At 73.7% G+C, this 114695-nt stretch carries 94 protein-coding genes and 1 riboswitch (1 of these 95 running past the window's edge); of the genes, 25 read left to right on the plus strand and 69 right to left on the minus strand.

The features are described 5' to 3' along the window. Positions 1-311 precede the first annotated feature (311 nt). From ACGFXC_RS27740 to meaB, 4 genes are read left to right on the plus strand one after another with little or no spacing between them, the layout of a single operon-like run. Positions 312-1532, plus strand: coding sequence for an ROK family protein (locus tag ACGFXC_RS27740; RefSeq protein ID WP_393717205.1), 1221 nt, complete (start codon positions 312-314; stop codon positions 1530-1532). 24 nt (positions 1533-1556) lie between these two features. After that, entirely contained in the window at positions 1557-3422 is a 1866-nt protein-coding gene (locus ACGFXC_RS27745; protein ID WP_393717207.1) for a methylmalonyl-CoA mutase family protein, read from the plus strand. Next, entirely contained in the window at positions 3419-5602 is a 2184-nt protein-coding gene (gene scpA / locus ACGFXC_RS27750; protein WP_393717209.1) for a methylmalonyl-CoA mutase, read from the plus strand. The genes ACGFXC_RS27745 and scpA overlap by 4 nt, the downstream gene beginning before the upstream one ends. An 11-nt stretch (positions 5603-5613) precedes the next feature. Next, the gene (gene meaB / locus ACGFXC_RS27755) at positions 5614-6600 is read left to right on the plus strand and encodes a methylmalonyl Co-A mutase-associated GTPase MeaB (RefSeq protein ID WP_393717211.1); all 987 of its coding nucleotides are present in this window, start codon (positions 5614-5616) and stop codon (positions 6598-6600) included. 147 nt (positions 6601-6747) lie between these two features. Here meaB and ACGFXC_RS27760 read toward each other — a convergent pair whose 3' ends face one another. After that, the gene (locus ACGFXC_RS27760; protein ID WP_393717213.1) at positions 6748-7749 is read right to left on the minus strand and encodes an asparaginase; all 1002 of its coding nucleotides are present in this window, start codon (positions 7747-7749) and stop codon (positions 6748-6750) included. Positions 7750-7887: 138 nt separating this feature from the next. Here ACGFXC_RS27760 and ACGFXC_RS27765 point away from each other — a divergent pair, with 138 nt between their 5' ends. Both ACGFXC_RS27765 and ACGFXC_RS27770 read left to right on the plus strand, forming a co-directional pair. Further along, entirely contained in the window at positions 7888-8337 is a 450-nt protein-coding gene (locus tag ACGFXC_RS27765) for an Lrp/AsnC family transcriptional regulator (protein WP_351815078.1), read from the plus strand. 123 nt (positions 8338-8460) lie between these two features. After that, positions 8461-10314, plus strand: coding sequence for a BTAD domain-containing putative transcriptional regulator (locus tag ACGFXC_RS27770; RefSeq protein WP_393717215.1), 1854 nt, complete (start codon positions 8461-8463; stop codon positions 10312-10314). A 15-nt stretch (positions 10315-10329) separates the two neighbouring features. On the opposite strand, the gene ACGFXC_RS27775 is transcribed toward ACGFXC_RS27770, so the two are convergent. Continuing rightward, on the minus strand, positions 10330-10911 hold the full coding sequence (locus ACGFXC_RS27775) for a hypothetical protein (RefSeq protein WP_393717217.1): 582 nt from the start codon (positions 10909-10911) through the stop codon (positions 10330-10332). Between the two features lie 127 nt (positions 10912-11038). Further along, positions 11039-11815, minus strand: coding sequence for a 4'-phosphopantetheinyl transferase family protein (locus tag ACGFXC_RS27780; RefSeq protein ID WP_393717219.1), 777 nt, complete (start codon positions 11813-11815; stop codon positions 11039-11041). Positions 11816-12052: 237 nt separating this feature from the next. On the opposite strand from ACGFXC_RS27780, the gene ACGFXC_RS27785 reads away from it, so the two are divergent. Further along, on the plus strand, positions 12053-13060 hold the full coding sequence (locus tag ACGFXC_RS27785) for a TauD/TfdA family dioxygenase (protein ID WP_393717221.1): 1008 nt from the start codon (positions 12053-12055) through the stop codon (positions 13058-13060). Positions 13061-13148: 88 nt separating this feature from the next. On the opposite strand, the gene ACGFXC_RS27790 is transcribed toward ACGFXC_RS27785, so the two are convergent. The 26 genes from ACGFXC_RS27790 to sbnA all read right to left on the minus strand — a co-directional run bounded on the left by ACGFXC_RS27790 (position 13149) and on the right by sbnA (position 49495). Beyond that, entirely contained in the window at positions 13149-15710 is a 2562-nt protein-coding gene (locus ACGFXC_RS27790; protein WP_393717223.1) for an FtsX-like permease family protein, read from the minus strand. Then, entirely contained in the window at positions 15710-16489 is a 780-nt protein-coding gene (locus ACGFXC_RS27795) for an ABC transporter ATP-binding protein (protein WP_351815095.1), read from the minus strand. Before ACGFXC_RS27795 ends, ACGFXC_RS27790 begins: the two co-directional genes overlap by 1 nt. A gap of 192 nt (positions 16490-16681) precedes the next feature. After that, positions 16682-17443 carry a hypothetical protein gene (locus tag ACGFXC_RS27800; protein WP_393717225.1) on the minus strand — a complete coding sequence of 254 codons (762 nt, stop codon included), beginning with the start codon at positions 17441-17443 and terminating at the stop codon, positions 16682-16684. Positions 17444-17557: 114 nt separating this feature from the next. Continuing rightward, entirely contained in the window at positions 17558-18382 is an 825-nt protein-coding gene (locus ACGFXC_RS27805) for a 4'-phosphopantetheinyl transferase family protein (RefSeq protein WP_393717227.1), read from the minus strand. Positions 18383-18413: 31 nt separating this feature from the next. Then, positions 18414-19805, minus strand: a complete 1392-nt coding sequence (locus ACGFXC_RS27810) for an alkaline phosphatase family protein (protein WP_393717229.1) — start codon at positions 19803-19805, stop codon at positions 18414-18416. After that, positions 19802-21037: a metabolite traffic protein EboE gene (gene eboE, locus ACGFXC_RS27815; RefSeq protein WP_393717231.1), complete on the minus strand. Its 1236-nt coding sequence runs from the start codon at positions 21035-21037 to the stop codon at positions 19802-19804. Before eboE ends, ACGFXC_RS27810 begins: the two co-directional genes overlap by 4 nt. A 21-nt stretch (positions 21038-21058) precedes the next feature. Beyond that, positions 21059-21916, minus strand: a complete 858-nt coding sequence (locus ACGFXC_RS27820) for a TatD family hydrolase (protein ID WP_393717233.1) — start codon at positions 21914-21916, stop codon at positions 21059-21061. Between the two features lie 31 nt (positions 21917-21947). After that, positions 21948-22679, minus strand: coding sequence for an EboA domain-containing protein (locus tag ACGFXC_RS27825; RefSeq protein WP_393717235.1), 732 nt, complete (start codon positions 22677-22679; stop codon positions 21948-21950). Continuing rightward, positions 22676-23587, minus strand: a complete 912-nt coding sequence (locus ACGFXC_RS27830; protein WP_393717237.1) for a sugar phosphate isomerase/epimerase family protein — start codon at positions 23585-23587, stop codon at positions 22676-22678. Before ACGFXC_RS27830 ends, ACGFXC_RS27825 begins: the two co-directional genes overlap by 4 nt. Further along, positions 23584-24573, minus strand: a complete 990-nt coding sequence (locus ACGFXC_RS27835) for an SCO3242 family prenyltransferase (RefSeq protein ID WP_393717511.1) — start codon at positions 24571-24573, stop codon at positions 23584-23586. The genes ACGFXC_RS27830 and ACGFXC_RS27835 overlap by 4 nt, the downstream gene beginning before the upstream one ends. Next, complete coding sequence (locus ACGFXC_RS27840) at positions 24573-25775, minus strand: inositol-3-phosphate synthase (protein ID WP_393717239.1); 1203 nt, start codon at positions 25773-25775, stop codon at positions 24573-24575. The genes ACGFXC_RS27835 and ACGFXC_RS27840 overlap by 1 nt, the downstream gene beginning before the upstream one ends. A 47-nt stretch (positions 25776-25822) precedes the next feature. Continuing rightward, positions 25823-26611, minus strand: a complete 789-nt coding sequence (locus ACGFXC_RS27845) for a Tat pathway signal sequence domain protein (RefSeq protein ID WP_393717241.1) — start codon at positions 26609-26611, stop codon at positions 25823-25825. A gap of 144 nt (positions 26612-26755) precedes the next feature. Next, on the minus strand, positions 26756-28144 hold the full coding sequence (locus ACGFXC_RS27850) for an MFS transporter (protein ID WP_393717243.1): 1389 nt from the start codon (positions 28142-28144) through the stop codon (positions 26756-26758). Between the two features lie 32 nt (positions 28145-28176). Beyond that, on the minus strand, positions 28177-29202 hold the full coding sequence (locus ACGFXC_RS27855; RefSeq protein ID WP_393717245.1) for an ornithine carbamoyltransferase: 1026 nt from the start codon (positions 29200-29202) through the stop codon (positions 28177-28179). A gap of 4 nt (positions 29203-29206) precedes the next feature. Continuing rightward, a complete protein-coding gene (locus ACGFXC_RS27860; protein ID WP_393717247.1) occupies positions 29207-31618 on the minus strand; it encodes an amino acid adenylation domain-containing protein in 2412 nt (803 codons plus the stop codon). Further along, positions 31525-35730 (minus strand): amino acid adenylation domain-containing protein, encoded by a 4206-nt coding sequence (locus tag ACGFXC_RS27865; RefSeq protein ID WP_393717249.1) that lies wholly within the window; start codon positions 35728-35730, stop codon positions 31525-31527. Before ACGFXC_RS27865 ends, ACGFXC_RS27860 begins: the two co-directional genes overlap by 94 nt. Next, a complete protein-coding gene (locus tag ACGFXC_RS27870; RefSeq protein ID WP_393717251.1) occupies positions 35727-40928 on the minus strand; it encodes an amino acid adenylation domain-containing protein in 5202 nt (1733 codons plus the stop codon). Before ACGFXC_RS27870 ends, ACGFXC_RS27865 begins: the two co-directional genes overlap by 4 nt. An 81-nt stretch (positions 40929-41009) precedes the next feature. Further along, the gene (locus ACGFXC_RS27875) at positions 41010-41240 is read right to left on the minus strand and encodes an MbtH family protein (protein WP_393717253.1); all 231 of its coding nucleotides are present in this window, start codon (positions 41238-41240) and stop codon (positions 41010-41012) included. Between the two features lie 159 nt (positions 41241-41399). Then, on the minus strand, positions 41400-42575 hold the full coding sequence (locus ACGFXC_RS27880) for an FAD-dependent monooxygenase (RefSeq protein WP_393717255.1): 1176 nt from the start codon (positions 42573-42575) through the stop codon (positions 41400-41402). Then, on the minus strand, positions 42572-44086 hold the full coding sequence (locus ACGFXC_RS27885) for a condensation domain-containing protein (RefSeq protein ID WP_393717257.1): 1515 nt from the start codon (positions 44084-44086) through the stop codon (positions 42572-42574). The genes ACGFXC_RS27880 and ACGFXC_RS27885 overlap by 4 nt, the downstream gene beginning before the upstream one ends. Then, entirely contained in the window at positions 44083-44814 is a 732-nt protein-coding gene (locus ACGFXC_RS27890) for a DsbA family protein (RefSeq protein ID WP_393717259.1), read from the minus strand. Before ACGFXC_RS27890 ends, ACGFXC_RS27885 begins: the two co-directional genes overlap by 4 nt. A 45-nt stretch (positions 44815-44859) precedes the next feature. Next, positions 44860-45603, minus strand: coding sequence for a 3-oxoacyl-[acyl-carrier-protein] reductase (fabG, locus tag ACGFXC_RS27895; protein ID WP_393717261.1), 744 nt, complete (start codon positions 45601-45603; stop codon positions 44860-44862). A gap of 102 nt (positions 45604-45705) precedes the next feature. Continuing rightward, positions 45706-46806 carry a beta-ketoacyl synthase N-terminal-like domain-containing protein gene (locus ACGFXC_RS27900; RefSeq protein WP_393717263.1) on the minus strand — a complete coding sequence of 367 codons (1101 nt, stop codon included), beginning with the start codon at positions 46804-46806 and terminating at the stop codon, positions 45706-45708. After that, positions 46803-48068 carry a beta-ketoacyl-[acyl-carrier-protein] synthase family protein gene (locus ACGFXC_RS27905; protein WP_393717265.1) on the minus strand — a complete coding sequence of 422 codons (1266 nt, stop codon included), beginning with the start codon at positions 48066-48068 and terminating at the stop codon, positions 46803-46805. The genes ACGFXC_RS27900 and ACGFXC_RS27905 overlap by 4 nt, the downstream gene beginning before the upstream one ends. Beyond that, a complete protein-coding gene (locus tag ACGFXC_RS27910) occupies positions 48065-48328 on the minus strand; it encodes an acyl carrier protein (RefSeq protein ID WP_266573475.1) in 264 nt (87 codons plus the stop codon). Before ACGFXC_RS27910 ends, ACGFXC_RS27905 begins: the two co-directional genes overlap by 4 nt. 132 nt (positions 48329-48460) lie before the next feature. Continuing rightward, complete coding sequence (gene sbnA, locus ACGFXC_RS27915) at positions 48461-49495, minus strand: 2,3-diaminopropionate biosynthesis protein SbnA (protein WP_393717267.1); 1035 nt, start codon at positions 49493-49495, stop codon at positions 48461-48463. A 179-nt stretch (positions 49496-49674) separates the two neighbouring features. Here sbnA and ACGFXC_RS27920 point away from each other — a divergent pair, with 179 nt between their 5' ends. The 3 genes from ACGFXC_RS27920 to ACGFXC_RS27930 all read left to right on the plus strand — a co-directional run bounded on the left by ACGFXC_RS27920 (position 49675) and on the right by ACGFXC_RS27930 (position 53316). Next, entirely contained in the window at positions 49675-51276 is a 1602-nt protein-coding gene (locus ACGFXC_RS27920; protein WP_393717269.1) for a tryptophan halogenase family protein, read from the plus strand. A gap of 98 nt (positions 51277-51374) precedes the next feature. Beyond that, a complete protein-coding gene (locus ACGFXC_RS27925) occupies positions 51375-52022 on the plus strand; it encodes a flavin reductase family protein (protein ID WP_393717271.1) in 648 nt (215 codons plus the stop codon). Further along, the gene (locus ACGFXC_RS27930) at positions 52009-53316 is read left to right on the plus strand and encodes a cation:proton antiporter (protein ID WP_393717273.1); all 1308 of its coding nucleotides are present in this window, start codon (positions 52009-52011) and stop codon (positions 53314-53316) included. The genes ACGFXC_RS27925 and ACGFXC_RS27930 overlap by 14 nt, the downstream gene beginning before the upstream one ends. Positions 53317-53470: 154 nt before the next feature. Here ACGFXC_RS27930 and trpD read toward each other — a convergent pair whose 3' ends face one another. The 8 genes from trpD to ACGFXC_RS27970 form a co-directional block, all read right to left on the minus strand. After that, a complete protein-coding gene (trpD, locus tag ACGFXC_RS27935; protein ID WP_393717275.1) occupies positions 53471-54538 on the minus strand; it encodes an anthranilate phosphoribosyltransferase in 1068 nt (355 codons plus the stop codon). After that, on the minus strand, positions 54538-54732 hold the full coding sequence (locus ACGFXC_RS27940) for a hypothetical protein (RefSeq protein WP_393717277.1): 195 nt from the start codon (positions 54730-54732) through the stop codon (positions 54538-54540). Before ACGFXC_RS27940 ends, trpD begins: the two co-directional genes overlap by 1 nt. A 265-nt stretch (positions 54733-54997) precedes the next feature. Continuing rightward, a complete protein-coding gene (locus tag ACGFXC_RS27945) occupies positions 54998-56344 on the minus strand; it encodes a class II 3-deoxy-7-phosphoheptulonate synthase (RefSeq protein ID WP_393717279.1) in 1347 nt (448 codons plus the stop codon). Beyond that, positions 56341-56940 (minus strand): anthranilate synthase component II, encoded by a 600-nt coding sequence (locus tag ACGFXC_RS27950; RefSeq protein ID WP_393717281.1) that lies wholly within the window; start codon positions 56938-56940, stop codon positions 56341-56343. Before ACGFXC_RS27950 ends, ACGFXC_RS27945 begins: the two co-directional genes overlap by 4 nt. Continuing rightward, entirely contained in the window at positions 56937-58475 is a 1539-nt protein-coding gene (locus tag ACGFXC_RS27955; protein ID WP_393717283.1) for an anthranilate synthase component I family protein, read from the minus strand. The genes ACGFXC_RS27950 and ACGFXC_RS27955 overlap by 4 nt, the downstream gene beginning before the upstream one ends. Positions 58476-58544: 69 nt before the next feature. Next, complete coding sequence (gene sbnB, locus ACGFXC_RS27960; RefSeq protein ID WP_393717285.1) at positions 58545-59579, minus strand: 2,3-diaminopropionate biosynthesis protein SbnB; 1035 nt, start codon at positions 59577-59579, stop codon at positions 58545-58547. A gap of 77 nt (positions 59580-59656) precedes the next feature. Beyond that, positions 59657-62635, minus strand: a complete 2979-nt coding sequence (locus ACGFXC_RS27965; protein ID WP_393717287.1) for a BTAD domain-containing putative transcriptional regulator — start codon at positions 62633-62635, stop codon at positions 59657-59659. A gap of 338 nt (positions 62636-62973) precedes the next feature. Next, a complete protein-coding gene (locus ACGFXC_RS27970; protein WP_393717289.1) occupies positions 62974-63765 on the minus strand; it encodes a neocarzinostatin apoprotein domain-containing protein in 792 nt (263 codons plus the stop codon). A gap of 274 nt (positions 63766-64039) precedes the next feature. Here ACGFXC_RS27970 and ACGFXC_RS27975 point away from each other — a divergent pair, with 274 nt between their 5' ends. Beyond that, on the plus strand, positions 64040-65257 hold the full coding sequence (locus ACGFXC_RS27975) for a cytochrome P450 (RefSeq protein WP_393717290.1): 1218 nt from the start codon (positions 64040-64042) through the stop codon (positions 65255-65257). Between the two features lie 22 nt (positions 65258-65279). Here the strand turns inward: ACGFXC_RS27975 and ACGFXC_RS27980 are convergent, their stop codons facing one another. Beyond that, on the minus strand, positions 65280-66611 hold the full coding sequence (locus ACGFXC_RS27980; protein ID WP_393717291.1) for a class I SAM-dependent RNA methyltransferase: 1332 nt from the start codon (positions 66609-66611) through the stop codon (positions 65280-65282). Between the two features lie 96 nt (positions 66612-66707). Continuing rightward, on the minus strand, positions 66708-68762 hold the full coding sequence (locus tag ACGFXC_RS27985; protein ID WP_393717293.1) for an APC family permease: 2055 nt from the start codon (positions 68760-68762) through the stop codon (positions 66708-66710). A gap of 210 nt (positions 68763-68972) precedes the next feature. Between ACGFXC_RS27985 and ACGFXC_RS27990 the strand changes: the two genes are divergently transcribed. Then, on the plus strand, positions 68973-69641 hold the full coding sequence (locus ACGFXC_RS27990) for a TrkA family potassium uptake protein (RefSeq protein WP_351815242.1): 669 nt from the start codon (positions 68973-68975) through the stop codon (positions 69639-69641). After that, on the plus strand, positions 69638-70300 hold the full coding sequence (locus ACGFXC_RS27995; protein ID WP_266573493.1) for a TrkA family potassium uptake protein: 663 nt from the start codon (positions 69638-69640) through the stop codon (positions 70298-70300). The genes ACGFXC_RS27990 and ACGFXC_RS27995 overlap by 4 nt, the downstream gene beginning before the upstream one ends. 119 nt (positions 70301-70419) lie before the next feature. Here the strand turns inward: ACGFXC_RS27995 and ACGFXC_RS28000 are convergent, their stop codons facing one another. From ACGFXC_RS28000 to ACGFXC_RS28030, 7 genes are all read right to left on the minus strand, one after another. Continuing rightward, positions 70420-71163 (minus strand): DUF3159 domain-containing protein, encoded by a 744-nt coding sequence (locus ACGFXC_RS28000; RefSeq protein WP_393717296.1) that lies wholly within the window; start codon positions 71161-71163, stop codon positions 70420-70422. A 3-nt stretch (positions 71164-71166) separates the two neighbouring features. Continuing rightward, positions 71167-71586, minus strand: a complete 420-nt coding sequence (locus ACGFXC_RS28005) for an OB-fold nucleic acid binding domain-containing protein (protein ID WP_125816976.1) — start codon at positions 71584-71586, stop codon at positions 71167-71169. 24 nt (positions 71587-71610) lie between these two features. After that, the gene (locus tag ACGFXC_RS28010) at positions 71611-72297 is read right to left on the minus strand and encodes a response regulator (protein ID WP_393717298.1); all 687 of its coding nucleotides are present in this window, start codon (positions 72295-72297) and stop codon (positions 71611-71613) included. After that, positions 72294-74939 carry a DUF4118 domain-containing protein gene (locus tag ACGFXC_RS28015; protein WP_393717300.1) on the minus strand — a complete coding sequence of 882 codons (2646 nt, stop codon included), beginning with the start codon at positions 74937-74939 and terminating at the stop codon, positions 72294-72296. The genes ACGFXC_RS28010 and ACGFXC_RS28015 overlap by 4 nt, the downstream gene beginning before the upstream one ends. Before the next feature lie 217 nt (positions 74940-75156). Then, positions 75157-75939, minus strand: coding sequence for a DUF3710 domain-containing protein (locus tag ACGFXC_RS28020; protein ID WP_393717302.1), 783 nt, complete (start codon positions 75937-75939; stop codon positions 75157-75159). A 1-nt stretch (position 75940) separates the two neighbouring features. Continuing rightward, a complete protein-coding gene (gene dut / locus ACGFXC_RS28025) occupies positions 75941-76486 on the minus strand; it encodes a dUTP diphosphatase (RefSeq protein WP_393717304.1) in 546 nt (181 codons plus the stop codon). Beyond that, entirely contained in the window at positions 76486-77070 is a 585-nt protein-coding gene (locus ACGFXC_RS28030; RefSeq protein ID WP_393717306.1) for a PaaI family thioesterase, read from the minus strand. Before ACGFXC_RS28030 ends, dut begins: the two co-directional genes overlap by 1 nt. Before the next feature lie 58 nt (positions 77071-77128). On the opposite strand from ACGFXC_RS28030, the gene ACGFXC_RS28035 reads away from it, so the two are divergent. Next, positions 77129-77599, plus strand: a complete 471-nt coding sequence (locus ACGFXC_RS28035; RefSeq protein ID WP_393717308.1) for a DUF3093 domain-containing protein — start codon at positions 77129-77131, stop codon at positions 77597-77599. A 45-nt stretch (positions 77600-77644) separates the two neighbouring features. Here ACGFXC_RS28035 and ACGFXC_RS28040 read toward each other — a convergent pair whose 3' ends face one another. The 4 genes from ACGFXC_RS28040 to ACGFXC_RS28055 all read right to left on the minus strand — a co-directional run bounded on the left by ACGFXC_RS28040 (position 77645) and on the right by ACGFXC_RS28055 (position 81165). Continuing rightward, positions 77645-78571, minus strand: a complete 927-nt coding sequence (locus ACGFXC_RS28040) for a hypothetical protein (protein WP_393717310.1) — start codon at positions 78569-78571, stop codon at positions 77645-77647. Between the two features lie 10 nt (positions 78572-78581). Continuing rightward, positions 78582-78878, minus strand: a complete 297-nt coding sequence (locus tag ACGFXC_RS28045; RefSeq protein WP_393717312.1) for a DUF4193 domain-containing protein — start codon at positions 78876-78878, stop codon at positions 78582-78584. A 383-nt stretch (positions 78879-79261) separates the two neighbouring features. Beyond that, complete coding sequence (locus tag ACGFXC_RS28050; RefSeq protein WP_393717314.1) at positions 79262-80506, minus strand: sensor histidine kinase; 1245 nt, start codon at positions 80504-80506, stop codon at positions 79262-79264. 5 nt (positions 80507-80511) lie between these two features. After that, entirely contained in the window at positions 80512-81165 is a 654-nt protein-coding gene (locus tag ACGFXC_RS28055; RefSeq protein WP_030235203.1) for a response regulator transcription factor, read from the minus strand. A gap of 296 nt (positions 81166-81461) precedes the next feature. On the opposite strand from ACGFXC_RS28055, the gene ACGFXC_RS28060 reads away from it, so the two are divergent. Beyond that, on the plus strand, positions 81462-81641 hold the full coding sequence (locus tag ACGFXC_RS28060; RefSeq protein ID WP_393717315.1) for a hypothetical protein: 180 nt from the start codon (positions 81462-81464) through the stop codon (positions 81639-81641). 116 nt (positions 81642-81757) lie between these two features. On the opposite strand, the gene ACGFXC_RS28065 is transcribed toward ACGFXC_RS28060, so the two are convergent. Together ACGFXC_RS28065 and ACGFXC_RS28070 are read right to left on the minus strand one after the other, a co-directional pair. Further along, a complete protein-coding gene (locus ACGFXC_RS28065) occupies positions 81758-82570 on the minus strand; it encodes an inositol monophosphatase family protein (RefSeq protein WP_393717317.1) in 813 nt (270 codons plus the stop codon). Positions 82571-82581: 11 nt separating this feature from the next. Further along, positions 82582-83742, minus strand: coding sequence for a ferrochelatase (locus ACGFXC_RS28070; protein WP_393717319.1), 1161 nt, complete (start codon positions 83740-83742; stop codon positions 82582-82584). A gap of 183 nt (positions 83743-83925) precedes the next feature. Between ACGFXC_RS28070 and ACGFXC_RS28075 the strand changes: the two genes are divergently transcribed. Further along, positions 83926-85182: an MFS transporter gene (locus ACGFXC_RS28075; protein WP_393717320.1), complete on the plus strand. Its 1257-nt coding sequence runs from the start codon at positions 83926-83928 to the stop codon at positions 85180-85182. After that, positions 85133-86461 (plus strand): D-arabinono-1,4-lactone oxidase, encoded by a 1329-nt coding sequence (locus ACGFXC_RS28080; RefSeq protein WP_393717322.1) that lies wholly within the window; start codon positions 85133-85135, stop codon positions 86459-86461. The genes ACGFXC_RS28075 and ACGFXC_RS28080 overlap by 50 nt, the downstream gene beginning before the upstream one ends. Positions 86462-86483: 22 nt before the next feature. Here the strand turns inward: ACGFXC_RS28080 and ACGFXC_RS28085 are convergent, their stop codons facing one another. Continuing rightward, complete coding sequence (locus tag ACGFXC_RS28085) at positions 86484-87242, minus strand: hypothetical protein (RefSeq protein ID WP_393717324.1); 759 nt, start codon at positions 87240-87242, stop codon at positions 86484-86486. Between the two features lie 604 nt (positions 87243-87846). Here ACGFXC_RS28085 and sepH point away from each other — a divergent pair. Further along, positions 87847-88893: a septation protein SepH gene (sepH, locus tag ACGFXC_RS28090; RefSeq protein WP_393717326.1), complete on the plus strand. Its 1047-nt coding sequence runs from the start codon at positions 87847-87849 to the stop codon at positions 88891-88893. Positions 88894-88964: 71 nt separating this feature from the next. On the opposite strand, the gene ACGFXC_RS28095 is transcribed toward sepH, so the two are convergent. Further along, positions 88965-89798 carry a sulfurtransferase gene (locus ACGFXC_RS28095; protein WP_393717328.1) on the minus strand — a complete coding sequence of 278 codons (834 nt, stop codon included), beginning with the start codon at positions 89796-89798 and terminating at the stop codon, positions 88965-88967. Between the two features lie 176 nt (positions 89799-89974). On the opposite strand from ACGFXC_RS28095, the gene ACGFXC_RS28100 reads away from it, so the two are divergent. Beyond that, complete coding sequence (locus ACGFXC_RS28100) at positions 89975-90766, plus strand: VOC family protein (RefSeq protein WP_393717330.1); 792 nt, start codon at positions 89975-89977, stop codon at positions 90764-90766. 58 nt (positions 90767-90824) lie between these two features. Here ACGFXC_RS28100 and ACGFXC_RS28105 read toward each other — a convergent pair whose 3' ends face one another. Then, positions 90825-91616 carry an SGNH/GDSL hydrolase family protein gene (locus ACGFXC_RS28105; protein ID WP_393717332.1) on the minus strand — a complete coding sequence of 264 codons (792 nt, stop codon included), beginning with the start codon at positions 91614-91616 and terminating at the stop codon, positions 90825-90827. Then, the gene (locus tag ACGFXC_RS28110; protein WP_393717334.1) at positions 91603-92172 is read right to left on the minus strand and encodes a PadR family transcriptional regulator; all 570 of its coding nucleotides are present in this window, start codon (positions 92170-92172) and stop codon (positions 91603-91605) included. Before ACGFXC_RS28110 ends, ACGFXC_RS28105 begins: the two co-directional genes overlap by 14 nt. A 95-nt stretch (positions 92173-92267) precedes the next feature. Here ACGFXC_RS28110 and ACGFXC_RS28115 point away from each other — a divergent pair, with 95 nt between their 5' ends. Further along, the gene (locus ACGFXC_RS28115; protein ID WP_393717336.1) at positions 92268-92708 is read left to right on the plus strand and encodes a nuclear transport factor 2 family protein; all 441 of its coding nucleotides are present in this window, start codon (positions 92268-92270) and stop codon (positions 92706-92708) included. Between the two features lie 4 nt (positions 92709-92712). On the opposite strand, the gene ACGFXC_RS28120 is transcribed toward ACGFXC_RS28115, so the two are convergent. Further along, entirely contained in the window at positions 92713-92919 is a 207-nt protein-coding gene (locus ACGFXC_RS28120) for a hypothetical protein (RefSeq protein ID WP_393717338.1), read from the minus strand. Between the two features lie 365 nt (positions 92920-93284). Between ACGFXC_RS28120 and ACGFXC_RS28125 the strand changes: the two genes are divergently transcribed. Continuing rightward, positions 93285-93914, plus strand: coding sequence for a hypothetical protein (locus ACGFXC_RS28125; protein WP_393717340.1), 630 nt, complete (start codon positions 93285-93287; stop codon positions 93912-93914). A 28-nt stretch (positions 93915-93942) separates the two neighbouring features. On the opposite strand, the gene ACGFXC_RS28130 is transcribed toward ACGFXC_RS28125, so the two are convergent. The 5 genes from ACGFXC_RS28130 to ACGFXC_RS28150 form a co-directional block, all read right to left on the minus strand. Beyond that, a complete protein-coding gene (locus ACGFXC_RS28130; protein WP_393717341.1) occupies positions 93943-95172 on the minus strand; it encodes a hypothetical protein in 1230 nt (409 codons plus the stop codon). Between the two features lie 79 nt (positions 95173-95251). After that, positions 95252-95902, minus strand: a complete 651-nt coding sequence (locus tag ACGFXC_RS28135; RefSeq protein WP_393717343.1) for a thymidine kinase — start codon at positions 95900-95902, stop codon at positions 95252-95254. Between the two features lie 54 nt (positions 95903-95956). Beyond that, positions 95957-97162: an alkaline phosphatase family protein gene (locus tag ACGFXC_RS28140; RefSeq protein ID WP_393717344.1), complete on the minus strand. Its 1206-nt coding sequence runs from the start codon at positions 97160-97162 to the stop codon at positions 95957-95959. Next, entirely contained in the window at positions 97162-97758 is a 597-nt protein-coding gene (locus ACGFXC_RS28145; protein WP_393717346.1) for a DUF5998 family protein, read from the minus strand. Before ACGFXC_RS28145 ends, ACGFXC_RS28140 begins: the two co-directional genes overlap by 1 nt. Positions 97759-97805: 47 nt before the next feature. After that, positions 97806-100625, minus strand: a complete 2820-nt coding sequence (locus tag ACGFXC_RS28150) for a GNAT family N-acetyltransferase (RefSeq protein WP_393717348.1) — start codon at positions 100623-100625, stop codon at positions 97806-97808. A 210-nt stretch (positions 100626-100835) separates the two neighbouring features. On the opposite strand from ACGFXC_RS28150, the gene ACGFXC_RS28155 reads away from it, so the two are divergent. Then, entirely contained in the window at positions 100836-101117 is a 282-nt protein-coding gene (locus ACGFXC_RS28155) for an HPr family phosphocarrier protein (protein WP_361773359.1), read from the plus strand. Between the two features lie 223 nt (positions 101118-101340). On the opposite strand, the gene ACGFXC_RS28160 is transcribed toward ACGFXC_RS28155, so the two are convergent. From ACGFXC_RS28160 to ACGFXC_RS28175, 4 genes are all read right to left on the minus strand, one after another. Next, positions 101341-102006 (minus strand): GntR family transcriptional regulator, encoded by a 666-nt coding sequence (locus ACGFXC_RS28160; RefSeq protein ID WP_393717350.1) that lies wholly within the window; start codon positions 102004-102006, stop codon positions 101341-101343. Between the two features lie 239 nt (positions 102007-102245). Beyond that, positions 102246-103040 carry a M23 family metallopeptidase gene (locus ACGFXC_RS28165; RefSeq protein WP_393717352.1) on the minus strand — a complete coding sequence of 265 codons (795 nt, stop codon included), beginning with the start codon at positions 103038-103040 and terminating at the stop codon, positions 102246-102248. 12 nt (positions 103041-103052) lie between these two features. Next, positions 103053-103212, minus strand: a riboswitch (cyclic di-AMP (ydaO/yuaA leader). A gap of 187 nt (positions 103213-103399) precedes the next feature. Beyond that, on the minus strand, positions 103400-104791 hold the full coding sequence (locus ACGFXC_RS28170; protein WP_393717354.1) for a M16 family metallopeptidase: 1392 nt from the start codon (positions 104789-104791) through the stop codon (positions 103400-103402). Then, complete coding sequence (locus tag ACGFXC_RS28175; protein ID WP_393717356.1) at positions 104788-106164, minus strand: M16 family metallopeptidase; 1377 nt, start codon at positions 106162-106164, stop codon at positions 104788-104790. Before ACGFXC_RS28175 ends, ACGFXC_RS28170 begins: the two co-directional genes overlap by 4 nt. 235 nt (positions 106165-106399) lie before the next feature. Here ACGFXC_RS28175 and ACGFXC_RS28180 point away from each other — a divergent pair, with 235 nt between their 5' ends. Further along, a complete protein-coding gene (locus tag ACGFXC_RS28180) occupies positions 106400-108856 on the plus strand; it encodes a DNA topoisomerase (ATP-hydrolyzing) subunit A (protein ID WP_393717358.1) in 2457 nt (818 codons plus the stop codon). Between the two features lie 119 nt (positions 108857-108975). Next, on the plus strand, positions 108976-111132 hold the full coding sequence (locus ACGFXC_RS28185; protein ID WP_393717360.1) for a restriction endonuclease: 2157 nt from the start codon (positions 108976-108978) through the stop codon (positions 111130-111132). On the opposite strand, the gene ACGFXC_RS28190 is transcribed toward ACGFXC_RS28185, so the two are convergent. The 3 genes from ACGFXC_RS28190 to ACGFXC_RS28200 form a co-directional block, all read right to left on the minus strand. Then, positions 111078-111776, minus strand: a complete 699-nt coding sequence (locus ACGFXC_RS28190) for a hypothetical protein (RefSeq protein ID WP_393717362.1) — start codon at positions 111774-111776, stop codon at positions 111078-111080. The genes ACGFXC_RS28185 and ACGFXC_RS28190 overlap by 55 nt on opposite strands. Positions 111777-111973: 197 nt before the next feature. Continuing rightward, entirely contained in the window at positions 111974-113077 is a 1104-nt protein-coding gene (locus ACGFXC_RS28195; RefSeq protein ID WP_393717364.1) for a CobW family GTP-binding protein, read from the minus strand. A 14-nt stretch (positions 113078-113091) separates the two neighbouring features. Further along, complete coding sequence (locus tag ACGFXC_RS28200) at positions 113092-114258, minus strand: citrate synthase (RefSeq protein WP_393717366.1); 1167 nt, start codon at positions 114256-114258, stop codon at positions 113092-113094. 55 nt (positions 114259-114313) lie between these two features. Here ACGFXC_RS28200 and ACGFXC_RS28205 point away from each other — a divergent pair, with 55 nt between their 5' ends. After that, positions 114314-114695: the 5' end (the start) of a citrate synthase gene (locus ACGFXC_RS28205; RefSeq protein ID WP_393717368.1), read on the plus strand. 860 nt of this gene lie beyond the right edge of the window; only the first 382 of its 1242 coding nucleotides appear in the window; the start codon lies at positions 114314-114316; the stop codon falls past the right edge of the window.

A 114695-nucleotide genomic window follows, 5' to 3' on the forward strand; every position in this document is an offset into this window, starting at 1 on the left:
GGCTGCACTGGTACAACTACCACCGACCCCACACCGGCATCCACGGCCACACCCCCGCCAGCCGCGCCACCAACCTCTCCGGACAACACACCTAGGCCGTCTCCTTCGGATCGTGCCGGGCGGCGCGGATCAGGCCCCACGTCCGCAGGACGGGTGCGCGGCACGGCTGCGGTGCGGAGCCGGGCGGGAGGGGCCGCCCGCGCACCGGACGGACCCCCGGGGCCCGGACGGGAGCTGCGCAGAGGCCTCCGGCCGCGCCGGGCATCGCACCGCCGTCCCCCCGCCCCCGGGCCGTCCGGCATGATCGGGGCATGACGCGCATGGCCGGCGACCGCCGGGGGTCCGCCAACGCCGCCGCCGTACTGCGGACGGTGCTCGACCACGGCCCCGTGGCGCGCGGCTCGATCTCGCAGCTGTGCGGGCTGAGTCCCGCCGCGGTGTCCCGGCAGACCACCGGCCTGCTCCGCGGCGGCCTGCTGCGCGAGCTCCCCGGCCCGGCGGGCCGCACCGCCTCCGGGCGGCCCCGGATCCCGCTGGACCTGCACACCGGGGCCGTCGGCGGCCCCCTCGCGGCCGGGCTGCACATCGGGGTGCCGTCCTCCACCTTCAGCCTGGTCGACCTGCGCGGGCAGGTCCTGGCCCGCCGCTCCTTCCCGTACCGGGATCCGGCCGATCCGGCGCTGCCCGCCCGGATCGCGGAGGAACTCGGCCGGTTCCTGCGGGAGTCGGCCACCTCGGCGCGCCCGCTCCTCGGGGTCGGCGCCGCGCTCGGCGGCTGGGTCCGGCCCGACGCGGGGACCGTCGTACGGCATCCGGCGCTCGGCTGGCGCCGCGAGCCGCTGGCCGCCGGGCTGTCCGCGGCCCTCGGGCTCCCGGTCCGGGTCGACAACCACGCCCGGGCCGTCGCCGGGGCGGAGATCCTCTTCGGGCACCCCGCGGCCCGGCGCAGCCTGGTGCACCTGTTCGTCGGCAACGTGGTCGACGCGGCGTTCGGCATCGAGGGGACGGTCCACCGGGGCCCCGGATCCGCCGCCGGGGACGTGGCGCACCTGCCGGTGCCCGGCTCCTCGGCGCCGTGCGCGTGCGGACGTACGGGCTGTCTCCAGGCGGCCGCCTCCGACACCGCGCTCGGCGCCGAGGCCGTGCGGCGCGGCATCGTCCCCGATCCGTCCGTCCCGCTGCTGGTCGACGCGGCGGCGGCCGGGGACCCGCGGGCGGACGGGCTGCTGCGCGAACGGGCCAGGGACGTGGGGCGGGCCGCCGCGCTGCTGCTCGACGTGTTCAACCCGGCGGTCATGGTCGTCACCGAACTGTCGAGCGTGCTGCACGAGGGCTACCTCGACGAGATCCGCGGCGCGGCCGTCACCCGTTCGCACGTCTGCGACGACCCGGCGCGGATCATCGCCCCGCACGCCGGTCCGGCCGTGCTGCCGCAGGCCGCGGCGACGGTGCTGCTGGCACCGCTGTTCCGCGACCCCGCCGGACCGGCGCGGGAGTGCGAGATCACATCCGGCGGTTCTGGTCTCGGCTGAGCGGCCCCCCCTAGCATTCGAGCCATGACGGTCCTGCCTGACGACGGGCTCTCCCTGGCCGCCGAATTTCCTGACGCGACACATGAGCAGTGGCAACGCCTCGTCGAGGGTGTCCTGCGCAAGTCCGGCAAGGAAGTCTCCGGCGAGGCGGCGGAAGCAGCCCTGTCCACCCAGCTCGAGGACGGGCTCATCACCCGCCCGCTGTACACGGCACGCCCCGACGGGGACGGCCCCGACACCGGCTTCCCGGGCTTCGCGCCCTTCGTGCGCGGCGGTACCCCCGAGGGCACCGGCGTCGCGGGCTGGGACGTGCGCCAGCGGTTCGCGGGCAGCGACCCCGTACGGGTCAACGAGGCGGCCCTCGCCGACCTGGAGAACGGCACCACCTCCCTCTGGCTGACCGTCGGCCGGGGCGGTCTGCCCGCCGAGGGCCTCGCCCGGGCGCTGGAGGGCGTCTACCTCGACCTCGCGCCCGTCGTCCTCGACGCCGGCGCCGGATACGAGGAAGCGGCACGGGCGTTGCTCGCGCTGTACGCCGAGCGCGGGGTGGCCCCCGCCGACGCCCGGGCCTGCCTCGGCGTCGACCCGCTGGGCCACGAGGCCCGTACGGGCGAGGCGCTCGACCCGGCGCCCGGCGCCGCACTGGCCCGGGAGGCGGCCGCTTCGTGGCCGGGCGTGCGCGCCCTGAGCGTCGACGCCCTGCCGTACCACGAGGCGGGCGGCTCGGCCGCCGAGGAGCTGGGTCTGTCCCTGGCCACCGGGGTGGCGTACCTGCGGACCCTGACGGAGGCCGGTCTCGGTACCGAAGCGGCCCTCGGCCAGCTGGAGTTCCGGTACGCGGCGACCGCCGACCAGTTCCTGACCATCGCCAAGCTGCGCGCCGCCCGGCGCCTGTGGGCCCGGATCGCCGAGGCCTGCGGGGCCCCGGACGCGGGCGCCCAGCGGCAGCACGCGGTCACCTCGCCGGTGATGATGACCCGGCGCGACCCGTGGGTGAACATGCTGCGCACCACCGTGGCCTGCATGGCCGCGGGCGTGGGGGGCGCGGACTCCGTCACCGTGCTGCCCTTCGACGGCGAGCTGGGCCTGCCCGACGCGTTCGCGCGCCGGATCGCCCGCAACACCTCCACCATCCTGCTGGAGGAGTCGCACCTGGCCCGGGTGACCGACCCGGCCGGCGGCTCGTACTACGTGGAGCGGCTGACCGACGAACTCGCGGGCGCCGCATGGGAGTTCTTCCAGACCGTGGAGCGGGCGGGCGGCCAGGCCGCCGCCCTGCGCTCGGGCCTGGTCGCGGAGCGGCTCGCCGCCACCTGGGCCGCGCGCGCCAAGAAGCTGGCCACCCGCCGCGAACCGATCACCGGGGTCAGTGAGTTCCCGATGCTGTCGGAGAAGCCCGTCGTGCGCGAAGCGGCGCCCGAGCGGCCGGCCGGCGGATTGCCGCGGGTGCGGCGCGACGAGGCGTACGAGGTCCTGCGCGCCCGCAGTGACGCGCACCTGGCCGCCACCGGCGCCCGGCCGCGGATCTTCCTCGCGGCGCTGGGTCCGGCGGCCGCGCACACCGCCCGCGCCACCTTCGCCTCGAACCTGTTCCAGGCGGGCGGCGTCGAGCCGGTCCACGACCCGGTGTCGGTGGATCCGGACACGGCCGCCGCGGCCTACGCGGCGAGCGGCGCGGACGGCGTGGCGGTGCTGTGTTCCAGCGACGCGCTGTACGCGGAGCAGGCCGCCGCGGTGGCGGCCGCCCTGCGCGCGGCGGGCGCGACGACGGTGTTCCTGGCGGGCAAGCCGGGCACCGCCGAGGAGGCCGTGGACGAGTACGTCTTCGCCGGCTGCGACGCGGTCGCCGTGCTGTCCCGCGTGCTCGACCGGATGGGAGTCGCGCTGTGAGCATCCCCGATTTCTCCGAACTCGCCCTCGGCGCCGCCTCGTCGGCGGTCACCGAGGAGCAGTGGCGGGCCGCGGTGAAGGAATCCACCGGGACCGCCACCGGCGACCTGCTGTGGGAGACCCCCGAGGGCATCGGCGTGAAGCCGCTGTACACGGGCCGGGACCTGGAGGGCCTGGACTTCCTGGGGACCTACCCGGGCGTGGCCCCGTACCTGCGCGGCCCGTACCCGACGATGTACGTCAACCAGCCCTGGACGATCCGGCAGTACGCCGGCTTCTCCACGGCGGAGGAGTCGAACGCCTTCTACCGGCGCAACCTCGCGTCGGGCCAGAAGGGCCTGTCGGTGGCCTTCGACCTGCCGACGCACCGCGGGTACGACAGCGACCACCCGCGCGTGACGGGCGACGTCGGCATGGCGGGCGTGGCGATCGACTCGATCTACGACATGCGCCAGCTGTTCGACGGGATCCCCCTCGACAAGATGTCGGTGTCGATGACGATGAACGGCGCGGTGCTGCCGGTCCTCGCCCTCTACATCGTGGCGGCGGAGGAGCAGGGCGTCTCCCCCGACAAGCTCGCCGGGACCATCCAGAACGACATCCTCAAGGAGTTCATGGTCCGCAACACCTACATCTACCCGCCGAAGCCGTCGATGCGGATCATCTCCGACATCTTCGCCTTCACCTCGCAGAACATGCCGCGGTACAACTCCATCTCGATCTCCGGCTACCACATCCAGGAGGCCGGAGCCACGGCCGACCTGGAGCTGGCGTACACCCTCGCGGACGGGGTGGAGTACCTGCGGGCCGGACGGGCCGTCGGGCTGGACGTGGACGCGTTCGCGCCGCGGCTGTCGTTCTTCTGGGCGATCGGCATGAACTTCTTCATGGAGGTCGCGAAGCTGCGCGCGGCCCGCCTGCTGTGGGCGAAGCTGGTCCGGCAGTTCGATCCGAAGAATGCCAAGTCGCTGTCGCTGCGCACCCATTCGCAGACCTCCGGCTGGTCGCTGACCGCGCAGGACGTCTTCAACAACGTGACGCGGACCTGCATCGAGGCGATGGCGGCGACCCAGGGGCACACCCAGTCGCTGCACACCAACGCCCTCGACGAGGCCCTCGCCCTGCCGACGGACTTCTCGGCGCGCATCGCCCGCAACACCCAGCTGCTGCTCCAGCAGGAGTCGGGGACGGGCCGGTCGATCGACCCCTGGGGCGGCAGCGCGTACGTCGAGCGGCTGACCTACGACCTGGCGCGGCGGGCCTGGCAGCACATCGAGGAGGTCGAGGCGGCGGGCGGCATGGCGCAGGCCATCGACGCGGGCATCCCCAAGCTCCGGGTGGAGGAGGCCGCCGCCCGTACGCAGGCGCGGATCGACTCCGGCCGCCAGCCGGTGATCGGGGTGAACAAGTACCGGGTGGAGAGCGACGAGCAGATCGACGTGCTCAAGGTCGACAACTCCTCGGTGCGGGCCCAGCAGATCGCCAAGCTGCGCCGGCTGCGCGAGGAGCGCGACGAGTCGCACACCCAGGACACCCTGCGGGCGCTGACGAACGCGGCCGGCAGCGGGGAGGGCAACCTGCTCGCGCTGGCGGTGGACGCGGCCCGGGCCAAGGCCACGGTCGGGGAGATCTCGGACGCGCTGGAGAAGGTGTACGGGCGGCACGCGAGCCAGATCCGTACGATCTCGGGTGTGTACCGCAACGAAGCAGGGGAGTCGCCGTCCGTGGAGCGCACCCGTGCCCTCGTCGACCGGTTCGAGGAGGCGGAGGGCCGCCGTCCGCGCATCCTGGTCGCCAAGATGGGCCAGGACGGGCACGACCGCGGCCAGAAGGTGATCGCGACCGCCTTCGCCGACCTGGGCTTCGACGTGGACGTCGGCCCGCTGTTCCAGACCCCGGCGGAGGTGGCCCGCCAGGCCGTCGAGGCGGACGTCCACGTGGTGGGCGTCTCGTCGCTGGCGGCCGGTCACCTGACCCTCGTACCGGCGCTGCGCGAGCAGCTGGCCGCGGAGGGCCGTGAGGACATCATGATCGTGGTGGGCGGGGTGATCCCGCCGGCCGACGTCCCCACGCTGCTGGAGATGGGGGCCACCGCGGTGTTCCCGCCCGGCACGGTGATCCCGGACGCCGCCCACGACCTGGTGACGCGGCTGGCCGCGGACCTGGGTCACGAGCTGTAGGCGCCGCGCGGATGCCCCCGAAGATCGACATCGACGTGTACGTGAAGGGCGTGCTCGACGGGAGGCGCGCGCAGGTCGCGCGCGCCATCACCCTCGTCGAGTCCACCCGGGCGGACCACCGGGTGCTGGCCCAGCGGCTGCTGACGGAGCTCCTCCCGCACGCGGGCCGGGCGCGCCGGATCGGCATCAGCGGGGTGCCCGGGGTGGGCAAGTCCACCTTCATCGACGCGTTCGGCACGATGCTGACCGGGCTGGGCCACCGGGTGGCGGTGCTGGCCGTGGACCCGTCCTCGACGCGCACGGGCGGCTCCATCCTCGGCGACAAGACGCGGATGGAGCGGCTCGCCGTCGACCCGGCGGCCTTCGTGCGGCCCTCTCCCTCGGCGGGGACGCTGGGCGGGGTGGCCCGGGCGACGCGCGAGTCGATGATCGTGATGGAAGCGGCCGGGTACGACGTGGTCCTCGTCGAGACGGTGGGCGTGGGCCAGTCGGAGACCACGGTGGCCGGGATGGTGGACTCGTTCCTGCTGCTGTCGCTGGCGCGTACGGGCGATCAGTTGCAGGGCATCAAGAAGGGTGTCCTGGAGCTGGCGGACGTGCTGGCCGTGAACAAGGCCGACGGTCCGCACGAGCGCGAGGCGAAGGCGGCGGCCCGGGAGCTGGCGGGGGCGCTGCGGCTGATGCACCCGGCGGACGCGGCGTGGACCCCGCCGGTGCTGACGTGCAGCGCGCGGGAGTCGGCGGGGCTGGACGAGGTGTGGGACCGCCTGGAGCAGCACCGGGTGGTGCTGGAGGCGGGGGGCCGGCTGGCGGCGAAGCGGGCCGCGCAGCAGGTGGAGTGGACCTGGTCGATGGTCCGGGACGAGCTGCTGGAGCGGCTGCGGGCGGACCCGGCGGTGCGGGAGCTGGCGCCGGAGCTGGAGGCCGGGGTACGGGCGGGCACGGTCACGGCGACCTCGGCCGCGGACCGCATCCTGTCGGCGTTCGGGCGGGCCTGACCCCTCGCGCGGGCCGGTCCGCCGCGCGTCCGGCGGCGTACGGACCGGGTCCGGGGGCGGCGCCCCCGGACCCGGTCCGCGCGGTTGGGCCGTCTCTTGTGGATCTTGCCTGACCCGCGCCGCCCGGCAAGATCCGAAAGGGACGGCCTAAGCGTCGACCAGGACCGAGCCGGCCGAGCCGAGGAGCTCGCGCAGGACCCGGGCCTGCTCGGCCGGGTCGGCGCTGGCCAGCAGTGCGGAGAGCACGGCGATGCGGGCCTGGCCCGCGCGCAGGGTGCCGGTGGGGACGGCTCCGGCGGCGACGAGGTCGACGGCCCCGCCGTGCGTGTAGATCTCGGTGACGGGCCCGGCGGCGACCCGCGTGGTCAGCGCGACCAGTACGCCGCGGCCGATGGCGGCGCGCACCGCGTCCACGATCTCGGGGGTGGCGTTGCCCGCGCCGGTGCCGACGAGGACGACGCCCCGGGCGCCCGCCTCGACGGCGGCCTCGAGCAGGACGGGGTCCCCGTCGGCGTGGTGCATGACCATGTCCACGCGCGGCGGCAGCTCCGGCATGGCCGGCAGGGCGAGCGGGGCGGGGCGCTGCGGCTCGCGCAGGACGGTGACCTTGCCGAAGCCGACCTTGCCGAGGAGTTCCTTCGAGGGGTCGGCGAACGCGTCCAGGGCCACGGCCTGGGTCTTGACGGTGCCGCGGGCGGCGTGGACGCGGCCCGCGAAGGTGACGAGGACGCCGAGGCCGCGGGTGGTGGCGGCGGTCAGGAGCGCGTCGTACAGGTTGCCGGGCCCGTCGCCCTCGGCGGAGCCCATCGGCAGCTGCGAGCCGGTGAAGACGACGCTGCGCGCGTCGTGGTGGTGCAGGTCGACGAGGAAGGCCGACTCCTCCAGGGTGTCGGTGCCGTGCGTGACGACGATGCCGTCCACGTCCGGGTCGGCGAGGACCTCGTGGACGGTGCGCAGCAGGGTCAGCTGGTGGGCGGTGGTGAGGCGGGGGCTGTTCACGCTGAACAGGTCGACGACCTCGACGCTGACGCCCTCGGGCAGCGGCGCGGTGGCCATCACCTCACGGCCGTCGGCCTCGGCGGCGAAGCCCGAGCCCTTCCACCGGCTGGCTATGGTTCCGCCGGTGCTGATGACGACGATGCGTCCCATGGGCCTGGCCCGCCTTCCCTCGATGTGCGTTCGCGTCCCGTACAGATTTCCTAGAGGTAGCAATGATAGTGAGATCTACGCGCAATTCGATTGCGCATCGAAGCACGAACGTCACACAACGTGGGTGATAATTGCGCGATGGACGCCATTGACCACGAAATCTTGCGCGAGCTTCAGCGCGACGGACGCCTCAGCAACCAGGAGCTGGCCCAGCGGGTCGGCCTGACCCCCTCCCCCTGCATGCGCCGCGTGCGCCAGCTGGAACAGGACGGGGTGATCCAGGGCTACCGGGCGGTGATCGACCCCGAGGCGGTGGGGCGCGGCTTCGAGGTGCTGGTGTCGGTGGAGGTGCGCCGGGACCGGGAGGCCGTCGAATCGTTCGAGGCCGCCCTCCAGGACATCCCCGACGTCATCGAGGCCTACCGGCTGTTCGGCAGCCCCGGCTGCCTGCTGCGCATCGCCGTCGCGGACCTGCGCGCCTACGAGCGGCTGTGGATCGAGCGGCTGACGGCGCTCTCCGGGGTCACCGAGGTCAACTCCCAGATCATCATGAAGCGCATCAAGGAGCCGACGGGGCTGCCCGTCTGACGACCCGCCGGCCACGGATATCGCCGCCCCCCGGAGCCCGGCGCACGGCGATAACCCTCCAATAAGGCCCCCCACTAGCTTCTGGAATCCAGAACGGATGCTCACACCAGAAGGGGGTGCCGCATGGACTTCCGGCTGCTCGGGCCGATCGAGGCCAAACGGGGAGGCGGCAGTACGATCCCGCTCTCCGGTTCCAAGGTCCATACGGTGCTCGCGGCACTGCTGCTGTCCGAAGGACGCGTGGTCTCCGATGCCCGGCTGAGTGCACTCCTGTGGGGGTGGGACCCGCCGGCCACGGCCAGCGCGCAGATCTACACGTACATGTCGAGGCTGCGCAAGCACCTCGGCACGGAGATCGAGATCGTCCGGCGGCAGCCCGGCTACGTGCTGCGGGCACCCGGGGCGTGGATCGACCTGACCGAGTTCGACCGCCTGGACCGCCTCGGCCGCGAGGCGCTCACCGACCGCCGCTTCGAGGAGGCCCGCACCCTGCTGCACGAAGCCCTGGAACTGTGGCGGGGCACGGCGCTGGCCAACGCGACGGAGCAGCTGATCGAGGCGGAGCTGCCCCGGCTGGAAGAGGCGCGCATGATCGCGCTGGAGAGCCGGATCGAGGCCGACCTCGCCGTCGGCCGCCACGAGCAGGTCACCGCCGAGCTCACCGGACTCGTCGCCGAGCACCCCGTGCGCGAACGCCTGCGCGCCCAGCTGATGACGGCCCTGTACCGCTGCGGGCGGCAGGCCGACGCGCTGCACACCTACTACGAGGGGCGCGCTGTCCTCGCCGACCAGCTGGGCGTGGACCCGGGCGAGGCGCTCGGCTCCACCTACCAGGCGGTCCTCGGCGGCGGCCTCGGGCTGACCGCTCCGGGCGCCGACGCCCCGGCGGCAGCGGCTCCCGCCCCGGACCCGCTCCCGGCGGCCACCGCGGCCGCCCCGGGACCGGTACGGACCGCGCCGGCGATGCTGCCGGCCCCGTACGGGGAGTTCACCGGACGGCGCGGGGAACTGGCCGCGCTGCGCGGCCGGCTGAGCCGCGAGGACGGCCGTCCGCGCCGGCTGCTGATCACCGGCATGGCCGGGGTCGGCAAGACGGCGCTGGCGGTGCGCGCGGCCCAGGACTGCGCGGCGCGCTTCCCCGACGGGCAGCTCTTCGTGGAGCTGTGCCACCCGGACGGGACCGCGAAGGAGCCCGCCGAGGTGCTGGTGCGGCTGCTGCGCGCGCTCGGCGAGCCGGCTCCGGCCGCCGCCTGTGACGACCTGGAGGAGCTGGTCCGGCTCTACCGGACCCGGACCGCGGGCTCCCGGCTGCTGTTGGTGCTGGACGGCGCCGTGGGCGACCGGCAGGTGGCCCCGCTGCTGCCGGGCGGCCCCGAGTCGGCGGTGCTGATCACCGCCCAGGCCCGGCTGGCCCGGGTGGCCGGCGCGGACACCACCGCGCTGACCCCGGTCGACGACGAGGCGGGCCTGGAGCTGCTGGCCTCACTGGTGGGCCGGGACCGGCTGGACGCCGACCCGGACGCGGCCGACGACCTGGTCGCCTACTGCGCCGGACTGCCGCTGGCCCTGCACGTGGCCGGAGCCCGGTTGGCGGCGCGCCCGCACTGGCCCGTGGCCCGCCTCGCGGCCCGGCTCGCCGACCCCGCCGCACGGCTGGCCGAGCTGTCGTACGGGGACGTGAGCGTACGGGAGAGCCTCGGGCACGGCGTCCGCCGGCTCCAGGGCCCGGAGCTGGCCGTACTGACCGGGCTCGCCGACGAGGACGCCGAACCCTTCTGCGCCCAGTACGCGGCGTTGGTGCTGGGTACCGCGGAGGAGGAGGCGGAGGCCGCACTGGACACCCTGGTGGACCTGGCGCTGCTGGAACTGTCCGGACTGGACGTCCAGGGCCGGCCGCTGTACCGGTGGAACGACCTGGTGCGGCTGCTGGCGGCTTCGCTGAGCACCCGTGACGCCTTCCCCTCCGCGGTGCGGTGAGCTACGCGGCGGCGCTCACCACGAGCTGTGGGAGCGTACGGGCAGGCTGCCGGCCGGCCGCAGGGCCGGCTCGATGGTCTCCCGTACGATCGCCCACACGTCGCCGACGACCCGCTCGCGCGGCGGCCGGGGCGAGCGGGACAGCGCGTCGGCGGCGATCGCCCAGGCCGACGCCACCGCGGCCGTCGCCCGTACCTCGGCGGACGGCTTCGCGGCCTTCGCCCGGGCCCGGCCGACGTCGATCCGGAACGCGAGTTCCGCGGCCTGGCCGAGCTGGACCTCGCGGATCGCGCGGGTGACCGGCAGGGCGAAGACGGCCGGCGAGAGCGGGTGCTCGTAGACCCGGCGGACCCAGGTGGAGAAGCGCAGCCGCTCCCGCTCCTCCCAGCCGCCCCGGGCGGCCGGACCCGGGTCGTCCAGCTCCACGGCCTCGGCGATCGCCCCGAAGTAGGCGGCGAGGTCCTGCGGGGTCAGGCCCAGCAGCTGCTCGGGCGGGTCGAAGGCGGTGGCGCCGGAGGGGACTTCGGTGGTGGAGGCGGCCTGGAAGGCGTTCTCCGCGATGAGCTGTTCCACGGGGAAGAAGGACTCGACGGTCATGGCTGGGCGGCCTTTCGGTGAGGCGGGAACCGGTCCGGGTGGGCGGGAACCGGCAGGGCGGGGTGGGGTGTTGACACGGACGGTGCGAACGGGCGGAGCGAGCGTGCGGCGCGGGGCCGGGGGCGGTTCAGCGGTTCCCGTGACGGTGCACGGGTCCGTGCGCGGCGGGTCCCGCCGGCCGGGCCAGCGCCACGGCGACGCCGTCCAGGAGCGGAAGGTCCTCGACCGTCCAGGCGGTGGTCCGGCCCCGGTGGGTGTGGGTGACCCGGACGGGGCCGCCGCGGGCCGGATGGGTTTCCAGCAGCCCGAGTTCGACGCCGGACAGACCGAGGCCGGTGGCTTTGACCACGGCCTCCTTGCGGGTCCAGATGCGGTAGAACGCCGCGTCCCGCCGTGGTCCCGGCTCCAGGGCGGCCAGGTGGGCGCGCTCCGGGACGGTGAGGTCGGCGTCGGTGGTGGCCGAACAGCGGACCGGGCGCACGGCCTCGGCGTCCACGCCGATCGACGTGCCCGCTCCGACCGCGAAGATCCCGCAGCCGGCCGTCCGGGTCAGGCTGAGCGGCAGCCGCAGGGCCGGGACGAGGAGCTTCGGCGGACCGTGGCTGCCGTCGCCGCAGCCCGGACACGCGCTGCGGCCCAGGGCGATCTCCCGGGGGTCGAGCCCGAACAGCCCGGCCAGGGCACGGCGGGCGGCGGCCCGGGAGCGGACGAAGGCGGCGGCGTCCCGTTCGGCGGGCAGCGACAGCGCCCGCCGGAACTCCTCGGTGTCCAGCAGCGGAAGATCGGCCGGGTCGGTGTGCTCCGGAGTGCGCCACCACCAGACGTGCGCCTCGCCCCGCGCGCCGAGGGCGTCGGCCACGGACATCGCCGCGCCGTGGGCGGGGCCTTCTTCGTTTAATTCCATCGGGTCCTCCCTTCTACTCCCCCGTCGGATGGTGCGGGACGTGCGGCGGACCCCGGAATTCGCGGAGATTTTCCCTGCGAAACCGTGGACAAAGCCGCCCCGTAACCATGCGGCGGGCGGCTATTGCCCGGCTATACCCATCTCCGCGGACCGTTCCTGAGCATTTTCCATAGGAATGGAATAGGGCAGGTCCGGAAACTGACTCGGGTCACCGTTCATCAACCCGAGGATTTCTCCATGCCGCGGACCCAGGAACACACCCTCACGCTGCCCCCGACCGCAGCGGCCCCGGACGCGATCGTGCTCACCGACGCCGAGCGCGCCGAACTGGTCGACGTCGCCACCGGGGTGTTGCGCGCCACCCCCGCCCTGATCGACGATCCGGCCTGGCTGGACACGGTGCGGGACGCATCGGCGGCGCTGCCGCGGACGGTCCTCGCCGCGCTGCGCCGCTTCCGTCACGACGCCGGCCCCGATGGGGTGCTGCTGCTGCGCAACATGCCGGTGGTGGCCAACGACCCGCTGCCCGAGACGCCGACCGTCGCCGGTTCGGTGGAGCGGGTGCCGGCCGTGGCGTCCACCCTGGTCACGGCCGCGATGATCCAGCTCGGCGAGGTCATCGCCTATCGCAGTGAAAAGACCGGAGCCCTGGTGCAGAACGTCGTGCCGGTTCCGGGCAGCGAGCGTTCCCAGAGCAATGCGGGTTCCGTTCTGCTGGAACTCCACGTCGAGAACGCCTTCCACGACAACAAGCCCGATTACGTCGGTCTGCTCTGCGTGCGCGAGGACCCGACGGGCGACGCGAAGCTGTGCACGTCCTCGGTCCGGCGGGCCCTTCCGCTGCTTTCCGAGCACACGGTGTCGGTCCTGGCCGCGCCGCGTTTCCTCACCGAGCCGCCGCCGTCCTTCGGCGACCTGAATTCCGTCACCCCCGCACACCCCGTGCTGGTCGGTGATCCGCAGGACCCGAACATCCTGGTGGACTTCGCCGCGACCCATCCCCTGGACGACGAGGCCAAGGCCGCGATGGGCGAACTGCGCGAGGCCCTCATGCGGACGATGTCCGCCCTGGCCCTGCGCGTCGGGGACCTCGCGGTGGTCGACAACCGGCTCGCCGTGCACGGCCGCACCTCCTTCACCCCTCGCTACGACGGCCAGGACCGCTGGCTGCACCGGGTGTACGCGCACCTGGACCACCGGCGCAGCCGGGTCGACCGCAAGGGTGGTGGTGCGGTGCTCAACTGACGTGCCGGGCGACTCCCTTGCGGAGCGAGCGCCGACGGCCGGAGGGCCGGCCCCTTGCGGGGGCCGGCCCTCCGGCCGTCGGTGGTTCCTACTGCCGCGAGCCGATGACGTCCGCGGGGCGGCCCGTCAGGGCCAGCCGGCCGGGGACCAGCGTGGCCAGGGCCGTCAGCAGCGCCGCGAAGCCCAGGACGCCCAGGTACATCCAGCCGTCGATGGACGGGGATGCGGAGCCCGTCATCCCGATGCTGAAGGCGGTGAGCACCGCGTAGGCGATGCCGGTGCCCAGCACCGCGGAGATGACGATCACCAGACCGGCCTCGATGCGGAGCATGCGCATGACCTGGCGCCGGGTGGTGCCGACGAGCTGGAGCAGCGCGAACTCGCGGGTGCGGTCGGAGACCGACATGGCGAGGGTGTTGACCACGGCGATGGCCGTGAAGGCGATGATCAGGCCCATCGCCACGTAGTTCACCTCGGCGTTGGACTGCTGGACCTCGGCCTGCAGGTCCTTCACCTGGTCGCGGTCGAGGACCCCGACGCCGGGCAGGCCGCCGAGGGCCTTCTGCAGGTCGGCGCGGCCGGGGGCGCCCGTGTCGGCGGTCTTGACCAGCAGCGAGGAGGCCAGCGGGTTGTCTACGTGCCGCGAGACCAGCTCGTGGGACATCGTCAGGTCGCCGAAGCCCAGGCCGCGGTCGTAGACCGCCGCGACGGTGAGCTCCGTCTCGGTGCCGTCGCCGAGGGTCAGCTTCAGCTTGTCGCCGGGCTTCTTGCCCAGGTTGTCGGCGGCCACGTCGCTGAGCGCGACGCTCTGCGCGCCGAACCCGTCGAGGGTGCCGTCCGTGACGCCCGGGTCCCAGGTGGCGGTGAGGCCCTCGGTGGAGACGCCCTGCGCCGGGTACTTCTCCAGGCCCACGCGCACGGAGGTGCGTACGACCTCGGTGACCGCGGTGACGCCCGGGACGCGGCGCAGGCTTCCCGCGGCCTGGGCGGGCACGCCGGGTCCGGCCGAACCGACGACCCAGTCGGCCTTGTTGCCGGCCTGGGCCTGGGCGGTGGCCGCCGCGCCCATGGTGGTCTGGACGAAGAAGACCGTGCAGGCCATGCCGATCAGCAGGGCGAGCGGGGTGACCGCCGCGGCGACCCGCTTGGTGTTGGCGCGGGCGTTGGCCGTGGCGAGGTAACCGCCGACCCGGGAGGCGCGCAGCGGGACCCCGAGGACGCCGACCGCGATCCGGGCGATCAGCGGGCCGAGCAGGGAGACCGCGACCGACAGCACGACGACCGACAGGAAGGTCACCGGGGTGGACGCGGGCTCGCTGCGCAGCGCGGCCAGGACCGCGAGCAGGACGATGCCGCCGACCAGGAACGCGGCGCCCGCGCCGAGCCGGCCCCAGGCGAAGTTCCGCTGCTCCATGGCCGCTTCGGACAGCGCCTCGGCGGGCCGGATGCGGGCGGTGCGGCGGGCGGAGATCCGCGCGGCGGACCAGGCGCCGAGCAGGGCGGCGCCGATGGCCGCGAAGAACGGGAAGACGCTGAAGGTGACTTCGAGGGTGTCGGGGATCGTCTTGAAGCCGACGAACTTGCCGTGCAGCCAGTAGGCGATCGGCAGGCCGGTGACGGAGCCGAGCACACCGGCGAAGAACCCGACGATCAGCGCCTCGCGCCCGATGAGCTGGCGGACCTGCTTGGGCGTCGCCGCGATGGCGCGCAGCAGGGCGAGTTCGCGGTAGCGCTGCTGGATGGAGAGGGCGAAGGTGCCGACGACCACGAGGATCGCGACGAGCAGCGAGGTGCCGCCGATGGCGCCGCCCATGGAGACCAGCTTGATGCGGGCCTTGGCGGCGTCGAGGAACTCGACGGGGCCGCGCTCGCCGCCGGTGACGACCTGGGCGGAGGTGCCGTCGAGGGCCTCCTTGACCTGGCCGGCCAGCTCGGAGGTGGACACGCCGTCCTTGGGCAGCACGCCGATGACGGCGACCTGTCCCTCCCGGCCGGACAGCCGCTGGGCCTCCGCGTCGGAGAAGAACAGGGAGGTCTGCTGCTTGAGGTCGCCGCCCGAGGGGGCCGCGATGCCGGTGATCCGGTAGGTGCGGGGGGAGCCGGTCGCCTGGACGGTCAGCTCGGTGCCCGTCTTCAGGCCGGCCCGCCGTGCCAGTTCGCGGTCCACGACGACCTCGTCGGCGCCGACCGGGGCGGCGCCCTCGGCCAGGGCGAAGGGGGTCAGGGGCGCGGAGGTCCAGGCGTGCCCGTACGAGGGCTTGTCGTCCACGCCCGGGACGACCTGTCCCTTGGGGGTGACCGCGTACGCCGGGAAGGTGATCTCGGGGAGCGCCGTGCGCACGCCGGGCAGGGCGGCGATCTTGGTGGCGGTGTCGGCGGGCAGCCAGACGCGCTCACCGAGCGGCTTCTCCTTCTCCTTGGTCTTGGTCTTGTCGCCCTTCTGCTTGACGGTGACCTGGTGGACGTTCTGGTCGCCGCCGACGATCACGGGGGCGCCCGCGTAGCGCTCGGTGCCGATCGTCCCCCGCAGGCCGGTCTCCAGGAGGATGCCGCAGGCGGTGACGAGGGCGGCCGCGCAGAAGAGGGCGAGGAACGCCCCGATGAAGCCGCCCTTGCGGGCGCGCAGGGTCTGCAGGGCATATCGCAGCATCAGGCCCACGCTCCCAGGTGGGTCATGCGGTCGGCGACGCGGTCGGCGGTGGGAGCCTGCATGCGGTCGGCGATCCGGCCGTCGGCGAGGAAGAGGACGGTGTCGGCGTAGGAGGCGGCGACCGGGTCGTGGGTGACCATGACCACGGTCTGGCCGGTCTCGTCGACGCAGGAACGCAGCAGGGAGAGGATCTCCTTGGCGGTCACGGTGTCGAGCGCGCCGGTGGGCTCGTCGCCGAAGATGACGTCGGGCCGGGTGATCAGGGCGCGGGCGATCGCGACGCGCTGCTGCTGGCCGCCGGAGAGCTCGGCCGGGCGGTGGGTGGCACGGCCGCCCAGGCCCACGCGCGTGAGGATCTCCTCCAGCCAGCCGGAGTCGAGGCGCTCGCCGGCCAGGCGCAACGGCAGCTCGACGTTCTGGCGCACCGACAGCGCCGGGATGAGGTTGAACGCCTGGAAGACGAAGCCGATGCGCTCGCGGCGCAGCTTCGTCAGCTGGGTCTCGTTCATCGCGCCCAGTTCGGTGTCGCCGATGTAGGCGGAACCGCTCGACGGCTTGTCGAGGCCCGCCGCGCAGTGCAGGAACGTCGACTTGCCGGAACCGGAGGGTCCCATCACGGCCGTGAACGAACCGCGCTCGATGCCGACCGAGACCCCGTCCAGGGCGCGCACGCCGCGGCCGGCCTTTCCGTATTCCTTCACGACGCCGTCCAAGCGCAGCGCGAACCCCGGGGACCCGGCGCCGTTCTGCCCGCGGAGCCTGTTCGTCTCGGTCCTCATGCGCGACCAGTCCTTCCAAAGCTTTTGAGGGGGGAATGTCAGCAGCCTCATCCGCGAGAAGTCGGCGGATGCAACGCCACCGATCCTGGACCCGGGTCCTATATTCCCTCTACTCGAAAAGCCCTGGGGTACGCGTTTTCGGCCGGGGGCGGGATGCCTGCGGCCGGAAACGTGCCTTCGGGCGAACCCGGTTCAGCGACGGCGGCCCCTCGTCCAGCGGTAGGCCAGGGCCGCGGCGGTGGCCGCGAAGCAGAGGGCGTAGCTGACGGTGACCCAGGGGGCCGGGGCGCGGCCGGCGCCGAGTCCGTGGACGATCCCGGCGGCCCAGGCGGCATAGGCGAGCCCGTGGAGGAAGCGGAAGGGGCGGATCCAGCGGCGGGTGGCGAAGACGCCCCGCCACAGGCCGGTGATCAGCGCGAGCACGAACAGCTGGGCGGCCAGGGAGCCGAGGTCGACCAGGAGGTCCCCGCTGCCGAGGACGGCGTCGGTCACGGCGATCTCGTCCCCGGCGACCTTCACGCCGATGTGGACGAGGAGGAAGCCGACGCCGGCCAGGCCCGCGGCCCGGTGCAGGTTCTGCGCGAGCCGGCGCAGGCCCGGGGACAGCACGTCGCGGAAGACGGAGGCGACGCCGAGCATCACGGAGACGGAGAGCGAGACCAGCGCGATGACGCCGGCCATCTCGTCCAGGAAGGCCTTCGGGGCGCCGCCCGCGAGGGCGCCGGCGGACAGCAGCAGGGCGACGACGAGCAGCCCCGCCGCCACGGCGCGGGCCCCGGGGGCGGGGGTGTGCGGGGGCCCCGGCCGGACCGGGGCGGACGCGGGCGCGGACGCGGCGGCGGCGGATGCGGCGGGCGCGGACGCGACGGCGGCGGACGCGGCGGGCGCGGGCTCGGCGGCGGGCGCGGCGGGGGCCGTCGGCGCGGCGGGGGTCTGGAGGGCGGGGTGGGCCATGGGGAGCTCCGGGAGGGTTGGTTCTCCGTGCGGGATGGTCGCCCGGAGCCGCGCCCGGACCCGTTCGGGGTTCCGGGCGCGGTCCGGGCGCGGGGCCGCGGGGGCCGGACGGCCTTATGCCGGGCGGTGGCTGTGGACCGCGCCGAGGGGGGAGCCGTCGACGGGACGGGCCAGCGAGGCCGACCAGTTGCCGTCGAGGTCGAGGTCGTCGATCTGCCACCAGCTGCTGCTCTCGCCCCGGTGGCCGTGCTCCACCTCCAGCGGGCCGGGCGTACCGGGCCGGACGTCCAGGGTGTTGAGGTCGACGCCGAGCAGTCCCAGCCCGACCCCCTTGAGCACGGCCTCCTTACGGGTCCACACCCGGTGGAAGGCGGCGGTCCGCTCCGGTCCCGCGGGCAGCGACAAGATGTACGCGTGCTCGGCGGGCGCGAGCACCACGCCCGCGAGGGAACCGGAAGCGACGGGCCGCAGCGCCTCGACGTCCACCCCGATCCAGTCGCCGGCGTGCAGGGCCAGCACCCCGCAGCCGCTCGTGCGGGTCAGGCTCAGCGCGAGCCCGACGGCGGGGGCGGCCACGGCCGGCGGCCCGTGCTCGAGGTCTCCGCAGCCGGGGCAGACCCGGCGGCCGAGGGCCACCGTACGGGGGTCCACGCCGAGCAGTTCGCCGATGGCGCGGCGGGCCCCGGCGCGGGTGCGGGCGAACGCGGCGGCGTCCCGTTCGTGCCGGAAGCGCCGGGCGCGGACCTGTTCCACCTCGTCGAGCAGGTCGAAGTCGGCCTGGTCAACGTGGTCTTCGAGCAGCCACCACCAGACGTGGGCCTCGCCCGTGGCCTTCAGCCTGGCCGCCTCCCGTGCGGCCGATGCGGGCACGGGCGCCGCGCCCGTCCCGTCGGTGTGGTCGATGCGGCCGCGGACGGCGGCCAGGGTCTGGCTGGTCATCGGATCCTCCTCTCCCCCTGTGAGGGCGTCGTCAGTTCAGTCCACCCAGGCGCAGGAGCAGGTCCTTCACCTCGGTGGCGTGGTAGCGGGCGCGTTCCTGGGACGGGTCCGAGCAGAGCAGCACCGGAGCGTCCCGGTCGTCCTCGGGCAGCCGTCCGTGGCTGCCCCGGACGCATCCCGGGTCGAGCGGCACCACCTGGAGCGGTGCGCGCATGCCCGCCTTCTTCTTCAGCACCGCGAGGGCCGCCTTCGCCTTCGCCGCCGGATCGGCGGGGTCGAAGAACAGTTCGGCCGGGTCGTACCCGGGCTTGCGGTGGATCTCGACGCCGCGCGCGAAGTCCGGGGCGCGCTGGTCGTCGAGCCAGTAGTAGTAGGTGAACCAGGCGTCCGGCTCGCTGACGGCGACCAGCTCACCGGAGTTCGGGTGGTCGATGCCGTAGTCGGCCTGCTGGGTGCGGTCCCAGACCTCGTCGACCCCGTCCAGGCCCTTGAGCACGTCGCGCACCCGCGGGATGTCGGTGGGGTCGGCGACGTACACGTGCGCGGCCTGGTGGTCGGCGACGGCGAACGCCCGGGAGGTGTAGGGGTCGAGGTACTCCATCCCGCGCTGGGCGTAGACGGACAGCAGCCCCTCGCGGCGCAGCGCGCGGTTGATGTCCACGGGCCGGCTGACGGGCGAGATGCCGTACTCGCTGAGCGCGACGACGGTGGTGCCGCGGGCGCGGAGGTCGTCGAGGAGCGGGCCGAGCGCGGCGTCGGCCTCGCGGGCGGCGCGGACGGCCTCGGGCGAGTCGGGGCCGAAGCGCTGGAGGTCGTAGTCCAGGTGCGGGACGTAGATGAAGGACAGGTCCGGGTCGCGGGTGTCGGCGACGTGCCGGGCAGCGCCCGCGATCCACCGGGTGGAGGCCAGTGAGGCGGTCGGACCCCAGTAGTTGAAGAGCGGGAACTCGCCCTGCGCCGCCGTCAGTTCGTCACGCAGCCCGGCCGGGACGGTGTAGCAGTCGGGGGCCTTGCGGCCGTCGTAGTGGTAGACGGGACGCGGGGTCAGCACGGTGTCGACGTCGGCGCCCATCGCCCACCACCAGCACAGGTAGGCGGTGGTGTGGTCCGGGTTGCGGCGCCGGGCGGCCTGCCAGACCTTCTCGCCGCCGACGAGCGCGTTGTGCTGGCGCCACATCATCACTTCGCCGTGGTCGCGGAAGTACCAGCCGTTGCCGACGGCGCCGTGCTCGCGCGGCAGGGTGCCGGTGGTGAGCGTGGCCTGGACCGTGGCGGTGACGGCCGGGAAGACGGTGTCGAGGGGGGCCGCGAAGCCCTGCTCCCCGATGGCCCGGACATTGGGCATGTGGGGCAGCAGCCGGGGGGTGAGGCCGACGGTGCACAGGACGGCCGTCTTCTTCCTGGCCGAGGGGGGCGGGGTCACGGTCCGGGCTCCTTCTGCGCGACGGGGACGGCGGATGCGGCGGATGCGGCGGATGCGGCCGGGTCGAGGGGGGTCAGGCCGAGCGCGGTCAGCTCCCGCGCGGTCCAGCGCAGTTCGGCGGCGATGCCGCGGGCCAGGCCGGCGTCGCCCACCGGACGGCTGCCCTCGGGCAGCACGGACCAGGTGTACGTCTCCACCTCGATGTGGTCGGTGACGGCGTGGTCCCCGCCGAACAGGGCCCGCAGGGTGTCGCGCAGCACCGGCGCGGTGGAGGCGAGCGGCGGGGCGGGGTCCTCGTGCAGCGGCACGTGGTAGTGGATCCGCCAGGGGGCCTCGGCGGGCAGCGCCCCGGCGAGGGCGGGCCCGAGGTCGTCAGCGCCGAGCAGCGGGCCGCCGGCGCGTCCGGGCTCGCGGGTCTGGTGCAGGAAACGGGGCTCCGCGAAGGGGGCGAGGGCCTCTCGGACCCGGGGATCGGCGGGATCGGCGGCCTCCAGGGCGCTGGAGGCCTGGACCTTGACGACCTGGAGCCCGGCGGTGAGCAGTTCGGCGACGGCGGTGTCGGGGTCCTCGTGGGCGACCGCGAGGTGGCAGGCGTCCAGGCAGAGGCCGATCCAGTCGTGGTCGACGCCCTTGAGGGCCTCGACGGCCTGCGCGGTCGTCTCGGCCACGCAGCCCGGCTCGGGCTCGACGGCGACGCGCACGGTCCGGCCGGTCTCCGCCTCGATGCGGCGCAGCCCGGCGGCGAGCGCGTCGAGCTGGCGGGTGGCGGCGGCCCGCTGGGTGCGCGACCAGGCGGTGCGCCAGGCCAGCGGGAGGGTGGAGACCGAGCCGCGGTCGGCGTCGTCGGGCAGCAGTCCGGCCAGGACGCGGGCCAGGTTCAGGGTGTAGTCGAGGCGGGCGGGCTCGGACCAGTCCGGGTAGTACACGGCCCGCTTCACGACGGGTGCGTGGAATCCCTTGTAGGGGAACCCGTTGAGGGTGACCGTCTCCAGCCCGCGGGCGGTGAGGTCGCGGCGCAGCCGGGCGACGGCGGCCGGGTCTGCGGCGAGGGCCGCCGCCGCGTCGACGGGCAGCCACAGGCCGAGGCCGATGACGGACTCCCCGGCGGCCCGGCGGACCGGTTCCGCGTGGGCGGCGAGCTGGGCGGTGATTCCCTCGAGGGTTTCGGCCGGGTGCACGTTGGTGCAGTAGGCGAGGTGGACGGAGGTGCCGTCCCGGTGACGGAAGCGCATCAGGCGGTTCCCCTCTCCTGATCAGTTTCCGCCGCGGGCGATCGAGTTCCCGGCGTACAGCCCCGCGGCCTGCTCGTCGGTGTAGCCGTCGAGGCCGAGGCGGCCCGACTGGGCGTAGAAGGCGACCGGGTTGCGCCACAGCACGCGGTCCACGTCGTTCTCGTCGAAGCCGGCGGCGAGCATGGCCTCGCCGGTGGCGCGGGTGAGCAGCGGGTCGCTGTGGCCCCAGTCGGCGGCCGAGTTGACGAGGATCCGCTCGGTGCCGTGCTCCTTGAGGATGGCCACCATGCGGTCCGGGGTCATCTTGGTGTCCGGGTAGATGGAGAAGCCCATCCAGCAGCCGGAGTCGCGGACCTCGCGGACCGTGACCTCGTTGAGGTGGTCGAGGACGACGAAGCCGGGGTCGATGCCGGACTCGCGGATGACGGCCAGGGAGCGCTCGGTGCCGCCCGCCTTGTCGCGGTGCGGGGTGTGGACGAGGGCGGGCAGGGAGAACTCGACGGCGAGGGCGAGCTGGACGGCGAAGGCGTGGTCCTCGGCCTCGGTGACGGTGTCGTAGCCGATCTCGCCGACGGCCACGACACCGTCCTTGGCGAGGTAGCGGGGCAGCAGGTCCAGGACGGGGGTGCAGCGCGGGTCGTTCGCCTCCTTCGGGTTCAGGCCGATGGTGCAGTGGTGGCTGATGCCGAACTGCGCGGCGCGGTAGGGCTCCCAGCCCAGCAGCGCGTCGAAGTAGTCGGTGAAGCTGGACGGGGAGGTCCGGGGCTGCCCAAGCCAGAACGCGGGCTCGACCAGCGCGCGGACGCCGGCGGCGTGCATCGCTCGGTAGTCGTCCGTGGTGCGGGACGTCATGTGGATGTGCGGGTCGAAGATGCGCATGGTCGGGCTCCGGTAGGGGTGGGTGGTGGCGTCAGTGGTCGAGGGTGGCGACGGCCCACAGATCGGCCGGCACGGTGCGGTCGGCGGCGCGCCGCTCGGCGGCGAAGCCGTGGGCCATCCGGGCCAGTTCGGCGTCGCGGCGGTCGTGCAGCCGGGCGACCTTGGCCAGCGGGATGCCGGTGAACAGGCACTTCAGGACGGCCTGGCGCCAGCGGTACTGGTCGAGGTGGACCCCGGCGTAGGGGCCGAGGGCGGCGGCGATGAGGCGGTTGTCGTTGGTCCGCACGGCGTCGTCGGTCAGGTGCACGGCGCGGCCGCCGACCGGCAGGAACGGCAGGGCGCGCAGGACGCCGCGGCGTTCGGCGGCGTCCCCGTGGGCGTAGCGCTCCCCCGCCTCCCGGGCGAGGGCCGCGCCGGTGGTGCCGTAGCGGGTCAGGGCGAGCAGGAGCACGGTACGGACGGCGTCCTCGACGGCCCAGTCGGCCCAGCCGGGCAGCGGGCCGCGGCCGTAGTCGCGTCCGGCGGCGGGGAAGCGGCGGTCCAGGGCGGCGGGGCCGGAGGCGGCCACGGCGGCGGTGTCGGCGGTGAGCCGGACCCGGTGTTCCTGGTCGAGCACGGAGCGCAGGGACTCCTCCAGGGTGCGCAGGGTCAGCGCGTCGTGCACGGCGAGGTCGGCGGAGGTGGCGGGCGCCACCGGGGCGGTCGGGGTGATCGGGGCGGTCGGGGTGAGAGTGGTGCGAGGGGCGAGGGTGGGAGCGGTCATGCCGGTACGGCCTCCTTCTTCGGCTCTTGCTGCGGGCGGGCGGTGCGGGACGCGCCGGTCGCCGCCGCCGCGCGCAGGAACGCGATGCTCCGGCGGGCGGTCTCGGCCCCGGCGTGGCTGTGGCGCGGGAGTTCGACGGAGACGAGCCCTCGGTAGCCGGCGTCGGTGAGGGCGTCCAGGACCGGCGGGAAGTCGATCTCCCCCTCGCCGAAGGGCAGGTGTTCGTGGGTGCCCCGGCGCATGTCCTCGATCTGGACGTGGGCCAGCCGGTCGGCGGCCAGCGCGACGCAGTCGGCGACGGGGTAGGGCTCCAGGCAGCGGCAGTGGCCGAGGTCCAGGGTGAGCCGGAAGCGGTCCGGGCGGCCCAGGTCGGCCAGCAGCCTGCGGTACCCGGCGAGGTCGGCGACGAGCATGCCGGGTTCGGGTTCGAAGGCGAGGTCGATCCCGGCGGCGTCGGCGTGCGCGACGGTCTCGGCGCAGCCGTCGACCAGCCGTTGCCAGGCCTGTTCGCGGGTGGTGTCCGCGTCGGGGGTGCCGCTCCAGAAGTGGACCGCTCCGGCGCCCAGTTCGGCGCCGATGCCGACGGCTCGGCGCAGCAGGTCCAGGCGCAGTTCGCGGCCCCGCGGTTCGGCGGAGAGCAGGGTCGGGCGGTGCTTGCGGCGGGGGTCGAGGAGGTAGCGGGCGCCGGTTTCGACGACGACGGCCAGGCCGGTGGCGTCCAGGGCCCGGCGGACCTCCTCGACGCGGGCGGCGAGGCCGGGGGCGTACGGGTCCAGGTGCTGGTGGTCCAGGGTCAGCGCGACGCCCTCGTAGCCGAGGTCGGCGAGCAGCCGCAGCGCGTCGCCCAGCCGGTGGTCGGCGAGCCCGTTGGTGCCGTACGAGAACCGCGGCCCGGTCGGGGCGCTCATGTGGACGACACCTTCCGGGAGAGGCGGCGGACCAGCGGCAGGGCCGTGGCCAGCGCCGCGGCGGCGCGGGGGGCGCCGGCCCGGGCGGCCAGGGCGGCCTGGAGGGGCAGCAGGGCGTGGATGCCGGCGCCGACGGCCCGGCGCACCCGGGGGGCGTCGGGGGTGCGCAGCACCCGGGCCAGGGCGGGGCCGTAGCTCGCCGCGTAGAGGCCGAGGGCGGCGCTCTGGGCGGCGCCGGTACGGGGCCCGGTGGTGGCCGCCGCGGCGACGCCGGCGGCGAGGGCGAGGGCCGCCTCGCGGGGCGGGGCGCCGTCGACCTCGTGACGGCTGAGCCGGGTCAGGCCCAGGGTGTGGGTGGCGACGGCGGCGGCCGGCAGCAGGGCGGGGCGGACCGCGGCGGGCCCGGCGCCGTGCAGGACGTCCAGGGCGCGGGCCGTGGCCATCACGGCGGGGCCCAGGGGGGTGGACTTGGCCCCGAGGTCGTAGGCCCAGACGGCGGCGGCCAGGGGCAGGGTGCGGCGCAGGGCGGTGCGCCGGCCGCCGGCCAGGGCGGCGATGCCGAGGCCCGCGACGGTCAGTCCGGCGGCGGTGGCCAGGGCCGCCTCCGGCCGGATCCGGCCGGAGGCGAGCGGGCGTTCGGGCCGTTCCACGGCGTCGAGGTCCCGGTCGGCCCAGTCGTTGAGGGCCATGCCCGCCCAGTAGAGGCAGACGGAGGAGGCGGCGAGGCCGAGGGTGCGGCCGCCGGCGCCGCGTCCGGTGGCCAGCGCGCCGGCCAGGACGTCGCCGGGCACGGTGATCGCGGCGGGTGCGCGGACGAGTTCGGCGTAGGCGCGCAGGGTGCGGCGGGCCCGGAAGGACCGGCCGGGGAAGGGCGGCAGGCGCAGCGGCTCGCCGACGGGTGCGGCGCTCCCGGCGGGCCGGGCGGATCCGGCCGGGTCCGGGCGGGCGGCGGACCGGGGAGGGGTGGCGGTGGCCGGTGCGGGGATCACGGGCGGGCCGCCGTGAGGGGGTTGCCGTGGGCGGCCGGGGCCGTCCGCGCGGCCCACGCGGTGAGGGCCTCGTACTGGAGGGTGAGGTTGTGCTCGGTGGAGCCGGCCGGGTCCTTGAAGAAGAACCCGAGGGCCGCCAGCGCTCCGGACTCGCCGCGCCGCACGGCCAGCGCGGCCAGCCGTACGAGGTCCAGGACCAGCGGGGCGGCGAGCGCGGAGTCGCAGCCCTGCCAGGTGAACTGCATGGTCATGCGGACCCCGAGGAAGCCCTCGAAGGAGATGTGGTCCCAGGCGGTCTTCCACTCCCCCATCTCGGGGACGTTGTCGATGTGCGTCGTGCCCTGGACGGCGTGGCCGGCGATCTCCTCGAGGCTGCGCTGCTTGGACTCGGTCTTGGAGCGGGCCGCCGCCGGGTCGGCGAGGGTCGCCCCGTCGCCGCCGCCGAGCAGGTTGGTGCCGGACCAGGACCGCAGGCGCAGGGCGCGCTGGGTGAACATCGGGGCGAGGGCGCTCTTGACGAGGGTCTCGCCGGTCTTCCCGTCGCGTCCGGCGTGCGGGACGGCGCGCAGCCGGGCGAGTTCTTCCAGGGCGGGCAGGGCCGCGCCCGCCGAGGGGGTGAAGTTGACGTAGGCGCAGCCGGCGGTGAAGGCGGCGTAGGCGTAGAGGGAGCTCACGGGCAGGGTGATGGACCCGGCGGCGAGGGCGGCTTCCAGGGCGGCCAGGGTGAGGAAGGCGGGGTCGGGCTCGGGCATCGGCTCCGTGGAGGAGACGTTGACCACGACGACCTGTTCCAGGCCGTGCCGGTCGCGGAAGGCGGCCATGTCCTCGGCGAGCCGGGCGGCGGTGCGGGACTGGGACTCGCCGGGGCGGGCGGATCCGTCGCGGATCTCCAGCTCGGCGGCGGCGAGCGGGGTGTCCAGCGCCTTCAGTACGGCGTGGGGCAGCACGCCCGCCTCGGCGAGTTGGCCGGCCCTCGCCGACAGGGGCGTGTCGACGACGTCGTGGCCGCCGAACACGAGTTCGGCGAGGGCCGGCAGAGGTGCGTCACGGAGCGGGGGCGTTTCGGTGACGCACCCGACGGGGGAGGCGGCACCCGCGACGATGGCGGCGGCGCCGGCGATGGCCGCCGTGGCGACCGAGCCTCGCGCGCCGACCATCCAGACGCCGATTCGGGGTGAAGATCCGGTCGTGTCACGCATGGTGTGCCAATCCTCCTGAGTCGTGTGGAACGGGTGGCCGAACGGGCTTACTTGCCGAGGTCGACCGGGTAGGGCCAGACGTCGAAGGCCTGGTTGACGCGGTCCGTGGAGCGGCACAGCCACTTGGCGGTGACGCGGTCGACGGTGCGGTGCGGCAGGTGCTTGTTGTTGTTGGCGTCGGTGACCGGCTTGGCGAGGGACTGGAGCTCCCAGGCCGCGCCGACGAGGCGGTTGATGTGCGCCCAGTAGGACCGGTCGATGCCCAGCAGCTGGAAGGACTGCAGGAAGGGGTGCCAGCGGTGGTAGGCGTGGGTGGCGTCCGGGGGCGTGAAGTTCATCATGTGGACCTTGTTGCCGGCCGGGCGGCGCGGGTCGAACAGGGTGCCCTGGCCGAACTCCTGGAAGGCGAAGACCAGGCCCTTGGGGTCGCGGCCGTAGAACTTGTCGTAGACGGCCTTCTGGTTGCGGGAGAGGACCTCGAAGTGCTTGCGGTTGGGCTGGATCAGCTCCATCCAGCTGCGCGGGTAGCGGCCGCCCTTGCGGGTGGCGACCCAGGCGTCGTAGGACTGGGTGAACCCGCCGAAGGGGGCGGTGATCGCGCCGACCGCGGCCTTCATCTCGTCGTTCGGCGTGTAGTACGACATCTCGTCGTACGCGTACCAGAACTCGTTCGCCCAGCGGTCGCCGACCAGGCCGTCGACCTTGGGCAGCTGCGGGCGGCGGCCGCCGTGGGCGGCGGCCGGGCCGGCTCCGATGACGGTGACCGCGGCCGCGGCGCCCGCGGCGCCCAGGGCGGTCCGCAGGACGCTCCGGCGGTCCATGGAGTTGAACGGCATGGTCTTGCTCCTTCTGGCTCTGGCTCAGGCTCTGTCTCGGGGCGGAAGGATCATCCGGTGGTGCGGTGCCTCCACTCTCCCGGGCCCCGCCATACCTGCCCTATATCGCTGTTCTCGCAGGTCACAGGCGGGGCCGGGAGGGTGTTACGAGGGGGTGTGCGCGGCCTCGGCGAGCGGGTTGCGGCGCAGGGCGGGCGAGAGCAGCGCGGCGAGCGCGGTGAGGCCCATGGCGGCGCTGAGACCGAGCACGGTACGGGTGGGGCCGAAGGCCTCCAGGGCGAATCCGGCGGCCACCGGACCGGCCGCCATGGCGCCGCCGCCGACCAGCATGGCGAGGGAGTTGGCCCTGCCCCGCATCCGGTCGGGGGCTACGCGGACCATGAACACCCCGCCCGCGACGTTGAACACGCCGCCGACGTAGCCGCTGGCGGCGAAGAGCGCGCCGAGGGCGTAGGGGTCGCGCAGGAACGCGACGGGCACCATGAGGGCGGTCCAGACGGCCAGTCCGCCGAGGACCAGGGTCCGCAGGGAGAAGCGGGTGGCCCACCAGCCGCCGCTGATGGCGCCGACGAGGCCGCCGGCCCCGCTGAGCGAGAGGACCACGCCGATCTGGAACTGCGAGCCGTGGTTCTCCTGGATGCCGGTCATGACGGCGAGGTTGAGGCCCTGGAAGAGCACGTTGGAGACGGCCACGGCGGCCATGACGGCGCGCAGGAAGTGCTGGCGCCACATCCAGACGAGCCCCTCCTTGACGTCCTGGACCAGGTCGGGTCGGGGGCCGGTGCGTTCGGCCTGGAGCTTGCCGCGGACCCCGAAGAGCAGGGCGACCGAGGCGAGCTGCCCGATGAGGGCGGCCACGTACGGGAGGGACGTGCCCAGGGCGACGAGGCCGCTGCCGAGCGGCTGCCCGGCGATGGCGGCGCCGCGGGTCCTGGCCTCGTTGCCGGTGAGGGCGGCGGGCAGCTGCTCGGTGGGGACCACGGCGGGGACGGCGGCCCGTTCGGCGAGCTGGTGCAGGACGCCGAGGGTGCCCTCCACGAAGGCGGCGGCGAGCAGCGCCCACAGCCAGACGTGGCCGGTGAGCAGCAGGGCGGCGACGGCTCCGGCGACGAGGGCCTGGCCGAGGCCGGCGCCGAGCATGATCCGGCGCCGGTCCCAGCGGTCCACGAGGGCGCCGCCGGGGAGCTGGACGAGGAGCTGCGGCAGGAGCAGGGCGGTGCCGACCAGACCTGCGTCGCCGGGCGAGCCGGTGATCCACAGGACGGTCAGCGGATAGGCGACGGCGGTGGCGCGGCCGGCCAGGAGCGAGAGCCCGGCGCCGCCCCAGAGCAGGCCGAAGTCCCGGTTGCGGCGCAGCGGCACGACCGCGGCCGCGGCCGTCCCCTCGGTGGGGACCACCGCCTGCCCAACCGCCTCGGAAGCAGCCTCGGAAGCGGCCCGGGCGCCGGGCTCCCCCGGTGTCGCGTCGGGGCGGGCGGCCTGCTGCGGGCCGTCCTGCGCGGGGGCGGAGGCGGCGAGCTCCCAGGGGAGCACCGCCGGGTCCGTCACCGTTTTCGGCGGGGGGGTCACCGTACGGCCAGCGCGAGCTGCGCGGCGTCGATGTCCGCGGTGATGCCCGCGGTGTCCGCCGCCGGGGCGGAGCGGGTGTACTCCAGTACGGCCATGGCGCTGTGCATCTTGTTGGCGGCCTGCGCGAAGGCGATGCTCGCCGGCCCGTCCAGTACCTCCGCCGTGACCTCCTCGCCCCGGTGCGCGGGCAGGTCGTGCATGAAGACGGCGTGCGGGCTGGTGTTCCACAGCGCGGAGTTGACCTGGAACGGGGCGAAGATCTCGCGCCAGTCGGGGTCCGGCTTCTGCGTGCCCGTGGTCTGCCAGCGGGTGGTGTAGACGACGTCGAAGCCGGCGGGCAGCACGTCCATGTCGTGCCGCTCGACGAACACCGCTCCGGTGCGCTCGGCCTGGGCGCGGGCCCGGGCCGTGATGGAGGGGATCAGTCCGTAGCCGGGCGGTGTGCGCAGCTCGAAGTGGACGGAGGGGAAGCGGGTCAGGGCGAGGGCCAGCGCGGCCGCGGTGTTGTTGCCCTCGCCGACGTACAGGATCCGCAGGCCCTCGACGCGGCCGAAGTGGCGCAGCAGGGTGGTGAGGTCGGTGAGGGCCTGGGTGGGGTGCTCCTCGGCGCTCATCGCGTTGACGACGGCCATCCGGTCCTGGGCGGCCCAGCCGCGCAGTTCGGCCTCGGGGCCGGCCGTGCGGGCGACGAGGACGTCGAGCATCCCGGACAGGACGCGCCCGGTGTCCTCGACGGACTCCCCGGTGTTGAGCTGGAGGTCGCCGGGCCCGTAGGCCACGATGCGGGCGCCGACGCGCAGCGCGCCGGAGGAGAAGGCGGTGCGGGTGCGGGTGGAGGTCTTGGCGAAGTAGATTCCGGCGACCAGGCCGTCCAGGGCGCGGGAGCCGGTGGCGGTGCCCGCCGAGAACTCGGCGCCGCGGGCGACGATGCGGTGCAGGTCCCGGTCGGTGAGGTCGTCGATGGAGATGAGGTGGCGCGCCGGGCGCCGTGCCTGGCGGTCGTTGGTGTGCAGCGGGTCCATCGGATCAGCCCTTCTCGGGGTGGTCTGCGCCGGCTTCGAGGGCGGCGGCGGTCTGCGCGACCGTGTGGCCCCGCAGCGCGGTGGCGAGGTCGAGGGTGAGCCCGTGCGAGCGGGCCGCGACGAGCAGCGGGGCGACGAGCAGCGAGTCGCCGCCGAGGTCGCGGAAGTCGTCGTGCACGCCGACCTGTTCGAGGCCGAGGACCTCGGCCCAGATCTCGGCGAGGACCTTCTCCAGGTCGGTGCGCGGGGCGGTGTACGGCAGCGGGGTCGCGGTGGCTTCGCGGGAGGCCAGGGCGGCCTTGTCCCGCTTGCCGTGGGCGGTGAGCGGGAGCCGGTCGACGACGGTGACGGCGGCGGGGATGGCGGCGGCGGGCAGGATCGTGCGCAGCCGGTCGCGCAGGGCGGGGACCTCGACGGAGCGTCCGTCGGCGGGCACCACCCAGGCGGCGAGCCGCTTGCCGCCGTCGGCGGCGTCCACGGGCACCACGAGGGCTTCGCGGACGGCGGGGTCGGCGGTCAGGGCCGCTTCGGCCTCGCCGGGTTCGACGCGGTGGCCGCGGACCTTGACCTGCTCGTCGGCGCGGCCGGTGAACTCCAGGGCGCCTCCGGGCAGGATCCGGGCGAGGTCGCCGGTGCGGTAGATGCGGGTGCCGGGGAGTCCGTACGGGTCGGGCAGGAACGATTCCGCCGTCAGGGCGGGCGCCCCCGCGTAGCCGCGGGCCAGTCCGTCGCCGCCGAGCCACACCTCGCCGGCGATCCCGTCGGGCACCGGCCGGAGCCGGTCGTCGAGGATGCGCAGCAGCACGCCGGGCAGGTTCGAGCCGAGCGGGACCAGGGTGCGCCGGGTGTTGGGGCGGACGTGCCCGAAGGTGGCGGCGACGGTCGCCTCGGTGGGCCCGTACTCGGTGCCGAGCAGCATCCGGCCGCCGGCCGCCGCGATGCGGGCGCCGACCCGTTCGGCCTGCGCCGTCGGGTAGGCGTCGCCGGCGCAGACCGCGATCCCGGCGAGGCCGCCGAGCTCGGAGTCGCTCAGCTGCGCCTCCAGCAGCCGCAGGTGGCCGGGGGTGAGCCCGACGAAGGAGTACGGGGCCCCCGCCATCAGCAGCGGGCCGAGCTCCTGCGGCTGCCAGTCCTGCGGCAGCAGCCGGACGGGCCGGCCGGTCGTCAGGGGCGCGTACAGGGCGGGCATGCCCAGGTCGAAGCCGGCCGAGGTGAACCAGGGGGCGCCGCCGGGGCCGGTCTCCGCGTAGGCCCGTACCGCCCAGTCGAGGTAGTGGGCGAGGGAGCGGTGGCTGATCTCGACGCCCTTGGGGGTGCCGGTGGAGCCGGAGGTGTGCAGGACGTAGGCGAGCCGGTCGGGGTCGAGGTCCAGACCGAGCGGGCCCCCCTCGCCCTCGTGGGAGACGTCCTCGGCGAGCAGCACCCGTCCGGCGGCCGCCGCCGGGGCGAACCGGCCGGCGTACGCGCCCTCGGTGAGGACCAGGTCGAAGCCGAGCGCGGCCAGCCTGGCGGCCGGGGTGCAGGGATCGACGGGCAGCTGCGCCGCGCCGGCCTTCCACACGCCGAGCAGGGCGGCGACCAGCTCCGGCCCCCGGTCCAGCAGGACGGCGACCCGGGTCTCGGGGCCCGCGCCGAGCTCGCGCAGGCGCCGGGCGATCTGGCCGGCCCGGACGTCCAGCTCGGCGTACGAGGTCCCGCCCGGCGGGGTCGCGGCGCCGGTCAGCGCGGTGGCCCAGGGGGTGCGCGCGGCCTGCGCCTCGAACGCGGCGAGGGTGTCGAGGGGGGTCTCGGGGTGCGGGAGGGCGGGGGCGGTGAGGCGGTAGTGCTCCTGGGAGGTGGGGAAGCCGGTGCGGGCGTCGCCGTCGGCCCCGGTGCGGGCCATGTCGGCCAGCACCGCCTTGTAGAGGGCCGCGAGCCGCTCGGCGTTGGCCTTGGCCAGGGTCCGGGTGCGGGAGGCGATCGAGAGGTGGCCGCGCACGGGCGTGCCGACGACGAGCGGGAACTCGTTGGGGCTGTCGTCGCGGCTGGCCATGATGTCGATGAGCTCGACGTCGACCTGGTGGAAGTCCAGGTAGTGGAAGAGCACGTCGATCAGGTGGCTCTCGCCGCCCGCCACCCGCATGGCGGGCATCGGGTAGCGGCGGTGCGGCCACAGTTCGACCTCGCGGGCGAAGACCTCCTGGGCGAGCTCGCCCCAGGTCGCGGCGCCCTCGCGGTAGGGGAAGGGCACCGAGTTGAGGTACATGCCGGAGACGCGTTCGGCGCCCGCCTCCTCGGGGCGGGCGTCGGCGACCATGCCGCCGCGGAAGGTCCTGGCCCGGGTCAGCAGGGAGAGGACCTTGCTGTGCGCGGCGTGCAGCACGCTCTTGTACGGGACCTCGGCGGCGGAGGCCAGGGCGCGCAGCCCCGGTTCCATCGCGCCGATCTCCAGGTCGATGCGGTAGCGCTCGTCGGCGGCGTGCGGGTCGCCGGCCCAGCCCGTCGGGACGGCGAACTTCTCGTGGCCGTCGACGAGCGCGCGCCAAAGTCGCGGTCCTCGGACGAGCCCAGGGAGCGCAGCTCGCCGGCGATGAAGTCGGCGTAGCGCACGGCCGGGACGGGCGGGGCCGGCTCGGGTGCGCCGCCGGCCCGCATCGCCCGGTAGGCGCGCAGGAGTTCCATCAGCTGGGAGTGGTAGCTCCAGCCCTCGATGACGGGGTGGCACTCGGTGATGGACAGCCACCAGCTCTCGTCGTCGACGAGGTGGACGGCCATCCGCATGAGCGGGGCGGCGGCGAGGTCGAAGAGCTCTTCGCGGTCGCGGTCGGCGAAGGACCACAGGGTGGACTCGCGGTCCTCGCGCGGCAGGTGCCGCAGGTCCTCGAAGAGGCAGGGCATGGAGACCGTGCCGACGGCGTGGACCAGCTGGAGGGGCTCGCTGTAGCCGGAGAAGGCGAAGGAGGTGCGCATCACCTCGTGGCGCTCGACGATCAGGTCGGCCGCCCGCTGGAACACCGCCGGGTCGAAGGGGAGTTCGTCGCGGATCCGGAACGAGGTGATGTTGTGGTAGCGGTTCTCGCCGCTGCGGCCGTGCATCTCGACGAACATGCCCGCCTGGATCCGGGAGACCGGGTAGGCGTCGGTGACCCGCGCGGGCAGCGCGGCCCGGTCCTGCTCGCCGATGAGGGCGAAGGGCGCGACCGGGCCGTCCTGGCGCTCGGCCGAGCCGTCGCCGGCCTGGTCCGCGAGGGCGGCGCGCAGCCTGGCGACCGTACGGTGCTCGAAGACGTCGCGGACGCTGGTCTCCCAGCCGGCCTCGCGCAGGGCGCCGACGAGGGTGACGGCGCGGATGGAGTCCCCGCCGAGGTCGAAGTAGTTGTCGTGGACGCCGACGTCCTCCAGGCCGAGGACGGCGGCCCAGACGGCGGCGATGGACGCCTCGGCGGCGTCGCGCGCGGCGACGTGTTCGCCGACGGTGGTGGCCTCGCGGCCGGGGGCGGGCAGGGCGCGGCGGTCCAGCTTGCCGTTGGCGGTCAGCGGGAGGGCGTCCAGCCGCAGGTAGGCGGAGGGGATCATGTAGGCGGGCAGGGCCTCGCCGAGCACGTCGCGCAGCGCGGCGGGGGCGAGGCCGGCCTCGTCGGCGCCGGGCGCGGGGACCACGTAGGCGACGAGCTGCTTGTCGCCCGGGGTGTCCTCGCGGACCAGGGCGACGGCCTCGGCGAGGACGGGCAGCGCGGTCAGGGCGGTCTCGATCTCGCCGAGTTCGATGCGGTAGCCGCGGAGTTTGACCTGGTGGTCGATGCGGGCGACGAAGTCGAGGCTGCCGTCGGGCAGCACCCGGGCGAGGTCGCCGGTGCGGTAGATGCGGGCGCCGGGGGCGCCGTACGGGTCGGGCAGGAAGCGCTCGGCGGTCAGGTCGGGGCGGCCGGCGTAGCCGCGGGCCAGGCCGGCGCCGCCGATCCACACCTCGCCGGGGACGCCCAGCGGGAGCGGGCGCAGCCCCTCGTCGAGGACGTACATGGTGGTGTGGGGGATGGCCCGGCCGATGGAGACGAGTTCGGTGGGGAGCGGGCCGTGGGCGGTGCCGTCGGCGGGCAGGAAGTGCGCCGAGTTGCCGACGGTGATCTCGGTGGGCCCGTACTCGGCGGCGAGCCGGGTGCCCCCGGGGCCCGCGGCGGCGGCCCAGCGCTCGGCGAGGCGGTGGGTGAAGGAGTCGCCCGCGGCGATGACCAGCCCGGCCAGGTCGCGGACCTGCTCGTCGGTGAGCTGCTGGGAGAGCAGGTCGAGGTGGCCGGGGGTGAGCTTGATGAAGGCGTACGGCGCGCCCTCGGCGAGCAGCGTGCCGAGGTCGGCGGTGTCGAAGTCCTGCGGGAGCAGGTGGACGGCCTGGCCGGTCATCAGCGGGGCGTACAGGTCGGGGACGCCGAGGTCGAAGGCGACGGAGGAGAACAGCGGGGCGCCGCCGGTCCCGGCGGTGGCGTAGGCGCCGGCGGTCCAGGTGAGGTAGTTGGCCAGGCCGCGGTGGCCGATGAGGACGCCCTTGGGGCGGCCGGTGGAGCCGGAGGTGTAGATGACGTACGCGAGCTGGTCGAGGTCGTGGGCGGCGGGCAGTTCGGCTGCGGCGGTGGCCAGGGCGGTCCGCTCGGCCGGGTCGTCGACGACGACGAGCCGGGCGTCCTCGAAGCGGCCGGCGTGCCGGGACTGGGTGATCACCAGGCGGGTGCCGGTGTCGCCGAGCATGAAGGCGATGCGCTCGTCGGGGTAGCCCGGGTCGATCGGCACGTACGCCGCGGCGGCGCGCCAGATGCCGAGGAGGGCGGCGACCAGGTCGGGGCCGCGGTCCAGCAGGACGCCGACGGTCTCGTCGGGGCGTACGCCCAGGCCCAGCAGGCGACGGGCGAACTGGTCCGCGCGGGAGTCGAGTTCGGCGTACGTCAGGTCGCCGGAGGCGTGCCGGACGGCGACCGCGCCGGGGGTGGCGGCCATCTGCGCGGCGATGGTCTCGAAGACGGGCCGCAGCGCGGCGGCGTCCACGGGGGCGCCGACCGGTTCGGCGGGGCCGTCCAGGAGCAGGGCGCGCTCGGCCGCGCCGAGGAAGCCGAGGTCGGACAGGGGGGCGCCGGGCCGTTCGGCGACGGCGGCGAGCAGGGCCGCGTAGTGGCCGGTGATCCGCTCGGCGGTGGCGTCCTCGAAGAGGTCGGTGGCGTACTCCAGGGCGCCGTGCAGGGAGCCGTCGGGGCGCTCGGCGAGGTGCATGGTGAGGTCGAAGCGGGCGATGCGGCCGCTCGCGGCGACCGGGGTGACGCTCAGGCCGGGCAGGTCGGGGCTGTCGGAGCCGTGCCCGGAGGCCAGGTCGAACATCACCTGGAAGAGCGGGGTGGTGGACAGGTCCCGCTCGGGCTCCAGCTCGTCGGCGATCCTGTCGAAGGGGGTGTCCTGGTGGTCGAAGGCGTCCAGGACGGTGGTGCGGTTGGCGGCGAGGAGCTCCCGGAAGGCCGGGTCGCCCTGCCAGCGGCCGCGCAGCACGAGGCTGTTGTAGGCGTAGCCGGCCATCTGCTGGAGCTCGGGGCGGGTGCGGCCGGAGACGGCGGTGCCGACGGCGACGTCCCGCTTGCCCGCGTAGCGTCCCAGCAGGGCCTGGTAGGCGCTGAGCAGCACCATGAACAGGGTGGCGCCCTCCTGCTCGGCGAGGGTGCGCAGCCGGGCGGCGACGGGGGCGGCCACGTCGAACTCGGCGACGGCGCCCTCCCAGCCGCGCACGGAGGGGCGCGGCCGGTCGGTGGGCAGGCCGAGCGGTTCGGTGCCGGCGAGCTGTCCGCGCCACCAGTCGAGGGCCGCCTCGGCGGCGGGGCCGCTCTGGCGGGCGTTCAGCCAGGCCGCGTAGTCGGCGTACTGGACGGCGGGCTCGGGCAGGACGCCGTCGAGCGGGCCGGTGACGGCCCCGGCGGCGCGGTAGCAGGCGGCCAGGTCGGCGAGGATCAGCGGCCGGGTCAGGGCGTCGCAGGCGATGTGGTGCATGACGACGACCAGGACGTGGTCGTCGGCGGCCAGGCGCAGCAGGCGGACCCGCAGCGGCGCTTCGGCGGCCAGGTCGAAGACCTCGGTGGCGCGGGCCCGGGTGAAGGCGGCGGCCGCCGCGTCGCGGCCGGCCGCGTCGACGCCGGTGACCTCGCTGACGGCGTAGTCGACGGGCCCGGCCGGGTCGATGACCTGGCGGGGCTCGCCGCCGTCGAGGAGGTAGCGGGTGCGCAGGATCTCGTGCCGGGCGGCCAGGGCGTCGAAGGAGCGGCGCAGGGCACTCTCGTCGAGGGTGCCGCGCAGCCGGTGCGCGAGCGGCAGCAGGTACTCGGGGCTGTCCGGGTCGAGCTGGTGGAGGAACCACAGCTGGCGCTGGCCGGCGGAGAGCGCCAGCGGGGCGTCCCGGTCGGCCCGCGGGATCCCGGTGCGGGCCGGGCCGCGGCCCGCGGTGCGGCCCGCGCGTCCGGCGAGCCGCCTGCGCAGCAGTTCCGCCCGCAGCTCTTCCTGCGTGGGTGCGGTGGGTGCGGTCACGGCTGGTACTCCCTGTGGGCGATGGCGAGTTCGGCGTGGTCGAGGGTCTCGATCTCGGCGCGCACGGCGTCTTCGACGGCGGCGGCGAGTCCTGCGACGGTCGGGTGTTCGAATACGGCGCGCAGCGGCATCTCGACGTCGAACTCCTCGTGGAGGCGGGCGATGACGCGGGCGGCGAGGACCGAGTTGCCGCCGATCCGGAAGAAGCCCTGGCGGGCGCCGATCCGGCGGGTGCCGCCGTCCTCCCCGGCGAGGACCTCGGCCCAGATCTCGGCGACGATCTCCTCGACCGGGCCCTCGGGCGCGGTGTAGGGCTCGTCGGCGAGGGCGGCGGCGAGGTCGGGGGCGGGCAGCGCCCGGACGTCGACCTTGTTGTGGCGGGTGAGCGGGATCTCCGGGACGGGCACCAGCAGCGCGGGGACCATGTAGTCCGGCAGCCGGCGGGCGCAGTGGTCGAGGAGTTCCCCGTCGCCGGGCGTGGTGGCGCCGCCCGGCACCCAGTAGCCGACGAGCGCGGCCGTGGGGCCGGTGCCGTGGACGACGACGGCGCACTGGGTGACGCCCGGGTGCTCGGCGAGGACGCCCTGCACCTCTCCGGTCTCCACGCGGCGGCCGCGGATCTTGGCCTGGCCGTCGGCGCGGCCGGCGAACTCCAGGGTGCCGTCGGACAGCATTCTGGCCCGGTCGCCGGTGCGGTAGAGGCGGGCGCCGGGGGCACCGTACGGGTCGGGGACGAAGGCGGCGGCGGTCAGGTCGGGGCGGCCGTGGTAGCCGCGGGCCAGGCCCGCTCCGCCGACGCAGAGTTCGCCGGTGGTGCCGTAGGGGACGGGTTCGAGGTGGGCGTCGAGGACCCGGGCCGTGACGTGCGGGTAGGCGCGGCCGACGGGGACCGCGTGCGCGGTGTCGTGGGCGTCCCAGCGGGTGGCGGCGATGGTCGTCTCGGTGAGCCCGTATTCGTTGACGAAGCGCAGCAGGCGGCGGGACAGCTCCCGGGCCAGGGCGGGCGGGCAGGGCTCGCCGCCGGTCTGGCCGACGAGGGGGCGCCGGCCGAGGCCCGCGTCGATGAGCATCTGCCAGTGCGGCGGGGCGACCTGGAGGTGGCTGACGCCGTGTTCCTCGATGAGCCGCAGCTGCGCGGCGTGGTCGGCGAGGTCCTCTTCCCGGGCCAGGACGACCCGGCCGCCCGCGATGAGCGGCATCAGCAGCTCGGTGCAGGAGATGTCGAAGGTGGGCTGGGCCAGGGCCAGCCAGGCGTCGTCCGGGCCCTGGCCGAAGTCCAGGTGGGCCCGGGAGGCGCGGAGCATGGCCAGCAGGGTGCGGTGCTCGACGGCCACGCCCTTGGGGCGGCCGGTGGAGCCCGAGGTGTACATGATGTACGCGAGCCGCAGCGGATCGGCGTCCTTCGCGGCCGTCGTCCCGGTACGGGTCCAGGCGTCGAGCCCGTCGCCGGCCAGGGCGGGGTCGCTGCACGCGGCGAGGGCCGCGGCGGCCGCCGGCGCCGTCCCGCAGGACGCGGCGGGCGCGCCGGCGCCGTCCCCCGGCGCGGCCGCGTCGAAGGCGGCGAGGCGCTCGTCGGTGTCGACGGCCAGCCAGGGGCCGTCGTGGTGGCCGCGCAGCCGGGCGGCGCCGGCCAGGTCGGAGACCAGCAGCCGGGCTCCGGCGTCGGCCAGGACGTAGCCGAGGCGTTCGACGGGCGCGGCCGCGTCGAGCGGTACGTAGGCGGCGCCGGTCTTCCAGATGCCGAGGTAGGCGGCGATCAGGTCGGGCGTGCGGCCCAGCATGACGGCGACGGTGCTCTCCGGCCCGGCGCCCAGTTCGCGCAGCCGGCGCGCGAAGGCGTCGGCGCGCCGCTCCAGACGGGCGTAGGACCAGCTCTGCGCGCCGCAGACGACGGCGGTCTCCTCGGGGGCGGTGCGGGCGACGGCCGAGACGACGGTGTGCACGCAGTCGTCGGCCGCCCGGTCCGCGCCCGGCTCGGGGGCGCCCGGGCCGAGGGCCAGGATCTCCGCGCGCAGGCCGGCGGGCAGCAGGGCGGCCCGGTCCAGCCGCACCCGGGGGTCCTCGACGAGCGACTCCAGCAGCCGTACCCAGCCGGCCGCGAAGCGTTCGACGGTGGCCGGGTCGAACAGGGAGGTGGCGTACTCGACGAGGCCGAGCAGGGAGCCGTCGCCCTGGCGCTGGAGCACGAAGGTGAGGTCGGTGCGGGCGCTGCGCCAGGCTCCGCGGAAGGCCTCGATGTCGTCCTCGGCGGTGGCCGTACCGGTCCGGCCCTCCTCGTGCAGGTCGAACATCACCTGGTAGAGGGGGGTGCGGCCGGGGTCGCGGGCGTCGTCGAGCTCGGCGACGAGCCGGTCGAAGGGCAGGTCCTGGTGGGCGAAGGCGCTGCGGGCGGTGTCGCGGACCCGGATCAGCGCCTCCTCGAAGGTGGCGTCGGCCGGGGCGTCGCAGCGCATCACGAGGGTGTTGAGGAAGAAGCCGACGACATCGGCGACCTCCGGCCGTTCGCGCCCCGCGACGGGCACGCCGACCGGCACGTCCCAGTGGCCGGTGAGCCGGGCGACGAGCGCGCCGAACACGGTGAGCAGGGTCTGCTGGAGGGTCGCGCCGTGGCCGCGCCCGAGGGCGGCGGCCCGCTCGGCCAGCGGGGCGGGGACGGTGAAGACGTGGGCGGCGCCGATGCCGTCGCGGACGGCCGGACGGGGCCGGTCGGCGGGCAGGTCGACGGGGACGGTCCCCTCCAGGGCCCGCTTCCAGTGGGCCAGTTCACCGGCCGCGCCGGCGCCGGCGAGGCGGTGGCGCTGGTGGGCGGCGTGGTCGGCGTACTGGACGGGCAGGGCGGGGAGCGCGGCGCGGGCGCCGTGGTGCGCGGCTTCGGCCAGGGCCAGGACATCGCGTTCGAGGACGACCGAGGACCAGCCGTCGCAGGCGATGTGGTGGATGGACAGCACCAGGTGGAGGGAGTCCTCGCCCCGGACGGTCAGGGCGCGCCAGACGGGTCCGTTCTCCAGGTCGAAGGGGCGGCTGAACTCGTCCTCGATCAGGGCGTGGCGGGCCGCGGCGCTCTGTGCACGGGTGCTGCGCAGTTCGACGCGCGGTTCGGCGTCGGCGATCTGGACGGGCTCGGTGGCGCGCAGGACGTAGCGGGTGCGCAGGATCTCGTGGCGTTCGGCGAGCGCGGTCAGGGCCGCGGCGACCGTGGCGTCCTCGTAGTGGTGGGGCAGGGTCAGGAAGACGGGGGCGTTCCACTCCGCGCTGCCCGGGCGCATCCGGTCCATCAGCCACAGGCCCTGCTGGCCGGGCGAGAGGGGCAGTCCGGTGCCGGTGCGCGGCACGGGCCGCACGACGTCATCGGCGGCGCTGTCCCGGTCGCCGGCCGCGGCGCCGACCCCGGTGAGGGCGGGGGCGCCGGCGAGCAGCGCGGCCTGGGCCTCGACGGTGGTGGCGGTGAACAGGGCGCGCAGCGCGACGGTGGTGCCGGAGGCGCCGGACAGGGCCTGCGCGAGCCGGCTCAGCAGCAGGGAGGCCCCGCCGAGCTGGAAGAAGTCGTTGGTGGCCCCGATCTCGGCGGCGGGGATGCCGAGGAGGGCGGCCCACTGCTCGGCGACGATCCGCTCGGCGGCGGTGCGTACGGGGACGTGCGCCGCCCGCTCCTCGGCCGCGGCCGAGGCGGGCTCGGGCAGGGCGGAGCGGTCGATCTTGCCGTTCGCGGTGAGCGCGAAGTCCGCGACGGGCACGTACAGGGACGGGACCAGCGGATCGGGCAGGGAGCGGCGCAGGAAGGTGCGCAGTTCCTCGGGGCGCAGCCGCTCGCCGCGGGACTGGACCCAGGCGACGAGGCGGTGGCCGCCGGTGCCGTCGGGGACGGCCCCGGCCACGGCGGCCCGCACCCACGGGTGGGCGGCGAGCGCGGCCTCGACCTCGCCGGTCTCGATGCGGACGCCGTTGACCTTGACCTGGTGGTCGAGGCGGCCGAGGTACTCCAGGGTGCCGTCGGCCTGCCAGCGGACCCGGTCGCCGGTGCGGTAGAGCCGCTCGCCGGGCACCCCGTACGGGTCGGGCACGAACCGCTCGGCGGTCTGGCCGGGACGGCCCAGGTAGCCGAGGGCGAGGCCGATGCCGCCCGCGTGGAGCTCGCCGGGGACGCCGACGGGGACGGGCCGGCCCGCCGGGTCCAGGACCAGGGCCCGCATGTTCGCGATGGGCCGGCCGATGGGGACGGCTCCGGTGCGCTGCGCGGGGTCCCAGCGGTGCTCGGTGATGTCGACGGAGGCCTCGGTGGGGCCGTAGGTGTTCCAGATCTCGGCGCGCGGGGCCAGTTCGGCGAGGGCGGCGCAGAGTTCGGCGTGCAGCGGCTCGCCCGCGCTGAAGATCAGGCGCAGTGCCCCGGCGCGCTCCCAGCCGGACTGTTCGGCCAGCCGTCGGTAGACGGACGGGACGCCCTGCAGGACGGTGACGCGGTGGTCGCCGACGGCGCGCAGCAGCGCGGCCGGATCGCGTTCGGCGTCCGCCGGGGCCACGGCCACCGCTCCCCCGCTGACCAGCGGCGAGAACAGTTCCAGGCCCGCGGCGTCGAAGCCGACGGTGGTCTTGAGCAGGAACCGGTCGGTGGCGCCGAGCTTGTGGCGGTGGGCCAGCCAGCGGACCCGGTTGGCGATGCCGCCGTGCGGGACGAGGACGCCCTTGGGGCGGCCGGTGGAGCCGGAGGTGTGCAGGACGTACGCGGGCCGGGCCGGGTCGGGGGCCACCGGGAAGGCGGCGGCCTCGGCGGCGGGCACGGCGTCCGGGGCGTCGGCGACGTCCAGGACGGTGGTGCCCGCGGGCAGCCGGGCGGCGGTGCCGTGGCCGGCCAGGACCACCGAGGCGCCGGCGTCCTCCAGGACCAGGGCCAGCCGGGCCTCGGGGTAGCCGGGATCGAGCGGGACGTACGCCGCGCCCGCGAACCAGACGCCGAGCAGCGCGGCGATCAGTTCGGGGCCGCGCGGCAGGCACACCCCCACGAAGTCCCCGGGGGCCACTCCGCCGGCCCGCAGGGCGGCGGCGTACCGGACGGCGTGGTGGTCCAGGTCGGCGTACGTCCAGACGACCGCGTCGGCGGCCAGGACGGCGGGGGCCAGCGGGGTGCGGGCGGCCTGGGCCCTGAACAGGCCGGGCAGCAGCAGACGGCCGGGGGCGGATCCCGACTGCGTACGGTCGTTCACGTTCTCTCCTTCATCGGGATCGGGGTGGCGTCGGCCGCTTCCCGGGGCCCGGGGGCCCGGGTGGCTCGAACGTCCGGGTGGTCAGGCGGCGGAGCCGGCGGACATCCGGCGGCGCAGGCTCGCGGGGCGCAGGTCGGTCCACAGCTCGGTGATCTTGGCGAGGCACTCCTCGCGGGTGCCCTCCGTGCCCTCGGCGTGCCAGCCGGCGGGCAGGTCGCGGTCGGCCCACCAGATCGAGTACTGCTCCTCGTCGTTGAGGACGACGCGGTAGACGCCGTCCTGCGGGCTGCCGTCGTGCTGCTGTTCGCTCATCGCTGTTCCCTTCGCGTGGTCAGGTGCCGCCCATCCTCGAAGAGGCCGCTATCGATGCCCTATCGAGCGCATATACGTCCCGGAACGCGACGGGCCCCCGGCGCCGGATGGCGTCGGGGGCCCTGGGGTGCGGGGTGGTGCGGGGTGGTGCGGTGCGGGTCAGGCCGCGGCGGACGCCGGGGCGGCGAAGGCGGCCTCGACGTCGTGGGAGAGGATCCAGCCCACGTCCTCGGCGGCCTCCTTGACGCCGCCGGGCCGCCCGTCCTCGCGCGGGGCCGGCCGGCCCGTACGCGATCCGAGCTGGACCCGGGTGGTGTGCGGGCGGCGGACCTCCTCGTAGCGGGCGAGGGCCGCGGCCACGCCGCGCGCGTCCCCGTCCGCTCCGGCCAGGCACAGGGCCAGCGCCACCGCGTCCTCGACGGCCTGGTTGGCGCCCTGCCCGTGGTGGGGCAGCATCGGGTGGGCCGCGTCGCCGAGCAGGGTGACGCGGGCGGTGCTCCAGCGCTCCAGCGGCGCCCGGTCGTACAGCGCCCAGCGGCGCACCTCGCCCGCCGCACCGACCAGTTCGCGCACCTCGGGCGCCCAGCCGGCCAGGACCGCGTCGAGGTCCGCCCGGTCGGTGGCGCTGGTCCAGGACTCCGCGTCGCCCTCGGCGGCGGGGGTGACCACCACGTACGTGAACTGCCTTCCCCCGCTGACCGGGTAGCACAGCACGCGCGAGGTGGGACCCGCGAACATGTACATCCGGCGCGGGTCCAGGGAGGGCACGTCCGCCGCGTCGACCAGGCCGCGCAGCGCGCTGTTCCCGGAGTACACGGGGGCGTCCGCCCCGGCCACCGCGCGGCGCACGGCGGAGTGCACCCCGTCGGCGCCGATCAGGACGTCGGCCACGGCCGTGGTGCCGTCCGCGAACTCCAGGAGCACCCCGCCGGGGGCCTCCTCGAACCGCACGAGCTCCTTGCCGGTGCGCACCCGGTCCTCCGGCAGCAGGGCCGCCAGCATCCGGTGCAGGTCGCCGCGGTGGACGGTGAGGTAGGGGGCGCCGAACTGGCGCTCCCAGGCCTCGCCCATCTCCTGCTCGGCGACCCGGGCGCCGTTGTGGAAGGCCCGGACCTCCAGGGCGTCGGGGCGCACGGCCAGCTCGGCGAGCCGGGGGCCGAGGCCGAGGCGTTCCAGCAGCCGGGTCCCGTTCGGGCCCAGGTGCATGCCGACGCCCTGCTCGCGCAGGGCCGTGCCGCGCTCGTACACGCTCACGTCCAGGCCCCGGGCGTACAGGGCCGCGGCGGCGGTCAGACCGCCCAGTCCGGCGCCGATCACGGCCACCTTGAGGCTCACCGGTACTCCCAAGCGCTCTCGAAGGATTCGAACTCGTCGGCGGAGTCGAAGGAGGCGAAGTCCGCGGCGGTGCCGGAGCCCAGCGCCAGCAGCGCCTCCAGCTCACCGGCGGCCGCCAGTTCCACGGCCGCGACCGGGGTGTCGGGCCCGGCGACGGCGGCCGCCAGCATCCGCTCGTACCCGTCGGCGAACCGGGCGACCGTCTCCCGGTCGAGCACGTCCGTGTCGTAGGAGAAGACGGCCGTGACCCCCTCGGGGGTCTGCTCGATCCGCAGCAGCAGGTCCAGCTGGCCCTCCTGCTGCGGGACGTCGATCAGGGCGATGTCCAGCCCGGCGTACGGTACGGACGGACCCTCGGCCGCGCCCGGCGGCACGTTGGGCACCGGCGGCTCCATCCGGTCCATCTGGACGAGGAACAGCGCGGTGCGGAACACCGTGGCCCGGGGGAAGGCCAGCGCGCACGGGTAGCGCACGCCCAGCATGCCGCCCATGACCCGCTGCCCGGCCTGCTCGGCCGCGCTGCGGAAGGTGGAAGCGGGGGTGAAGTCGGCCCGCACCGGCATGGTGTTGAGGAAGCAGCCGATCACGTCCCGCTGCGCGCGGCCCATCCGGCTGGTGGCCGGCACCCCGAGCACGAAGGCGTCCTGGCCGGTCCAGCGGTGGGTCAGCGCCTGGAAGACCCCGAGGAGGTAGGCGAAGGGCGTCACCCCGGCGGCGGCGGCGGCCGGGGCCAGGCCCGCGGCGCTCGCGTCGGCGAGCTGCCGTACGACGGTCCCGCCCCGGTAGGAGCGCAGTGCCGGGCGGGGCCGGTCCAGCGGCAGTTCGGCGGCGGGGGCGCTCCCCACCGACTCCTGCCACTGACCGGCCGCCCGCAGGCCCTGCGGGGAGGCGGTGTAGCGCAGCTCCTCGGCGGCGTGGTCGGCGTAGGAGCCGGGGAGGGGCCGCCAGCGCGGTGCGGCGCCGGTCGCGAACCCCTCGTAGGCGTCGAGGACGTCGCGGACCAGCAGCCAGCGCGAGGTGAAGTCGCTGACGATGTGGTGCGCGGAGGTGACCAGCGCCCAGTCCTCGTCGGTGTTGCGCAGCAGCACCACGCGGAAGGCGCCGGACTCCAGCCGGAAGGGGCGGGCCCCGGCCTCCTCGGCGGCCCGGTGCAGGGCGCTCTCGCCGGCTCCGTCGAGGTCGCGGAACTCCAGCCGGACCAGCGGCTGTTCGCCGACGGTGCGGCGGACGCCGTCGGCGCTCTCGGTGAAGACCGAGCGGAGCAGGTCCTGGCGGGCGCCGACGGCGGTGACGGCGGCGTCCATGGCGGCGGGGTCGACGCGGCCGCGCAGCCGCAGCGGCATGACGATGTTGTAGGCGCAGGCCTCGGGCGAGACCCGGTAGGCCGTCCACATGGACTGCTGGATCGCGGTCAGCGGCAGCGCCCGGGCCGTCCCGTCGGTCCCATCGGTCCCGTCGATCCCGTCCGTCCCGGTCACGGCCGGGGCGGCGGGTCCGGTCGTGGCGCTCATCCGCAGCCTCCCGCGTGGCTCATGTCCGTGGTCCGTCCGGCGCCGACCACCGCGAGCTCCGCCTCGGCGGGCGCCCCGGCGGTCACGGCGGGGGCCGCGGCGGGGGCCGCGTCCGTGAAGGAGGCGGCGAAGGCGGGGACCCGGTCCAGGCCCCAGTACGGCTCGCTGCCGTTGACGAAGTACGGGACCCCGAAGACCCCGTCGCGGTGCACGTCCAGCAGGGCGGCGGCGGCCCGCTCGCGCAGCGCGGCGCTGTCGGTGGCGGCGGCCACCGCGTCGGCGTCCAGACCGATCTCCACGGCGAGTTCGACGACGGTCGCCGGATCGCAGATGTCACGGCCCTCCAGCCAGCGCGCCCGGCCCGCGCGGGCCACCCACTCCCGGCCCAGGCCCGCGTCGAGGGCGAGGAACCAGGTCAGGTGGGCCGGCTCCCACCACGGCGAGCGGTCGGCCGGCCAGGTCAGCGCCAGCCCGCGCTCGGCGGCGAGCCGGCGTACGTCGCGCAGGATGTAGAACTGCTTCGCCCGGGTCATGGGCGTGTACGGGAACTGCCCGCCGGCCGCGGCCAGCAGCTCGGCGCTGGTCTCGTCGGGCTCCCAGAAGGGACGCCACTCCAGGCGGTCCAGCAGCCCGGGGTGCTCGCGCTCCAGGTCGTGCAGGGCGAAGAAGTTGTAGGGGCTGCGCAGGTTGAAGTAGAACCGGGGCGGTTTGGCGGCACGGCCGGCCATGTCGAACTCCTCTGTGAATCAGGCTGGTCGGACGGGACGGGCAGGTCAGACGACCAGGCCGCCGTCGATGTGGAAGACCTGTCCGGTGATGTACGCGGCACGGTCGGAGGCCAGGAAGGACACCAGTTCGGCGACCTCCTGCGCCTCGCCGAAGCGGCCCAGCGGGATCCGCGCCTTCATCTGCTGGGCGTGCTTCTCGGACAGGCCGCCGACCATGTCGGTGGCGATGAAGCCGGGGGCGACGGAGTTGGCCCGCAGGCCGCTGCGGCCGGACTCCTTGGCCAGGGCCTTGGTGAAGCCGATGATCCCGGCCTTGGTCGCGGAGTAGTTGCTCTGCGTGGCGTTGCCGGCGGCGGCGACGGAGGACAGGGTGACGATCGTGCCGCGGCGGCGCTTCATCATCGGGAAGGCCAGCGCCTTGGCGAAGTTGAACGTGCCGTCGAGGTTGGTGCGGACGACCGCGTCCCAGTCCTCGTCCTTCATCATCGCCAGGTGGCTGTCGCGGACGATGCCCGCGGCCGTCACCAGGACCTCCACCGGTCCCAGCGCCGCCTCGGCCTCCGCGGTGAAGGCCCGGACCTGGTCGCGGTCCGTGACGTCCACGCGTCGGGCGAGCACCCGCGCCCCCAGCTCCCGCGCGGACTTCGCGGCGAGCGTGGCGGCCTCCTCGTTGGACTGGTAGCAGAACGCCACGTCGTGGCCGTCCCGTGCCAGGGTCTCCACCACGGCCCGGCCGATGCCGCGGGAGCCGCCGGTGACGAGGGCTACCGGCCTCGGTGTCTCGGACATGGATAGATGCCTCTCTCTTCGCGGCGCGGGTGCGCGTATACGGGGGGGGTGTGGTGCGCAAGGGGCGGGCCGGGGGCGCGGCGGTCCGCGCCCCCGCCGGTCTCAGCCGAGCCGCAGCAGGGTGGCTCCGACGGTGCCGTCCCGGTCCAGGGCGGTGACCAGGGCGAGCCGGTCCACGAGGGCGGGCTCGCCGCCGGCGTGGGCCAGTACGGCGGCCAGCTGGAAGGCGGCCGACGCGGCGGTCGCGTCGCCGACGAGCGGGCGTACGGCGATCCGCTCGCCCGCCACGCCCTCCAGCGCGGACTCCTCCTGCTTGCCGAGCTGCCCCGGCGGGGTGCCCGGCGCGACCAGGGCGACGTCGCCCGGGCCCACGCCGGCGTCGGCGAGGACTTCGGCGACGCAGCGGGCCAGTGCGGCCCCCGCGCGCCCGCTCTCGGGGAAGGCCCGGAAGCGGGAGCCGAGCACGGTGGCGAGCACCCGCCGGCCCCCCTCGCGGGCGGCGTCCCCGCTCTCCAGCAGGAACAGCGCGGCGCCCTCGCCGAGCGGGTCGGCCTCGGCGCCGCCGTGGTCTGCGACCCGCTCCAGGCGGGCGCGCTGCACGGAGAACTCCTCGGCCGCACCGGCCAGCAGTGCGTTGGCGTGGCCGCCGCGCAGCAGCCGTGAGGCGTAGTTCAGGGCGAGCAGGCCGGTGGCCGAGCCCCCGGAGACGGTGACGTTGGGGCCCTTGAGGGTGTGCCGGATGGCGCTCTGGCCCGTCGGGCAGTTCATCACCGTGTTGGGGAAGCGGGCCGGGTCGACCAGGTAGGGCTTATCCCCGGTCAGGGCGTCCTTGGTGAAGTCCATGATGGACTGGACGCTGCCGGAGGTGCCCAGGACGAGCCCGGTCTTCTCCGGGTCGGCGGCCAGGCCCCGGCCGAAGTCCTCCAGGAGCTCCCCCACGGTGACGACGGCGATCCCGGTGGCCCGGTCCATGGACCGGGTTCCCTTGCGGCCGAGCACGGCCTTGATGTCGAAGTCCGGGATCAGGCCGGCTTCCCCGTACGGGACCGGCCACTGCGCGCCGTCCACGGCCGAGGTGGCCGGCGTCCGCGCGAGGAGGCCCTCGGCGAAGGAGCGGCGGCCCAGCCCGTACGGGGAGGTGACGGCCCAGCCCGAGATGACGAGCCGGCGCTCGCCGGGCTCCGCCGGTGCTGTTGCGCTCATGCGGCTGCGCTCCGCTCTTCCCAGTGGCCGAGGACCAGTACGGCGTTGTTGCCGCCGAAGGCGAGCCCGTTGTTCTGCACGACCTTGAGGTCGGCTTCCACGGCCTCGTTCGGTACGCAGTCCACGCCGCACTCGGGGTCGGTGGTGCGGTGGTTGATGGTCGGCGGGATGAACCCCTCGCGCAGGGCGAGGGCGCAGGCCGCCGAGGCCAGGGCGCTGGCGGCGCCCATGGTGTGGCCGATCATCGACTTGATGGAGACGGTGCGCGGCAGGTCCTCGCCGAACACCTGGCGGATCGCGCCGACCTCGGTGACGTCGTTGGCCCGGGTGCCGGTGCCGTGCGCGGAGATGAAGTCCACGTCGGCGGGGGTGATCCCGGCGTTGGCGTGCGCCGCGGTGATGCAGCGGGCGATTGAGTCCCGGTCGGGGGCGACCGGGTGGCTGGCGTCGCAGGACAGTCCGTAGCCGAGGACCTCGGCGTAGATGCGGGCGCCGCGGGCCAGCGCGGATTCCAGCGATTCCATGAGCAGGATGCCGGCGCCCTCACCGGTGAGGATGCCCTGCCGGTCGGCGTCGAAGGGCCGGCAGACGTCGGGGGCGATGGTGCCGAGCCGGTAGAAGCCGGTGAAGGTCTTGCGGCACAGGGCGTCGGCCCCGCCGCACAGCGCCATCTCGACGTCTCCGGAGCTGATGGCGTCGTAGCCGTAGCCGACGGCGTAGTTCCCGGCGGCGCAGGCGGTGGGGACGGTGACCGTCTCCACGTCCTCCAGGCCCAGTTCGCGGACGATGCCCGCAGAGAGCCGGCCGGGCCACACGCGCCGGGCGACCACCGGGTCGAGGGTGTCCTCGTCCCCGGCGACCTGGAGCCCGGTGAGGTGGTCGAGGTCGCGGGACTCGCCGTCGGTGGTGCCGACCGAGACCAGGGAGCGCCTGGCCCGGACGTCCGCCTCGGTGAGTCCGCCGTCGGCCACCGCCATACGGGCTCCGGCGACCGCGAACTGGGCGGCCCGGCCGAGCTCGTCGGCCGGCAGCTCGCGCAGCCAGGCCTCCGGCTCGAAGTCGGTGATCTCGCAGGCGTTGGAGTGGGCGAAGCCGGTGGTGTCGAAGGCGCTGATGGGCTTCGCCCCGCTGCGTCCGGCGCGCAGTCCTTCGGCGAAGGCGTCGACGCCGGTGCCGATGCTCGTCACGACACCGAGACCTGTGATCACCACCCGGTGCCGGGGAGCGGGTCGCCGCCCCGTCGCGGCCGTCTCGGAGGTCACTTGCTCTCGGCCTCCGCGATCACGGCGTACACGCCGACCAGGTTGACCATGCGGCTGAGCTCGGACTGCTCCAGCGTGATGCCGAAGACGCGCTCCAGCGAGGCCAGGATCTCGATGGTGCGCAGGGAGTCGGCGTCGTGCTCCTCCTTGAACAGGCTCGTCTCGGTCACCTCGTCGAGGTCGAGTTCGAGGATGTCGCAGACGATGTCCTTGATCTGCTCCTTGCGCCCGGCGTCGAGGGCGGGGATCTGGGTGGTCATCTGATGTTCCTCCAATGAACGGCGGTCCGCGGCGGACCTGCCGGTGCCGTGCCGGGTGGGCGCCCGGTGGGGTGTCGAGGTGGTGGGGGTCTTGCGTGGTTACCGATGGATCGATGGTGGGAGGGGCCGCTATCAGTGGCCTATATCCACCAGGTGCGGGGTGCGGGCCACGGAGCGGGGCTCCTTCCACAGGTGCGAGACCTCGCCGAACTGGCGGTACACCCAGGCGTCGTCGTAGATCGTCTCCAGGTAGCGGTCGCCGCCGTCGGGCAGGACGAGCACCACGTTGGAGCCGGGGACGATGTCCGGGGCGATCCGTTCCAGGGCGGCGACGACGGCCCCGGAGGACCCGCCGGCGAGTACGGCCTCGTCGCGGACGAGGCGCCGGCAGCCGACGACGCAGTCGAGGTCGCCGACGTGGATGACCCGGTGGGCGTCCGAGGGACGCAGCAGCCGGGGCACCACCGAGGCACCGTGGCCGGGGATGAGCCGGGTGCGGCGCTCCTGCGGGCCGAAGAGCACGCTGCCGATGGCGTCCACCGCGTTGATCGTGGTGGACATGCCGTGCCGGCGGACGTACTCGGCGCAGCCGCCCAGGGTGCCGCTGGTGCCGGCGGCCAGGACGAGCTGGTCGACGCGGCCGTCGAGGGCCTCGGCGATCTCCCGCATCGTGGTCTGGTGGGCGATCGGGTTGAGCGGGTTGGAGTACTGGTCGGGCCAGTAGGCGCCGGGGGTCTGGGCGACGAGGTCGGCCACCCGGCGCAGCCGGGCCGGCAGGAGTTCGCCGGTGGCCGGGTCGGGGTCGACGACGATCTCGACCTCGGCCCCGTAGGCCCGCAGGATCGCGACGTTCTGCCGGGTCGTGCGGGCGTCCACCACGCAGATGAAGCGCAGTCCGAAATACCCGCAGATCTGGGCGAGCCCGATCGCGAGATTGCCGGAACTCGACTCGATCACGGTTGATGTGCCGGGGACGAGTTCCCCGGTCCTGATGCGCGCCAGCACCATGGAAAGTGCCGAGCGGTCCTTGATACTTCCTCCGGGATTGAACCGCTCCACCTTGGCGAACACCCGCGAGCCGAGGCCCGGCAGCAAACGCTCCAGTTCAATGAGCGGAGTTCCTCCCACGGTAGAGAGGATTCCCTTCGTCCCTTCGTCGTACGGCATCTGATGCAGCCATCCTCTGCTGGGAGTTGCGGGGTGCGGATACAGCGTGACCGAGATTCGGCCAATCCGCTATATCGATGCCATACGGCTGGTTATAGGTGGCGCATAGTCGATGGCCTGAATCTCTTCCACATCGCACCACGGAACTCCCCACGCTGACGGAAGAGAGAGTCCCTCACATGACCGGCACCGACTCGCGCATTCAGAAAGTCGTCATCCTCGGCGGCGGTACCGCCGGCTGGATGACCGCCGCCTATCTCGGCAAGGCGCTCCAGGGCACCGTGGACATCACGGTGCTGGAAGCCCCGGCGATTCCGCGGATCGGTGTCGGTGAGGCCACCGTCCCGAACCTCCACAAGGTCCTCTTCGAATACCTCGGCATCGCCGAGGAGGAGTGGATGCGGGAGTGCAACGCGAGCTTCAAGATGGCCGTGCGCTTCGTGAACTGGCGCACCGGCGGCCAGGGCGAGTCCCAGGCCCGCGTGCTGGAGAACGGCGGCCCGGACCACTTCTACCACCCCTTCGGCATCCTGCCGGACAGCGACAACGTCCCGATGTCGCACTACTGGGCCAAGCGCAAGCTGGAGGGCCAGACCGAGGAGCCCTTCGACTACGCGTGCTTCCGCGAGCCCCCCGTCATGGACGCGAAGAAGTCCCCGAAGTGGCTCGACGGCACCCCGTCCACCCGCTACGCCTGGCACTTCGACGCCGCCCTGGTCGCCGACTTCCTGCGCCGCTTCGCCACCGAGAAGCAGGGCGTGCACCACGTCCAGGGCGAGATGACCCACGCCGAGAAGGACGAGCGCGGCTTCATCAAGGCCCTGCACACCAAGGACGGCCGGGTCCTGGACGCCGACCTGTTCGTGGACTGCTCCGGCTTCCGCGGCCTGCTCATCAACAAGGCCCTCGAAGAGCCGTTCATCGACATGAGCGACCACCTGCTCTGCGACAGCGCCGTCGCCACCGCCGTGCCGCACGACGACGAGGCGAACGGCATCGAGCCGTACACCTCCGCCATCGCGATGTCCTCCGGCTGGACCTGGAAGATCCCGATGCTGGGCCGCTTCGGCTCCGGCTACGTCTATTCCAGCAAGTTCACGACGCAGGAAGAGGCGACCAAGGAATTCAGCGCGCTCTGGGGCCTCGACCCGGAGACCACCAAGTTCAACCACGTGAAGTTCCGGGTGGGGCGCAACCGCCGCGCCTGGGTGAACAACGTGGTGAGCATCGGCCTCTCCTCGGCGTTCCTCGAACCGCTGGAATCGACCGGCATCTACTTCATCACCGCGGCCATCTACCAGCTCGCCAAGCACTTCCCGGACCGCAATTTCCACCCGGAGCTGGCCAACAGCTTCAACCGCGAGATCGAGGTGATGTTCGACGACACCCGTGACTTCATCCAGGCGCACTTCTACTACGCGCCGCGCAACGACACGCCGTTCTGGCGGGCGAACAAGGAACTGACGCTCCCGAAGAACATCCAGGAGAAGATCTCCGCGTACAAGGCCGGCCTCGCGATCAACTCCCCGATCGCCGACGAGTCCACGTACTACGGGAACTTCGAAGCCGAATTCCGCAACTTCTGGACCAACGGCAGCTACTACTGCGTCTTCGCGGGTCTCGGCCTGGAGCCGGACGCTCCGCTCCCGGCCCTCGCGCACAAGCCCGACTCCGTGGCGGGCGCCGAGGCCATGTTCGGCAAGGTGAAGCAGGAGCAGGAGCACCTCCTGGACACCCTGCCGAGCACGTACGACTACCTGCGTCAGCTGCACGGCAAGTAAGCGGCCGCAGTCCCTTCCGGTGCGCTGGCCCGGAGCCGGTTCCTCCCCCCGGCTTCCGGGCCCGCGCCGCACCCCCAGCTTCAGGAGAGCACCCCGACATGTCACAGACCTCCCAGCCCGTCCCGTCCGTCCGCGCCGCCCAGTCCGGGGGCGCCGAGCCCGAAGCCGACATCAGGCCCCTGATGTCGGCGTTCCCGTCCGGTGTCTCGGTGATCACCACGATCGGCACGGATTCCGAGCCGCGCGGCATGACCTGCAGCTCCCTGGCCAGCGTGGCCCTGTCCCCGCCTACGATCGTGCTGTGCCTGCGCACCGCGAGCCCGACCGTGCAGGCCGTCCTGGAGACGGGCCACGTCGCGGTCAACCTGCTGCACGAGAACGCCCGGCCGGTCTCCGACCTCTTCGCCTCGGGAGCCGCGGACCGCTTCGAGCGCACCGAGTGGCGGCTGCCGCTGGGGGCCGGCGGCCCGCACCTGGCGGAGGCCGCGCACGCCGTCGCCGACGGAGAGGTGGTCCGCTCCGTGGAGTTCGGCGACCACACCGCGGTCTTCGTCCGCGTCCACCGGGTCTCGCTGCGCGACGACGAGGAACCCCTGCTGTACGGCAAGCGCAGATACGCCCGCTGGACCGACGCCACGGCCGTCCCCGGCCCACCCGCCGCCGCCCCGCCCCTGCCCGCGAGACCCGCCCCGCTCGCCGCCCCCGCCCCGGCGGCCACGAAGGAGGCCGCCCGTGTCCGCCCGTGACCCGCTGCCCGACCTGCTGATCGCGATCCCCGCCGTCATCATCGCGTGCAAGGCCGGCGCGATGCTCTTCCGCCGCCTCGGACAGCCGCCGGTGGTCGGCGAGATCGCCGTCGGCATCCTGCTCGGGCCCTCGCTGCTCGGCTGGCTGTGGCCCTCGGCCCAGACATGGCTGTTCCCCGGGACGGTCCTGCCGTTCACCGGGGCGTTCGGGAACATCGGCCTGCTGGCCTTCATGTTCCTGGTCGGGCTGGAGCTGAACCTCTCCAACCTGCGCGGGCACAGCCGTACCGCGATCGCCGTCAGCCAGGCGAGCATCGCGCTCCCGCTGGTCCTCGGCTCGGGACTGGCCCTGCTGATGTACGACTCGCTGGCCCCCGACGGGGTCTCCCAGCTCGCCTTCGTGCTGTTCATCGCCGTGTCCATGAGCATCACGGCGTTCCCGGTGCTCGCCCGGATCCTGACCGACCGGGGGCTCTACAACACCCGGATCGGCGCCCTGGCCATGGCCTGCGCGGCCGTGGACGACGTGACCGCCTGGTGCCTGCTGGCCGCGGTCGTCGCCGTCAGCACGAGCAGCTCCCCGCTGGACGCCGCCACCACCGCCGCGCTCGCGGCCCTGTTCCTGGCGTTCATGATCTACGCGGTCCGGCCGCTGCTGGCCAAGTGGGCCGTGCGGGCCGCCCGGACCGTGGACTCGGTCGTCCTGGTGGTGCTGTTCAGCGGGCTGTGCCTGTCGGCCTTCACCACCGACAAGATCGGCGTGCACGCGCTGTTCGGCGCCTTCGTCTTCGGTGTGGTCACTCCCCGCGGCTCGCGGGTGATCGAGCTGTGCGCGGCCCGGCTGCGGGCCTTCACCATCCCGATCCTGCTGCCGCTGTTCTTCGTCAACACCGGTCTGCGCACCGACGTGGGCCTGGTGGTCGCCGATCCGATGATGTGGGTGTGGGCCCTGGCCGTCATGGCCGTCGCCTTCCTCGGCAAGTGGGGCGGCAGCACCGGTGCCGCGCGGGCCACCGGCCAGTCCTGGCGTGACGCCATGTCGATCGGCGCCCTGATGAACTGCCGCGGCCTGACCGAACTGGTGGTGCTGAACCTGGGGCTGGAACTCGGGGTGATCGGGCCGGACCTGTTCACGATGCTGGTCCTGATGGCCCTGCTCACCACGGCGATCACCTCTCCCGCGCTGTCCTGGATCCGAAGGGGGGTGTCCCCCGCGAAGGAGGCCGACGACGTGGCCGACGGGCCCCTGGTCCACGAACCGGTCGAACTCCCGGCCAAGGCCGGCGTCTCCTGAAGCGCCCGCCGGGCACCTGACCCCGCTCCGCCCCACCCCGGCTCCGTCCGGGTTCCGTGACGCGATCGCCGGTGCGGCCGTACCGTCCCCCTCCCAGGGACCGGTACGGCCGCACCGCCGCGTCATGCCACGGCGGCGCCCCGGTGCGCGCCGCTCACCGTCCCGCCGCGGCGAGCGGTGCCGGGGCGTGTCCGGCCGCCGCCCGTACCCACCGCTCCAGTACGGTCTGCGCCGCACCCGAGTCGAGGGACCGGGCGGCCACCGCGACCGATTCGCGCAGCCGCTCGGTGACCGTACGGCCCCGGGACGGCTCGGCGGCGGCCAGCGCGGCGCCCGCCGAGAGCAGCACCGCGTCGCGCACCGGACCCCGCTCCCGGCCGGCGAACAGCCGCCGCGCCACCGCCGCGTTGTGCGCGGCGTCCGCCCCGCGCAGGGCGTCGAGGGGGGCGAACGCGATGCCGATGTCCCTCGGGTCGAAGGACTCCTCCCGCACCCGCCCCTCCTCGACGCTGAGCACCGTCGAGGTGGTCGTGACGCTCAGTTCGTCGAGCCCGTCGTCCCCGCGGAATACCAGGGCGGTGCCGCCCCTGCGGGCCAGCACCCCCGCGATCAGCGGGAGCAGCCGGGCGTCGGCCACACCGACCGCCTGGGCGGTCGGCAGCGCCGGGTTGGTCAGCGGGCCCAGCGCGTTGAAGACCGTGGGGATCCCCAGCTGCTTGCGGACCGGCGCCGCGTGCCGCATCGACGGGTGGAAGTCGGGGGCGAAGCAGAAGGTGATGCCCGCCTCCTCCACCAGCGCCGCGACCCGGGCCGGCGGCAGGCGCAGGGTCACCCCGAGCGCCTCCAGCACGTCCGCGGAACCCGAGGCCGAGGTGGAGGCCCGGTTGCCGTGCTTGACGACCCGGGCCCCGGCGCCGGCCGCGACGATCGCGGACATGGTCGAGATGTTGACCGTACGGGCGCCGTCGCCGCCCGTACCGACCACGTCGACCGTGGCGCCGGGCACGTCGAGGGAGACCGCGTGGTGCAGCATCGCGCGGACCAGGCCCTCCAGCTCGGCGACCGTCTCCCCCTTGCCGCGCAGGGCGACCAGGAAGCCGGCGAGCTGCGCCTCGGTGGCCTCGCCGCGCATCACCTGGTCCATCGCCCACGCGGTATCGGCGGCGCCCAGGTCCCGTCCGGCGAGCAGGGCCTCGAGCAGCGTGCTCCAGTTGCGGTCCATCAGTGCCATTCTCCGGATTCCGACGTGGTGGTGGGGACGGGAACGGGGGCGGTGCGGGGGGTCCCGTCCGCAGTGACGCTGACCGGGGCGGACGACGTCTCGCTGTCCGCGACCTGCACCGCACCCGCTACGGCCACCGCCACGGCGATGGCGACGGTGATCCGCTTGATCTGGGTACGCAAGGTGTTCTGCATCTCGGTTCTGCTCCCCCGTTGAGTCCTGCTCGAGTCCCGGTCTGTTCCGGTGAGAAGAACACTAGGAAGGAGCGGCTTCGAGCTGATATCGCTGCGTCTTCGGGGGCCGCGCCATTTCGATAAGAACGATATAACCGCTGGTCAGGGCCGGTCTCGCGGATGATAAACGGCATCGGGACCGGCCTTGACGACCTCTGTGGAGCCGATCGAGGGGCACTTGAGGACCCCTCGGATATCGCTCGCCGATAACCCAAGAAGCGGAGGCTCAGCGTTCCCGATACATTTCGGCCACCATGAAGGCCAGATCCAGCGACTGGGTGCGGTTGAGCCGGGGGTCACAAGTGGACTCATAGCGTTCGCTCAGCCCGTCCAGGCTCACTTCCTCACCGCCTCCCACACATTCGGTGACATCGCCCCCGGTGAATTCCAGGTGCACGCCCCCGGGATGCGTCCCGAGCTGGCGGTGGACCTCGAAGAAGCCCTTCACCTCGTCGACGATGTCGTCGAAGCGGCGGGTCTTGAGCCCCGAGGGTGCCTCGAAGGTGTTGCCGTGCATGGGATCGCTCACCCACGCCACCGGCGCCCCCTCCGCGGCCACCTTCTCCACCAGCACCGGCAGCCGGTCGCGCACCTGGCCGGCGCCCATGCGGACGATGAAGGTCAGCCGCCCGGGCTCCCGTTCGGGGTCGAGCCGGTCGATCAGCCGCAGCACGGTGTCGGAGTCGGTGGCCGGCCCGAGCTTGACCGCGACCGGGTTGGAGAGCTTCGAGAAGAACTCCACGTGCGCCCCGCCGAGGTCCCGGGTCCGTTCCCCGATCCACAACATGTGGCCGCTGGTCGCATAGCGCCGCCCGGTCGCCGGATCCTCCCGGACCAGCGGCTCCTCGTACTCCAGCAGCAGGCCCTCGTGGCTGACGAAGAACTCCACGGCGTGCTGGATGCGTTCGTCGGCCCCGCAGGCCCGCATGAAGTTGAGGGCCTGGTCGATCTGGCCGGCCAGCGCCGAGTAGCGCTCGCCGACGGGCGAGCGGGCCACGAAGTCCTGGTTCCAGGCGTGCGCCTGGCGCAGGTCCGCGTAGCCGCCGGTGGTGAAGGCCCGTACGAGGTTCAGCGTGCCCGCGGCGGCCTGGTGCATCCGCAGCAGCCGTCCCGGGTCCGGTTCCCGCTCGGCCGCCTCGAAGGGGAAGCCGTTGACGGCGTCGCCCCGGTAGGCGGGCAGCGTGAGCCCGTCCCGCGTCTCGGTGGGCTTCGAGCGGGGCTTGGCGTACTGCCCCGCCATCCGGCCGATCTTCACGACCGGCACGGAGGCGGCGTACTGGAGGACGAGCGCCATCTGCAGCAGGGTGCGCACCTTGCGGCGTACGGAGTCCTCCCGGACGTCCGCGAAGGTCTCGGCGCAGTCCCCGCCCTGGAGGAGGAAGGCCTCGCCCCGCGCGACGGCGCCGAGCCGCTGCTTGAGCTGCTCGCACTCGGCGGCGACCACGAGCGGAACGGTGTCGCGCAGCTCGGCGCGCACCGCCTCCAGGGCCGCCGCGTCGGGCCACTCGGGCTGTTGTGCCGCGGGCAGGGCCCGCCAGGAATCCACGTGCTCCACGAAATGCTCCTTCGTCACCCGGCGAGGGTGTCTGCGGGCTGCTGGGTCCGTGCGGTGGTGAGGAAGTTCTGCAGGAGCCGCATGCCGCCGACCGTGGTGATCGACTCCGGGTGGAACTGCACCCCTTCGACGGCGAGGGTCCGGTGGCGCAGCCCCATCACGTAGCCGTCGTCGACGGCGTGCGCGGTGGCGATCAGCTCCTGCGGCAGGGGCTGCGCCACGATGAGCGAGTGGTAGCGGGTGGCGGTCATGGGGGCGCCGAGCCCCGCGAAGACCCCGGCGCCGTCGTGGGCGACCTCGCTGGTCTTGCCGTGCTTGAGCCGGTCGGCGACGCGCACGGCGCCCCCGTAGGCCAGGCCGATGGCCTGGTGGCCCAGGCAGATGCCGAGCAGCGGCACCCGTCCGGCGAAGCGGTGCACGAGCTCGACGTGGCCGGAGTCGGCGGGATGTCCCGGGCCGGGACCCAGGACGACGGCGTCGGGGAGCCGGGCGGCGAGGTCGCCGGGGCTCTCGGTGCGGGAGCGGACGACCTCGGTGGTGGCGCCGAGGGAGCGCAGGTACTGGTCGATGATGTGGGTGAAACTGTCGTACGCGTCGACGAGCAGGACCTTCACGGGAGCAGCTCCTCACCGGTGAGCGCCCAGTAGGCGGCCCCCATCTTGTGCAGGGTCTCGCGCCACTCGGCGGCGGGCGAGGAGTCCGCGACGATGCCGGCGCAGCTCTGGGTGGAGTACGTCGACCCGTCGTGGGTGACGGTGCGGATGCACAGGGCCAGCCGGGACCAGCCGCGGACGTCGACCAGGCCGACGGCCCCCGCGTACATGCCCCGGGAATCGCTCTCCAGTTCGGAGATGATCTCCATGGCGCGGATCTTGGGGGCGCCGGTGACCGTCCCGGCGGGGAAGGTCGCGGCCAGCGCCGACCAGGTGTCCTCGCCCGGGGCGAGGACACCCTCCACCGTGGAGACCAGGTGGAAGACGTGCGAGAAGGTCTCGACCGCCATGACGTCGCGGGCTTCGAGGGTGGTGGGCAGGCTGACGCGGCCGATGTCGTTGCGGCACAGGTCGACCAGCATCACGTGCTCGGCCCGCTCCTTCTCGCTGGCGAGCAGGGCCTCGATGCGCGGTCCGTCCACCGCCGGGTCCCCGCTGCGCGGGGTGGTGCCCGCGATCGGGCGCATGACGATGCGCTCGCCCTCGGTGCGGAAGAGGACCTCGGGACTGGCCCCGATCAGGGTCGATCCGTACCGGGGCACGAGGTACATGTAGGGGGAGGGGTTGCGCGCGCGGAGCCTGCGGTAGACCTCGGCGGGGGTCAGCGCGCTGTCGACCTCGATGCGGTGGCCGATCTGGATCTGGTAGATGTCGCCGACGCCGATGTGTCCGAGGCAGCGTGCGACGTTGGCCAGGAAGGCGGCCTCGTCCGTGCTGTCGCGGACGGCGAGCGGGGCGGGGGCCGCGGGCGCCCGGCCGGCCGGCTCGGTCATCCCGGCGGTCAGCCGCTCGACGATCCCGGCCAGGTCGGTACGGGCGGCGGGGCCGCCGTCGGAGCCGAAGGCGTCGCTGCGGGCGGCCAGCCGTACGGCCGTACCGGCGTCCAGGTCGTACCAGACGGTGTCCTGGAACAGGGTCAGGACCAGGTCGGGCGCACCCTCGCCGGAGTCGGTGCGCTCGGGCAGCTCCTCCATGTACCAGGCGGCTCCGTAGCCGATCGTGGCCAGGAAGCCGAAGGCGTAGTCGGGGCGGCCGCTGTCGACGTCGAAGGAGGCCTCCACGGCCCGCAGGACGTCCCAGACCTGGCCGGGACGCTCGAACAGCCGGTCGCCGTCGGGGCCTTCGGCCAGCCCCAGCCGGTCGGCGACCGCGGAGAGCACGGCCAGTACGGGCGCCGCGCCGACGGCGGAGATCCGCCCCGGGTGGATCCGCAGCTCGGCGAGCCGGCCGAAGCCGACGACGGCCGAGTTCCCGTCGAACTCGGGGCTCTCCAGGGACTCCAGGAGGAACACGTCCTCCCCGAACCGCGCGCGCAGGGCCTCGTACAGCTCCATGGGCGGGTGCGGGTCCAGGAGGGTCTCCTCGACCCGGACGGGGAGGGGGCGCCGGCCGGGATCGGCCGGCGCCCGAGTGGTGGTGTCGAGCAGTGTGGTCACTGAATCACTTTCCTCGGACGGCTCGGGGCCGTGGTGGGGGCGGCCGTGGGGGGGGCGGGGGCGGAGGTCTCAGCCGTAGCGGCGCATCTCGTGGAAGAAGTCCTCGACGACCGTGAGCCGGCCCTGCGCGTCGAGGGTGTCGTGGATGTGCCGGCCGACCGCGAGGTCGAGCACGCCGAGGCCGAAGGGGGAGAAGAAGACGGGCTTGTCCTCGGGGACGGCCAGCTGCCCGGACAGCACGTCGTACAGCGTCCCGTCGACGAAGTCACGGCTGCCGGTAAGCTGTTCGGCCAGGTGGGGGGAGGTGTCGGCCTTCAGGCAGTGCTCGATGTCGTCGACGACGTTGAAGCCGGAGAGGATCACCTCGGGCGACAGGTCGCGCAGGGAGACGTGCAGGACCAGCGGGTTGTGGGTGAACCACTGCGGGTCGGTGACGTGGGGGGTGCCCGCGACGGTCGCGAAGACGACCAGGTCGCTCTCGCGGATCAGCTTCTCGGCACTGTCGTGGACGGTGACGGGGCCCTGCTCGCCGGAGCGGGTGAGGTAGTCCGCGAAGCCCTCGGCGTGCTCGGTGGACAGGTCGTGCACACCGATCTCGTCGAACTCCCAGCCCGTGCCCGCCAGGTACTGGTGGATGAAGCGCGCGATCAGGCCGACGCCGAAGAAGCCGATCCGGCGCGGGCGGCGGCCGGCCGGGCTGAGCCGGTCGGCGGCCAGCGCGGCGGAGGCGGCGGTGCGCGCCGCGCTGATGATCGAGGATTCCAGGCAGGCGATCGGGTAGCCGGTTTCCGGGTCGTTGAGGATCAGCACGGCGGAGGCACGCGGAATTCCGGCCGCCACATTGTCGGGGAAGCTGGAAATCCACTTCACTCCGTCGACCGGAGCCGTTCCCCCGATGGACGCCGGAAGCGCGATGATCCGCGAGGTCGGCCGGTCGGGAAAGCGCAGGAAATAGGACGGCGGATTGACCGTCCCGCCCTCGCCGTGCACCCGATAAGCGGATTCGATCAATCCGACCACCTCGGGCGCACGGCCGTCGAGGACTTCGTGCACCTGTGCGCCGGGGATCACGGCAAAAGAGGGCGCACCGACCGTACGTGACATCGCAGACTCCACAGCTCGGCAGTTTTCTCGTCTGCGATGACGCTAGGGAGCCGCTTTATCGCCGGGTTATTGGGCGGTTACGCGCTCTCCCCCACGTGCGCGGCCACGTCGGCGGCTCCGGCCCGGTCCAGCGCCCGGACCGTGCGCTCCTCCCACGGAGGGGCGCCGATGCCCCGGAAGACGCTCAGCGCCGCCGCGAGGTGGGCCAGCCCCTCCTCCTCGCGCCCGCCCGCCCGGTAGGCCTCGCCGAGTGCGAGCCGGATCTGGCCCTCGATCATCGGGCTCCGGGTCCGCCGGGACGCGTCGAGCGCCGCGAGGAAGGTCTCCTCGGCCGCATCGGCGGCGCCCGCCGAGTGCCTGGTCTGCGCCAGGCCCAGCAGGGCGTACGCCTGTCCCAGCAGATCCGACTTCTCCTCCACGATGCGCACCGCCCGGGCGAAGGCCGTCTCCGCCTCCGCCAGTCGGCCCAGCTCCAGATAGGCGCTGGCCAGCCGGTAGACCCCTTGCGCGAGGCTGCGCGAGACCCCGCCCTGGATCGCCTCGGACACCCGTACGGCGTCCAGCCCCAGCTCCACCGCGGCCTCCGGCCGGCCCTGGTCGAGGGCGAGCTGCGCCATCCCGTTGAGCACGTAGGCCTCCGAGGCCCGGTCCCCCGCCGAGCGGAACACCGGCAGCGCCTCTCCCAGCCGCTCCACGGCACGGCCGTACTCCCCCCGGATCCGGTCGATGACCGCGAGGTTGCGCAGCACCAGGGCCCGGCCCAGCGGATCGCCGGCCCGGGCGTAGAGGTCGAGGGCGCTCTCGTGGCGCCGCGCGGAGTCGTCGAGTCGGCGCAGCCGAAGGTCGATGGCGCCGAGCTGCTGCTCCATCGCCGCCTGGCCGCGCAGGTTGTCCGTGGCGCGCGAGGCCTCCAGCGCGTACTCGCTGCAACGACGCCAGTCCTCCAGGTAGTTGCGCGACTCGAAGAGCACCGTCATCGAGGCGACCAGGTCCCAGGCCAGGTCGGACTGGCCCGTCCGCGCCGCCTGTTCGACCAGGGCAACCAGCGACAGCCGCTCCGCCTCGTACCACTCCAGGGGCGCTGCCAGCAGCTCCTCCAGCATGACGGCGTCGATTTCCCGGCGGGGCACCTCGCTGTGGACGATGCCGAAGTCCCCGCCGTACTCGCGCCGGTGTGCCTGCTCGGCGATGGTCAGGCAGGTGCGGAAGACCCGGTCGCACGCCGCCAGCCGGTCCTCCTCGCTCTCCTCCGCCCGCGCCAGCTCCTCCGCGTAGAGCCGCATCAGGTTCTGGAAGCGGTAGCGCAGCTGCCCGGTGGCGTCGACGCCGACGACCTCCAGGAACTGGGCGTCCACGAGGTGCTCGATGAGCCGTTCCGCGTCCAGGACGTCCTGGTCCATCAGCGCGGCCCCCACCCAGGCGGTGAAGTCCGGTACGCCGAGCAGCCCGAGGTAGCGGTAGAGCCGGGCCGCGTCCTTGTGGAGGTAGCGGTAGCTCAGCTCGAAGCTCGCCCGGATCTGGGACTCGCCCTGGCTCAGCTCGTCCAGCCGGCGCCGCCCGTCGCTGAGCCGGGTGACCAGGTGCCGCACCGACCAGTGCGGCTTGGACGCCAGCCGGGCCGCCGCGATGCGCAGCGCGAGGGGCAGCCGGTCGCACAGCTCGGCGAGCCGGGCCGAGTCCTCGGGCGCGGCCAGGATCCGCGCCTCGCCCACGATCCGGCCGAGCAGTTCGACCGACTCGTCCTCGGGCAGCACTCCGAGGTGCACCCGGGCACGCTGCGGCCAGGTCACGAGCTGCTCCAGCTGCTCCCGGCTGGTCACCAGGACCGTGCAGCCGCCGCTGCCCGGCAGCAGCGGCCGGATCTGCGCGAACGTGCGTACGTTGTCGAGCACGAGCAGCACCCGGCGTTCGGAGAGCACGCTGCGGTACAGCGCGACCCGGTCCTCCAGCCCGTTGGGCACGTCGTCGCTCTCCACGCCGAGCGAGCGCAGGAAGCGGCTGAGGATGTCGCCGGCCGTCGTCGGGGCGTGGTGCTCGTCATATCCGCGGAGGTCGGCGAACAGCCGTCCGTCCGGGTACTGTTCGGTAACCCGGTGCGCCCAGCGGACGGCGAGGCCGGTCTTGCCCACGCCCGCGACGCCCGTGATCAGTCCGATGGTGGGCGTGCGGTCCCCGTCGCCGTGCCCGTCGGCCAGGGCGTCGAGGGCGGCGAGTTCCTCGCCGCGTCCCGCGAACCCCGGCACGTCGGGCGGGAGTTCGGAGGGGACGACGTGGCCTCGTGCTCCTAAAGCGTCCGCCACGGCTTCCACCGGGTTGACGGGCGACGCCTCGAAGGCCAGGGCGGGGTCGTCGCGCAGGATCGCGTCGTGCAGTTCCTGGAGTTCGGGTCCCGGGTCCATGCCCAGTTCGTCGATGAACTGGCGTCTCGCCTCCCGGAAGCTCTCCATCGCCTCGGCCCGCCGCCCGGAGCGGTACTGGGCGAGGATGAAGTGGTAGCGGGTGCGCTCGCGCAGCGGGTGTTCCCGTACGGTCGCGGCCAGTTCCGGCAGCAGCAGCTGGTGGCGGCCCAGCTCCAGCTGGACGGAGGTCATCGCCTCGTAGGCGTTGATCCGGACTTCCTCCCAGCGGGCCGCCTCGTCCTCGACGAGCTGCCCGCTCACCCCGGCGAGCGCCGGACCGCGCCACAGGGCGAGGGCTTCGGCGTAGCAGCGGGCCGCGTCGGCCGGGCGCGCCTCGCGGACCGAGGTCTCGGCCTCGGCGACGAGTCCGGTGAAGGTGACGGTGTCCAGCGCGTGCCCCTCCGCACGCAGCAGGTAACCGGGGTGGGCGGTGACGATGACTTCCTCGGTCACGCCCTCGCTCTTGAAGGCCTTGCGCAGGGCGGCGATGACGATGGCCACCTGGGTCCGCGCGGTGGCAGGAGGCCTGCCGTTCCACACTACATCCACAAGCGTGTCAACTGGCACAATCCGCCCCGGACTCAGGAGCAGAAGGGCCAGAATCGTACGTTGCCGGGCACCTCCCACCAGGACCGGCCGCTCCCCCGCGGTGGCCATAAGTGGACCAAGAATTCTGAAACTGAGCCGCTCACCCAATGGATCTCCCCCCGTCACTGACCGAGCCCGGCCAGCCTGAGCAGCCTACCTGTCTGCCGCTGACAGAAAAGGGGCGTGGCACAAGCCAAGTGGCAGGTGGGACACCCTGACCGAAAGCTGATCCGTCACCTAGGGATTGGCTGGAATCATTCGGTCCAGCTCACTCCGCCTCCACCCCGGAAGAACCAGTTCAAGCCATCTCCGGGGGAACCGGAATCCGCAGGCCGGACGGGCATGCGAAAGGGCCCGGCCCCCGCGAGCGTTCACTCACGGGGGCCAGACCGTCGCACAGGGTTCCGTCAGCCGCCGGCCGGGGCGAAGTGGAGGGGGTGACGGATCATTTCCGGTCCCCGTACCCGGGTGCCGTGGACCACCAGTTCGCACCCCGGGGCGACACGGCAATCGATCGTGCGGCCGTCATTGGTGTCGAAGGTCGCCGACAGGGCCACCGTCTCGTCGAGCCGCCCCTGGTCGGTGGTGGCCGGCGGGCGCCCGCGGGTGCGGCAGCCGGTGTACTCCGTATCGCCCGCCGCGCACTGCACGACCACGGAGTGGTACTGCGGCTCGTACCCGCGGCCCGTGACCCGTACGGACTGCCCGTCCACCAGGCCCCGGTCGGGGTCCACCCGGACCGTGGGCGCCGCTTCGAGGTCCCCGTGCGGACGGAACCGCAGCGCGACCGTGGTCAGGACGGCCCCGGTGTTGTCGGTCAGCGCCAGCCGGCACGGGTGCGCGGCGGTCGCGGTACGGCAGTCGAAGGCGCCCTCTCCGGTGGCGAGCTGGGCGTAGAGCTTCTTCGGGTTCACCGCCAGCGTCCCGTCCGGGAGCACCCGGAACTGCCGGCTGGTGTCCTCGTCACAGGCCCCCGCCACCGTGTCCGGCGCACACACCTCCACCCACACGTACGCCTTGGCCGGCCCGCCCTTGACGGAGAACCCCACGACGTCCCCGTCCAGCAGCCCGGTGGTCCGCTTGACGAGCAACTCCGGCGCCCCCGGCCCGGCCGCCGCGGCCTGCCCCACCCCCGTGAACCCCGCCCCGACCAGCGCCAGCACCAGCGCGGCCCGGGCGAACGATCCCCATGCCCTCATGCTTCCCCCTCCCGACCGGCCCGTCCGGTCGGGAGGCATCCTCCCGGCTCCCCCGCACCCCGACAAGAACGCCTATCCGGCCGCGCGAGGGCGGCGTACGAGGCGGTCACAACGCCCGGCCGACCGCCCCGCGCACCGACGGCCCGCGGGACCGGGGCCCGGACACCCGGCCGCCCGCGTACCGCTCGCCACCCGGGAGGAGCCGCCCCTCCGGCCCGGCGCACATGGGACCATGGGGCGGGCGGAGAAGGCCCCCGGAGTGAGGACGTGGACCGTGAGCACCCCCCGGCAGGACCCCCCGGGCGATCGGCCGGGCGATCCGCTGCGCGACCCGCGCTTCTTCGCCGACCCCTACCCCACCTACGCCCGGCTGCGCGAAAGCTGCCCCGTCCAGCGGATCCCCACCGGCTCCGGCGGCCACCACGCCTACCTGATCACCGGTCACGCCGAGGCCCGTGCGGCGTTCACCGACCCCCGCCTGTCGAAGGACACGGCCCGCTTCTTCGCGGGCCGCCCCTCCCCCCGCGACCTGCACCCGGCGCTCGCCCGCACCATGCTGGCGAGCGATCCGCCCGTACACACCCGCCACCGGCGGGTGGTGGCGCCGCTGTTCACCACCGGACGCGTCCGGTCCCTGCGCCCCCGCATCACCCGCATCGCCGACGGCCTCACGGCCCACTGGCGGCCGGGCACCGAGGTCGACCTGGTGGCGGACCTGGCCCTGCCCCTCCCCGTCATCGTGGTCTGCGAGTTGCTGGGCGTACCGGAAGCCGACCGCGCCGCGCTCGCCGGCTGGTCGCACGACCTCTTCGACGCGACCGACACCGCCCGCATCGACGCCGCGTCGCACCGCATCGGCGACTACCTCACCAAGCTGATCGACGAGACGGCCCGCGCCACCCCCGGCGACGGCCCCCTCCACTCCCTCCTGCGCGCCTGCGACGCGGGCGGCCTCGACCGCGACGAAGCCGTCTCCCTGGCCGCTCTGCTCCTGGTCGCCGGGCACGAGACCACCACCCACTTCATCGGCAACGCCGCCCTGGCCCTGCTCCGGCACCCGCGGGCCCACGACCGGCTGCGCCGCGACCCGGACCTGATCCCCGGCGCCCTCGACGAACTGCTGCGCCACGACTCCCCGGTGGGGGTGGCCACCTTCCGGCACAGCACCCGAGCCCTCCGCATCGGCGGAACCGACATCCCGGCGGGTGTCCCGGTACTCATCTCCCCCGGCGCCGCGAACCGCGACCCGGCCGCGTTCCCCGACCCGGACCGCCTGGACCTCGACCGCGACGCCACGGCCCACCTCGCCTTCGGCCACGGCATCCACCGCTGCCCGGGCGCCCCCCTGGCCCGGGCGGAGGCGGAGATCGTCCTGCGCGCCCTGCTGACCCGCCACCCGAACGCCCGCCTGGCGGTCCCCGCGGAGTCCCTCCCCCACCACCACTCCCGCCTCACCCGCGGCCTGACCACCCTCCCCCTGACCCTCCCCTGACCGGGCCCCGGCGACCGGCCCGTCAGCCCGCCTTGGCCACCGGCTCCAGGATCGCGACGCACTCCACGTGGTGGGTCATCGGGAAGAGGTCGAAGACGCGCAGGGTGCGGACCTTGTAGCCGTTGTCCTTGAAGTACGCCAGGTCGCGGGCCAGGGCCGCCGGGTCGCAGGCGACGTAGGCGATGCGGCGCGGGGTGAGGCCGGCCACCTGGCGGACCGTCTGCTTGCCGGCGCCCGCGCGCGGGGGGTCGAGGACGACGAGGTCGCACTCGGTGATGCCGGTCTTCGGGAGGATCTGCTCGACCTTGCCCTGCTCGATGCGGACCCGGGGGAAGTCCGCCAGGTTGTGGCGGGCGTCCTCGACGGCGCGCTTCGTCGTCTCGATGCCGAGCACGGCGCCCGTCTCGCCGAGGCGCTCCGCCAGCGCGCCCGCGAAGATGCCGACGCCGCAGTAGAGGTCGAGGGCCATCTCGCCCTTGCGCGGCATCAGGCCCTGCATGACGGCCTTGATCAGGGTGTCGGCGGCCTGCGGGTGGACCTGCCAGAAGCCGCCCATGCCGACGCGGTACGTGCGGCCGTCGGCGCGCTCGCGCACGAAGGGACGGCCGTGGACGCGGTGGACGCCGCCGTCCTTCTCCTCGACCCGGAGCACCGAGACCGGCTTGTCGAGTTCCACCAGGGGCAGCCGGCCGCCGGGGCGGGGGGTCAGGACGACCTGCCGGTCACCGGAGCCCGAGGCGGCGATGGCCTCGACCGAGGCCATCTGGGGCCAGTCCTGCTTCTCGATGCCCAGCTCGCTGACGCCGGGAGCGGCGATCATGCAGTGGTCGATCAGCTCGATGTCGTGCGAGCGGTGCTTGCGCAGGCCCGCGTTGCCGTCCTCGTCGATCGCGAACTGGACCCGGGTGCGCCACTGCGGGACCTGCCCGGCCGGGAGCTTGTCACCCTCGGCCGGCATGACGGTGCCGTCCCAGCCGGCCTCCTCCGGGGTGAGCCCGGCGAGCCGCTGGAGCTGCTCGACGACGACCTCGCCCTTGAGCCGGCGCTGGGCGCCCGGCTTGGCGTGCTGCCAGTCGCAGCCGCCGCACTTGCCGGGGCCGGCGTAGGGGCAGGGCGCCTCGACGCGGTCCTTGGAGGCGTCGAGGACGGTGATCGCGTCGGCGCGCAGGAAGCGGGAGTCGCTCTCGCCCTCCGTGACGCGGGCGACGACCTTCTCGCCAGGCAGGGTGTGGCGGACGAACAGAACGCGGCCGTCCGACGTACGGGCGATGCAGTGGCCGCCGTGCGCGACGGGACCGACCTCGACCTCGTACTCCTCCCCGACCAGTGACTGCTTCTCGTTCTGCTCGGTCATGGTGGGGAGGCTCCAGGGGGTCAAAGGGAAACGGCCGGACGACCGACCCACCAGTTTACGTGGATCTCGTCCGGCCGTTCACCAACCCTCGCGGCGCTACTTGCCCGCCGCGTCCTTCGGGCGCGGGCGCGGGGTGTCCACCGGGCCGCGGCGCACCGCGCCGGGGGCGTTCCAGTCCTGGCGCTTCTTCGCCCGCCGCTTGGCGAGCTCCGAGGACTCCAGCTGGTAGGGCACCGAGGTGACCATCACACCGGGCGTGAACAGCAGCCGGCCCTTGAGGCGCAGCGCGCTCTGGTTGTGCAGCAGGTGCTCGTACCAGCGGCCGACGACGTACTCGGGGATGTAGACGCTGACGGCGTCGCGCGGGTTCTCGCTGCGCAGCCCCTTCACGTACTCCACGACGGGCCGGGTGATCTCGCGGTAGGGCGAGTCGAGGATCTTCAGCGGGACGTTGATCCCACGCCGCTCCCATTCGGCCTTGAGCGCCTTGGTCTCGTCCGGGTCGACGCTGATGCTGAGCGCCTCCAGGGTGTCCGAGCGGGTCAGCTTGGCGAAGGCCAGGGCCCGCAGGGTCGGCTTGTGGACCTTGGAGACCAGGACGATCGAGTGGACCCGGGACGGGCGCACGCTGTCGTCGCTCGGCCCCTCCGCGGCGGCGATCTCGGCGGAGACCCGGTCGTAGTGCTTGCGGATCGCCGTCATCGTTCCGTAGAAGATCACCATGCCCAGCAGGGCGACCCAGGCGCCGTGGGTGAACTTGGTGGCGAGGACGACGACCAGCACCATGCCGGTGAAGAAGGCGCCGAAGGTGTTGATGGCGCGGGAGCGCTGCATCCGGCGCCGCGCGGCCTGGTCCCGCTCGCTGCGCAGGTGGCGGTTCCAGTGCCGGACCATGCCGATCTGGCTCAGCGTGAAGGAGACGAACACGCCGACGATGTAGAGCTGGATCAGCTTCGTGGAGTCGGCGTCGTAGATCCACACCAGCAGCATGGCGGCGCCCGCGAGGAGCACGATGCCGTTCGAGAAGGCGAGCCGGTCGCCGCGGGTGTGCAGCTGGCGCGGCAGGTAGCGGTCCTGGGCGAGGATCGAGCCGAGCAGCGGGAAGCCGTTGTAGGCGGTGTTGGCGGCGAGGAACAGGACGAGCGCGGTGGCGGTCGCCAGCACGATGAACAGGAAGCTGCCGTTGCCGAAGACGGCCTCGGCGACCTGGGAGATCACCGGGTGCTGGACGAAGCCGGAGCCGACCGGCACGCCGTCCTTGAGCAGGTTGGTGGCGGGCGCCTCGGCCATCTTGACGTCGGTGGCCATCGCCAGGCCGATGATCCCGCAGAACATGGTGACGGCCAGCCCGCCCATGAGGGCGAGGGTGGTGGCGGCGTTCTTGCTCTTGGGCTTGCGGAAGGCGGGCACGCCGTTGCTGATCGCCTCGACGCCCGTCAGGGCGGCACAGCCCGAGGAGAAGGCCCGCAGCAGCAGGAAGACGAGGGCGAAGCCCGCCAGCCCCTGGTGCTCGGCCTTGATCTGCAGCCCGGCGGTCGGGGCCTCCATGCTGTCGCCCATCACGAGGCCGCGCCAGGCGCCCCAGGCGATCATCACGAACACGGCGCCCACGAACACGTACGTGGGAATGGCGAAGAGCTTCCCGGATTCCTTCACGCCGCGCAGGTTCATCAGCGTGAGCAGCAGAATCATGATCATCGCCGAGAGCACCTTGTGCTCGATGACGAAATCGACGGCCGACCCGAGGTTCTCGACCCCGGAGGAGATCGACACGGCGACGGTGAGGACGTAGTCGACGAGCAGGGCGCTCGCCACGGTGAGGCCGGCCTTGGGCCCGAGGTTGGTGTTGGCGACCTCGTAGTCACCGCCGCCGCTGGGGTACGCGTGGACGTTCTGCCGGTATGAGGCGACCACGGTGAACATCAGCACGACGACCGCGACCGCGATCCAGGGGCTGAAGTGGTACGCCGACACACCCGCGATCGAAAGGACCAGCAGCACCTCGCCCGGGGCGTACGCCACCGAGGAGAGCGGGTCGGATGCGAACACAGGAAGGGCGATCCGCTTGGGGAGAAGCGTTTCCCCGAGGCGGTCGCTTCGCAGCGCCCGGCCGATCAGGATCCGTTTGGGCACGTCGGTCAGTTTGGACACGCAGAGGATCGTAAGCGTTCGAAATCCGGCTGACGAACCCCCGTCCCACAGTGAGCTGCGATGGACCCCCAATGGGACCCCCCGTGAGCCCCAAAGGGTCACACTCGTGACCGCCCGTGTGTAGCTTGGGCCATGGTCTGAGACCCTGTTTAGCCAGAGCATGCAATGAGGCTGGAAACCAGCGAGCCGCTGTCAGCCGGAAGGACGGCCGTGCACATCGTCATTATGGGCTGCGGAAGAGTGGGCTCCGCCCTCGCGCAGACCCTGGAACAGCAGGGGCACACGGTCGCGGTCGTCGACCAGGACCCCACCGCATTCCGCCGGCTGGGGGCTTCCTTCGGCGGTCGTCGCGTCACCGGGGTCGGCTTCGACCAGGACACCCTGCGGGAGGCCGGCATCGAGGACGCCGGCGCCTTCGCGGCGGTCAGCAGTGGTGACAATTCCAACATCATCGCCGCTCGCGTGGCCCGTGAGATGTTCGGCGTCGAGAACGTCGCCGCCCGCATCTACGACCCCAAGCGCGCGGAGGTCTACCAGCGCCTCGGCATCCCCACCGTCGCGACCGTACGGTGGACCGCCGACCAGATGCTGCGCCGGCTGCTGCCCTCGGGCGCGGAGCCGCTGTGGCGCGACCCCAGCGGCGGCGTGCAGCTGGCGGAGGTGCACACCTCCGCCGCCTGGATCGGGCACAAGGTGAGCAAGCTCCAGGACGAGACCGGGGTCCGTGTCGCGTTCCTCACCCGCCTGGGCGAGGCCACGCTGCCGACTTCACAGACCGTCCTCCAGGAGGGCGACCTCGTCCACGTGATGATGCGCACGGACGAGATCGACAAGGTCGAGGCGGCGTTCGCCGAAGGCCCCGAGGAGGCACACGCATGAGGGTCGCGATCGCCGGAGCCGGCGCGGTGGGCCGCTCCATCGCGGGCGAGCTGCTGGAGAACGGCCACGAGGTGCTCCTCGTGGACAAGGCGCCGACCGCCATCTCGGTGGAGCGGGTCCCGCAGGCCGAGTGGCTGCTGGCCGACGCCTGCGAGATCACCTCGCTCGACGAGGCCGCGCTGCAGCGCTGCAACGTGGTCATCGCCGCCACCGGTGACGACAAGGTCAACCTGGTCGTCTCCCTCCTCGCCAAGACCGAGTACGGGGTCCCCCGGGTCGTGGCGCGGGTCAACAACCCGAAGAACGAGTGGCTCTTCAACGAGTCCTGGGGCGTCGACGTGGCCGTGTCCACGCCGCGCCTGATGTCGGCCCTGGTCGAGGAGGCCGTGAGCGTCGGCGACCTGGTGCGGCTGCTGCGCTTCAGCCACGGCGACGCCAACCTGGTCGAGCTGACCCTGCCCGCCGACTCCCCGGTCGCCGGCACCCAGATCAGCGAGATCACCTGGCCGGAGGACACCTCGCTCGTCACGATCATCCGCGGCAACCGGGTGCTCACCCCGCACGGCGAGGAGACCCTGGAGCCGGGCGACGAGCTCCTCTTCGTGGCCGCCCAGGCCCGCGAGGAACAGCTGGAGGACCTCCTCCAGGCCGGCCACTGATCCACGGCCCGCGTACGGCGAAGGGGCGGGGCGACCATCCGGTCGCCCCGCCCCTTCCGCGTGTGCCCCGCGCCCCGCGCGGGCCGCTCAGCCGCCCAGCCGCTCAGCCGCTCAGCCGCTCAGAGCCCGCGTTCCCGCGCCGCGGCCGCCGCCTTCGCCGCCTTCTCGGCGGCCTCCTCGGCCTCGTACTCGGCGATGACGTCGATCGGCGGCGGCGCCTTCGCCAGGAAGACCCAGGTGAAGTACACGGCCAGCACCATCGGCGGCAGCTTCAGCGCGATCAGCACCCAGCCCAGCTGCGTCGCGTCGCCCCACCAGTACAGCGGGAAGAGGATCGCGTACTTGGCGAGGAAGATCAGGCCCCAGGCCAGGCTGGCCTTGGTGTACGCCTTCTTGCGCCCCGGGTTGCGGGTGCGCCAGGACAGGTTCTCCTTGAAGACCGGCCCCAGGATCACGCCCAGCAGCGGGAAGCCCACGAGCGCCGACAGCGTGAAGGCCACGCCCAGTCCGGCGCCGTAGATCATGCCCGGCAGGTAGAAGCCCTTGGCGCTGCCCGTGAACAGGGCGAAGGCCACGCCCACGCCCACGCCGAAGACCCCGCTGAAGGCGTGCTTGACGGTGTCCTTGCGCAGCAGCCGGACGATCACCAGCAGGACGGCGACGGCGCCCGCCGCGATGGCCGAGGACGTCACATCCTTGTTGATCGTGTAGATCATCACGAAGAGCAGGCCGGGGAGCATCGTCTCCACGGTGCCCCGGATGCCGCCGAAGGCGTCGAACAGCGCCGCCTGCGTCACGGCCTTCTGGTCCTCGGAGGGCGCGGCGCCAGGGTCGGGTGTGGTCGGTCGGTCGAATGACGTCACCGGTCAGTGCTCCTGTCCGAGCGGTCGGAGTTCGTACTTCGGGTTGAAGAGCACCCGGCGCCCATGACTCATCGAGATCCGCCCGGAGGCGATCATGCGGCGCCCGGGCTCGATTCCCACGATCGAGCGACGTCCGAGCCACACCACGTCGAGTGCGGCCGATCCGTCGAACAGCTCCGCCTCCAGGGCGGGCACGCCCGCCCTGGGGCGCAGGGTGACGGTACGCAGGGTTCCGGTCACCTTGACTATCTGACGGTCGTGGCAGTCGCAGATCCGCGTACACCCCGCGGCTTCTGCGTCCTCCTGCAGCTCCGCCGAATGCAGCTCTTCCTGGGAGGTCGACAGCCGCTCTATCATCCGGCGGAACCGGCCCGCCGGCCTGGCCGGTTTCGCGGGCTTCTCGGGACGCGGTTCAGCACTCATACGGGAAGCCTACCGGCGCTCCGGCTACCTCTCGAAGCGGTATCCCATGCCCGGTTCGGTGATGAAGTGCCGCGGGTGCGAGGGGTCCGCCTCCAGCTTGCGGCGCAGCTGCGCCATGTAGACGCGCAGGTAGTTGGTCTCCGTGCCGTACGAGGGCCCCCAGACCTCCTGGAGGAGCTGCTTCTGGCTGACGAGCTTGCCGGCGGCCCGCACCAGCACCTCCAGCAGGTGCCACTCGGTGGGCGTGAGGCGGACGTCGCGTCCCTCGCGCACCGCCTTCTTGGCCGCGAGGTCCACCGTGAAGCCCTCGGTCTCCACCACCACCTCGTCCCCGCCCGCCCCGGCGGCCGGTTCGGCCCGGCGGACGGCGGCCCGCAGTCGGGCCAGCAGCTCGTCCATGCCGAACGGCTTCGTGACGTAGTCGTCGGCGCCCGCGTCGAGGGCCTCGACCTTCTCGTCGGAGCTGTGCCGGGCGGAGAGGACCAGGATCGGCACCCGGGTCCAGCCGCGGAGCCCCCTGATCACCTCGACCCCGTCCATGTCGGGCAGGCCGAGGTCGAGGACGACCACGTCGGGGTGGCGGGCCGCGGCGAGTTCCAGGGCCTGGGCCCCGTCGGCGGCGGCGTCCACCTCGTACTTGCGCGCCTTCAGATTGATCACGAGGGCCCGGACGATCTGCGGTTCGTCGTCCACCACGAGCACCCGGGTCATCGGGGTCCTGCTTTCTGTCGTGCGGGGTGGTCCCCGGTACCGGTCGGAGCGGGGGGCGGCGGGGGCGCGGTGCGGCCGGCGCCCCGTGCCCGGTCAACGTCGCCGGGCGGGCTCCCGGTTCCTGCGGGGGCCGGCCGTCCGCGGGCCGCCGCGCGCAGGGTGAGCACCATGGTCAGGCCCCCGCCGGGGGTGTCCTCGGCGGTCAGCGTGCCGTCCATCGCCTCGGTGAAGCCCCGGGCCACCGCGAGGCCGAGGCCGACGCCGGTGCCGCGCGGGGCGTCGCCGTGGCGCTGGAAGGGGGCGAAGATCCGGTCCTTGGCGGCGTCCGGCACCCCGGGGCCGCGGTCAACGACGCGCACCTCGACGCGGTCGCCGAGGAAGCTGGCCGCGACGAGCACCGGCAGGCCGCGCGGGCTGTACTTGACGGCGTTCTCCACCACGTTGGCCACGGCCCGCTCCAGCAGCCCCGGGTCCACCGCCACCATCGGCAGGGTCTCCGGCACGTCGAGCACCACGCTGTCCTCGGGTACGCCGCCCAGTGCCATCGGGACCACCTCGTCCAGGTCGATCTCCCGGATCAGCGGTGTCACGGTGCCGGTCTGCAGCCGGGACATGTCCAGCAGGTTCCCCACCAGGTGGTCCAGCCGGTCGGCGCCGTCCTCGATGCCCGCCAGGAGCTCGGCGCGGTCCTCCTCGGACCATTCCACGTCGACGGAGCGCAGGGAGCTGACGGAGGCCTTGATGGAGGCCAGCGGGGTGCGCAGGTCGTGGCTGACGGCGGCCAGCAGCGCGGTGCGGATCCGGTTGCCCTCGGCGAGCCGGCGGGCCTCCTCGGCCTCCCCCACCAGCCGCTGGCGGTCGAGGACGACGGCCGCCTGGGCGGCGAAGGCGCCGAGCACGCGTCGGTCGCCGGCCGGCAGCACCCGGCCGGTCAGGGCCAGTGCCATGTGGTCGCCGATCGGCATGTCCACGTCGGCGTCCTCGGGCCGGGCGGCCGGGCCGGGGCCGACGCTGCCGGCCGGAACCCAGGGCTCCACGTCCCCGGCGCGCTCCAGCAGGGCCACCGACTCCATCGCGAAGGTCTCGCGCACCCGCTCCAGCAGCGCGTCCAGGGCCGTCTCGCCGCGCAGCACGCTCCCGGCCAGGAAGGAGAGGATCTCGGACTCCGCGCGCAGCCGGGCGGCCTGGTGGGTGCGCCGGGCGGCGAGGTCCACCACCGAGGCGACCGAGACCGCGACCCCGAAGAACACGGCGATGGCCATGATGTTCCTGGGGTCGGAGACGGTGAACCGGTGCAGCGGCGGGGCGAAGAAGTAGTTCAGCAGGAGCGAGCCGAAGGCGGCGGAGGCCAGGGCCGGCCAGAGTCCGCCGAGCAGCGCCGCCGCCACGGTCAGGGCGAGGAAGAGCAGCATGTCGTTGGCGAGCCCGGGGTCCGCGGTGATGTGCGTCAACAGCAGGCACAGCAGCGCGGGCAGGACCACCCCGACGGTCCAGCCGGCCACGATCCTGGGCCGGCCGAGCCGGGCGGCCGAGCGGACCACCGGCAGTCCGCGCCCCTTGGCCACCTCCTCGTGGGTGACGATGTGCACGTCGAGGTCGGGGCCCGAGTCCCGGGCGACGGTGGCGCCCACGCCGGGGCCCAGGACGTACTGCCAGTTCCGGCGTCGGCTGGAGCCGAGCACGATCTGGGTGGCGTTGACCCCGCGGGCGAATTCCAGGAGCGCTTCGGGGACGTCGTCCCCGATCACATGGTGAAACGTTCCGCCAAGGTCTTCGACCAGGGTCCGCTGGACCGCCAGCTCCTTCGGCGAGGCCGAGGTGAGCCCGTCGCTGCGGGCGATGTACACGGCGAGGATCTCGCTGCCGGAGCCCTTGGCCGCCATCCGCGAGGCCCGGCGGATGAGCGTGCGCCCCTCGGGCCCTCCGGTGAGCCCGACGACGATCCGCTCGCGCGCCTGCCAGGTGGAGCGGATCCCGTGCTCGCCCCGGTACTCCTGGAGGTACTCGTCGGCCCGGTCCGCGACCCACAGCAGCGCCAGCTCGCGCAGCGCGGTGAGGTTGCCGGGCCGGAAGTAGTTCGACAGGGCCGCGTCGACCTTGTCGGGCCGGTAGATGTTGCCGTGCGCCATCCGGCGCCGCAGGGCCTGCGGGGACATGTCGACCAGCTCGATCTGGTCGGCGCGGCGGACCACCTCGTCCGGCACCGTCTCGCGCTGGCGCACCCCGGTGATCGACTCGACCACGTCGCCGAGCGACTCCAGGTGCTGGATGTTGACGGTGGACACCACGTCGATGCCGGCCCGGAGCAGCTCCTCCACGTCCTGCCAGCGCTTGGCGTTGCGCGACCCGGGCACGTTGGTGTGGGCCAGCTCGTCCACCAGGGCCACGGCCGGACGGCGCGCCAGCACCGCGTCGAGGTCCATCTCGGTGAACTCCGCGCCCCGGTGGGCCAGCGCCCGGCGCGGTACCTGTTCGAGGCCGTGCAGCAGCACCTCGGTGCGGGCCCGCCCGTGGTGCTCTACGAAGCCCACGACGCAGTCCGCGCCGCGCTCCACCCGGCGGTGGGCCTCCGACAGCATGGCGTACGTCTTGCCCACACCGGGCGCCGCGCCGAGATAGATCCTTAGCCTGCCGCGTCCCATGCGCTCATTCTCGGGGACGTCGCACGCCTTCACGCACCGGCGGAGGGCCGCGGGCACATCCCTGACGCATCCCTGACGCCCCCGCGGCGGCCCTCGGCGCGTGCGCCGCGGCCCCCGCCGACCCACGCCGGCCCCGGCGCACGAAAGCCGGTGGGCCCCGCACCCTCGGGTGCGGGGCCCACCGGCCCTGGAATCGGTGCCCCGGCGGGGCCGCGGGTCAGCGGACCTCGGTGATCTCCGGGCCGCGCTCCAGCTGGCCCATGCCACCGCCGAAGCGGGAGCCCTCCTGGTCCTCGGCCGTCTGCACGCCGTCCGGCACCATCTGGGCGTCGTTCGGCAGCTTCAGGACGATCGGGTCGCGGGGGGCCATCGGCCCCTCGCCACGCAGGACGACGGTCTCGCGGAAGATCTGTTCCAGCACGCCGGCCGACTCCGGGCGCACCGCGCCCTGGCCGGAGATCACGCCGCGCAGGAACCAGCGCGGGCCGTCGACGCCGACGAAGCGGACCAGCTGGGCGCCGGTCTGGCCGTCGGGCAGCGGGACGGGCACCTGGGCGCGCAGCTCCCAGCCCAGCGGACCCTCGACCTCGTCGATGATGCCGCCCTGCTGGGTGATGCCCGAGGCGATCTCGTCGCGGACCTCGCCCCAGATGCCCTCCTTCTTGGGGGCGGCGAAGGCCTGCAACTGCACGGCACTGTCCCCGAGCACCACGGTGGCGGCGACGATCGCGTCCCCGGCGACCTCGACGCGCAGTTCCATGCCCTCGACACCGGGTACGAGGATGCCGCCCAGGTCGACCCGGCCGTCGGCCGGGTTCCCGGGCACTTCCGAGACGTCCCACGGGCCGTCGGGCCGCGGGGCCGGAGGCAGGTTCAGCCTGCGCGGCCCGGCGGAGTCGAGTCCGTCGGCGTCGTCCGGCTCGTCGGCGCGCACGCCGTCGACCTGCTCGGCCGCGCCGCCGTCCTTGACGGAGTCGTTCTTCTTGCGACGTCCGAACACGTCACTGTCCTTCCCGGTCGGTTACGACCGAAGCGTAGCCATTCCCACCCTGCTGACCAGCGCCCGATCCGGCCACGGCCGCATGACCGCCGGTCGAGCCGAACCCCCCGTCGGCCCGGGCCGATCCGGGGAGCTCCTCCACTTCGTGGAAGCGCACCTTCTCGACCCGCTGGACAACCAGCTGGGCAATGCGGTCGAAACGCTCGAACCTGACGCTCTCGCGCGGGTCGAGATTGACCACGATCACCTTGATTTCCCCACGGTACCCGGCATCCACCGTCCCCGGGGCATTCACGAGCGCGAGCCCGCAGCGGGCGGCCAGGCCCGAGCGCGGGTGCACGAAGGCGGCGTACCCGTCGGGCAGCGCGACGGCGATGCCGGTGGGCAGGACGGCCCGCTCTCCGGGCGCCAGCTCGGCGGCCTCCGTGGTCACCAGGTCGCAGCCGGCGTCGCCGGGGTGGCCGTAGGCGGGCAGGGGCACCTCGGGGTCGACGCGGCGGATCAGCACGTCGACGTCACGGCGGGGCGCGTGGTTGTTCTGGGACATCAGGGGTTCACCTCGAAGGCGCGTGCGCGCCTGACCTGGTCCGGGTCGGACATCGCCGCCCGGATCTCCTCGGGCCGACCGTTGTCGATGAAGTGGTCGACCTTCACCTCGATGAACAGGGCCTCGGCGCGTACGGCCACCGGTCCCTGCGGGCCGCCTATCCTGCCGACGGCCCTGGAGTAGATCTTCCGCCCGGCGACGGCGGTGACCTCGGCCTCCAGGTGCAGCACCGTGTCCACGGGCACGGGCCGTACGAAGTCGGTCTCCAGCCGGCCGGTGACCGCGATGACGCGCAGCAGCCAGTTCAGGGAGCCGAGCGTCTCGTCGAGCGCGGTGGCCAGGACGCCGCCGTGGGCCAGCCCGGGGGCACCCTGGTGAGCGGGCTTGACGGTGAACTCGGCGCTGACGCGCACTCCCTCGCCCGCGCGGGCCTCCAGATGGAGCCCGTGCGGCTGCCCCTCGCCGCAGCCGAAACAGTGTCCGTAGTGCGCGCCGAGGAGCTCACCGGGTGCCGGGGCATCGGGATGCCGGACCGGTGCGACGGCATCGGCCGGGGGCGTCAACGCTGTGTTTCGTCCACTCACAGCCGCAGACCTTACCCGCGCGGCTACCCGCCGGTCGCCTCGTGGCAGGCTTGCCCGTATGCAGCTCTCCCCCGCGCACCACGACGAACGCCTGTCCGCCCCCCGCTCCTGGTGGGGCATCGCCGCACTGACCGGTGTGGCCTGCGCCCTGATGCTGCTTCCGCTGGGTGCGCTGCCGCCGCTGGCGGGGCTGGTCGGCGGCACGGCGCTGACGGGGATGCTGGTGAGTTCGTACGGTTCCGCGCGCGTGCGCGTGGTGAACGGGTCGCTCGCCGCGGGCGACGCCCGCATCCCGGTGGCCGCCCTGGGCGAGCCCGAGGTGCTGGAGGCGGAGGAGGCCCGGGCCTGGCGCACCTACAAGGCCGACATGCGGGCCTTCATGCTGATGCGCAGCTACGTGCCCACCGCGGTGCGCGTCGAGGTGACGGACCCGGACGATCCCACTCCGTACGTGTACGTCTCCACGCGCGAGCCCCTCGCCCTGGCGGCGGCGATCCGTGCGGCGAAGGACGCCCCGGCCGGAGCCTGAGGCCCCGCACCGGTCCGGGCCGCTCCCGGCCCGCTCCGGGCGGTCTCAGCCGTCGCCCGGGCCCGGTCCCTCCAGTGCGCGCCTGTCGGCCCCGGGAAGGGGCTGGGCGGGGGTCTCACGGGGCGCGGGCGCGGGCAGGGCGTCCCAGGACACGGCACGCCGCCGCAGGTCACCACGCACCTTCTCGGCGAGTTTGCGGGTGTCGCGGCGGTTCATCACCGCTCCGACGGCCGCGCCCACCATGAAGGGCATGAGGTTGGGCAGGTTGCGGAACATCCGCTTCATGATCTGCTGGCGCAGTTCGCGCTTCATCTGCCCGCCGAGCGCCGCGTTCAGCGTCGTCGGCTTGGTCAGGTCGATCCCGCGCTCCTCGGTCCACGCCGTGAGGTAGGCGAGGCTGCGGTCCTTCAGGGTGCCGGGGGCCCGCTGTCCGTAGACCTCGTGCAGTTCGGCGACGAGTTTGAGTTCGATGGCGGCGACGGCGGTGATCTCCGCGGCCAGCTCCGCCGGCATGGCGGGCGGAACCGGCAGCATCGCCGCGGCGCCGATGCCCGCGCCGACGGTCGACGTGGCATGGGCGGCGCCGGAGATCAGCTTGTCGGACAGCTGATCGGGATCGAGGCCCGGGAACTGCGCGCGCAGCGTCGCGAGGTCCCGAACCGGAACGCGCGGTGCGTTCTCGATGATGCGGTCGGTGATGTACAGGGCGGCGGCCCGTGCGCTTTCGCCGCCCTTGCGCACACCGTTCTTGACGGCTTGCATCCGACCCGCCCCGGGCTTGTCCCGGGACCCCTCGTCGGCCTGGGCGGCCGATGGCACCACGTCGGTGGCACCCGAGGGCGGGGCGGTCGCGTCGACGGCCGAGGCGCCGGTGGCACCGGGGCCCGTTTCCGGGCCCGTGGCCGCCTGCGTCTCCGCCTGACCGCCGGATTTCCGGAAGCGTCGCTTCCGAAAGGGCGTCGAGCCGGTCACGGCCGGGGCCTCAGTCGCAGTCGCGGCAGATCGGCTGGCCGTTCTTCTCCCGTGCCAGCTGGCTGCGGTGGTGCACCAGGAAGCAGCTCATGCAGGTGAACTCATCGGCCTGCTTGGGGAGCACCCGGACGGCCAGTTCCTCGTTGGAGAGGTCCGCGCCGGGCAGTTCGAGGCTCTCGGCGCCGTCGAAGTCCTCGACATCTACGTTCGAAGAGGTCTTCTCGCTGCGCCGGGCCTTCAGCTCCTCGATGCTGTCGTTGTCGACGTCATCGTCGGTCTTGCGTGGGGTGTCGTAGTCCGTTGCCATTTTTTCGCTCTCCCCCTCTGGGATTTAGCGGTGTCTCAGCGCACGTAACGCGCGAGAGGCCGGACTTGTGCCCGACCTGAGGCGGAGATTTTGCCTCACATCAAGGTCTGTTACTCAATCGACACCCAGCCGCACGCCCGGAGGACTTGTAGCTGGGATGACGACCGGGACCGTACACGGTCCGGGGGCCGTCTTGCACAAACGCCACCCCGTGTATTTCCCGCCATCGAGGGGGCCGGAAACCCGGACTTCCCGGGCTTTCCGGCCGCCGTGGGGTCACTGAACGCACATGACCCGACACTCGACAATGTGATCGATCACACAGGTACCATCCTGCACCCGTTCCGACCATTCCGCTGACAGCGAACACAGGCCCGAGCGGATCACAACGGCAACGTGACGCGCATCACGAGGCCACCGCCCTCGCGGGGGGTCGCCAGGATCCGGCCGCCGTGTGCGCGCGCCACGGAGCGCGCGATGGACAGGCCGAGCCCCACACCCTTGTCGCTGCCCGTTCGCTCCGTACGCAGCCGCCTGAAGGGCTCGAAGAGGTTGTCCACCTCGTACGCGGGAACCACGGGACCCGTGTTCGACACGAGGAGCACCGCCTGGCCGTGCTGGACCTCGGTCGTGACCTCCACCCAGCCGCCCTCCGGCACGTTGTACCGGACGGCGTTCTGCACCAGGTTGAGGGCGATCCGCTCCAGCAGGACGCCGTTGCCCTGGACCACGGCCAGCGCCCGCTCGCCGCGGATCTCCACGTCCTTCGCGGCGGCCTCGCCGCGCGCCTGGTCGATGGCGCGCGAGGCGACCTCCGCCAGGTCCACCGGTTTGCGCTCGACGATCTGGTTCTCGCTGCGGGCCAGCAGCAGCAGGCCCTCGACCAGCTGCTCGCTGCGCTCGTTGGTGGCCAGCAGCGTCTTGCCGAGCTGCTGGAGCTCCACCGGAGCTCCGGGATCCGACAGGTGCACCTCCAGCAGCGTCCGGTTGATGGCCAGCGGGGTCCGCAGCTCGTGCGAGGCGTTGGCGACGAAGCGCTGCTGGGCCGTGAAGGCCCGTTCCAGGCGGTCCAGCATCTCGTCGAAGGTGTCGGCGAGCTCCTTCAGCTCGTCGTCCGGCCCGTCCAGCTCGATCCGCCGGGTCAGGTCGGAACCGACCACCCGGCGGGCGGTACGGGTGATCTTGCCAAGCGGCGAGAGCACCCGGCCGGCCATCGCGTAGCCGAAGGCGAAGGCGATGATGCTGAGGCCCAGCAGGGCCATCAGCGAGCGGCGCAGCAGGTCGTCCAGCGCGTGCTTGCGCTGGTCGAGGATGCACTGCCCGATCGCGGCGTTGAACTGGTCGATCGACTGGTCGATGCCCACCCCGGAACAGGTGGTGCTGGAGACCTCCACCTTCTGGCCGCCGACGATCTTGAACGGGAGCGCGTTGCCCTCCCGGAGCGCCTGCGCGGCGAGCAGGTAGATGATCGACAGCAGCAGGATCCCGGCGATCAGGAACATGCCGCCGTAGAGCAGGGTGAGGCGTATGCGGATGGTCGGCCGCAGCCAAGGGAAGGGACCCTCGGGCTGGCCGGGGTCCCAGGTCGGTTTCGGCGGCGCCGCCGGTGGCGCCGGGGTCGCGGCCACCCGGCTCAGATCCGGTATCCGGAGCCGGGCACCGTCACGATGACGGGCGGCTCGCCGAGCTTGCGGCGCAGGGTCATCACGGTCACCCTGACCACGTTCGTGAACGGGTCGGTGTTCTCGTCCCAGGCCTTCTCCAGCAGCTGCTCGGCCGAGACCACCGTTCCCTCGCTGCGCATGAGGACCTCCAGCACCGCGAACTCCTTGGGCGCCAGCTGCACCTCCTTGCCCTCCCGGAACACCTCGCGCCGGTTGGGGTCCAGCTTGATCCCGGCCCGTTCGAGGACGGGCGGCAGGGCCACGGTCGTCCGCCGTCCGAGCGCGCGGACGCGGGCGGTCAGCTCGGTGAAGGCGAAGGGCTTGGGCAGGTAGTCGTCCGCCCCCAGCTCCAGGCCCTCGACCCGGTCGCTGACGTCGCCCGAGGCGGTGAGCATGAGCACCCGGGTGGGCATGCCGAGTTCGATGATCCGCCGGCAGACGTCGTCCCCGTGGACCAGGGGAAGGTCCCGGTCGAGCACGACCACGTCGTAGTCGTTCACCCCGACGCGCTCCAGGGCCGCGGCGCCGTCGTACACGACGTCCACGGCCATGGCCTCCCGGCGCAGGCCGGTGGCCACCGCATCGGCGAGCAGCTGCTCGTCCTCGACGACGAGTACGCGCACGTCGTTTCCTTCCTTCGAGCCCAGAAGGGCACACGTGTATTGCGCCTCCATCCTGCCGGTTTCCGCCGTAAACCGGCTGTAAGGCGCCCCTGCGGCCGTCCGCCGGGCCCCGCGGCGGACCGGTGTGCGGGGGTGGACGGGTGGTGTGGACGGTGTGGAGGTGAGGATTCCCTGGCCTCACGAGGTTTCTGGGCCCAGGGTGCCGGGGAGGACGTCAGCACACCCCAACCACTCCCTGGACGGCGGACGGCCCGTGCTCGTCCGTCGCCGACCCACGCAGAGGGGGCGCACCCACCATGGACGCATTCACCGCGGGTCTCCTGCAGCGCATCAAGGCCACGCAGTCGGACCTCAGCAAGGCCCGTGAGACGGGCGACGACTACCTCGCGGATGTGGAACAGGCCGAGCTGGAAGACCTCCAGCGGCTCGCCGCGGAACACGGCGTGGCCGTGGCCGCGACCGCCACCGCGGCCTGACCCACCAGTACCCGACCCCCAGCCCGTCCGGACCCCCGCCGCCCTTCCGGGCGGCGGGGGTCCGTCTTCATGTCCGGGCGCCCCCGCCCCGGCGCCCGTGCCCGGGACGCGGCGGGTCAGTCGTGCCAGGCGCCGTACTCCTCCAGCAGCGGCTGGAGGGAGGCGAAGACCGCCGGGGAGGCGGCGAGGGTGAGCTCCCCCGAGGCCGGCTCCCCGGGCCGCCCGCCGGTGACGGCGCCCGCCTCGCGGGCGATCAGCTCGCCCGCGGCGAGGTCCCAGGGGTTCAGCCCGCGCTCGTAGTACCCGTCGAGGCGCCCGGCGGCGACGTCGCACAGGTCCAGCGCCGCCGAACCGCCCCGCCGGACGTCGCGCACCAGCGGGATGACCCGCCGCGCGACCTCGGCCTGGTGCGCCCGCCGGGTCTGGACGTACCCGAACCCGGTGCCGATCAGCGCCTGGTCCAGCGGCGCCGCCGCCCGGCAGGCGAGCCGGGCCGTCCCCAGCCAGGCCCCGCCGCCGAGGACCGCGTGATACGTCTCCCCGCGCATCGGGGCCGCCACCACCCCGGCCACCGTCTCGCCCAGGTACTCGGCCGCGATGGACACGCCCCAGCTGGGCAGCCCGTAGAGGTAGTTCACGGTGCCGTCCAGCGGGTCGACGATCCAGCGGACGCCGCTGGTGCCGGGGCTGTCCGCGCCCTCCTCGCCGAGCAGCCCGTCGGCGGGCCGCCGTTCGGCGAGGATCCCGCAGATCAGCTTCTCGGCCGCGATGTCCATCTCGGTCACCACGTCGATCGGGCTGGACTTGGTCGCCGCCACCGCCAGGTCCGCGGGGCGGCCGTCGCGCAGCAGTCCGCCGGCCCGCCGGGCGGCCTCCAGCGCCACGTCCAGCAGTTCGGCCTTCAGCTCTTCGGAGATCTCGGAGATCACGGTCCCGCTCCCTACGCGTACGGACTGTCGGCGCCCGCGGCCGCCGGCCGGGGCGCGCGCGCCGGGCAGCAGCCCACGGCGCAGAGGTCGTGGCTCGGACCGAGCAGCCCGAGCGCGCACCGCTCGGCGCTCTCGCCGCGTTCGGTGGCGGCCCGCTCCAGGACGAGGTCGCGCACGGCCGCGGCGAACCGCGGGTCCGCGCCGACCGTCGCCGAGCGGGCGACGGGCAGGCCCAGTTCCGCCGCCTTCGCCATCGCCTCGGTGTCGAGGTCGTAGAGGACCTCCATGTGGTCGGAGACGAAGCCGATCGGGACCATCACGGCCGCCGGAGCGCCCGCCGCGTGCAGGGCCTCCAGGTGGTCGCAGACGTCCGGCTCCAGCCAGGGGATGTGCGGGGCGCCGCTGCGCGACTGGTAGACGAGCTCCCAGGGCAGCGCGGTGCCCGTCCGCGCACGGACGGCCTCCGCGATCACGCGGGCGACGTCGAGGTGCTGCCTGACGTAGGCGCCGCCGTCGCCGTGTTCCCCGGCCGGGCCGGAGGCGTCGGCGGCGGCCGTCGGGATGGAGTGGGTGGTGAAGACCAGGTGCGCGGCGTCGCGCACCTGGTCGGGGAGCCCGGCCAGCGCGGTGAGCACCCCGTCGATCATGGGCCGCACGAAGCCGGGGTGGTTGAAGTAGTGCCGGAGCTTGTCCACCCGGGGCAGTTCGGCCACGCCCTCCGCTTCGAGGGCGGCCAGGGCGTCGGCGAGGTTCTCCCGGTACTGGCGGCAGCCCGAGTAGGAGGCGTAGGCGCTGGTGGCGAGTACGGCGATGCGCCGACGCCCGTCGGAGGCCATCTCCCGCAGCACATCGGTCAGGTACGGGGCCCAGTTCCGGTTGCCCCAGTACACCGGCAGGTCCAGCCCGTGTCCGGCGAAGTCCTTGCGCAGCGCGTCCAGCAGCTCGCGGTTCTGCCCGTTGATCGGACTGACGCCGCCGAAGCCGAAGTAGTGCTGCCCGACCTCCTTGAGGCGCTCGCGCGGGATGCCGCGGCCGCGCGTGACGTTCTCCAGGAACGGCACGACGTCGTCGGGGCCCTCGGGGCCGCCGAAGGACAGCAGCAGGAGGGCGTCGTAGGGGGCGGCGAGGCCTTCGGCCACGGGCGCTTCGGGGGCACGGAGCTGGTCTGACATGCCTCGAATCCTGCCACTCGGCGTCCGCCGGGGTGAACCGCCCGGTCCGCATCGCGGACGCGTCGCCGGTGAGGCGCTCCGGGTCCGCGCGGGCGGGGCGCGATCGCAGCCGTCGTCCCGGTGCGCGCGCCCCACCGGCGGCCGTAACCTGTATGGGCCGATGACGTCCCTTACGGAGCTCCCTTGCCCAGTCCTTATCGCGCGATCTTCGCGGCCCCCGGCACCAAGGGGTTCAGCGCCGCCGGCCTCATAGGCCGGCTGCCGATCTCCATGGTGGGCGTCGGCATCCTGACCATGATCTCGGAGATCACCGGCCGGTACGCGATGGCCAGCGCCCTCACCGGCACGCTGGCCCTGGCGGCCGCGGTCATCGGGCCCCAGGTCTCCCGGCTGGTGGACCAGTACGGCCAGCGGCGGGTCCTGCGGCCCGCGACCCTGGTCTCCGTCGCCGCGGTGGCGGGGCTCCTGCTCGCCGCCGCGAACGGGCTGCCCGACTGGACCCTGTTCGTCTGCGCGGCCGTCGCCGGCTGCGTACCGAGCGTCGGCTCGATGGTCCGCGCCCGCTGGACCGTGCTCTACCGCGACTCCCCCCGCGAACTGCACACCGCGTACTCCTTCGAGTCCGTGGTGGACGAGGTCTGCTTCATCTTCGGCCCGATCCTCGCCATCGGGCTCTCCACCACCTGGTTCCCCGAAGCGGGCCCGCTGATCGCCGCCGTCTGCCTGCTCGTCGGCGTCTGGGTGCTCACCGCCCAGCGCGCCACCGAGCCCGCGCCGCACCCGCGCGACGCGGGCGGCCGGCGCCGCTCCGCCCTGCGCTCCCCCGGCCTCCAGGTGCTGACGGCCACGTTCGTGGCCACCGGCGCGATCTTCGGCTCCATCGACGTGTCCACCCTGGCCTTCGCCGAGGAGCAGGGCGACAAGGCCTCGGCCAGCTTCATCCTGGCCATCTGGGCGGCCGGATCCTGCCTGGCCGGCATCGTCTTCGGCCTGCTGCATCTCAAGGGCCGGACGGAACGCAGGTGGGTACTGGGCATCTGTGCGATGGCCGTGAGTATGATCCCCCTCCTACTGGCCGGGAACCTTCCGTTTCTGGCCGTGGCGCTCTTCGTCTCGGGTCTCGCCATCGCTCCCACGATGATCACCACGATGGCCCTGATCGAAGCGCACGTACCGAGCGCGAAGCTCACCGAGGGCATGACCTGGATCAGCACCGGCCTGGCGGTCGGCGTGGCGGTCGGCTCCTCCGTGACCGGACTCGTCATCGACGCGGCCGGCGCCCAGCGCGGGTACGTCGTCTCGGTCGCGGCGGGAACCGCCGCGGCGGCGGTGGCGTTCGCGGGTTACCGCCGGCTGACGAGGCCGGCGCAAGGGGAGGAGCCTTCCACCGATGGTGACGGGGACAGCAGCGCAGAAGCACCGGCAGACCGCGTGGCGTAACTGGGCGGGCAACGTGAGCGCCACGCCCGCGCGCGTGGTGACTCCGACCTCGGTCGGGGAGCTCCAGGAGGCGGTCCGCCGGGCCGCCGCGGAGGGGCTGCGGGTGAAGGCGGTCGGCACCGGCCACTCCTTCACCGCGGCGGCGGCGACCGACGGCGTGCTCGTACGCCCGCAGGCCCTGGCCGGGATCCTGTCGGTCGACCGGGCCGCCGGGACGGTCACGGTGGCGGCCGGCACGGTACTGAAGGACCTCAACCTGGCCCTGGCCGCACAGGGCCTCTCGCTCACCAACATGGGCGACATCATGGAGCAGACGGTGTCGGGCGCCACCAGCACCGGCACGCACGGCACGGGCCGCGACTCGGCCTCCCTCGCCGCCCAGATACGCGCCCTGGAGCTGGTCACGGCCGACGGACGGGTGCTGGCGTGCTCCGAGAAGGAGAACCCGGAGGTCTTCGCGGCCGCCCGGCTCGGCATCGGCGCCCTGGGCATCGTCACCTCTCTGACCTTCGCGGTCGAGCCGCTCTTCTTCCTGACCGCCCGTGAGGAGCCCATGGGCTTCGACCGGGTGACCGCCGAGTTCGACCAGCACGTCGCCGAGAACGAGCACTTCGAGTTCTACTGGTTCCCGCACACCGGCAACTGCAACACCAAGCGCAACAACCGCAGCCAGGGACCGGCCGCGCCGCCCGGCGCCGTGAGCGCCTGGGTCGAGGACGAACTGCTGTCCAACGGGGTCTTCCAGGCCGTCAACTCGCTCGGCCGGGCGGTCCCGGCGGCCGTACCCGCCATCGCCCGGGTGGCCAGCCGGGCCCTGTCGGCGCGCACGTACACGGACATCCCGTACAAGGTGTTCACCAGCCCTCGCCGGGTGCGCTTCGTGGAGATGGAGTACGCCCTGCCGCGCGAGCGGCTGGTCGGGGCGCTGCGGGAGCTCAAGGCGATGGTCGAGCGCTCCCCGCTGCGGATCAGCTTCCCTGTGGAGGTGCGCACGGCTCCGGCCGACGACATCACCCTGTCCACCGCCTCGGGCCGGGACAGCGCCTACATCGCGGTGCACATGTACCGGGGCACCCCGCACCAGGCCTACTTCACGGCCGCCGAGCGCATCTTCACCGCGCACGGCGGGCGGCCGCACTGGGGCAAGGTCCACACCCGGGACGCGGAGTACCTCGCCGGGGCCTACCCGCGCTTCGCGGAGTTCACCGCGCTGCGCGACCGGCTGGACCCGGACCGGGTGTTCGGCAACGACTACCTGCGGCGCGTGCTCGGGGCCTGAGCCCGCGGCCGGGCGGCCCGGCTCAGGGAGTGCCGCCGGAGCCCTTGCCCGCGCCGGAACCCGTACCCGCGTCCCCGCCGGCGGAGCTCGCTCCCCCGCCGCCGGGGGTCGGGGCGGGCGGGGTGACGGGCTTGGAGGGCGTGGTCCCGCCCGGGGAGGTCTCCGGGTCCGGGGTCGCCGGCGGCGTCGGCTTCCCCGACGGCGTGGTGCCCGGTGCGGGGCTGCGGCCGCCGGAGCCGTTCGGCGCGGAGGGACTGGGTGAGGTGCCGGGCCCGGGGGTCTTGCCGTCCTTGCCGTCGCGCTCCCCGGAGCCCCCGCCGCCGCGCTCCTTCTCGGAGGGGGCCGGGCGGTGGTCGGCGGCCTTGCGGGTGCCGGCCGACAGCAGGGTGTCCCCGCCCTTGCTGACCGAGGTGCCGGCGACGGCCTCGTAGGTCCCGAGGCCGCCGATGGCCAGGGCGAACGCCGCCCCCGAGGCCACCGCGGTGCGCTTCCAGCCCCGTACGCGGGTGCCGTGCACGGTCGCCGCGCCGAACTCGCCGGACGCCGCGGGGTCCGGCGGCGCCTGCGCGGCGCCGGCCGGGGGGACCCGGCGGGACCGGGGGCGGGCGCTCTCGCGCAACTGGTCGCCGGTGCGCCGGAAGACGTGCTGGATGACCGGGCCGCCCGCCGTGGCGACGACGCTCACCACGCCGGCGCCGAGGATCGTCCCGTAGACGCCCAGCTTCGAGGCGAGCAGGGCCGCCGCCACGGTCGCCAGGGAGGAACCCGCGATCTGGGCCACGCTCAGATCGAGCGTGCCGCGCCCGCTCCCCTCCGGTTCGGTTGTCCCTGCCGCCTTCTGACCCATCGCCATCCCCGGTGTGTCCTGCCTCTCGCGCTTCTCCTCTTCCTGCCGTTACTGACAGCTGAGCGAAAGGGATAGTTCCGTTTCTGGGGATTCTGTGAAGCAAGACACCCGAAAACGGATGGCCTCGCAGGTGGGCCCGGTCGCCGACCCGATTTCGGGCAGCCCAACTCCCGCCGTCCGGGACAACTTCGGCGGCGCGGCGGTCCACCCAGGTGGCCCGAATGGAGTACTGTGACGAGCCCTGGGGCCGTCCTTCCTTACGGATGTCCGGACCCGGGAGAGGGGGCCGACTGATGGAAAAACGGCGCTCAAGACCGGTGATGCCGCGGTATCGCACGGACTCCTGCTGCGCACAGTAACCAACCGGTCACTGTGCGTGCCCAGCAGGTAACCGTGCCATAACGTCGATCAAGGGCGCTTGCCCGACACGCCGGTTTAACACGGCAAGGTTGTGGCAGGCTGCACCCGGGCAGGCCACACTCGACTAGCGGAAGCAGCGACGCACGTGACGTCGGCAGGCACCACCCGGGAGGTCCCCATGCCCGAACTGCGTGTCGTGGCCGTCTCGAATGACGGAACACGACTGGTGCTCAAGGCTGCGGACAGCACGGAGTACACGCTTCCGATCGACGAGCGGCTGCGGGCTGCCGTGCGCAATGACCGCGCACGCCTGAACCAGATCGAGATCGAGGTGGAGAGCCACCTCCGCCCCCGCGACATCCAGGCCCGCATACGGGCCGGTGCCTCCGCGGAGGAGGTCGCTCAGCTCGCCGGCATCCCGGTCGACCGGGTCCGCCGCTTCGAGGGTCCCGTCCTGGCCGAGCGCGCCTTCATGGCGGAGCGGGCCCGCAAGACCCCCGTACGCCGCCCCGGCGAGAACACCGGACCGCAGCTCGGCGAGGCCGTACAGGAACGCCTCACCCTGCGCGGGGCCGACAAGGACTCCGTCCAGTGGGACTCCTGGCGCCGCGACGACGGCACCTGGGAGGTCCTGCTGGTCTACCGGGTGGCCACCGAACCGCACTCGGCCAGCTGGACCTACGACCCGCCGCGCCGGCTGGTCGTCGCCGTGGACGACGAGGCGCGCTCCCTGATCGGCGAGTCGGACGACCTGCCGTCGACCCCGGAGCCGAGCTTCCCGTTCGTGCCGAGGATCGCCCGGCTGCCCCGGGACCGGCCGCTGGACCGGGCCCTGGACCGTCAGATGGACCGGCAGCTGGAGCGGCCCGACGCCAGGCCCGCGCCCGTACCGGAACCCGAAGAGGAACGGGACACGCTGACCAGCCTGCTGGAGGCGGTTCCGAGCTTCCGGGGCGACCTGGTGGTCCCGGACCGGACCGAGCGTCCCGAACTCCCCGCCGAGGAGCCCGAGAGCGAGGAGCCTCCGGCCGCCGCGGCGTCGGCCGGCGCCGGTTCGGCGTACGCGGACGTACTGATGCCGCGCACGGTGGCGGGGCACCGCGACCGGCTCACCGGAACGACGGACCGGCAGGCCGAGGCCGACGGGGTCCGGCCCGGGCGCCGCGCGGCGGTGCCCAGCTGGGACGAGATCGTCTTCGGCACCCGGCGCAAGAAGCAGGAGTAACAGGCGTAGCGAGAGGATCCGCGCGTCGCGGTGGCGCCCCGGGCGGGGCGCCACCGCGGCGCGCGCCGTCGTTACGGGTTCGGGCCGGTGGCCACCGGGCGCTCCGGGTCGGCGGACCACTGCGACCAGCTGCCCGCGTAGAGGGCGGAGTCGAAGCCCGCCACCGCCAGGGCCAGCACCTCGTGCGCCCCGGAGACCCCCGAACCGCAGTACACGCCCACCTCGGTGCCCTCGGCGGCGCCCAGCGCGGCGAACCTGGCGCGCAGTTCGGCGGCCGGCCGCAGCAGGCCGTCCGCGCCGACGTTCTCCGTGGTCGGGGCCGACACCGCGCCCGGGATGTGCCCGCCCACCGGATCGATGGGTTCCACCTCACCGCGATAGCGCTCGCCCGCCCGGGCGTCCAGGAGCAGTCCGCTGCGGGCCAGCGCGGCGGCCCCGTCCGCTTCCAGCAGCCCCAGCGCGCCAGGGTTTGGCTTGAAATCGCCCTCCGACGGCGCCGGCGCGTCGGCCGTCACCGCGCCGCCCGCCGCCGTCCAGGCGGTCAGCCCGCCGTCGAGAACCCGCACGTCCGAGTGACCCGTCCAGCCCAGCAGCCACCAGGCGCGTGCGGCCGCCCAGCCCTGGCCGCCGTCGTACACGACCACCGGCGTGTCCGAGCGGACCCCGGCGCGGCGCATGACCGCACCGAAGGCCTCCGGGTCCGGCAGCGGGTGACGGCCGCCCGACCCGGGCGGACCTGCCAGTTCGCGGTCGAGATCGACGTACACCGCACCGGGCAGGTGCCCGGCCTCGTACGCGGGGCGCTGGTCGGGGCCGCCCAGCTGCCAGCGGACGTCCAGGAGCACGGGCGGCCGGGAACCGGCCATCTCGTTCATCAGTTCGCGGGAGGACAGGATCGCAGTCATGGGCCCATCTTCCTCCCCCGCCGGGCACCCGTGTGACAAGCCGGACATCGGCGGGCCACAGTGATTCGGTCATCTCTGTTCCGTGCCCCGCCCGCCCGGCCCGGTCGGGGCGCGCCGGGTGTCGCGGAGTGGAAGCATCAGCGGGCAAAGGGACACGACGGCAGGAGACGGCTGAGATGACGGCGGCAGCGGGGGCCTCGCAGCGCCCGCCCGGCACACCGTGCTGGGTGAGCCTGATGGTGCACGGGCTCGGGAACACCGAGGACTTCTACGCGGACCTCTTCGGCTGGGAGTACGAGCCCGGCCCGCACCAGCTCGGCCCCTACGTCCGGGCCTTCCTCGACGGCCAGGAGGTGGCGGGGATCGGCGAGATGCCGCCGGACCGTCACCTTCCGGTGGCGTGGACCACGTACTTCGCCACCGACGACGCGGACGCGACGGCGGAGGCGGTCCGCTGCTGCGGCGGGACGGTCGCGGTGGGTCCGCTGGACGCCGGTGCGGCGGGCCGGATGGCGATCTGCTCCGACCCGCTGGGCGCGATCTTCGGGATCTGGCAGGCCGGGGCGCATCCGGGGACCCGGCTGCACGGGGTGCCCGGCGCGCCGGTGTGGAACGAGCTGGTCACCCAGGACACGTCGACGGTCGGCAAGTTCTACCAGCACGTCTTCGGGCACGAGGGGGAGCAGCACCCCGACCCGTCGGGCGACTTCGACTACCTGACGCTTCGCCTGGACGGCCGCCCGGTCGCCGCGGTGCACGGCATCGGCCGGTCGCTGCCGCACGACCGGGGGCCGCACTGGATGACGTACTTCGAGGTGGCGGATCCCGACGCGGCGGCCGAGCGGGTGGCCGGGCTGGGCGGCCGGGTCGTGGGGCCGCCGCGGGACGGCGTGCGGGGGCGGGTCGGCGTGGTGGCGGACCCGGAGGGCGCCGTCTTCGCCTTGGTCCGTACGACGGCCGGCTCCTGAGCCGGGGCCCCGGGGCCCGGGCCGGGCCCCGGGGGCGCGGCCCGGGGGCGCGGCCGGCCTACGCCGGGTCCGGGGCCGGTTCGAGGGGCAGCGGCCCGGGGCGCTTCGCGGTGCGGCCGTCGCCGGAGGACCGGCCGCGCAGGCGGCGGCCGAGCCACGGTCCGAGGAACCCGGCGGCCCAGCCCAGTTCGGCCGCGGCGGCGCTCAGCGCCCCGCGCGGCGGCCGGGGCGGCAGCGGGTGCGTCCAGGTGTCGTCGCTGCCGGGCAGGGCGAGGGCCTCGGCGAGGGCGGCGGCGATCCGGGCGTGGCCGAGGGGGCTGGCGTGCAGCCGGTCCGTGCTCCACATCCGGGGGTCGGTGGCGGCCGGCACCAGACCGGTTTCGGCCACGGCGACCCCGTGGCGCGCGGCGGCTTCGCGGATGCGGTCGTTGAGGTCGAGCACGCGCGGGCGCAGCGGCTTGGCCAGCGGCGCCACCTCGGCCACGTCGGGGAAGGTCACCGTCGCGACCCGGGTTCCGCCGGCCGTGAGCGCGGCGAACATCTCCTCCAGGTGCGCGGCCGTGGCGGCGGCGTCGAACCGTGGCCGGAGCACGTCGTTGACCCCGGCGACGACGGTGGCCACGTCGGGGCGCAGGGCGAGCGCGGGGGCCAGCTGCCCGGCGCGGACCTGGCCGGCGAGCCGGCCGCGCACGGCGAGGTTGGCGTAGAGCAGGCCGGGGTGGACGACCGCGAGGCGGGCGGCGAGCCGGTCGGCGAAGCCGCGCAGGCCGACGGTGTCGTCGCCGTCCCCGAGTCCCTCGGTCTGGCTGTCGCCGAGGGCGACGTACCGCAGGGGTTCACCGTCCGGCACGAGCGCTCTCCCTCTCCTTGAGGACGGCGGCGATCCGCAGGCACCAGTCCCGGTGTTCCCGTTCGAAGGCCAGCCCTCGCAGGCCGGTCAGGTAGGCGCCGATGCGCTCGCCCCGGACCAGGAACTCCGTCTCCTCCACGTCCCCGCGCATGCGCCGCAGCAGTCCCGTGAGCAGCTCGATCTTGGCCGCCGCGGCGGCCGCGCGCTCTTCGAGCTGCTCGATCACGGCGGCGGTGGCGACGCGGTCGGCGCTCTGGACCTTGACCAGCAGGTCGTCGCGGATGAAGGAGGGCTTCGACGGGGCGGCGGCGAACTCCTCCAGCTCGGCGCGGCCCGCGTCGGTGACCCGGAAGAGGCGCTTGTTCGGCCGGCTCTCCTGGATCACCTGGCGGCCCTCGACCAGCCCGTCCTTCTCCAGCTTGGCGAGCTCGGCGTACAGCTGCTGGGGCAGGGCGTGCCAGAAGTTCGCCACGCCCACGTCGAACGCCTTCGCCAGCTGGTAACCGCTGTACTCGCCGTCCAGCAGCGCGGCCAGCACCGCGTGTCTCAAGGCCATCGCAGCAGCCCCTTCCCTTCCGTCGTCGACACCGGCATCATACTCAAAAAAATGAGTAGTCATATTGTTGAGTAATACCGTTACGAGGAGGGGTCATGGAGACTGCCGAACGCTTCCGCGCCGCCGTGGAGAAGCGCGATCTCAGCGCGCTGGAGGACCTGTTCACCGAGGACGTGCGCCTCTACAGCCCGGTGAAGTTCGTTCCCTTCGAGGGCAGGCCGATGGTGCTGGGCCTCTTCGGCGTGCTCCTGCGGGTGTTCGAGGACCTGCGCTACCTGGGCCGGCTGGACGGCGCGGCCGAGACCAGCGCGGACGGCGAGGAGGCCCCCTCGGTGGTCCTGCCGTTCCGGGCCGAGGTGGACGGCAAGCAGATCCACGGCATCGATCTGCTCCAGTTCGACGGAGCGGGCCGGATCAAGGAGTTCACGGTGATGGTCCGGCCCCAGTCGGCCGTCCAGACCCTGGGCCGGGCGGTCCTGGCGGGGCTGGTGGCGGACGGCCTGGCGCCCGCGCCGGATCCCGGCCCGGCCGCCTGAGCGGCTACCGGCCGAGCGCTCCGCGCACGGTGATCCCGTAGCGCACCCGCAGCCGGCGCAGCTCCCACACCGACAGCGCGGTCACCGAGAGCGGCGGCCCGGCCGGGAAGAGCAGCCGCACCGTCCAGGGGGCGGCCACGGGCGGGCCGTCGAAGACCTGGAGCGCGCCCATGGCCCACACCAGCACCGGCGCGAGCAGCGGCGGCAGCACGGAAGCCCGGCGCGGTGAGCGGGCCGCGCAGCCGGGCCCGGCAGAAGGCCGGACCCGGCTGCCCGGCCCCCCGCGCGACCGACACGAGCACCATCGGCAGACCGGCGCTGACCCGTACGTCCGGCAGCTTGCCCTGGACGACGGAGCCGGCCGCCCCGCGCAGCGGGTGGGCGTAGAGCGGCCTGCCGGCGGCCAGGAAGCCGATGGCGGTCCGGGCCGGTCCGGGCCCGCCCGATCTGCGGATCCACACAGCACGGGGGCGAGACGTTTCCTCAGGTCAAGCAGCACGCCGAATGTGAACTCGGACGCGTCACAGACCGGTCACAGGGCACACACAGCCGCCTGAACCCCGGCACCATGGCGCGATGCGCACTCACCACACCATCACCCTCCTGGCTGCCGCGGGCGCCTTCGCCCTCACCGCGTGCGATCCCCAAGTCACCGACAACGGGAAGCCGTCCGCGTCCGGCGCCCCCGCCGCGACCCCCGCCGCGTCCACTCCCGCCCCCTCCGCCAAAACGGCAACTCTGCCCAACCTCGTAGGCAAGGGACTCCAGACCGCCCAGGACGAAGCGCAAGGCGCGGGCTTCTTCGTCCTCACATCACACGACGCCCTGGGTCGCGAGCGGCTCCAGGCGCTCGACCGGAACTGGAAGGTGTGCAGCCAGACCCCCGGACCGGGTGCGGGCATCGACACCAAGACCGCAGTGGACTTCGGCGCCGTCAAGCTCGAAGAAAGCTGCCCTGCCACGGATGCGCCCGCCCCGAAGCCCGCGGGCGACGTGATGCCGGACTTCGTCAGCCAGGGCATGAAGGCCGTCCGCTCCGCGCTCCCGGCCAATGCGAGCATCACCGTGAAGGACGCGGTGCAGAGCCGCATGGTCCTCCAGGAGTCGAACTGGAAGGTCTGCACGCAGGATCCGAAGGCCGGCGCCGCACTCACCGGCCAGCCGTTGTCCTTCACCGTCGCCAAGACCGAGGAGTCCTGTCCCTAGCTCTCCGCGCCGGCTGTCCTCGCCGTCATCAGCGGTAAGCGGCTGGGCCGACGTCCGCCATCAGGAGGTCCGGCAGAACGGACATCGCGAGGTCTCGCGGGGCCGCATGGGGGCTTCGGGACCGTTCCGCGACGTCCGGGTTCCAGACGGCCAGGCGATCCAGTGCGGCCTGCAAGCCGGATCCGCCACCCAGGAGGAGTGCTTCCACGAGCGCCATGACGTAGGCGCGGGATGTGCCGGCCGGGGCGGGGAGAGCTGCCAGCTGCCGCCTTGTGACGGGAGCCTCGCCGTCAGAGCTCACAGCGGCGGCCAAGGCGGCCAGGACGAACCGTACGGCGTCGCTCTCCCCGTCCCAGTTCGCCGACAAGCCAGGCATTTCACGACTGATGGCTCGACGTGTCATGTGGTCCGCGGCAGGTTCTGCCCAGACGCTGCCGAGAGCAGCGATTCGGTCGGACAAGGAGGCAGCGGTCGCGCGGCCGGTGACAGAGAGACGCAGCAGGTCACCCAACAGGATCAGCCGTGTCCCCGTCGGGACACCACCGTCGCGGACCAAGGCGGCCAGAAAGGGAACCGCCTCGACCGTGACGTCGGTGCAGGTGCCCTGGTGGGCCACGATGTCCGCCAGGTCTCCCAGGAATTCACCCGTGGACTCGTAGGGCTCCCCAAGGGCGAACTCCTCGTCGAGCAGCCAAGCCGCCACATCCGGGATGTCTTCGGCACTCCCGTACATCCGCTCGGCGACTGCCACCACGGCCCGGACCACCTCGCCGGGCTCGCCGGCCCCGGAGCACGCCCACTGCGCTCCCGAGGCGGGCGGTTGGGGGTCCACCGGCAACGGGTCGGGCAGCATCACCTCGGCGGTGGGCAGTTCGTGCAGCAGGCCGGCACGGGTGAAGGCCTCTTCCAGAGTGGCAGCGTGTCCCTCGGCTCCCCCCTGCGTGAAGCCACCGTGCAACCGGGCCATATCCGCGATACGAGTCCGTTCGCTCCTCAGGAAGGGCTCCAGGGCGAGACGGTCGTGACCGGTGTGGACGGCGAGAGAGAACACCTGCCACCAACCCTCCAGCTCGGGATCCGTCGACGGTTTTCCGTACCGGAAGTTGGCTGGGTCGAAGCGGAAGTGATCGTGGATTCGGACCGCGATCAGGCGGTGCCCCAGCTCGGCCAGCTCATCTGCGACCGCCCTGGCCACATCCTCGGAGGGCAGGTACGCCGAGTACTGAACACCCCATGCGGGCGGAGGTCCGAGAGTCATGGCCCGATCATGCATCACGGCCCCGGTGCGCCACCGAGCGGTACCTCCCCAGGCAGCAAGGTGCCCTCGGGGACGGCCTTCAGGCGGGGTTGACGGGGAGGACGTCCGGGGAGAGGGCGGCGGCGTGGGCGGCGGCGCTCGTCGTGCGCTTGCGGTGGTGGCGGCGGCAGAGGACCTCGTAGCCGATCTCCCCCGCCGGGCGGTTGACGTCACCGACCACGACCTGGGCGCCCTCGACCACCATCTCGCCGTCTATCGTCCGGGCGTTGTGGGTGGCGCGGGCGCCGCACCAGCACAGGGCCTCCACCTGGAGCTGTTCGATCCGGTCCGCCAGCTCGATCAGCCGCTGCGAACCGGGGAACAGCTTGGTGCGGAAGTCCGTCGTGATGCCGAAGGCGAAGACGTCCATGCCGAGGTCGTCCACGATGCGGGCCAGCTGGTCGATCTGGTCCGGGGCGAGGAACTGGGCCTCGTCCACGATCACGTAGTCCGCCCTGGCGCCCTTGGAGAGGTGGGCGACGAGGTACGCGTACAGGTCCATGCCCTCGCCCGCCTCGACCGCCTCGGTCACCAGACCCAGGCGGGAGGACAGCTTGCCCTCGCCCGCGCGGTCGTCACGGGTGAAGATCACGCCCTGCAGACCGCGGGCCGAGCGGTTGTGTCCGATCTGGAGAGCGAGGGTGCTCTTTCCGCAGTCCATCGTTCCGGAGAAGAACACCAGCTCGGGCATGGGAAGTACGGGACCTTTCAGGTCGGGGCGGCAGGGGGGGTGGGGCGGGGACGGTCAGGTGCGGACTTCGAGGAGCGGGACCAGCTGTTCGGCCGGCGTCATGGAGCCGTGCATGCCGACGAGCGCCGACTCGTTGGGCTCGTTGCGGGACGCGGTGATCGCGACGTCCGCCTGGGCGGCGGCGATCACGTCGCCGATCCGGCCGAAGACCCGCTCGTCGCACTCCCCCGGAGCCCCGAACCAGCCCAGTTCCAGGGCCTCTTCGCGGCCCGCGACCCAGAAGCGGTCGCCGAGGACCTCGCGCCAGACGGTGAGCACGTCGGCCTCGGCGCCCGGTACCGCGTACACGTGCCGGGCCCGGCCCTCGCCGCCGAGCAGGGCCACGCCCGCGCCCAGCTCCCAGTCGTCGTCGAAGTCGATGCGCGCGTCCTCGTCGAAGGGGACGTCGACCATGCCGTGGTCCGCGGTGACGTACAGCGCGGTGCGCGGCGGGAGCTGTTCGACGAGGCGCTGGACCAGGCGGTCCACGTGCATGAGCTGGCCGCGCCAGGCGTCGGAGTCCACGCCGTGCCGGTGTCCGGCCCCGTCGAGCTCGCTGTAGTACGTGTAGACGAGCGAGCGCTCACCGGCGGCGAGCTGGATCGCCGCGAGGTCCATCCGCTCCTCGCCGGTCATCCGGCCGTGGAAGGTGCCGCCGCTGAGGGCGATCTTGGTGAGCGGGGTGCTCTGGAAGGCCGGCGCGGAGACCTGGGCGGTGTGCACCCCGGCCGCGTCGGCGAGCTGGAACACGGTGGGGTAGGGCTGCCAGGGCTTCGGCGGGGTCCACGGCTGCCAGCGGAGCTGGTTCATCAGCTCGCCGGAGGCCGGGTTGCGCACCGCGTAGCCGGGCAGGCCGTGCCGGGCCGGGGGCAGGCCGGTGCCGACGGAGGCCAGCGAGGTGGCGGTGGTCGCCGGGAAGCCGGCGGTGATCGGCCGGCCGGTGCCGCCGCGCGAGCCCGCGAGGAGGGAGGTGAGGTACGGGGCCTCGGCGGGGTGGGCCTTGATCTGCTCCCAGCCCATGCCGTCGACCAGGAACACGCAGTTCCGGTCGGCCGGGGTCAGCTCGGCGATCCCGGCGGTGAGGCCGGGCACGCCCTGTCCGGCGGCCAGGGTGGGCAGCAGGTCGGCGAGCGAGCCGGTCCCGTAGTGCGGGACCGGGGCGCCGGCGAGGTCGAGCAGTTCCGGTTCGTCCTGCCAGTTCGGCGGCGCGGAGTACGACATCAGCGGGCGGGGGTGGCGGTCGCCGCCGTGGCTTCCGAGAGCGCCTGGGCGAAGACCAGGGTCTGGCGGACCGTCTCCGGTCCGTCGCCGGCCTCGCTGACCCGCAGGCTCAGGTCGTCGGCGGTGGAGTTGCCGGTGTAGCCGTGGTCGGCGTCGCAGTTCGTGTCGCCGCAGGCGGCGGGCTCCAGGTCGATGCGCGAGACCGCGCCCCAGCCGATGGTCAGGACGACCTCGCGGGGCAGCTGGCCGGGCGTGTACGACTCCGGATTGGCCACGACGCGGCTGAGCACCACCGAGGAGATGCTGGCGAGCTTGACCGACTCGGTCGAGGTGGTCGCGTACGGGGACGGGGACCCGGCGTCGGCGGCCTGCTCGTCGGTGTGGCTGACGATGAAGCGGTTGCCGGTCAGCACCAGGACGGTGACGTGCCGGCGCACCTCGTTCGAGTCGAAGGTGGTCTCCTGGTGCACCAGGTACGACGAGATCGGCTCGCCGCCGACGGCGGCCTCAACCGCCTCGGCCACGAGGGCCGGGTAGTAGCCGCTGCGCTCGATCGCCGCGCGCAGCCCCTGGGTCGTCGTACCGGATTTCGCCATGGGGTCCATCCTAAGGCCCGTACGGGGTCCCCCTACCTGCCCGGCGCTCAGTAGCTGGGCAGGGTGCGCGGGCCGAGGTCCGTGCGGGCGGGCGGGTGGCCCACGCGGACGGTGGCGCTGAGCACGGAGAGGCCGTCCGTGGCGACGACGACCGGCTCCAGGCTGACGCCCGCCACCTCGGGGTGGTCGTCGACGAGCCGGGACAGCCTGAGCAGCAGCTCCTCCAGGGCCCGGGTGTCCACCGGGTCGCTGCCGCGCCAGCCGAAGAGGAGGGGCGCGGCCCGGATGGAGCGGATCAGCGAGGCCGCGTCCCGGTCGGTGGCGGGGACCAGGCCGTGCGCGGTGTCGCCGAGCAGCTCGGAGGCGACTCCGGCGAGTCCGAAGGACAGGACGGTGCCCGCGGCCGGGTCGACGACGGCCCGCACGACGGTGTCCACCCCGCGCGGTGCCATCGCCTGGACCACGGGGAGCAGCTCGGCGGGTTTGCCGAGGGCCTCGGTCAGCTCCTCGTACGAGCGCCGCAGCTCGGCCTCGGTGGTCAGGTCGAGGCGTACGCCGCCCAGGTCGGCGCGGTGGCGCAGGTGGGGGGCGGTGGTCTTGAGGGCGACGGGGAACCCGAGGATCCGGGCCGCGCGGACGGCTGCGTCGGGGCCGGGGGCGGGCAGGACGGTCCGGACCGGGATCCCGTAGCGGGCCAGGAGCTCGCGGGCGTCGGCCTCGTCGAGGGTCAGGGCGGTGCCCTCGGGGACCCCGGACAGCAGGGTGGCGAGCTGGGCGGCGGCGCCGGTCTCGTCGATGTCCTCGTACTCGGGGACCTGGCCGGCCTCGGCGTTGGCCCGGCGCCACTGGCCGTAGCGGACGGCTTCGGCGAGGGCCTTCACCGCCCGCTCGGCGGCGGGGTAGGCGGGGATCCGCCGGCCGGGCCGGCGCGGGTCGGTCCCGGAGCCGGCCGGTACGGGGGCCGACGGGGCCCCGGGGCCCGGCCCGGTGGGGAGGGGCGGGGCGGGTGGTGCGGGCGGGGCCGGCGGGGCGGCCCGTACGGCGGACAGCGCCTCGGCCAGGGCGCCGAGCTCCACGTGCACCACCGCGACGGGCTTTCCGGGGACCTCGGCGGCCGCCTCCCGCAGGGCCTCCGCGAGGTCGTCGGCCAGCGCGTGCTCGCTCACCCAGGGGATGGCGGTGACGACGACGGCGTCGCAGTCGTCGGAGGCCAGTGCCGTGGACAGGGCGGCCCGGAAGTCCGCCGGGGTGGCGGCCGTGGTCAGATCGAGCGGGGGCCGCGGGCGCAGGCCCTCGCCGAGGCAGGCGTCGTACGTGAGCACGCCGAGGGACTCGGAGTTGCCGAGGATGGCCACCCGCGGTCCGGCCGGGACCGGCTGTCCGGCCAGCAGCAGGCCGACGTCGACCAGCTGGGTGACGGTGTCGACGCGGATGACGCCGGCCTGGCGCAGCAGCTCGGAGACGGTGGCGTCGGGCAGCCGGGTCCCGGGGACCACGTGTCCGGCGGGGGTGTGCCGGCCTCCGCGGGCGACGACGACCGGCTTGACGGCGGCGGTGCGGCGGGCGAGCCGGGTGAACTTGCGCGGGTTGCCGAGGGTTTCCAGGTAGAGCAGGGCCACATCGGTGGCCTCGTCGTCGTACCAGTACTGGAGGATGTCGTTGCCCGAGACGTCGGCCCGGTTCCCGGCGGACACGAAGGAGGAGAGGCCCTCGCCGCGCCGCAGCAGCCCGGACAGCAGGGCGATCCCGATCGCGCCGGACTGGGTGAACAGGCCGATCCGCCCCCGGGCGGGGGCGGGGGCGAGCGAGGCGTTGAGTTCCACGTCGGGGGCGGTGTTGATCACCCCGAAGGCGTTCGGGCCGATGAGCCGCATCCCGTAGGAGCGGATCTGGCGGACCAGTTCGCGCTGGCGGGCCAGTCCGGCGGGGCCGCTCTCGCCGTACCCGGCCGACAGCACCACCAGCCCCTGGACTCCGTGCTCCCCGCAGGCGGCGACCGCCTCGGGGACCCGGTCGGCGGGGACGGCGATGACGGCGAGGTCGACGGGGGCGCCGATGTCGGCGACGGTGCGGTAGGCCCGCACCCCGTCGAGCAGGTCCCCGCCGATGCCGGGGTCGCGGGCGGCGTTGACGGCGTAGAGGTGGCCGTGGAAGCCGCCGTCGCGCAGGTTGCGCAGAGCGGCGGCGCCGACGCCGGAGCCGGAACGGCTGACGCCGATCACCGCGACGGAGCCGGGGGCGAGCAGCCGCTGGACGGAGCGGGCCTCGGCGCGCTGTTCGCGGGCGCGCTGGACGGCGAGGGACTCGGCGGTGGGTTCGAGGTCGAGGGTGAGGTGGACGGACCCCTCCTCGAAGCTGCGCTTCTGCTGGTAGCCGACGTCCGTGAACACCTTGATCATCTTGGTGTTGGCGGGCAGCACCTCGGCGGCGAACCGGCGGATGCCGCGCTCCCGGGCGACCGCGCCGATGTGTTCGAGGAGGGCGGAGGCGACGCCCCGCCCCTGGTGGGCGTCCTGGACGAGGAAGGCCACCTCGGCCTCGTCGGCGGGCACCGGAGCGGGCCGGCCGTCGGGGCCGATGCGGTCGAAGCGGACGGTGCCGATGAACTCGCCGCCGATGGTCGCGGCGAGGCCGACCCGGTCGACGTAGTCGTGGTGGGTGAAGCGGCGCACGTCGCGGTCGGAGAGCCGGGGGTAGGGGGCGAAGAACCGGTAGTACTTCGACTCGTCCGAGACCTGTTCGTAGAAGCTGACCAGGCGGCCCGCGTCCGCGGTCGTGATGGGGCGGATCCGGGCCGTGCCGCCGTCGCGCAGCACGACGTCCGCTTCCCAGTGGGCCGGGTACGAGGGGTCCGACTCGGTGGTCATGGGGCCACCTTAAGGGGCGGCGCGCCCCCGCGGCGGGGCACGGCGGACGGGCTGTACGCGGTGCGCGCGGCGGATGCGGCGGGCAGGGGCAAACCAGTGCAAGCTGGGGAGGGTCGAACGGCGGTGGAATGGGGCCGAAGGTCGGTCCGAGCAGTCCGGACGCCGTGAGAGACTGGTCTAGACAACCGTAAGAACCTGAAGGGCATCACCATGGCAGAGCGCCGCGTCAACGTCGGCTGGGCCGAGGGCCTGCACGCTCGTCCCGCCTCGATCTTCGTCCGGGCGACGACCGCTTCCGGCGTCCCGGTGACCATCGCGAAGGCGGGCGGCGACCCCGTCAACGCCGCTTCCATGCTGGCGGTCCTGGGCCTGGGCGCCCAGGGCGGCGAGGAGATCGTCCTCGCTTCCGAGGCCGAGGGTGCGGACGCCGCGCTGGACCGCCTCGCGAAGCTGGTCGCCGAGGGCCTCGACGAGCTGCCGGAAACCGTCTGACCCTTCGGGCCCGGTAACCCCGGAAGCCGCCGTCCCCCCACCCCGGGGCGGCGGCTTCCGCGTTTCCCGGGGGAGGCCTGTCTTACGGATCACGGCTCACTGCCCACGGAACGGAATTCCGGGCACGGGCACGAATTCCCGGCATGCGGAAATACCGCGGCCTTCGCGATATCAGAGCCGCACGCCCCTTTTTGGCAGTCGCCCCCTTTATACGAGCCCCTTGTTAATGGCGGCCACCCGCCGTGTTGACGGCAGGTTGCGGAGTCCTCACCCTCGGCCGGTGCACGACGGCGGCCCGCTGCGCGTGCAGGGCGGTCAGCGCCGCGGCCCGTTCCGCGTCCCCGCGCGCCACCGCGTCCACGATCGCGCCGTGCTCCGCCCAGGAGTCCGCCGGCCGTACCGGCGCCCCCACCACGTACATCCAGGCGAGCTTGCGCCGGGTCTGGACCAGCAGGGCGATCAGTCCGGGGCTGCCGGACGCCTGGGCGAGCGTCTCGTGGAACCAGCCCCCCAGGGCCCGCAGATCCTCCCCCTGGCCCTTGCGGGCCCGTTCCTGGCCCAGCCTGACCAATCCGCGCAGCACCTTGAGGTGGGCCTCGGTGCGCCGCCGGGCGGCCCGGGAGGCGGCCAGCGGTTCGAGCAGCGAGCGCAGCTCCAGCAGATCGGCGGCCTCCTGCGCGGTCGGCTCGGCCACCCAGGCGCCGGCGTGCCGCCGCGTGGTGACGAAGCCCTCGGATTCCAGGGTGCGCAGCGCCTCGCGCACGGGGACGCGCGAGACGCCGTAGCGCCGGGCGAGCACCTCCTCCGTCAGCCGGCCGCCCGGACCGTAGAAGCCGGAGACGATGTCGTCGCGGATCGCTGTGCACACCGCGTGCGCCGGAATACGCAAAGCCGGACCTCCGCTGGATTGCCCGCCCGGCGCCTTCGCCGATTCGGGACCGTACTGCGACTCTATTGCAGCACACGATAACTTCCGATGACGGCCCGATATCCTAAACATTTCGCCGTGGGCGGGAGAGGACGGGGGAAGGCAGGGAAAGGCAGGAAAGGGGAAAAACGCGGAAGGCCCCGGCTCTGGGAGCCGGGGCCTTCCGCTGAAGTGCGGGGTGGTGCGGGTGGTGCTTCGGGTCAGACGCCGACGCCGTGGCTGCGCAGGTACGCGAGCGGGTTGATGTCCGAGCCGTACTGGGCGCCGGTACGGGCCTCGAAGTGCAGGTGCGGGCCGCTGGAGTTGCCCGTGGAGCCCGACAGGCCTATCTGCTGGCCCGCGGTGACCTTCTCGCCGACGGAGACGCTCAGCGAGTTCATGTGGCCGTACTGGGTGTAGGTGCCGTCGTTGTGCTTGATGACGACGTTGTTGCCGTACGCGCCGCCCCAGCCGGCCTCGACGATGACACCCGCGCCGACCGCGTGGACCGAGGTGCCCTCGTCGGCGTGGAAGTCGATGCCCGTGTGGCTGCCGGAGGACCACATGCCGCCGCCGGCGCCGTACTGGGTGCTGACGTACGAGCCCTCGATGGGGGCGACGAAGGTGTTGAGGCGCTTGCGCTCCTCCTCGCGGGCGGCTCGCTCGGCGGCATCGCGCTCGCTCTTCGCCTTGGCCTCGGCGGTCCGCTTGGCCTCCGCGGCACGCTGCTTGGCCTCGGCCTCGGCCTGCGCCTGGGCGGCGACGGCCTCGGCGGCGACCTGCTGCGACTCGGCCTGGACCTCGAGGTCGTCCTGGAGGCCGTCGGCGACGACGATCGCGGTCTGGCCGGTCTCCTCGATGGAGGGGGCGCTGTGGTCCGCGGCGAACGCCGGGGCGGCCACGGCGGCGACCACGCCCGTGGTGGCGAGGGCGGCTACACCGGCATAGCCGGCGGTCTTGCGGCTCAGACGGCTGGAACCACGGTGCTTGCCGGCGACACGACTGCCAGAGGCCATGAAGGGGGTGATCCTTTCCTTCCCTCTCGCCTACCGGGTTAGCTGACGGGTTCGGAGCAGGAAGGTCTCCTACGGGCCTCCTCTGACGAGGCGGTCCGATTCACCCCAGGGACTGATGTGGGTCCCCGGCTCCCCAGGCTCGCGCCTGACGGGGACTCGGCGATCGCTGACCGGTGCCGCCGGTGCGGCGGTCACAAGTGACGGACAGCACGGCCGACGCTAGGCGGATCATCAGTCGATCGCCAAACACACGAGCGCTTTTGTTGCGTACGCCACACCGCATACGGGCAACCACGCGGCGAAACAGACAAAAGGGGCTCCGGCGGATGATCCCGCCGGAGCCCCTCCCCAACGCACCGTCAGTTCGTGACGACGGTGACCGTTCCGATGCCGAGGGCCCGCACGGGCTCCTCGATCTGGGCCGCGTCGCCCACCAGGATCGTCACCAGCCGGTCCACCGGGAAGGCGCGCACGACCGCCGAAGTGGCCTCCGCCGTACCGGTTTCGGCCAGCCTGGCGTACAACTGCGCCTGGTAGTCGTCGGGGAGCTCCTGCTCCACCTGGTCCGCGAGGGTGCCCGCCACGGCCGCGGCCGTCTCGAACTTCAGCGGGGCGACGCCCACCAGGTTCTGCACGGCCACGTCGCGTTCGGCGTCGGTCAGACCCTCGGCGGCGAGCGTGCGCAGCACCTTCCAGAGGTCCTCCAGCGCGGGACCGGTGTTGGGGGTGTCCACCGAACCGCTGATGGCCAGCATCGAGGCGCCCTTGCCGTCGGCGGTCGAACGCAGCACCTGGCCGAACGCCCGCACCCCGTACGTGTAGCCCTTCTCCTCGCGCAGGACCTTGTCCAGGCGCGAGGTGAGGGTGCCGCCGAGGCAGTACGTGCCGAGCACCTGCGGCGCCCAGACGATGTCGTGCCGGTCGGGCCCGATGCGGCCGATCAGCAGCTGCGTCTGGACCGCTCCGGGCCGGTCCACGATGACGACCCGGCCTGAGTCGTCCGCCGTCACCGGCACTGCCGGGCGCGGCTCGGCGGTGTCGCCGGTCCACGCGCCGAGGGTGTCGGCCAGCACGGCGTCCAGGTCGATGCCGGTCAGGTCGCCGACGACGACCGCGGTGGCGGTGGCGGGGCGCACGTGGGCCTCGTAGAAGGCGCGGACGGCCGCGGAGTCGATCCGGGCGACCGTCTCCTCGGTGCCCTGCCGCGGGCGGGACATGCGCAGGCCGGCCGGGAAGAGCTCCTTGGAGAGCTGCTTGGCGGCGCGGCGCTGCGGGTTGGCCAGCTCGTGCGGGATCTCGTCGAGCCGGTTGCGCACCAGGCGGCCGACCTCGGCGTCGGCGAAGGCCGGCGCGCGCAGTGCCTCGGCGAGCAGGCCGAGGGCCTTGTGCAGGCGGGAGGCCGGGACCTCCAGGGAGACCCGCAGTCCGGGGTGGTCGGCGTGCGCGTCGAGGGTGGCTCCGCAGCGTTCCAGCTCGGCGGCGAACTCCTCGGCGGAGTGCTTGTCGGTGCCCTCCGACAGGGCCCGGGCCATGATGGTGGCCACCCCGTCGAGGCCCTCGGGCTCGGCGTCCAGCGGGGCCGCGAGGTTGACCTCGACCGCGACGACCTGCTGGCCGGGGCGGTGGCAGCGCAGCAGGGTCAGGCCGTTGGCGAGGGCGCCGCGCTCGGGGGCCGGGAACGCCCAGGGCTTGGCCTCGCCGGCTTCGGGGCGCGGGTGGAAGTCCATCGTGACGGCTACGGCGTCGCTCACTGCTCCGCCCCTTCGTTCTCGTTCTCGTCGGACTCGTCGGACTCGTCGGACTCGTCGGATTCGTCCGAGCCGGGCAGCGGCTCGTAGACGAGGACCGCGCGGTTGTCGGGGCGCAGCCGGGCCGCGGCGACGGCCTGCACCTCTTCGGCGGTGACGTCCAGGACGCGCCCCACGGCGCTCAGCGCCAGCTGCGGGTCGCCGAACAGCACCGCGTAGCGGCACAGTTCGTCGGCGCGGCCGGCGACGGTGCTCAGCCGGTCCAGCCACTCCCGCTCCAGCTGTGCCTGGGCGCGCTCCATCTCCTCGGCCGTGGGGCCCTCGGCGGCGAACCGCGCGAGCTCCTCGTCGACGGCCGCCTCGATGGCGGGCACCTCGACACCGCTGGAGGTCTTGACGTCCAGCCAGCCCAGCGAGGGCGCGCCGGCCAGGCGCAGCAGGCCGAAGCCGGCCGCGACGGCGCTCTGGTCGCGCCGCACCAGGCGGTTGTGCAGGCGGGAGGACTCGCCGCCGCCCAGCACGGTCAGCGCCACGTCCGCCGCGTCGCACTCGCGGGTGCCGTCGTGCGGCAGCCGGTAGGCGGCCATCAGCGCGCGGGCCGGGACCTCTTCGACGATCTCCTCGCGGAGCTGCCCGCCCATGACCTCGGGGAGCGAGCCGTCGCGCGGGGGCTGCTTGCCGTCGTGCGAGGGGATGCTGCCGAAGTACTTCTCGACCCAGGCGAGCGTCGCCGCGGGGTCGATGTCGCCCACGACCGACAGGACGGCGTTGTTGGGCGCGTAGTACGTACGGAAGAAGTTGCGCGCGTCCTCCAGGGACGCGGCGTCCAGGTCGGCCATGGAGCCGATCGGGGTGTGGTGGTACGGGTGGCCCTCGGGGTAGGCGAGGGCGGTCAGCTTCTCGAACGCGGTGCCGTAGGGCACGTTGTCGTAGCGCTGGCGGCGCTCGTTCTTCACGACGTCGCGCTGGTTCTCCATGGACTCCTCGTCCAGGGCCGCCAACAGCGAGCCCATGCGGTCCGCCTCCAGCCACAGGGCGAGCTCCAGCTGGTGGGCCGGCATCGTCTCGAAGTAGTTGGTGCGCTCGAAGCTGGTGGTGCCGTTCAGGGAACCGCCGGCGCCCTGGACCAGCTCGAAGTGCCCGTTGCCCGGTACGCTCGCCGAACCCTGGAACATCAGGTGCTCGAAGAGGTGAGCCAGACCGGTCCGCCCCTTGACTTCGTGGCGCGAGCCGACGTCGTACCAGAGGCAGACGGCGGCGACCGGAGTGAGGTGGTCCTCGGACAGCACCACGCGCAGGCCGTTGGCCAGCCGGTGCTCGGTCGCTGTCAGGCCGCCGGAGCCGGCCTGAGCTGTGGCCGTGTGACCCATGGGCATGTGGTCCCTTCGATCGCGATGCAGAGATTTCTGTCAGACCTGCCACTGTATGCAAGCGCGTCGGCCACCGGAGAAGTTCCCGGGTCCGCCCCTTGGACTCCGTCCGGGGGGTCGCCCGGGGTCGGAGTCGGCGTTGTCGGTGCGCCGGGCCACAATGGTCCGCGTCGTCACCGGCCGGACGGCCCCCGTCCGGCACCCCGTACCCCCCGATTCTTGGTTAAGGAGCCGCGCAGCGATGGCCCGCCGCAGCACGAAGACCCCGCCGCCGGAGGATTTCGAGGAGAAGATCCTCGACATCGACGTCGTCGACGAAATGCAGGGCTCCTTCCTCGAGTACGCGTACTCGGTGATCTACTCCCGCGCCCTGCCCGACGCCAGGGACGGCCTGAAGCCGGTGCACCGGCGCATCGTCTACCAGATGAACGAGATGGGCCTGCGCCCCGACCGCGGTTACGTGAAGTGCGCCCGCGTCGTCGGCGAGGTCATGGGCAAGCTGCACCCGCACGGCGACACGTCGATCTACGACGCCCTCGTGCGCATGGCGCAGCCCTTCTCCATGCGGCTGCCGCTGGTCGACGGCCACGGCAACTTCGGTTCGCTCGGCAACGACGACCCGCCGGCCGCGATGCGTTACACCGAGTGCCGGATGGCCGACGCCACGTCACTGATGACGGAGTCGATCGACGAGGACACCGTCGACTTCACCGCCAACTACGACGGCCAGGAGCGCGAGCCCGTCGCCCTTCCGGCGGCGTACCCGAACCTGCTGGTCAACGGCGCCTCCGGGATCGCCGTCGGCATGGCCACCAACATGGCCCCGCACAATCTCGGCGAGGTCATCGCGGCCGCCCGCCACCTGATCCGCTATCCGGAGGCCGACCTCGAGGCGCTGATGCGCTTCGTGCCGGGCCCGGACCTGCCCACCGGCGGACGGATCGTCGGGCTGTCCGGGATCAAGGACGCCTACGCGAACGGCCGGGGAACCTTCAAGATCCGGGCCACCGTGGCCGTGGAGGACGTGACCCCGCGCCGCAAGGGCCTGGTCGTCACCGAACTGCCCTTCACGGTCGGCCCCGAGAAGGTCATCGCCAAGATCAAGGACCTGGTCGGCTCGAAGAAGCTCCAGGGCATCGCCGACGTCAAGGACCTCACCGACCGCTCGCACGGCCTGCGCCTGGTCATCGAGATCAAGAACGGCTTCCACCCGGAGGCCGTGCTGGAGCAGCTGTACAAGCTGACGCCGATGGAGGAGTCCTTCGGCATCAACAACGTCGCGCTGGTCGACGGGCAGCCGCTGACGCTGGGTCTGAAGGAACTGCTGGAGGTCTACCTCGACCACCGCTTCGAGGTCGTCCGGCGCCGCAGCGAGTTCCGCCGCACCAAGCGGCGCGACCGGCTGCACCTGGTCGAGGGCCTGCTGGTGGCCCTGGTCGACATCGACGAGGTCATCCGGCTCATCCGGGACAGCGACAACTCCGCCCAGGCCAAGGAACGCCTGATGGAGCGCTTCTCGCTGAGCGAGGTCCAGACGCAGTACATCCTGGACACCCCGCTGCGCCGGCTCACCCGCTTCGACCGGATCGAGCTGGAGTCCGAGCGCGACCGGCTGACCGGGGAGATCGACGAGCTGACCGGGATCCTCGACTCGGACGGCGAGCTGCGCAAGCTGGTCTCCTCGGAACTGGCCGCGGTCGCGAAGAAGTTCGGCACCGAGCGCCGGACGGTGCTGCTGGAGTCGGCGGGCACGGCGGTCGCCGCGGTCCCGCTGGAGGTCGCGGACGACCCGTGCCGGGTCCTGCTGTCCTCCACCGGCCTGCTGGCCCGTACGGCGGGCGGCGGTCCGCTGCCGCAGGAGGAGGACGGCGGCCGGGCCAAGCACGACCTGATCGTCTCGCAGGTGGCCGCCACCGCCCGGGCCGACGTGGGCGTGGTGACGTCCAGCGGGCGGCTGCTGCGGCTGCCGGTGATCGACCTGCCGCAGCTCCCCGACACCCATGCCGCGCCGAACCTGGCGGGCGGCGCCCCGGTCTCGGAGTTTCTCTCCGGACTGGAGCCCGACGAGGCGGTGGTCTGCCTGACCTCCCTCGACGAGTCCTCGCAGGGTCTGGCCCTGGGCACCGAGCAGGGCGTGGTCAAGCGCGTCGTGCCGGACTACCCGGCGAACAAGGACGAGCTGGAGGTCATCACCCTCAAGGAGGGCGACCGCATCGTCGGCGCGGTCGAACTGCGCACGGGCGAGGAGGACCTGGTCTTCATCACCGACGACGCCCAGCTGCTGCGTTACCCGGCGGCCCAGGTGCGCCCGCAGGGCCGCCCGGCGGGCGGCATGGCGGGCATCAAGCTCGCCGAGAACGCCAAGGTGATCCACTTCTCCGCCGTGGACCCGGCGCGGGACGCCGTGGTCTTCAGCGTGGCCGGCTCGCACGGCACGCTGGACGACTCGGTGCGCTCCTGCAAGCTGACCCCCTTCGACCAGTACCCGCGCAAGGGGCGCGCCACGGGCGGCGTGCGCTGCCAGCGGTTCCTGAAGGGCGAGGACCTGCTGGTGCTGGCCTGGGCCGGGAACGCCCCGGTCCGCGCGGCCGCGGCGAACGGCACTCCGGCCGCCCTGCCTGCCCCGGACCCGCGCCGCGACGGCTCGGGCACCGCCCTGCCGGCCCCGGTCGAGGCGCTGGCCGGAGGCGTGCTCTAGGGGCTCGCTCCCGGATGACCGGGACGGCGGGCGGGCGGTCCGGGCGGTTGACGGGCCGCCCGCCCCCGGTCCCGACTACTGTTTTCCCGGTACACGCGGGTGGGGGGAGAACAGCACTGATGAGTCGTCGGCCGAGCGGTTTGATCGGGGTGTGGGCCGAGGCCCAGCGCCAGCAGCAGCGGACGCAACTGATCCAGCAGCGCGAGGCCGAGCGCCGGCAGCGGGCCTACGAGCGGGACGCGGCCCGGGACCGGCGGGAGCAGCAGGCCGCCTACAAGCAGCACCGCGAGGCGGAGGCACGGCGTCGCACCGAGCGGATCGAGGCCGAGGTGGCCGCCCTCCAGGGGCTGCTGGCGGCGGGCTGCCGGGCGCCGGCGTTCCGGATGTCCGCCTTGGTGCGCGACGAGCGGCTCGCGCCCTTCGACCCGGGCACCCTCGCCCACCCGGTGCCCATGCCGCAGCTGCACCAGTTCCAGCAGCAGAGCAGCGGCTGGACCCTGGGCTCGGGCCGCCGCGCCCAGGCGGAGCGCGAGGCCCACGACCGGTACACGCACGCCTGGCAGGCCGCGCACGCCGCGGAGCAGGAGCGGCTGCGGCACCTGGCGGCGTACCGGCAGCAGTACGACCGCTGGGCGGCCGACCAGCTCGCCGGGATCCGCCACCACAACAGCGGCCTCACCGACCTGGCCGCAGCCCTGCGGGCGGGCGACCCCGAGGCGGCCGTGGAGTACTTCTCGGCGGCCCTGTACGCCTCGACGGCCTGGCCCGAGGAGCTGCCCCGCCAGGTGTCCGCCGCCTACGACCCGGCGGCGCGGCAGCTGGTGCTGGACTGGGAACTGCCCCGCTACGAGGCCGTGCCGGAGACGAAGTCCGTGCGGTACGTGGCCGGTACGGACCAGGACAAGGAGACGGCCCGGCCCGCCACGCAGCGCCGGGGGCTGTACCGGGACCTGCTGGCCCAGTGCGTGCTGCTGGTGCTGCGCGAGGTGTACGCGGCGGACGAGTTCGGGGCGCTGGACTCGGTGGTCGTCAACGGGTTCGTGGACGACCACGATCCGGTGACGGGCCGGGAGGCGCAGATCGTACTGGCCACGGTGCAGGCGGCGCGGGCGGCCTTCTCCGGGCTGCGGCTGGCGCAGGTGAGCGCGGTGGACTGCCTGGCCGACGGGCTGCGGGGCCAGTTGTCGGCGCGGCCCGACCAGCTGACGGCCGTACGGCCGGGCCGCAGGCCGGGCGAGGTCGGCGGGGTCGGCGGCGTCGTCAGCCACGGCGGCCGCCCGGACGCGGACGGGAGCGGCGGGGCGGACGAGCCGGACCTGTTCGTGATGGATCCGATCGCCTTCGAGAACCTGGTCGCGGAGCTCTTCCGGGCGATGGGCATGGAGGCGGTGACCACGCAGCGCTCGGGCGACGGGGGCGTGGACGTGGAGGCGCTGGATCCGGCACCGATCCGGGGCGGGCGGATCGTGGTGCAGGTCAAGCGCTACCGCAACACCGTCCCGCCGACGGCGGTGCGGGACCTGTACGGCACGGTCCAGGACGCGGGGGCGAACAAGGGGGTGCTGGTCACCACCTCGTCCTTCGGGCCGGGGTCGTACACCTTCGCCAACGGCAAGCCGCTGGAGTTGGTTCCCGGAGCGGACCTGGTGGAGCTGCTGCACCGGTACGGGCTGCGGGGGCGGCTCGGCGACGGCGCGCGGACCCCGGCCGTACCGGCGCAGCGGGCGGCGGCGCAGCCGGTGGTGGAGCAGCCGGTGGTGGAGCAGCGGGCGGCGGCGCAGCCGTTGGCGGCCGACCGCAACGTGCTGGGGATGTCCTGGTCGGGACGGGTCGCGCTCGACGTGTGCGCGCTGGTCTGCGAGGGCGGCCGGGTGCTGAGCGAGGACCACTTCGTCTTCTTCAACAACCCGCGGACCCCGGACGGTTCGGTGTGCTCCCGCCCGCACACCGCCCCCGACAAGGCGGCCGTCGAGGTCGGCTTCGACGCCCTGCCGCAGCACGCCGACCGGCTGGTGCTGGTCGCCGCGATCGACCCGGAGGTCAATCCGGACGCGGACCTGGCGGGTTTCACCGATGCCCGGATCCGGCTGCTGGACGCGGCGGGGGCGGAGATCGACCGGCTGGAGGTGTCCGACGGCCGGGCGGGCGAGACGGCCCTGGTCCTCGGCTCCTTCCGGCGCCGCCCGAACGGCGACTGGAAGTTCGTGATCGGCGGCAAGGGCTACCGCGGCGGTCTGGAGGCCCTGCTCAGCGAGTACGGCGTCGAGGTGGCGTAGGCCGCGTCCGCGGGGCGGCGTCGCTCCGCGCGCCGGATCGCCGTACGGGCGCCCAGCGGGACGGCGGCCGCGAGGGATCCCGCCGCGACGGCGGCGGCTCCCGCGGCGGCCCGGCCGACGGCGGCGCCGGTCGGCGGCGGCCCGAGGCGCGGCCGGGCCGCTCCCGCCGGATCCAGGGTGACCAGCGTCTCGGCGCCGACGGGATGTTCCCGGGGCCGCGCGGCCCCGCGCAAGGGGGCCGGCGGCCCCGCCAGGGTGAGGACGCGGCCGTCGGCCAGCCGCGCCCGCCGCACCTCCCCCGGCCGCCCGTCCGCCCGGGGCCGGACCTCGGTGACGACGGCCGGGTATGCGACGCCCCGGTCGCGCAGGATCTGGTCGGCGGTCCGCTCCGACCAGCCGTGGGTCAGGGTGAGCGTGCCGGCATAGAGCACGCCCGCGGCCAGGCCCGCCGTCCGGGCACCGCGTACGGTCAGCCCGTGCAGGGCGGCGAGGAGCCCGAACGCGACGAGCCCCGCGAGCCCGAGGTACATCCAGGCCGGCTCCTGCACGCGCCAGGGCCCGGAGGCCGCCCGGGCGTGCGGGTCCCACAGCACGAACAGCCGGGCCAGTCCGACGAAGGCGCCCGTCAGGGCCGTGGCCCACACGCCCGCCCACACCACCGCGGGCCTCGCCGTGACCAGCCCCGCCGGTCGCACCGACCCCGGCGGTCGCACCGGCCCCGCCGGTCCCGCCCGGGCCGACCGCCGCGCCCGGCCCGCGAAAGAACGCCCGAGTTCCCCGTCCCCGCCCATCCGTCCAGTGTCCCGGCAACCCCCGCCGCGCGTAAGGGCGTGGACGGGCCTCAGTCCCCGGGGCCGCGCTCGCCCCGGTCCACGTACCGCAGGACGCCCCACATGCTCTCCGGCGGCGCGTCCTGCGGCGCCCCCTCCCGGCAGTCCTCCAGTGCGCGCAGCAGGCCCGGCCCGTCGAGGGCGGAGCCGATCAGGACGAGTTGCGTCCGGCGCGGTTCGCCCCGCCCCCAGGGGCCGGGGGCGAACCTCAGGAAGCGGCCGACCGACTGGACCTCGTAACGCTCCTGATGGCCGGGCACGCCGAACCAGACGTAGCCCTTGATCCGGTAGAGGCCGGCCGGCCGGCGGTCGAGGAAGTCGATGAGGCGGCGCGGGGAGAGCGCCGCGTCCGAGGTGAACGCGACGCTCTCGTAGGCCGCGTGCAGGTGCTCGGAGTGATCGCCGCCGTGTCCGTGGCCGTGGCCGTCCCCGTGCTCCTGCGCCTCCGCGAGCAGGTCCTCGAAGGAGAGCTGCCCCCGGGTCCGCTCCCAGGGGCGGCGGTCGAAGAGCAGCTCCGGGTCGATCCGCCCGTGATCGGCGCCGATCACGGGGATGCCCGGGGCGCAGAGCCCGGCGAGCAGTCCCTCGACGCGGGCCCGTTCGGCGGCGTCCACGCGGTCGGTCTTGTTGAGCACGACCAGGTCGGCGACGGCCAGGTGGCGGTCGGTCTCCGGATGCGCGGCCCGGGTCGCGTCGAACTCCGCCGCGTCCACGACCTGGACCAGGCCGCCGTACCGGACGGCCGGGTTCTCGTTGGCCACGAGCATCCGGACCATCTCCTGCGGTTCGGCGAGCCCGCTGGCCTCGATGACGATCACGTCGATGCGGTGGGCGGGCGCGGCCAGCTTCTCCAGGTACGCGTCCAGCTCGCTGCCGTCGACGGCGCAGCACAGGCAGCCCCCGCCGAGGGAGACCATCGAGTCGCCGACCTGCCCGGCCACGGACATCGCGTCGATCTCGATCGAGCCGAAGTCGTTGACGACGACTCCGATCCGGGTTCCCGCCCGGTGCGCGAGCAGGTGGTTGAGGACGGTGGTCTTCCCGGAGCCGAGGAATCCGGAGAGGACGACGACGGGGACGGTCCGGGCGGACGGAGCGGGCTGCCTGCTGTTCACCCGGCCGATCGTAGTCAGCCCGCGGCGGGTACGGGTTCGGGCGGGGTGGGTCCGGCGTAGCGGGCGGCCGGACGGATGATCTTCGAGTCGGCGGCCTGTTCCAGGACGTTCGCACTCCAGCCCACCACGCGCGCCGCGCAGAAGGTGGGGGTGAACATCTCGCGCGGCAGCCCGCACAGCTCCATGACCACGCCCGCGTAGAACTCGACGTTGGTGTGCAGTTCGCGCCCCGGCTTCAGCTCGGCGAGGATCTCCTCCACCTGCCGTTCGACCTCCACGGCGAGGTCCACGAGCGGGCCGCCGAAATCCAGGGCGATCTCCCTGAGCATCCGCGACCGCGGGTCCTCGGTGCGGTAGACGGGGTGCCCGAAGCCCATGATCCGGTCGCCCGCGAGGACCCGTTCGCGGATCCACGGCCCGATCCGCTCCGCGGTGCCGATCGCGTCGAGGGTGTCCAGGGCCCGGCTGGGCGCGCCCCCGTGCAGCGGTCCGGAGAGCGCCCCCACCGCCCCGGTCAGGCAGGCGGCGACGTCGGCGCCGGTGGAGGCGATGACGCGGGCGGTGAAGGTGGAGGCGTTGAAGCCGTGGTCGACGGTGGAGATCAGGTACCGCTCGACGGCGCGGGCCCGGACCGGATCCGGCTCCCGCCCGGTCAGCATGTAGAGGTAGTTGGCGGCGTACGGGAGGTCGTCGCGCGGATCCACCGGCTTCAGCCCCCGCCCCAGCCGGTACAGGGCGGTGAGCAGCGTCGGTACGGCCGCGCAGGCGGCGAGCGCGTCGGCGGCCCGTTGGCCGGAGTCGAGGTCGTAGACGGGGCGCATGCCCGCGGTGGCGCCGAGCAGCGAGAGCGCGGTGCGCAGCCCGGCGAGCGGTCCGCCGGCACCGCCGGCGCGGGCGAGGGCGGGCAGGGCGTCGCGGACCCCGGCGGGCAGGTGGCGCAGCGGGGCGGTCTCGGCGGCGAAGGCGTCGCGTTCGGCGCGGCCCGCGGGCAGGGCGCTGCGGAACATCAGGTGCCAGACGTCCTCGAAGGTGCGGCTCGCGGCGAGGTCGACGGCCGAGTACTGGCGGTAGTGGTAGAAGCCCTCGCGGCCACGGACGTCACCGAGTGCGGTCTCGGTGACCACGACTCCCGCGAGACCGCGGGGTACATCGACGGTTGCGTTCATGGATCGACCATCCATGATGGATTCAATCCCTGTCAATGTTGATTGAATCAATATCTGTAGGGTGTGCGTCATGAACGACGAGGCGGACGGAGAACGGCGGATCGGCACCCGGGAGGCCGCCGCGCTGCTCGGGGTGAAACCGGCCACCGTGTACGCGTACGTCAGCCGAGGGCAGCTCGCGAGCCGGCGCGAGGCGGTGGGGCGCGGCAGCACCTTCGACGCGCGGGAGGTCGAGGAGCTGGCCCGGCGCAGCCGGCGCGAGGCGGCCGGACGCTCCCCCGCCGGCGAGCCGTCGGTGCGGACCTCGCTCACCCTCATCGAGCCCGACCGGTACTACTTCCGAGGCGTGGACGCCGTGGAGCTGGCCTCCCGGCACCGCTACGAGGAGGTCGCCGAATTCCTCTGGACGGGCACGCTGGTGCCGGGGGCCCGGTTCACCGCACCGCCCGGGC

Source organism: Streptomyces sp. NPDC048507 (assembly GCF_043199995.1).
Taxonomy (GTDB): Bacteria; Actinomycetota; Actinomycetes; order Streptomycetales; family Streptomycetaceae; genus Streptomyces.

Excerpts from the sequence above, each read along its gene's own strand:
- ACGFXC_RS27995 (WP_266573493.1), top strand. The coding sequence starts at position 69,638 with ATGAGGGTCGCGATCGCCGGAGCCGGCGCGGTGGGCCGCTCCATCGCG.
- ACGFXC_RS27805 (WP_393717227.1), bottom strand. The coding sequence starts at position 18,382 with ATGACCAGCCAGACCCTGGCCGCCGTCCGCGGCCGCATCGACCACACC.
- ACGFXC_RS28155 (WP_361773359.1), top strand. The coding sequence starts at position 100,836 with ATGGCAGAGCGCCGCGTCAACGTCGGCTGGGCCGAGGGCCTGCACGCT.
- ACGFXC_RS28185 (WP_393717360.1), top strand. The coding sequence starts at position 108,976 with ATGAGTCGTCGGCCGAGCGGTTTGATCGGGGTGTGGGCCGAGGCCCAG.
- ACGFXC_RS27920 (WP_393717269.1), top strand. The coding sequence starts at position 49,675 with ATGACCGGCACCGACTCGCGCATTCAGAAAGTCGTCATCCTCGGCGGC.
- ACGFXC_RS27795 (WP_351815095.1), bottom strand. The coding sequence starts at position 16,489 with ATGAGGACCGAGACGAACAGGCTCCGCGGGCAGAACGGCGCCGGGTCC.
- ACGFXC_RS27830 (WP_393717237.1), bottom strand. The coding sequence starts at position 23,587 with ATGAGCGCCCCGACCGGGCCGCGGTTCTCGTACGGCACCAACGGGCTC.
- ACGFXC_RS27845 (WP_393717241.1), bottom strand. The coding sequence starts at position 26,611 with ATGCCGTTCAACTCCATGGACCGCCGGAGCGTCCTGCGGACCGCCCTG.
- ACGFXC_RS28130 (WP_393717341.1), bottom strand. The coding sequence starts at position 95,172 with ATGACTCTCGGACCTCCGCCCGCATGGGGTGTTCAGTACTCGGCGTAC.
- ACGFXC_RS27800 (WP_393717225.1), bottom strand. The coding sequence starts at position 17,443 with ATGGCCCACCCCGCCCTCCAGACCCCCGCCGCGCCGACGGCCCCCGCC.
- sepH (WP_393717326.1), top strand. The coding sequence starts at position 87,847 with ATGCCCGAACTGCGTGTCGTGGCCGTCTCGAATGACGGAACACGACTG.
- sbnA (WP_393717267.1), bottom strand. The coding sequence starts at position 49,495 with ATGCCGTACGACGAAGGGACGAAGGGAATCCTCTCTACCGTGGGAGGA.
- trpD (WP_393717275.1), bottom strand. The coding sequence starts at position 54,538 with ATGGACCGCAACTGGAGCACGCTGCTCGAGGCCCTGCTCGCCGGACGG.
- ACGFXC_RS27745 (WP_393717207.1), top strand. The coding sequence starts at position 1,557 with ATGACGGTCCTGCCTGACGACGGGCTCTCCCTGGCCGCCGAATTTCCT.
- ACGFXC_RS27740 (WP_393717205.1), top strand. The coding sequence starts at position 312 with ATGACGCGCATGGCCGGCGACCGCCGGGGGTCCGCCAACGCCGCCGCC.
- dut (WP_393717304.1), bottom strand. The coding sequence starts at position 76,486 with ATGTCCCAGAACAACCACGCGCCCCGCCGTGACGTCGACGTGCTGATC.
- ACGFXC_RS28125 (WP_393717340.1), top strand. The coding sequence starts at position 93,285 with ATGCGCACTCACCACACCATCACCCTCCTGGCTGCCGCGGGCGCCTTC.
- meaB (WP_393717211.1), top strand. The coding sequence starts at position 5,614 with ATGCCCCCGAAGATCGACATCGACGTGTACGTGAAGGGCGTGCTCGAC.
- ACGFXC_RS27965 (WP_393717287.1), bottom strand. The coding sequence starts at position 62,635 with ATGGCCACCGCGGGGGAGCGGCCGGTCCTGGTGGGAGGTGCCCGGCAA.
- ACGFXC_RS27760 (WP_393717213.1), bottom strand. The coding sequence starts at position 7,749 with ATGGGACGCATCGTCGTCATCAGCACCGGCGGAACCATAGCCAGCCGG.
- ACGFXC_RS27855 (WP_393717245.1), bottom strand. The coding sequence starts at position 29,202 with ATGGACCCGCTGCACACCAACGACCGCCAGGCACGGCGCCCGGCGCGC.
- ACGFXC_RS28080 (WP_393717322.1), top strand. The coding sequence starts at position 85,133 with ATGGTGACGGGGACAGCAGCGCAGAAGCACCGGCAGACCGCGTGGCGT.
- ACGFXC_RS28135 (WP_393717343.1), bottom strand. The coding sequence starts at position 95,902 with ATGCCCGAGCTGGTGTTCTTCTCCGGAACGATGGACTGCGGAAAGAGC.
- ACGFXC_RS28015 (WP_393717300.1), bottom strand. The coding sequence starts at position 74,939 with ATGGGACGCGGCAGGCTAAGGATCTATCTCGGCGCGGCGCCCGGTGTG.
- ACGFXC_RS27790 (WP_393717223.1), bottom strand. The coding sequence starts at position 15,710 with ATGCTGCGATATGCCCTGCAGACCCTGCGCGCCCGCAAGGGCGGCTTC.
- eboE (WP_393717231.1), bottom strand. The coding sequence starts at position 21,037 with ATGCGCTTCCGTCACCGGGACGGCACCTCCGTCCACCTCGCCTACTGC.
- ACGFXC_RS27900 (WP_393717263.1), bottom strand. The coding sequence starts at position 46,806 with ATGAGCGCAACAGCACCGGCGGAGCCCGGCGAGCGCCGGCTCGTCATC.
- fabG (WP_393717261.1), bottom strand. The coding sequence starts at position 45,603 with ATGTCCGAGACACCGAGGCCGGTAGCCCTCGTCACCGGCGGCTCCCGC.
- ACGFXC_RS28200 (WP_393717366.1), bottom strand. The coding sequence starts at position 114,258 with ATGGATGGTCGATCCATGAACGCAACCGTCGATGTACCCCGCGGTCTC.
- ACGFXC_RS27780 (WP_393717219.1), bottom strand. The coding sequence starts at position 11,815 with ATGGAATTAAACGAAGAAGGCCCCGCCCACGGCGCGGCGATGTCCGTG.
- ACGFXC_RS27825 (WP_393717235.1), bottom strand. The coding sequence starts at position 22,679 with ATGACCGCTCCCACCCTCGCCCCTCGCACCACTCTCACCCCGACCGCC.
- ACGFXC_RS27775 (WP_393717217.1), bottom strand. The coding sequence starts at position 10,911 with ATGACCGTCGAGTCCTTCTTCCCCGTGGAACAGCTCATCGCGGAGAAC.
- ACGFXC_RS27970 (WP_393717289.1), bottom strand. The coding sequence starts at position 63,765 with ATGAGGGCATGGGGATCGTTCGCCCGGGCCGCGCTGGTGCTGGCGCTG.
- ACGFXC_RS28035 (WP_393717308.1), top strand. The coding sequence starts at position 77,129 with ATGCAGCTCTCCCCCGCGCACCACGACGAACGCCTGTCCGCCCCCCGC.
- ACGFXC_RS28005 (WP_125816976.1), bottom strand. The coding sequence starts at position 71,586 with ATGAGTGCTGAACCGCGTCCCGAGAAGCCCGCGAAACCGGCCAGGCCG.
- ACGFXC_RS27885 (WP_393717257.1), bottom strand. The coding sequence starts at position 44,086 with ATGAGCGCCACGACCGGACCCGCCGCCCCGGCCGTGACCGGGACGGAC.
- ACGFXC_RS28180 (WP_393717358.1), top strand. The coding sequence starts at position 106,400 with ATGGCCCGCCGCAGCACGAAGACCCCGCCGCCGGAGGATTTCGAGGAG.
- ACGFXC_RS27875 (WP_393717253.1), bottom strand. The coding sequence starts at position 41,240 with ATGAGCGAACAGCAGCACGACGGCAGCCCGCAGGACGGCGTCTACCGC.
- ACGFXC_RS27785 (WP_393717221.1), top strand. The coding sequence starts at position 12,053 with ATGCCGCGGACCCAGGAACACACCCTCACGCTGCCCCCGACCGCAGCG.
- ACGFXC_RS28110 (WP_393717334.1), bottom strand. The coding sequence starts at position 92,172 with ATGGCCTTGAGACACGCGGTGCTGGCCGCGCTGCTGGACGGCGAGTAC.
- ACGFXC_RS27770 (WP_393717215.1), top strand. The coding sequence starts at position 8,461 with ATGGACTTCCGGCTGCTCGGGCCGATCGAGGCCAAACGGGGAGGCGGC.
- ACGFXC_RS28100 (WP_393717330.1), top strand. The coding sequence starts at position 89,975 with ATGACGGCGGCAGCGGGGGCCTCGCAGCGCCCGCCCGGCACACCGTGC.
- ACGFXC_RS27840 (WP_393717239.1), bottom strand. The coding sequence starts at position 25,775 with ATGCGTGACACGACCGGATCTTCACCCCGAATCGGCGTCTGGATGGTC.
- ACGFXC_RS27910 (WP_266573475.1), bottom strand. The coding sequence starts at position 48,328 with ATGACCACCCAGATCCCCGCCCTCGACGCCGGGCGCAAGGAGCAGATC.
- ACGFXC_RS28145 (WP_393717346.1), bottom strand. The coding sequence starts at position 97,758 with ATGGCGAAATCCGGTACGACGACCCAGGGGCTGCGCGCGGCGATCGAG.
- ACGFXC_RS28070 (WP_393717319.1), bottom strand. The coding sequence starts at position 83,742 with ATGTCAGACCAGCTCCGTGCCCCCGAAGCGCCCGTGGCCGAAGGCCTC.
- ACGFXC_RS28045 (WP_393717312.1), bottom strand. The coding sequence starts at position 78,878 with ATGGCAACGGACTACGACACCCCACGCAAGACCGACGATGACGTCGAC.
- ACGFXC_RS27980 (WP_393717291.1), bottom strand. The coding sequence starts at position 66,611 with ATGACCGAGCAGAACGAGAAGCAGTCACTGGTCGGGGAGGAGTACGAG.
- ACGFXC_RS28175 (WP_393717356.1), bottom strand. The coding sequence starts at position 106,164 with ATGCCCATGGGTCACACGGCCACAGCTCAGGCCGGCTCCGGCGGCCTG.
- ACGFXC_RS28095 (WP_393717328.1), bottom strand. The coding sequence starts at position 89,798 with ATGACTGCGATCCTGTCCTCCCGCGAACTGATGAACGAGATGGCCGGT.
- sbnB (WP_393717285.1), bottom strand. The coding sequence starts at position 59,579 with ATGTCACGTACGGTCGGTGCGCCCTCTTTTGCCGTGATCCCCGGCGCA.
- ACGFXC_RS28010 (WP_393717298.1), bottom strand. The coding sequence starts at position 72,297 with ATGACCCGGGTGCTCGTGGTGGACGACGAACCGCAGATCGTCCGGGCC.
- ACGFXC_RS27890 (WP_393717259.1), bottom strand. The coding sequence starts at position 44,814 with ATGGCCGGCCGTGCCGCCAAACCGCCCCGGTTCTACTTCAACCTGCGC.
- ACGFXC_RS27860 (WP_393717247.1), bottom strand. The coding sequence starts at position 31,618 with ATGGAACCGGGGCTGCGCGCCCTGGCCTCCGCCGCCGAGGTCCCGTAC.
- ACGFXC_RS28150 (WP_393717348.1), bottom strand. The coding sequence starts at position 100,625 with ATGACCACCGAGTCGGACCCCTCGTACCCGGCCCACTGGGAAGCGGAC.
- ACGFXC_RS28115 (WP_393717336.1), top strand. The coding sequence starts at position 92,268 with ATGGAGACTGCCGAACGCTTCCGCGCCGCCGTGGAGAAGCGCGATCTC.
- ACGFXC_RS27765 (WP_351815078.1), top strand. The coding sequence starts at position 7,888 with ATGGACGCCATTGACCACGAAATCTTGCGCGAGCTTCAGCGCGACGGA.
- ACGFXC_RS27925 (WP_393717271.1), top strand. The coding sequence starts at position 51,375 with ATGTCACAGACCTCCCAGCCCGTCCCGTCCGTCCGCGCCGCCCAGTCC.
- ACGFXC_RS28060 (WP_393717315.1), top strand. The coding sequence starts at position 81,462 with ATGGACGCATTCACCGCGGGTCTCCTGCAGCGCATCAAGGCCACGCAG.
- ACGFXC_RS28165 (WP_393717352.1), bottom strand. The coding sequence starts at position 103,040 with ATGGCCTCTGGCAGTCGTGTCGCCGGCAAGCACCGTGGTTCCAGCCGT.
- ACGFXC_RS28140 (WP_393717344.1), bottom strand. The coding sequence starts at position 97,162 with ATGTCGTACTCCGCGCCGCCGAACTGGCAGGACGAACCGGAACTGCTC.
- ACGFXC_RS27820 (WP_393717233.1), bottom strand. The coding sequence starts at position 21,916 with ATGCGCATCTTCGACCCGCACATCCACATGACGTCCCGCACCACGGAC.
- ACGFXC_RS27940 (WP_393717277.1), bottom strand. The coding sequence starts at position 54,732 with ATGCAGAACACCTTGCGTACCCAGATCAAGCGGATCACCGTCGCCATC.